Here is a 111,999-nt window from a genome sequence, read left to right as displayed (position 1 = left end):
CCGGCCCGACGGGACGGGCAGGGGGCTGGCCATCATGCTGACAGCGATCGTATCGCCCGGGGATGAACGCGAGACCATCCCCACGTGTACTCGTGCCGTGCGGACCGTGCCTCGTGTCCCGGGCCGCGCGTAGAGCGTACCCAGGCGCGCGACCGCGGGTACAGGCCCGAGCACCCCACCGGACGTGACGTTCGGAACCTCACAGAAGTTCCCGGCCCGGCTCACCGGGGGTCGGCCGCCCGCGCCGCGCTCACCGCCGCCCGTTCCAGGTCCTCGGCCGCCCTGTTGATACGCCGTGCCGAGTCCGACACCTGCCTGCCGAGGCGTTGCGCCTCCAGGAAGACCCGGACCGCCAGCACACCGAGGACGGCTAGTCCCAGAAATCCCGCAGCTACCGCGAACATCGGCCACACCATGGCCCTGAGCCTAGACGGTCCGCGGGCGGTCCCGCGTGCAGCGGGGGCCGGCGGCCCGCCCCGGTCGGCGGGAGAGCGGACCTGGCGTCCAGGGACATTCTTGGCATCGGGTGTTGATCTTCATCCGATATCAACCCCGACCACGGGGAGCGGCCGCTGCCGATCCGCCGGGAGGCGGTGCGGACGGCCGGGTCACGGTGACGTGACCCGGCCTTTCGCTTGCCGGGCGCGCCCCGGAGGCCGACGGGCGGCGGCTCAGACGGCGCAGTGCAGCCGCAGGGTCCTGACCCCGCCGCTGGTGAGCAGCTCGACGATGCGTTCCCCGGCCGGCTTGCGGGCCGAGACCCCGCACGCCGGGCAGGTGAAGGAGTAGAAGGTGGTACGGCTGGTGGCGCCGACCACCAGCCGCAGCGCGCCGGCGTCGAGTTCGAAACGGGACCGGCAGTCCGGGCAGCACGCGCGGAACACCGCGGGAGCCACGTTCCGCATCCCCGCGAAGGCCGCCGCCACCGACATGTCCCGGTCCCCGGGTGCCGTCGACTCGTTCACAGCGCTCGCTCCTGTCTGTCGCCGCCCGGGACCGGCCCGGCCGATCCGCCGCGCACCCCGTGCCCCGCCCGCGTGTGGTCGGCGTCCTGGGCTCCGTAACCGGGTCCCGGGTCCCCGCCGACGCCGGTGTCCCCCTCGACGACGTCGTACGCCGCCAGGGCCTCGTGGGCCGCCTGCCGGGCGCTGTCGGCCAGCTCGCCGGGCGCCACGATCCGGCCGTCGCGGCCCAGGCGCAGCGCCAGCCGTCGGAGCGAGGCCGGATCGGGTGTGCGCAGGGTGATACGCAGACCGCCGTCGGGAAGCTCATCGGCGCTGTCGTGCGGGTAGTACTCGGCGACCCAGCGGCCTCCCGGGCCGACCTCCACGACGACCTCCGGGTCCTCCGCCGCGGGCTGCACCAGCGCTTCGGACAGGTCCCGCAGCTCCACCTCGGGCGGCGCGGACGGCTCGTCGAGGATCCTGATCTCGGCGACCCGGTCCAGCCGGAAGGTGCGGCGCGCCTCGGAGCGGCGGCACCACGCCTCCACGTACGTGTGGCCGACGCTGACCAGGCGGATGGGGTCGATCTCGCGCTCGGTGACCTCGTCCCGGGCGGGCGAGTAGTAGCGGATCCACAGCCGGCGGCGCTCGGAGATGGCCCGGTCGACGTCGGCGAAGACGCCGCCCTCCGACTCGAAGGTCACCGAGAGGCGGGAGCTGGCGCCCGCCGCCTCGCCGGCCGCGGTCTCCACCTTGGCCGTCGCCCGCAGCAGCGCCTGCCGGTCGCTCTCGCGCAGGCCCGGCAGGGTGGCCACCGCGCGGGCGGCGACCAGCAGGGCGGTCGCCTCGTCCGCGGCCAGCCGCAGCGGCTCGGCGGCGTCCGCGCCGAGCGCGGCCGGGTTGTGCCACCAGATCCGCTCGCCGTCGGTGTCGATGTCCAGCAGGTCGCCGCCGCGGAAGCTGGTGCCGCACATGGGCAGCACGTCGAGGTCGCTGACCAGCTCGTCCTCGGTGATGCCGAAGGCGCGCGCCACGTCCTCGATCCGGGCGCCGGGGCGCTCCCTGAGATAGGTCACCAGGGAGAGCATCCGCCGGGTCTGGTCGATGGCGTTCACGTGCCTGACCGGTTTGCCTGCCACAGTGTTTGCTCGCTCCCCCTCAGCCCTTGGCCACGGCGCGCAGCCGGTCCACCACGTCCGCCCGCAGCTCCGCGGGTTCCAGGACCACCACGTCCGGGCCGAACTCCACCAGCCAGGCGTCCAGCCCGTGCCCGTACGGGATCTCCAGCTCGTCCCAGCCGTCGCCGAGCTCCCGCACCGCTGTGGCCTTGGCCCGCAGCGGGTAGCCGGCGCCGGAGCGCAGCCGGATCCGCGCGGAGCGGTCGGCGATCTCGCCGGCCCAGCTCGCCACGGTCTCCCGGACGGTGACGACGTCGGGCACCGGGGCGGTGAAGGCGGCGCCGCGGGAACGGACCTTGCCGGTGATCCTCGACAGCCGGAACACCCGCTCGGCGCCGCGGTCGCGGTCGAAGCCGGCCAGGTACCAGTGACCGCGCCAGCACTCCAGCGCCCACGGCTCGACATGCCGGGTCTCGGGGCGCGCGGCGTTGGCCTTGCGGTAGTCGAAGGCGACCGGACGGCGGTCGCGGCAGGCCAGCATCAGCGGCTCGAAGGCGGCCTCGTGCACCGGGATGCGCGGCTCCAGCGCGCCGTGCGCCTCGAACGGGTCGACGTCCTCGAGCAGCCCGGCCGCGCGCAGCTTCTGCAGGGCGCCGCTGGCCGCTCCGGCCAGGCGCGCCTGCTGCCACACCTTGGCGGCCAGGCCCAGGGCCGCGGCCTCCTCGGCGTCCAGGGTGATGGGCGGCAGCCGGTTGCTGTCCCGGCGGGCCAGGTAGCCGATCTCGCCGTCCAGGCTCTCCACGGTCTCGATGACCAGCCCGAGCTCACGCAGGTCGTCCTTGTCCCGCTCGAACATGCGGTTGAAGGAGTCGTCGCTGCCCGGCGCCCCCTTGCCCGGCCCGGAGGCCTCGACGTAGGCCTCGATGGAGTCGCGCAGCTCGCGCTTGCTGAGCGGCCGTCGCGTCCCGAGCAGGCACAGCGCCAGGTTCATCAGCCGCTCGGCCTTGGCAATGGCCATCGATGCCCTTCGCCTTTCTGATGGTCCTTACGACCGTTGACCGTACCGCCCCGCACCTCGGTGGCAAAAGCCGAGGGCCCACGCCGGACAGGCATGGGCCCCAGGTGATCGGATCCGGTCCGACTCCGCTCAGGGATCAGACCCCGAGCAGGTCCACCACGAAGATCAGGGTCTCACCGGGCTTGATCGCCGGGGTGGGGCTCTGGTCGCCGTAGGCGAGGTGCGCGGGGATGGTCAGCTGGCGACGGCCGCCGACCTTCATGCCCTGCACGCCCTGGTCCCAGCCCTGGATGACACGGCCGCCGCCCAGCGGGAAGCGGAACGGAGTGCCCCGGTTCCAGCTGGCGTCGAACTCCTCACCGGTGCTGAAGGCGACGCCCACGTAGTGGACGGTGACGGTCTGCCCGGCCTGCGCCTCGGGCCCGTCGCCCTCCCAGATGTCCTTGATCTCGAGGTCCGCCGGGGGCTCGCCGCCCGGGAAGTCGATCTCGGGCTTGTCGATGCTCACGTCTCAACGCTCCTGCTCGTGTACGACACTTGAACCCTCCCCCGCCGAAAGCGGGGGATTCCTGGCTCAAGCAGCTCGTCCGCTCGGCGAGCGGACGAGTCTGACGCTCTCAGCACCAGCCGGGACGGAACCTGCCCGGTTGCCCGTTAGAGCAAGGAATGCGTACGTGCCTGGCCGGCGACGCACGGTATCCAGCCTATCGAACCACGTGGCGGTCCCCCGCCCGTCGAGCGACCCGCTACATCGCCGCCAGGATGTCCACCGAGAAGACCAGCGTGGAGTCCTTCTTGATGCCGCTGTTCGGCGGCGGGTTGTCGCCGTAGCCGTCGGCCGGCGGAATCACGATCAGGACGCGGCTGCCGACCTTCTTGCCGGTCAGCCCCTTCGCCCACCCCGGGACGACCTGCTGGAGGGAGAAGGAGGTCAGCGCCTTCCTGCCGTACGTCGAGTCGAACTCCTTGCCGCTGTCCCACAGCACGCCCTTGTACTGGACGAGCACCGTGCTGTCCGCCTTGACCACGGCGCCGTCGCCCTCGATGACGTACTCGGCGGCCAGCTTCTTCGGCGCGGCGCCCTTCGGGACGGTGATCTCCGGGGCGGTGCCGTCGGTGGCGGTGCCCACGGTCGGCAGGCTCGCGTCCTTCTTCTGCACCACCTTGCCCTTGGCCGAGCTCTTGGCGTTGAAGGCGTCCTGCACGTCGACGACGAACACCAGCGTGTCGGTGCCCTTGATGCCCGCCTGCGAGTTGCCCTGCGAGCCATACCCCCAGGTGGGCGGCACCGCGAACTGCACCCGGCTGCCGACCTTCTTGCCCGTGAGCGCGTAGCGCCAGCCGTCGATGATCGTGCCCTGGGAGAGCTGGATGAGCAGCGGCGTCTTGCGGTCGTAGGAGTTGTCGAAGACCTTCGCCGTGTCCCAGACCTGGCCGAGGTAGTGCGCCTGGACGTAGTCGTTCTCCGCCAGGGTGCGGCCACCGCCCGCGATCACCGTCTTGACGGCCAGGTCCTTCGAGGGCTGCCCGGCGCCCTTGGCCACGGTCGGCTTCTCGCCGAACTTCGTGCCCGCCGTGATCGCCGGCAGCGGACCGGAGACGATCTTCGGCGGCGGCGCGGCGGACGTGGCCGGGGCCGACGGCGTCGCCGAGGGGGCCGGGGAGGCGCTGTCGCTGGTCTTGCCCGAATCGGACTTGTCGCTGCCGCAGGCGGCCAGCGTGACCAGTCCCGCGGGTACGGAAAGCAGAAGAGAGCGTCGGCGCACTGTGGGGGCCTCGTAATCGGTCGATCCGGTGGATGGCGTGCGCGCTACCTTACTGACCATCGGACGCCGATACCGGCTGCGGCCCGCACCGGTTTCGGCCGGGAGACGGCGCGTCCTTCCCGAAACGACGCCGGGGCATGAGAAGGGCGCCGTACGCGAAACGCACGACGCCCGTACGGTCTTCCCGCGAGGTCCGCGGCAACCCGCTCTCACCGCATGCCGCTCACCTTCCGGTCACATTCCGGCGATGAGCTTCTCCACCCGGTCGTCCACCGAACGGAACGGGTCCTTGCACAACACGGTCCGCTGCGCCTGGTCGTTGAGCTTCAGGTGCACCCAGTCGACCGTGAAGTCCCTGCGCTGCTCCTGCGCCCGCCGGATGAAGTCGCCGCGCAGCCGGGCCCGAGTGGTCTGCGGCGGGACCGACTTGCCCTCGAAGATCTTCAAGTCGTTGCAGATCCGGGTGGCCTGACCCTTCTTCTCCAGCAGGTAGTACAGGCCGCGACGGCGGTGGATGTCGTGGTAGGCGAGGTCTATCTGGGCGACCCGCGGATGCGACATGGTCATGTTGTGCTTGGCCCGGTACCGCTCGATGAGCTTGTACTTCATCACCCAGTCGATCTCGGTGCCGATGCGGTCGAGGTCCTCGGCCTCGATCGCGTCCAGCGTGCGGCCCCACAGCTCCAGCACCTGCTCCACCGTGCCGGTGCGGATGCCGCGGCGCTCGCAGAAGTCCACCGCCTTCTCGTAGTACTCGCGCTGCACCTCCAGCGCGGACGCCTCCCGGCCGCTGGCCAGGCGCACCTTGCGGCGGCCGGTGATGTCGTGGCTGACCTCGCGGATCGCCCGGATCGGGTTCTCCAGGGTGAGGTCGCGCATCACCGTGCCCGCCTCGATCATGCGCAGCACCAGGTCGGTGGCGCCGACCTTCAGCAGCATCGTCGTCTCCGACATGTTCGAGTCGCCGACGATGACGTGCAGACGGCGGTAGCGCTCGGCGTCCGCGTGCGGCTCGTCGCGGGTGTTGATGATCGGCCGCGAACGGGTCGTCGCCGAGGAGACGCCCTCCCAGATGTGCTCCGCCCGCTGGCTCACGCAGTAGACGGCCCCGCGCGGTGTCTGCAGGACCTTGCCGGCGCCGCACAGCAGCTGCCGGGTGACCAGGAAGGGAATGAGGATGTCCGCGAGCCGGGAGAACTCCCCGTGCCGTGCCACCAGATAGTTCTCGTGGCATCCGTAGGAGTTGCCCGCCGAGTCGGTGTTGTTCTTGAAGAGGTAGACGTCGCCCGCGATTCCCTCCTCGTGCAGGCGTCGTTCCGCGTCTACCAGGAGTCCTTCGAGAATGCGCTCGCCGGCCTTGTCGTGGGTGACCAGTTCGGTCACATTGTCACATTCGGGTGTCGCATATTCCGGATGTGACCCCACGTCGAGATAGAGCCGGGCGCCGTTTCGCAGAAAGACATTGCTGCTGCGGCCCCATGACACGACACGGCGGAAGAGGTACCGCGCCACCTCGTCAGGCGACAGGCGGCGCTGTCCCCTGAACGTGCACGTGACGCCGTACTCGTTCTCCAGCCCGAAAATGCGGCGGTCCATGACTGAACATTACGCCCGATCCCCCGAGCTGAAACGGGGTTCGGCAGCACGATTTGGATCATTTTCCGATGAAGCCGCAACGACCGCCCCTCCGACGGGAGCTGCGAGGACCCGCCCCGTCGCCAGGAGCACCAGCAACGACACGGCCCCGGCCGCCCCCGGCACCGCGAACCCCCACAGCGCGCCGCCGGCCTGGACCACCGGACCCGCGGCCCCCGTCCCCACCGACGCCCCCACCGTGAACGTCGTCACCAGCCAGGAGAACGCCTCCGTCACCGTCCCGGCCGGCGCGTGCCGGTCCACGATGACGAACGCGCAGGCGATGCACGGCGCGAGGAACACCCCCGCGAGCGCCGTCAGCGCCACCATCGCCACCGCGCCCGGCAGCAGCGTCAGCGGCAGGTAACACACCGCCAGAAGGGCCACCAGCACACGCAGTCGCCGCTCGGGCGCGCCCGCCCACTGCCGCGCCCCGTACACGGTGCCGCCGGCCAGCGCGCCCAGCCCCAGCGCCGCCATCAGCCACCCGTACACCGCGTCGCCGCCGTGGCCGTCGGCGTACGGGACCGCCGCCACCGTGATGGAGCCCAGCGCCACGCCGACGAAGAGGAACGCGGCGAGCAGGGCCAGCAGGCCGGGCGAGCGCAGCGCCCCGAGCCAGTGCGCCTCCCGCGGCGCCGAACGCCAGGCCCGCGAGGGCGGCGACAGGACCACGCAGAGCGCGCCCAGCACCCCGAGCACGTTCAGCACCACCAGCGCCGCGCACGCCGACCACAGCGACACGCACAGGGTCACCAGCAGTGGCCCCACGGTGAACATGACCTCCTGCGCCACCGCGTCCATGGCGTAGGCGGTGTGCACCCGGCCCTCCCCGCTCAGGACGGAGGGCCACAGGGCGCGCAGACCGCCCTCCAGGGGCGGTGTGAACAGCCCGGCCGCCGCCACGGCCGGGTAGGCGAGCGCGCGCGGCTCGGCGCCGGTCAGGGCGAAGGCGGTCATCGCCAGGGCCGCCGCGACCGCCGCGGGCAGCTGCACCCGCGGCTGCCCGTACAGGTCCACCAGGCGTCCCAGCACGGGCTGCCCGACCGCGTTGGCGACGCCGTACACCGCCGCCAGCGCCCCGGCCAGGCTGTAGGTGCCGCCCTCCGCGCGCACGAACAGGACGATCGCGATCGCCGCCGTGGCGTTCGGCAGCCGCCCCACCAGCGTGCCGGCCAGCAGCCGGGCGGCGTGCCGCGTCCTGAGGATCTCCAGGTATCCCGCGAGTCCCGCCGCCATCGCCGGCCCTCCATGGTCAAGTGTTACGTATAACGTGTTCCGCCATACGTACCATGTGCGCTGTTCACAGTCCAGACGACCGGGAGTGGGCCGCAAGGCGCACGACCGCACGACGAGGAGCGGCCGCACGGTGGCACGAGAAAGCACACGGCCCACCAGCCGCGACGTCGCCCAGGCCGCCGGGGTCTCCCAGGCCGCCGTCTCCCTGGTCCTGGGCGACAAATGGCGCGGCCGCGTCTCGCAGGCCACCGCCGAACGGGTGCGCCGGGCCGCCGACGACCTCGGCTACCGGCCCAATCTGGCCGCCCGCAACCTCCGCCTCGGCCACACCCGGACCGTCCTCCTGGTCGTCCCGGCCCTCACCACCGAGTTCTTCGCCGGCGTCTACACCGGCGCCGCCCGCGTCGCCGCCGAGCACGGCTTCGGCGTCGTCCTCTACCCCTCCCCCGAGGGCATCGGCCCGGCGCGCAACCCCTTCGCCTCCGCCCAGGCCGCCCTGGACGGCGTCATCGCCTCCTCCATGGCGGCCGACGCCCTCACCGCGATCCGCGGCGACCGCCTCCCCCTGGTCATGCTGGACAGCGACCCCGACGGCAGCCCGGGCGCGGCGACGGTCAACCTGGACATCGCCGACGCCGTACGGCAGGTCGCCGCCCACCTGCTCGGACTCGGCCACCGGCGCTTCCTCCACCTGGCCGCGGACGTGCCGTCGTGGACCTTCGAGGTACGGGCGCGGGAACTCGAGGCACGCCTGGGCGCCGTACCGGGCGCGTCCCTGCGCACCGCCCGCGCCGCCATCGCCGTCGAGGACGCCCGGGCCGCCACCGAGGCCGCCCTGAGCGCTCCGGGGCCCCGCCCCACCGCCGTGGTCTGCGACGACGACAAGCTGGCCGTCGGGGCCTACAAGGCGCTGCGGCGCCTCGGTCTGCGGGTTCCCGACGACATCTCCGTCACCGGCGTCGACGACCTGGGCCTCGCCACCGCCGTCGACCCCGAGTTGACCACCGTCCGGCTGGACGCCGAGCTGTTCGGCGAGCACGGCATGCGGGCCCTCCTGGCCGTCCTGGACGGCCGTACACCCGACGGCGGGCAGATCCCGGTCGAACTCGTGGTGAGGGGCTCCACGGCCCCGCCGGGCGCCTCCTGAGACGCCGGGAGCCCCGGCCGTGACGTCGGCCGGGGCTTCCTGGGCGTGCGGGAGCGGACGAGGGTTACTCCTCGGCGTCCCCGTTGTCGTCGGAGTCCTGGGCGGTGTCCGCGGTCCCGCCCGCCAGCAGCCGGGACAGCTGACGTCCGACGATGCGCTTGAACTTGCGCTTCTGCGGACGCGTGCGGTCCAGCACCGCCACCTCCAGGCGCTCGGCGGGGATCTCCCGCTCGCTGCCGTTGGTGTCGCGGGACAGCGCCTGCACCGCCAGCTTCAGCGCCTCGGCCAGCGTCATCCCGTCCCGGTGACGCTGGTCGAGGTAGCCGCTGATCTGCTCGGCGTTGCCGCCGACCGCGACCGAGCCGTGCTCGTCCACGATCGAGCCGTCGTGCGGCAGCCGGTAGATCTGGTCGCCCTCCGGGGTCTCCCCCACCTCGGCGACCACCAGCTCCACCTCGTACGGCTTCTCCGCCGCGCTGGAGAAGATCGTGCCCAGCGTCTGGGCGTAGACGTTCGCCAGGCCCCGGGCCGTGACGTCGTCCCGGTCGTAGGTGTAACCGCGCAGGTCGGCGTAGCGCACACCGCCGATCCGCAGGTTCTCGTACTCGTTGTACTTGCCGGCCGCGGCGAAGCCGATCCGGTCGTAGATCTCGCTGAACTTGTGCAGCGCGCGGGACGGATTCTCGCCGACGAACACGATGCCGTCGGCATACTGCAGCACGACCAGGCTGCGGCCGCGGGCGATGCCCTTGCGGGCGTACTCGGCCCGGTCGGCCATGGCCTGCTGGGGTGAGACATAGAACGGCGTCGACACCGGTTATCCGTCCCTTTCTGTTGTGGTCACGGGATCACCCTGGACAAGAGACCGCCGCCGCCTACAGCAGCGCGGCCCGCGGACCGTCGGGCTGCTCCAGACGCCGCTGCAGCACCGATCGGGCGATCTCGGAGGACTCGTCGTCGGTCAGCCGGCGGAAGCCGTCATCGGTGATCACGGTGACGATCGGATAGATCCGGCGGGCGACATCGGGACCGCCGGTCGCCGAGTCGTCGTCTGCCGCGTCGTACAGGGCCTGGACCACCAGGGTGGTCGCCTCGGCCTCGGACAGGTCGTCGCGGTACAGCTTCTTCATGGCCCCGCGCGCGAAGACCGAACCGGACCCGGTCGCCGCGAAGCCGTGCTCCTCGCTGCGGCCGCCGGTGACGTCGTAGGAGAAGATGCGCCCCTTGTCGCGGTCCAGGTCGAACCCGGCGAACAGCGGCACCACGGCCAGCCCCTGCATGGCCATGCCCAGGTTCGAGCGGATCATGGTCGACAGCCGGTTCGCCTTGCCCTCCAGCGACAGCTGCGTCCCCTCCACCTTCTCGAAGTGCTCCAGCTCCAGCTGGAACAGCTTCACCATCTCCACCGCCAGACCCGCCGTGCCGGCGATGCCGACGGCCGAGTACTCGTCGGCCGGGAACACCTTCTCGATGTCCCGCTGCGCGATGACGTTCCCCATGGTCGCCCGCCGGTCGCCGGCCAGCACGACGCCCCCCGGGAAGGTCACGGCCACGATCGTCGTGCCGTGCGGCGCCTCGATCACCCCCTGGGTGGGCGGCAGCTGCCGCTTGCCGGGCAGCAGCTCCGGCTGGTGCTCGGCGAGGAAGTCCATGAAGGACGAGGAGCCAGGCGTCAGGAAGGCAGCCGGTAGACGCCCGGTGCTACGAGTGTTGGCTTCCACGCGATTCCTTCCACGTAAGCGGCGGCCCGCCTTATGGCGTCGGGCCGATCCTTGAACTGCCCCAGCGCGGCATTGCAGCTGAAGCACAGTACGCCACGGACCCTACCCGTCTCGTGGCAGTGATCCACATGCTCGGCTGGGGCAGCGAGGCAGATGCAACAGACGCCCCGTTGAGCCGCGATCATGGCGTCCCGTTCCACCGGGGTGAGACCGTACTTGCGCTTGTAGTAGCTGATCCGGTTCCGCTCGGCACGGCACTCGCGGCAGTAGCTCGACCAGCCGTCCGAGGAGGATTTGTTGCGCTCCCACTCGGAGTGCGGCTTCACCGTCTCGCACTGAGGGCACCGCTTGTACCCCCTCGGAACCGGCACCCTGACCCGCACAGACCTGCCCTTGGCCTCCTGGCGCTGCCGGTAGTACTCCGCAGAGCACTCCCGGCAGTACGCCTGGAGGCCGTCGCTCATCGCCCTGTTGCTCGCGAAGTCCGCGCGCGGTCTCTCCTTCCGACACCGCGCGCAGCGCTTCACGTCGTCCTGACCCCGCACCTTCCCCCCTCGACCTTCATTTCGAAGGTGAACCGGTCAACGGGACCCCTACTCCCCACCCTTCTGCACGAATGACCTCACGAAATCCTCAGCGTTGGACTCGAGCACATCATCGATTTCGTCCAGGACGTCGTCGACGTCGTCGCTCAGCTTCTCGTGGCGTTCCTTGAGGTCGTCGCTCGCCTGGGCGTCCTGCGCCTGCTCCTCGACCTCCTCGGTCGAGCGCGTGGCCTTCTGCTGCCCGCCGCCGGTGTCCTTGGTCGCCATAACCCTCACCCCGCTCAGTTCGGTTCGCCCGACATGGTCGGCATTACGGCCGATCGGTGATGATCAGACCCTACAAGCCGGGTCCGACATCGGCCCCGCACTTTCCGCAACGTGCGGGGGCCGTCTCGATGATTCCCGGACGCCGGGGATTCCACCCCCGGCCGCCGGCCTCCTCCGGGTACCCACTCAGCCGCCGGACAGGACCCTGACCAGGTCCTCCGCGGTGCGGCAGCGGTCCAGGAGCTCCTTGACGTGATTACGCGTTCCGCGAAGCGGTTCCAGGGTTGGGACGCGCTGGAGGGAGTCGCGGCCCGGCAGGTCGAAGATGACCGAGTCCCAGGACGCCGCCGCGACGTCGTCGGCGTACTGCTCCAGGCACCGGCCGCGGAAGTACGCGCGAGTGTCCTCCGGCGGCTTCCTGCGGGCGCGGTCGACCTCGCCCTCGTCCAGCAGGCGCTTCATGCGGCCACGGGCCGCCAGACGGTTGTACAGGCCCTTCTCGGCGCGCACGTCGGCGTACTGGAGGTCCACCAGGTGGAGCCGGGCGGCGTCCCAGTCGAGGCCGTCGCGGCGCCGGTAGCCTTCCATGAGCTCCCGCTTGGCGACCCAGTCCAGCTCGCCGGCCAGGCTCATGGGGTCGTTCTCCAGGCGGTTGAGGGTGTCCTCCCAGCGGGCCAGGACGTCCTTGGTCTGGTCGTCCGCGTCGGCCCCGAAGCGCTCCTCGACGTACTTGCGGGACAGCTCGAAGTACTCCATCTGGAGCTGCACCGCGGTCAGTGTCCGGCCGCTGCGCAGCGTGATCAGGCGCTTGAGCGACGGGTCGTGCGAGACCTGGTGCAGGGTGCGCACGGGCTGGTCGACGGCCAGGTCGACGGCGATGAAACCGTCCTCGATCATGGACAGGACCAGGGCGGTCGTGCCCAGCTTGAGGTAGGTGGAGATCTCCGAGAGGTTCGCGTCGCCGATGATCACGTGCAGGCGGCGGTACTTCTCCGCGTCCGCGTGCGGCTCGTCGCGGGTGTTGATGATCGGGCGCTTGAGGGTGGTCTCCAGGCCCACCTCGACCTCGAAGTAGTCCGCGCGCTGGCTGAGCTGGAAGCCGTGCTCGTGGCCGTCCTGGCCGATGCCGACCCGGCCGGCGCCGGTGACGACCTGGCGGGAGACGAAGAAGGGCGTGAGGTGGCGCACGATGTCCGAGAAGGCGGTCTCCCGCTTCATCAGGTAGTTCTCGTGCGTCCCGTAGGAGGCGCCCTTGTTGTCGGTGTTGTTCTTGTAGAGGTGGATGGGCTGCGCGCCGGGCAGCTGGGCGGCCCGTTCGGCGGCCTCGGCCATGATCCGCTCGCCCGCCTTGTCCCACAGGACGGCGTCGCGCGGGTTGGTGACCTCGGGGGCGCTGTACTCCGGGTGGGCGTGGTCGACGTAGAGCCGCGCGCCGTTGGTCAGGATGACGTTGGCCAGGCCGATGTCCTCGTCGGTGAGCTGGCTGGAGTCGGCGGCCTCGCGGGCGAGGTCGAAGCCGCGGGCGTCCCGCAGCGGATTCTCCTCCTCGAAGTCCCAGCGGGCCCGGCGGGCCCGGTGCATCGCCGCGGCGTAGGCGTTGACGATCTGGGACGAGGTGAGCATGGCATTGGCGTTGGGGTGACCGGGGACGGAGATCCCGTACTCCGTCTCGATGCCCATCACTCGCCGTACGGTCATGCGGCCCTCCTTGCCCGGCGGCGCCCTCGGTCGAGGGCGGCGCTCAAGTACCGCTGGTGCTCGGGTGCCTGTGCGGTGCCCGTCCCCGCACCGCGCGACCCGGCGGCGGTACGAAAGAGCCTAGAACGCCTTTGCGCTGGTGGGGAGATCATTTGCGTCATTGCCTGCTCCATGCGTGGGCCCTGGAAAACAGACCGGCTGCGGGTACCCGCCGAGGGCACCCGCAGCCGCCCCGCTTTTACAGGTACTGACCGGTGTTCGCCACCGTGTCGATGGAGCGTCCGGTGTCCGCGCCCTGCTTTCCGGTGATGAGGGTGCGGATGTAGACGATCCGCTCGCCCTTCTTTCCGGAGATCCGGGCCCAGTCGTCCGGGTTGGTGGTGTTCGGCAGGTCCTCGTTCTCCTTGAACTCGTCCACGCATGCCTGGAGGAGATGGGAGACGCGAAGGCCCTTCTGGTTCTTCTCCAGGAAGTCCTTGATCGCCATTTTCTTGGCGCGGCCCACGATGTTCTCGATCATGGCGCCGGAATTGAAGTCCTTGAAGTAGAGGACTTCCTTGTCGCCGTTGGCGTAGGTGACTTCCAGGAAGCGGTTCTCCTCGGATTCGGCGTACATCTGCTCGACCGCGGTCTGGATCATGGCCTGGACCGTGGCGTCCTTCTCGCCGCCGTGTTCCGTGAGGTCGTCCGCGTGCAGCGGGAGGCGCTCGGTGAGGTACTTCGCGAAGATGTCCTTGGCCGCCTCGGCGTCGGGACGCTCGATCTTGATCTTCACGTCGAGCCGGCCGGGCCGCAGGATGGCGGGGTCGATCATGTCCTCGCGGTTGGAGGCGCCGATCACGACCACGTTCTGCAGGCCTTCCACGCCGTCGATCTCGGCGAGCAGCTGCGGGACGATGGTGTTCTCCACGTCCGAGCTGACGCCGGAGCCGCGGGTGCGGAAGAGGGACTCCATCTCGTCGAAGAAGACGATGACGGGGGTGCCCTCGCTGGCCTTCTCCCGGGCGCGCTGGAAGACGAGGCGGATCTGCCGCTCGGTCTCGCCGACGTACTTGTTCAGGAGCTCGGGGCCCTTGATGTTGAGGAAGAAGCTCTTGCCGGCGGCCTGGCCGGTCACTTCGGCGACCTTCTTGGCCAGCGAGTTCGCGACGGCCTTGGCGATGAGCGTCTTGCCGCATCCGGGCGGCCCGTAGAGCAGGACGCCCTTGGGCGGGCGCAGTTCGTGCTCCTTGAACAGGTCCGGGTAGAGGTACGGCAGCTCGACGGCGTCCCGGATCATCTCGATCTGGTTGCCGAGGCCGCCGATCTGCTCGTATCCGATGTCGGGCACCTCTTCGAGGACGAGTTCCTCGACCTCGCTCTTGGGCACGACCTCGTAGACGTAGCCGGACCTGGGTTCGAGCAGCAGGGCGTCGCCGGGGCGGATGGTGACGTCCAGCAGCGGCTCGGCGAGCCGGACCACCCGCTCCTCGTCGGTGTGCCCGAGCACCAGGGCTCGCTCGCCGTCCTCCAGGATCTCCTTGAGGGTGACGATGTCGCCGACGCGCTCGAACTCCATGGCCTCGACCACGTTGAGCGCTTCGTTGAGCATCACTTCCTGGCCGCGCCTGAGCTCGTCGAGTTCGACGCCGGGGCTGACGTTCACCCTCAGCTTGCGGCCGCCGGTGAAGATGTCGGCCGTGCCGTCCTCGTTGGCCTGCAGGAAGACGCCGAAGCCGGCGGGCGGCTGGGCGAGCCGGTCGACCTCCTCCTTGAGGGCCACGATCTGGTCGCGGGCCTCTCGGAGCGTGTTCGCCAGTCGCTCGTTCTGCGCGGACACGCCGGCCAGATTGGTCTGCAGTTCGACGATCCGCTCTTCGAGAATCCTCGTGTGCCGCGGAGAGTCGGCGAGCTTGCGTCGCAGGACGGCGATCTCCTGCTCAAGGTAGGCGATCTGCCCGGCCGGGTCGTCGGACCCTCGTCCCGGGCGGATGCCGCGGTTCATGTCGTCGTCGTGGGCTGCCACGGTCCTCACCTCCTCCAAGGGGAGCTGGACGCTTCCAGACCCTACCTGGGTGGGTGTCGATTGAAACCCCTAGATCACAAAGACTGTCGGGGTGTGTCCGATCTTCACCCTTGCGCTCTCCCTCACGCCAGGGGGATACCCACCGAACGCGATTGGAAAGCCGTCAGAGGTAGGGTCGAGACGTTCAACACCCGTCAGAGCTGGCCGGATTCCCGCGCGGTTCGACGTGACAGGTCAGGAGATGTGAGCGTGCAGCAGCGGACCGCGGACGGCGACGAGGCACTGGAGGTCTGGATCGACCAGGACCTGTGCACCGGTGACGGCATCTGCGCGCAGTACGCGCCCGAGGTGTTCGAGCTGGACATCGACGGTCTGGCCTACGTGAAGGGCGCGGACGACGAGCTGCTGCAGGACAGGGGCGCGGCAACGCCCGTGCCGCTGCCGCTTCTCACGGACGTCGTGGACTCGGCGCGGGAATGCCCCGGCGACTGCATCCATGTGCGTCGGGTTTCGGACAGGGTGGAAGTGTACGGACCTGACGCGGAGTGATCGCACGAGCGCCAACCGTCACTACTGTCTGATTTCTCACACGCCTGGCGGGCAGCGAGTCAGATACTGCGCGCCTGCGCGGGGGCGGAACGGACGAACGCGCCGTTCTTCCACTGCCACTTCGCGCCGTCCTCGAGGTCGGGGCAGCAATTGGGCACGTCGGGCGAGGAGTAGCCGAGCAGGGTGGCGGTGACCGCGCCGGCGCGCACCGCGAAGTCGGTGACCGTGTACCGGTCCTTGGGGTCGACGAGGGTGGCCACCACGCGCGGCTCCTTAGCGCCCTGGGCCTGGGTGAGCACGTAGACGCCGTCGGGCGGGGTGCCCATGGAGGCGTCGCAGTGGACGACGGCCACGGTCTCGGGCCGGCCGTCGCCGTCGAGGTCGCCGGCGGCCTTCTTCGCGACCACGGCCTTGACGGGGCCGCACGCGATCGGGAACGCCACTCCCGTGGTGGCCGGCGGGGCGACGGCGGCGGGAGCGCTCCTGGCCTGGCCGGCCGCTGGCTGGGCGGCGGTGGCGGAGCCGGGCTGGAGGGCCGAGGAGAAGGCGATCACACCGGCTACGGCGGTCGCGGTGGCGACCCAGTGGATGGGGCGGGTGTGCGTGTGTGCCAGTTCCGGGACGGCGGAGTGCTGCAGCTGCACTAGGGCCTCTCGTTCGGATCATGCCGGGCTCGCGGACCCTGGCACCGCTCCTCGCCGCGTTGTCGTCGGTCGCCATGGCTCCGCCATGACGCCCTCCTCCGCCTTGCGACGCACGACATCAGGCCCCGCTCCCTGATCCGGCCCGATCCAGACGGAAGACCCTGGAGTGTCTCCCGTGAGGGCCGTGCCGGTGGGATGGCCAGCATCGTGCCACACGTCACAGTGCGGGGGAACGGTGGGGTGGGTACTGGTGTCGACTTCGCGGCGCGGCGATCCTTGGCCGGTGAACGCGGGGGCGCCGTGGCGCAGTTCCCGGTCCGGGTGGGGAACTGCGCCACGGCGCCCGTTCGTTGGTCGCGGTGGGGCCGCCTCAGCGGCCGGCGCCGCCGTCGGCGTTGGGGCCCTCGTAGTCCTCGCCGTAGGCGCCCTTGGCGGGGCGGCGGCGGCGCATGGGCGGCTCGACGCCGTCGGCGAGGCGACGGGCGGTGAGCAGGAAGCCGGTGTGCCCGATCATGCGGTGGTCGGGGCGGACGGCCAGGCCCTCGATGTGCCAGTTGCGGATCATCGTCTCCCAGGCGGTCGGCTCGTTGAAGCAGCCGATCTCGCGGATGGACTCCACGGTCCGGGCGAGCTGGGTGGTGGTGGCGACGTAGCAGCACAGGATGCCGCCGGGGACGAGCGCCTTGGAGACGGCCTCCAGGCACTCCCACGGGGCGAGCATGTCGAGGATGACCCGGTCGACGTCGGTGTCGGACAGGTTGTCCTGGAGGTCGCCGACGGTGAGCTGCCAGGCGGGGTGCGGGCCGCCGAAGTAGCGCTCGACGTTGGCCTGGGCGATCTCGGCGAAGTCGGCGCGGCGCTCGTAGCTGTGCAGCATGCCCTGGTCGCCGATGGCGCGCAGCAGGAAGCTGCTGAGCGAGCCGGAGCCGACGCCGGCCTCCACGACGCGGGCGCCGGGGAAGATGTCGGCGAAGGCGAGGATCTGCCCCGCGTCCTTCGGGTAGACGACGGCTGCCCCGCGGGGCATGGACAGGACGTAGTCGGGGAGCAGGGGACGCAGCGCGAGGTAGGCGACGTTGCCGGTGGTGCGGACAACGCTGCCCTCGGGTGCGCCGATCAGCTCGTCGTGCGGGAAGGAACCCTTGTGGGTGTGGAAGTTCTTCCCGGCCTCGAGCGTGAACGTGTAGTGGCGGCCCTTGGGGTCGGTCAGCTGTACCTGGTCCCCGACCTTGAAGGGCCCGCGGCGGCGGGCGGCACCGGTCGGTTCGGACATGTGACCAGCCTACCGGCCCCCGGGAGGGCCGCCGACCACGGCCGGGCCTGGGGGACGGGCGGTGCCCGGCGGGACGGGGGCCGCGCCCGCCGGCGGCTCAGGAGGGGCGGGCCATGGCCTTGACGAAGGCGCGCTCCACGTCGGCGGCGGAGAGCACGCCGTAGATCTCGCCGGTCTCCTCCACCACCAGGTATTCGGTCGCCGGGGTGGCCCGCAGCACGTCCAGCAGTTCTTCGCCGGCCAGCTCCGCGGAGACCCGCATGCCCTCGGTGAGGTCCTGGGCGAGTTCGCCGGCCGAGACCCAGGGGCGGCGGTGCTCGGGCACGCCGACGATGGCGGACTCGCGGACGAGGGAGAGGGGCTCGCCGTGGCCGTCGACGACGACCAGGGCGCGGGCGCCGGCGGCGTTGGCGCGGCGCAGGGCCTCGGCGAGGGAGGTGGCGGTCTCGACGGGCACCGCGCGGCGGGTGAGGGCGCGGGCGCGCAGTTCGGGGAGGTGTTCGCGCAGCCGGGCCATGCGCAGGCTGTTGCCGGCGCCGGTCCAGATGATCGCGGCGATGATGGCGGCGAGCAGGGCGTCGGTGACGGTGTCCATGCCGACGCTGTCCTCGGCGGTGGCCCCGAGGGCGCCGGACTGGCTGAGCAGGGGCAGGCCGATGAGGACGGACACGGCGAGGGCACGGCCGACCCAGGCGGCGGCCACGGTGCCGCTCATCGGCCTGCCGGTGATCTTCCAGACGACGGCGCGGAGCATCCGGCCGCCGTCCAGGGGCAGGCCGGGCAGCAGGTTGAAGGCGGCGACGATGAAGTTGGAGATCATCAGCGCGGCCAGCAGGACGCCGGGGACGGTGCCGCGTTCGACCGGTTGCAGGGCGAGGTAGAAGACGCCGCCGAGGACCAGGGAGAGCAGGGGGCCGACGAAGGCGAGGACGAACTCGCGGCCGGGGGTCTCGGCCTCCTTCTCGATCTCCGAGACGCCTCCGAAGAACTGGAGCTGGATGCGGCGGACGGGGAGCTTGAAGCGGAGGGCGGCGACGGTGTGGGCGAGCTCGTGGACGAGGACGGAGCCGTAGAAGGCGACCGCGAAGAACAGGGACACCAGGTAGCGGGCGGCGCCGAGCTCGGGCAGCACCCGGTCGAGCTGTCCGCCGAACACCCAGGTGATCAGCGCGGCGACCAGGAACCAGCTGGGCGCGACGTAGACCGGCACGCCGAAGGGGCGCCCCATGAGGATGCCGCCGCCGGGTTCGCGGGGGCGGCGGGGCGGGCGGGGGCGGCCGGCGCCGGACTGCGCGTGGGCGCGGTCGGGGTGGGCGTCGGGGGCGGTCGTGGCCGGGGGGTGCGCGGGCGGGGGCGGCGGGGCCGCGTCGCCTGTGCCTTCGGCGGGTGCGAGGGCGTCGCCGGAACGCTCGTCCGGCGCCGGCGCCGGTGCGGCGGATGTCTCGGGTGCGCCGTCGTCCTGCGGTGGTCCCGCCGGGACCTGGGGGGCCCGCGGGGACGGGTCCGCGTCGTGTGCGTCGTGCCGGGGGGCCTCGTCGGCGTCCTGTGCGGGGGCCGGGGCCGGCTCGTCGGGGGCCTGGGGCGTACGGGGCTCGTCCGGGGCCGCGCCCTCGGCGGGCTCGGCAGGCCGGGCGGCCGGTCCGGCGTCGTGGCGGTGCGCGGAGCCGGTGGCCGGCGCCGTGGGGTCCGGTTGGGACCGCGCCGACTCGTCACTGCCGGACCGCGGCTGCCCGCTTCCGCCGCTCACGTCCACGGTGTCCCCTCGTTCGAAGCGCGTCCCGTGCCTGCCGGACGGGAGGTATCGGGTCGATGGTATGCGGCGACGGCCTCCGGCTCAGCCTGGCACCCCTGACATCTGCCCCGTCGTCGCGCAGGTCAGTCCGGACGAATGGGTCGCTGTCAGTGGCCGGCCGTAGGGTCTGTGGCATGGAGACGAGCACCGAGGACGCGCCGCGGGCGGGCGACGGCGAGGCGGCGAGCACGGCGGCGCAGGCCCCGACGCCCCGGGCCGCACCGGTCGGGGCGCCGGCGGTCACGCCCGCGCCGACGGTCACGCCCGCGCCGACGGTCACGCCCGCGCCGACGGCCGCCGCGCGGCCGTCGGCCGGGACGGAGGCGCCGGTGTCGGCGCCGGCCACGGCCGCCGGGGCGGAGGCGGACGGGGCGACGACCGACGCGCCCGAGGGGGCCCCCGGTGCGGCCGTGCCCGCGCAGCCGGCCGTGTCCCGGGCGGCGGTGGCCGGCGTGGCCGGGCCCGGCACGGACGCACCGGCCGGGCAGCCGTCCGCGGACGTGCCGACCGTGCAGCCGTCCGGACCCGTGGACGCCCCGGCCGAGCCTCCGGTCGCGCTCGCGGACACCCCGTCCGAGCCTCCCGCCCCACCCGCGAGCGCACCGGCCGAGCCCGTGGCCGCACCGGCAGACGCCCCGGCCGAGCCCGTGGCCGGGCTCGCGGACGCGTCGGCCGGGTCCTCCGTCGTGCCGGCGAAGGCGGGGGCGGCGGCCCGGGCCGTGGGGCCGGCCGACGCGGCCGTGCCCGAGGCGGAGGCCGGGGGCGTCGCGAGGCGTGCGGCCGCGCCGCCGTCCTCGTTGTCGCCCTCGCGTGCCGGGGACTTCATGCAGTGCCCGTTGCTCTACCGGTTCCGGGTGATCGACCGGCTGCCCGAGAAGCCGAGCGAGGCGGCGACGCGGGGCACCCTGGTCCACGCGGTGCTCGAACGGCTTTTCGACGCGCCGGCCGCGGAGCGGACGCCGCCCCGGGCCAAGGCGCTGATCCCTGGTCAGTGGGACCGGCTGCGCGAGTCGCGGCCGGAGCTGGTCGAGCTGTTCGCCGACGACGCGGACGGCGAGCGGCTGGCGCGCTGGCTGTCGGAGGCGGAGCACCTGGTGGAGCGCTGGTTCGCGCTGGAGGACCCGACCCGGCTGGAGCCGGCCGAGCGGGAGCTGTTCGTCGAGGCGGAACTGGCCTCCGGGCTCAGGCTGCGCGGGATCATCGACCGGGTGGACGTGGCCCCCACGGGCGAGGTGCGCATCGTCGACTACAAGACGGGCAAGGCGCCCCGGCCCGAGTACGCCGAGGGCGCGCTGTTCCAGATGAAGTTCTACGCCCTGGTGGTGTGGCGGCTGAAGAAGGTCGTCCCGCGGCGGCTCCAGCTGGTGTACCTCGGCAGCGGCGACGTACTGACGTACGACCCGGTCCTGGCCGATCTGGAGCGGGTGGAGCGCAAGCTGCTGGCGCTGTGGGAGGCGATCCGGCAGGCCACCGAGACCGGCGACTGGCGGCCGCGCCCCACCAAGCTGTGCGGCTGGTGCGACCACCGGGCGCACTGCCCGGAGTTCGGCGGCACTCCCCCGCCCTACCCGCTGCCCCTGGGACGAGCCGCGTCGCCGGTGCAGGGCAGAATGGGCGCGGACTAGGGAACCGGCGAAGGAGACTCACGTGGCCATCCGCGTCCTACTGGTCGACGACCAGCCACTGCTGCGCACCGGATTCCGGATGATCCTGGAGGCGGAGCAGGACATCGCGGTCGTGGGCGAGGCCGGAGACGGTCTGCAAGCCCTGGACCAGGTGCGGGCGCTGCAGCCCGACGTGGTGCTGATGGACATCCGCATGCCGCGGATGGACGGCGTGGAGGCGACCCGTCAGATCACCGGCCCCGAGCGCGACGGCCCGGCGAAGGTGCTGGTCCTGACCACCTTCGACCTCGACGAGTACGTGGTGGAGGCGCTGCGCGCCGGGGCGAGCGGCTTCCTGCTGAAGGACGCCCCCGCCAACGAACTGGTGCAGGCGATCCGCGTGGTGGCCGGCGGCGAGGCGATGCTGGCGCCGAGCATCACGCGCCGGCTGCTGGACAAGTACGCCACGCATCTGCCGTCCGGGGAGGAGCCGGTGCCGGACACCCTGCACACCCTCACCGAGCGTGAGGTGGAGGTGCTGAAGCTGGTGGCGCGCGGGCTGTCGAACGCGGAGATCGCCGCGGACCTGTTCGTCAGCGAGACGACCGTGAAGACCCATGTCGGGCACGTGCTGACGAAGCTGGGGCTGCGGGACCGCGTGCAGGCGGCGGTGTACGCGTACGAGAGCGGTCTGGTGCGGCCGGGCGCGCAGTAGCGGCCCCGGCGGCACGCGGAACGAGGGCGCCCCTCCCGGAGATCCGGGAGGGGCGCCCTCGTGTCGGTTCCTGGCGCGGCGTCAGCTGCTCACGCCACGGCCGAGCTGCCACAGTTGCAGCGTGGAGGAGGAGTTGAGCGCGTACGCGGCGCCGGTGATGTCGTCGCGGGCGGCGATGTACTGCTTGCCCTGCCACAGCGGCAGCACCGGGACCTCGTCGGCGACGGCGTCCTGGATCTCCGTCAGGCTGCTGGAGGCGGAGAGCCGGTCGGCCTGGCGGCGGGACTGCGGGATCAGCTGGCTGCGGATCTTGTCGTTGACGTAGGGCGAGTTGAGGAAGTTGTTCTTGTCGAGGAACGGCGCCAGGAAGTTGTCGGCGTCGGGGAAGTCGGGGAACCAGCCCATGCCGTAGACGTCGTAGGAGCCCTTCAGCTCGGCCGGGTGGAACTTCTTCCACTCGGTGCCCTCGATATTGACGTCGAACAGGCCGCTGCCGTTGAGCTGCTGCTGCAGGATCTGGAACTCCTGCTTGGTGGCCGAGCCGTAGTGGTCGGTCGTGTAGTGCAGCGTCAGCTTCACCGGGGTGGTGATGCCGGCCTTGTTCAGCAGCGTGCGCGCCTTGCTGTCGCTGGGGTCGCCGTACTTGTTGAAGAAGGAGTTGGAGTGGCCGGTGATGGTGGCCGGGACCAGCGAGTACAGCGGCTCGGCCTGGGTGCCGTAGACCTTGGCGACCAGCGCGCTGCGGTTGACGACCTGCGCCATGGCCTTGCGGACGGCCTTGTCCTTGACGCTGGTGGCGTCGGTGTTGAAGCCGAGGTAGCGGATCTCCAGGCCGGGCATCTCGACGAGGTCGATGTCGCCGCCGGAGGCGTTGGTGAGCTTCTGGATCTGCTCGGGCGACATCGCGCGGGTCATGACGTCGATGTCACCCTTGTCCAGGGCGGCTCCCATGGCGTCGGCGTCCGGGAAGGAGCGGATCTCCACCTTGTCGTTGTTGACCTGCAGCGTCCCCTTGTACTTGGGGTTCTTGGTGAAGACGGCGTCGACCATCTCGTCGTTCTTCACGTCCGCCTTCATCGTGTACGGGCCGGAGCCGTCCACCTGGAAGCCGTCGCGCAGCTTGTTCTTCTCGTAGTCCTTGGGGTTGACGATGCCCGCGACGGGCGTCGTCAGCTTGTACGGGAAGGTGGCGTCGGCGGTGTTGAGGTGGAAGATCACCTCGTTGTCGCCCTGGGTCTCGACCGTGTCGACGGTGGAGAGCAGGCCGGCGACCTGGGTCTCGGCGTTGATGGCGCGGGCTCGGTCGATGGAGTACTTCACGTCCGCGGCGGTGACCTTGTCGCCGTTGGCGAACTCCAGGCCGGAGCGCAGGGTGCAGGCGAAGCGTTCGTTGCCGGTGTCGGTGAAGCCGCACTTCTCGGCCGCCTCGGGGACGGGGTCGCCGTCGCCCTTGGGCTGGATCATCAGGGTCTGCACGGTCTGGCGCAGGACGTTCCAGGTGCCGACGTCGTAGGCGTAGGCCGGGTCGACGGGGGCCGGTGCGTCCTCGGAGGCGGTGAACCGGTCCGTGGTGCCGACGACGATGGCGTCACCGCTGTCGCTTCCGCTGTCGGACCCGCCGCACGCGGCGAGTACCGGCGCGAGCAGGCCGACGACGGCCGGCAGCACCAAAGTCTTGCGGTTCATGCTCGGGTTTCTCCAGGGCTGTCAGGTCCGTGTACCCGGCGTGCTGAGGGTGTGTCGCGGCGGATCACGGGTGGGTCCGATGTACTCGCGACGAGATTAGTCCGCGCCCGCGCGGCGGCTCGCGGCCGCGGGAGGCGGGGCGCCATCACGCAGCGGAACCGGGTGTGGACACACCGAAAACGTGCCACTGGAAGGATTCGTGCAGCGTCTTACCAAACGGGACACAAAGGCACGGTGACCCCGCCGGAAAGAGGGCGGGAAACACATCGCCCGCCCCCTGTCGACCCTATTTCAAGTGATGAACGTCACCTCGACAACTCTCTGCAACCGTAGCGGACTTCAGCCGTCCGGCACCCTTCGCGCTCCTCCCGAGGCGCGCCGACGGGCGCTCCGGCGCGGTTCGCACGCCGGGCGGGCGGCTAACACGTGTGCGCCACCAGGCCGTGCAGGAACGGCAGGTCGACCTCTTCGAGCGAGCTGACCACCGTGCGCCGGGGAGCGGGGGCGATGGGAGCGACCGAGGGGACGGCGACCACGTGGCAGCCGGCCGCCTCGGCCGCGGCGACGCCGGTCGCCGTGTCCTCGACGACCGCGCACCGGGCCGGGTCCACGCCGAGCCGGGAGGCGGCCAGCAGATACGGGTCGGGGTGCGGCTTGGTGCGCGCCACCTCGTCGCCGGCGACCGACAGGGTGAAGTGCTGGGGGCCGAGCGAGGCGAGGACCCGGTCGATGATGCGCCGGTGGGAGGCGGAGACCAGGGCGGTGGGGATCTCGTGCGCGGCCAGTTCGGCCAGCAGTCGCGCGGCGCCCGGCATCAGCGGGACGGCACCGTCGATACGGTCCTCGAAACCCTGGTTGAGCAGCACCGTCAGCTCGGCGAGGGTGACGGCGGCGCCGGTGGCCTCGATCAGGAAACCGGCGCTGCGGGTCATGGGGCCGCCGACGACGACATGTCTCCAGGCCTCGTCGAGGGTGTGGCCGAGGGCGGCGAAGACCGCCACCTCGACGTCCCACCAGAAGCCCTCCGTGTCCACCAGGGTGCCGTCCATGTCGAGGAACACGGCCTGCAGCGCAGAGCCGTCCGACGGCAGGGTTCCGAGCGCGGGGACCGTACTGGTCATCCGGGCGCACCTCCTTGGGGGACGCGCAGGCCGGTTCCCGTGCGGGGAACCGGCCTGCAGTGGACCGACCAGTGTACGACGTGACCGCGACAAACGGCTCGCCGAGGACGCGGCGTGCCGTGGCGTCGCCCGTTCGCCGCACGGCGGACGGGGACGGCGGACGCCGGTCGGGCACGCGGACGCGAGTCGCATGGCGCGCCGCGGAGTCGCGGGGCGCGCGCCATGGAGGCCGCGCGCCCGGCCGAGGTGGAGGCCGGCGCCGCACGCGGACGCCGGACGCGGGCCCCGCGGCGACGCGGGGTGTGTCCGGCCCTCCGGCGCCCTGGCGGCGGCGTCGGCTCCGCCGCCGTGGCGCCTCAGCGGGCGTTGAAGTACTTCGCCTCGGGGTGGTGGATGACGATGGCGTCGGTGGACTGCTCCGGGTGGAGCTGGAACTCCTCGGAGAGGTGGACGCCGATGCGTTCCGGCCGGAGCAGCTCGGCGATCTTCGCGCGGTCCTCCAGGTCGGGGCAGGCGCCGTAGCCGAGGGAGAAGCGGGCGCCCCGGTACTTCAGGGCGAACATGTCCTGCATGGCCTTCGGGTCCTCGCCGGAGAAGCCCAGCTCGGCGCGGACCCGCGCGTGCCAGTACTCGGCCAGGGCCTCGGCCAGCTGGACCGACAGGCCGTGCAGTTCCAGGTACTCGCGGTAGGAGTCGGAGGCGAACAGCCGGGCGGTCTCCTCGCCGATGCGCGAGCCGACGGTGACGACCTGGAAGCCGACGACGTCCGTCTCGCCCGACTCCTCCGGGCGGAAGAAGTCGGCCAGGCACAGCCGCCGGCCGCGGCGCTGGCGCGGGAAGGTGAACCGGGTGCGCTCGTTGCCCTGTTCGTCCAGGACGATCAGGTCGTCGTCCTTGGACACGCACGGGAAGTAGCCGTGGACGACGGCGGCCTCCAGCAGGTTGTCGGTCTGCAGGCGGTCCAGCAGACCGCGCAGCCGGGGCCGGCCCTCCGTCTCGACGAGCTCCTCGTAGGTCGGCCCGTCGCCGGTGCGGGCCTGCCTGAGCCCCCACTGGCCCTTGAACAGGGCGTCCTCGTCCAGCCAGGACGCGTACTCCTTGAGCTGGATGCCCTTGATCACCCGGGTGCCCCAGAACGGGGGCTCGGGGACCGGGTTGTCGGTGGCCACGTCGGAGCGGACGTGGCCCTCCTCCGGCCGCGGCTCCTCGATCTCGACGGCGGCGGCCCGCACCCGGCGCTGCCGGAGCTCGGGCAGCTTGGCGCCGGGCACGCCCCGCTTGACGCCGATCAGGGCGTCCATCAGGCGCAGGCCCTCGAAGGCGTCTCGGGCGTAGCGGACCTCGCCCTCGTAGATCTCGTGCAGGTCCTGCTCGACGTACGCCCTGGTCAGGGCGGCGCCGCCGAGGATCACCGGGTAGGCGGCGGCCAGGCCGCGCTGGTTCAGCTCCTCCAGGTTCTCCTTCATGATCACCGTGGACTTCACCAGCAGGCCGGACATGCCGATGACGTCGGCCCGGTGCTCGTCGGCGGCCTCCAGGATCGCGGAGACGGGCTGCTTGATGCCCAGGTTGACGACGTTGTAGCCGTTGTTGGACAGGATGATGTCGACGAGGTTCTTGCCGATGTCGTGCACGTCGCCGCGCACGGTGGCCAGCACGATGGTGCCCTTGCCGGCCTCGTCGGACTTCTCCATGTGCGGTTCGAGGTGGGCGACGGCGGTCTTCATGACCTCGGCGGACTGCAGGACGAACGGCAGCTGCATCTGCCCGGAGCCGAACAGCTCGCCGACGACCTTCATGCCGTCCAGCAGGGTGTCGTTGACGATGTCGAGCGCGGGCCGCTCGGTGAGCGCCTCGTCGAGGTCGGCCTCCAGGCCGTTCTTCTCGCCGTCGATGATCCGCCGCTTCAGGCGCTCGTCCAGCGGGAGAGCGGCCAGCTCCTCGGCCTTGCCCGCCTTCAGCGACTTCGCCGTGGCGCCCTCGAACAGCTGCATGAGCTTCTGCAGCGGGTCGTAGCCCTCGCGGCGGCGGTCGTGGATCAGGTCGAGGGCGGTGGTGACCTGCTCCTCGTCGAAACGGGCGATCGGCAGGATCTTGGAGGCGTGCACGATGGCCGAGTCCAGGCCTGCCTTGACGCACTCGTCCAGGAAGACGGAGTTCAGCAGGATCCGGGCGGCCGGGTTGAGGCCGAAGGAGATGTTCGACAGGCCCAGGGTGGTCTGCACCTTCGGGTGGCGCCGCTTGAGCTCGCGGATGCCCTCGATGGTGGCGAGGCCGTCCTTGCGGGACTCCTCCTGGCCGGTGCAGATGGTGAAGGTCAGACAGTCGACGAGGATGTCCTCCTCGTGGATGCCCCAGTTGCCGGTCAGGTCGTCGATCAGCCGCTCGGCGATCTCCACCTTCTTCTCGGCGGTGCGGGCCTGGCCCTCCTCGTCGATGGTCAGCGCGATCAGTGCCGCCCCGTGCTCGCGGGCCAGCGCGGTGACCTTCGCGAACCGCGACTCGGGGCCGTCGCCGTCCTCGTAGTTCACCGAGTTGATCACGGCGCGGCCGCCGAGCTTCTCCAGGCCCGCCCGGATCACCTCCACCTCGGTGGAGTCCAGGACGATCGGCAGGGTGGAGGCGGTGGCGAAGCGGCCGGCCAGCTCCGCCATGTCGGCGACGCCGTCGCGGCCGACGTAGTCGACGCACAGGTCGAGCATGTGCGCGCCCTCGCGGATCTGGTCGCGGGCCATCTCCACGCAGTCGTCCCAGCGGCCCTCCAGCATGGCCTCGCGGAACTTCTTCGACCCGTTGGCGTTGGTGCGCTCGCCGATCGCGAGGTAGGAGGTGTCCTGGCGGAAGGGCACCGTCTGGTACAGCGAGGCGGCGCCGGGCTCGGGGCGCGGGTCCCGCTGCGCCGGAGCCGTGCCGCGCACCCGCTCCACCAGCTGCCGCAGGTGTTCGGGCGTCGTGCCGCAGCAGCCGCCCACCAGGGACAGTCCGTAGTCGCGGACGAAGTTCTCCTGGGCGTCCGCCAGGCCCTCCGGGTCGAGCGGGAAGTGCGCGCCGTCCTTGGTGAGGATGGGCAGGCCGGCGTTGGGCATGCACAGCAGCGGGATGCGGGAGTGCCGGGTGAGGTAGCGCAGGTGCTCGCTCATCTCGGCCGGGCCGGTGGAGCAGTTCAGGCCGATCATGTCGACGCCGAGCGGCTCCAGGGCGGTCAGCGCCGCGCCGATCTCCGAGCCCAGCAGCATGGTGCCGGTGGTCTCGAAGGCCATCGACACCAGCAGCGGCACGTCCGTCCCGGTGGCCTCCATGGCGCGCCGGGCGCCGAGGACGGAGGCCTTGGTCTGGAGCAGGTCCTGCGTGGTCTCCACGATCAGCGCGTCGGCGCCGCCGGCCAGCAGGCCCTCCGCGTTGGCCTGGTAGCCGTCGCGGATGGTGGCGTAGCCGACGTGGCCGAGGGTGGGCAGCTTGGTGCCGGGGCCGATGGAGCCGAGCACCCAGCGGGTGCGGCCGTCCCGGGCCGCGTACTCGTCGGCCACCTCTCGGGCGATGCGCGTGCCGGCCTCGGACAGCTCGTGCACCCGCTCGGCGATCTCGTACTCGGACGCGGCGGTGTGGTTGGCGCCGAACGTGTTGGTCTCGACGCAGTCGACGCCCGCGTCGAAGTAGGCGGCGTGCACCGAGCGCACGATGTCCGGCCGGGTGACGTTCAGGATCTCGTTGCAGCCCTCGAGGTTCTCGAAGTCCTCGAGCGTGGGGTCCTGGGCCTGGAGCATGGTGCCCATCGCCCCGTCGGCGACCACCACACGGGTGGCGAGCGCCTCGCGGAGGGCGGACACACGGGTCCGGCTGTCGGCGGAAGGGGACGGCGGCAACGAGGCCATGAAGGGGCTCCCTTTGGGTGCGACGGCTGTCGGCTTTGCGGCTTCCCCGGGGTTCTCCGGGAGCTGGGCCCGGGGATTGCCGAGGAAGTGCACGCGGCAAGCCTAGCGGGGGCGGGGCCCTGACGTTCAGGGCGTCCACGGGGCGGACGAGGATGGCTCCCGCGTCACGCCGGGACGACGGATGACGTAACAGGTGTCGACCGACCATTAGCGGGGAGTCGGCATCGACCGGTAGTGTTCGACATTGCCGAACGGCGGAGGACGTGATCACCGCCGGCGGCCGAAGGGGACGGAGGGCAGGACGGCGATGGCACGGAACATCCAGTCGCTCGAACGGGCGGCCGCGATGCTGCGGCTGCTCGGGGGCGGCGAGCGGCGACTCGGCCTGTCGGACATCGCCTCGTCGCTGGGCCTCGCCAAAGGCACCGCCCACGGCATACTGCGCACCCTCCAGCAGGAGGGTTTCGTCGAGCAGGACGACGCCTCCGGGCGCTACCAGCTGGGCGCGGAACTGCTGCGCCTGGGCACCACCTATCTCGACGTGCACGAACTGCGCGCCCGCGCCCTCGTGTGGACCGACGACCTCGCGCGCGCCAGCGGGGAGAGCGTCCACCTGGGGGTGCTGCACCAGCAGGGCGTGCTGATCGTGCACCACGTCTTCCGCCCGGACGACAGCCGGCAGGTGCTGGAGATCGGGGCGATGCAGCCCCTGCACTCCACCGCCCTCGGCAAGGTCCTGTCGGCGTACGACCCGGTGGCGCACAGCGAGGCGCTGGAGGCCGACCGCAAGGCCTTCACCGACCGCACCGTGTGCGGCGTCGAGGACTTCGAGCACATCCTCGACCTCACGCGCGCGCGGGGGTACGCGGCCGACGTGGAGGAGACCTGGGAGGGCGTCGCGTCCATCGCCGCGCCCATCCACGACCGGCGGCGGATGCCGGTCGGCGCGGTCGGCATCACCGGTGCCGTGGAGCGGGTGCGCCGGGACGGCGAGCTGCGCCACGAACTGATCGCCTCGGTGCGGGACTGCGCCCGCGCGGTCTCGCGGGACCTGGGCGCCGGGCGGTTCTGAGCGCCCGTACGGCCGCCCCGCCACGGCCGTACGGCGGCTTCGTCGCCCTCGTCGCGGGGAGCCCCGCACCCACCCCCGCCGGGCGGTACCCCGTCTCTCCGGGCCGGTACGGCAGTCGCCGTACCGGCCCTTTCGCGTGTCCGGCGAGCCGGGACCGTATCGGGGCGCGGTGGCCGATCAGTAACGATCGCGCTTTCGACACCAGAACTCTTGACGCCCATGAGGCGGCGGGCGAGACTCGCGTCCATCGGTCGGCATTGTCGAACACCTTCCGGCAATACGCGTTAGAGTGTGACAACGCCAGAGGCCGGCATCGCTCTCACCCCCGAGGGCGCCAGACCCCCGGCGGGACCCGGGGTTCGGCTACCCCTGGACGAAGGACAAAGGAGTCGCGGGTGTCCAGCTCCGACATCTTCATCGGCGAGACCATCGGTACCGCCATACTCATCCTGCTCGGCGGCGGCGTCTGCGCCGCCGTCACCCTGAAGGCCTCCAAGGCCCGTAACGCCGGCTGGCTCGCCATCGCCTTCGGGTGGGGTTTCGCCGTGATGACGGCCGTCTACATCTCCAGCCCGCTCTCGGGCGCCCATCTGAACCCCGCCGTGACGGTGGCCCTGGCCATCAAGAACAACGACTGGTCCGACGTCCCGACCTATCTCGGCGGCCAGCTCCTGGGCGCCTTGATCGGCGCGACGCTGGTCTGGGTCGCCTACTACGGCCAGTTCAACGCGCACCTGACCGACAGGGAGATCGTCGGCGGTCCGGGCGCGCAGGCCACCGAGTCCAAGGCCGTCGAAGCCCAGGAGCAGGGCGCCGGCCCCGTCCTCGGCGTCTTCTCCACCGGTCCGGAGATCCGCAACGTGGTGCAGAACCTCGCCACGGAGATCATCGGCACGGTCGTGCTGATCCTCGCGGTCCTCACCCAGGGCCTGAACGCCGACGGGAACGGCCTGGGCGCCCTCGGCGGCCTGATCACCGCGCTCGTGGTGGTCTCGATCGGCCTGTCCCTCGGCGGTCCCACGGGCTACGCCATCAACCCGGCCCGTGACCTCGGCCCCCGCATCGTGCACGCCCTGCTGCCGCTGCCCAACAAGGGCGGCTCCGACTGGGGCTACGCCTGGATCCCGGTGGTCGGCCCGCTGATCGGCGGCGCCATCGGCGCGGGCATCTACAACGTCGCGTTCGCCTGACGAGCACGGTGTCCGCCGCCTCGGCGCGGCGGACACCGGCCCCCGCCGTACCCACAGCCCCACAGCCACACGGACCTCAGGAGCACACAGTGACCGACGCCCACACCGCCGGCCCGTTCATCGCCGCGATCGACCAGGGCACCACCTCCAGCCGCTGCATCGTCTTCGACCGGGACGGCCGGATCGTCTCCGTCGACCAGAAGGAGCACGAGCAGATCTTCCCCAAGCCGGGCTGGGTCGAGCACGACGCCACGGAGATCTGGACCAACGTCCAGGAGGTCGTCGCCGGCGCGGTCGAGAAGGCCGGCATCACCCGCGACGACATCAAGGCCATCGGCATCACCAACCAGCGCGAGACCACCGTGCTGTGGGACAGGAACACCGGTGAGCCCGTCCACAACGCCATCGTCTGGCAGGACACCCGCACCGACTCCCTCTGCCGGGAGCTGGGCCGCAACGTCGGCCAGGACCGCTTCCGCCGCGAGACCGGCCTGCCGCTGGCCTCCTACTTCGCCGGTCCCAAGGCCCGCTGGCTGCTCGACAACGTCGAGGGCCTGCGTGAGCGCGCCGAGGCGGGCGACATCCTCTTCGGCACCATGGACACCTGGGTCATCTGGAACCTGACCGGCGGTGTCGACGGCGGCGAGCACGTCACCGACGTCACCAACGCCTCCCGCACCATGCTGATGAACCTGCACACCATGGAGTGGGACGAGCGGATCGCCGAGTCGATCGGCGTGCCGACGCGGATCCTGCCCGAGATCCGCTCCTCCGCCGAGGTCTACGGCGAGATCAGGGGCGGCCGCCTCGGCGACCTGCTCGGCGGCATCCCGGTCGCCTCCGCGCTCGGCGACCAGCAGGCGGCCCTGTTCGGCCAGACCTGTTTCTCCGAGGGCGAGACCAAGTCGACGTACGGCACCGGCACCTTCATGGTGATGAACACCGGCGACAAGATCATCAACTCCTACAGCGGGCTGCTGACCACGGTCGGCTACCAGATCGGCGACCAGAAGCCGGTCTACGCGCTGGAGGGCTCGATCGCCGTCACCGGCTCGCTGGTGCAGTGGATGCGCGACCAGATGGGCCTGATCTCCACCGCCGCCGAGATCGAGACGCTCGCGCTGTCGGTCGAGGACAACGGCGGCGCCTACTTCGTGCCGGCCTTCTCCGGCCTGTTCGCCCCCTACTGGCGCTCCGACGCCCGCGGTGTGATCGCCGGCCTGACCCGGTACGTCACCAAGGCGCACCTCGCGCGCGCCGTCCTGGAGGCCACCGCCTGGCAGACGCGGGAGATCGCCGACGCCATGACCAAGGACTCCGGCGTCGAGCTGACGGCGCTGAAGGTCGACGGCGGCATGACCTCCAACAACCTGCTGATGCAGACGCTCTCGGACTTCCTGGACGCCCCCGTGGTGCGCCCGATGGTCGCCGAGACCACCTGCCTCGGCGCGGCCTACGCCGCCGGCCTCGCCGTCGGCTTCTGGGCCTCCACCGACGACCTGCGCCAGAACTGGCGCCGGGCCGCCGAATGGACCCCCCGCATGGACGCGGACACCCGCGACCGTGAGTACAAGAACTGGCTCAAGGCCGTCGAGCGGACCATGGGCTGGATCGCCGAAGAAAGCTGACGAGGAGTAAGTAACCGCAATGACCAGTCAGTCCACCCTGCAGTCCGTGCCTGCCCTGGGGACGCGCCCGGCCTCCGGCTCCAACCCGAGCCGCGCCGAGACCCGGGAGCAGCTCTCCAAGGCGACGTACGACCTCCTCGTGATCGGCGGCGGCATCCTGGGCATCTCCACCGCCTGGCACGCCGCGCAGTCCGGCCTCAGGGTGGCCCTGGTCGACGCCGGTGACTTCGCCGGCGCCACCTCCTCCGCCTCCTCCAAGCTCCTCCACGGCGGTCTGCGCTACCTGCAGACCGGCGCGGTGAAGCTGGTCGCGGAGAACCACTTCGAGCGCCGTGCGGTCTCCCGCCAGGTGGCCCCCCACCTGGCGAACCCGCTCACCTTCTACCTCCCCGTGTACAAGGGCGGTCCGCACGGCGCGGCCAAGCTCGGGGCGGGCGTGTTCGCCTACTCCGCGCTGTCCGCGTTCGGCGACGGCGTCGGCCACCTGCTCTCCCCCGCCAAGGCGGCGCAGGACGTGCCGGAGCTGCGCACCGAGAACCTGCGGGCCGTGGCCGTCTACGGCGACGACCAGATGAACGACGCGCGCATGGCGCTGATGACGGTCCGCGCGGCCGTCGAGGCGGGCGCGGTCGTCCTCAACCACGCCGAGGTGACCGGACTCCGGTTCACCAGGGGCCGGGTGACGGGCGCCGAGCTCAAGGACCGGCTCTCCGGCGACGAGTTCGGCGTGAACGCGCGTCTGGTGCTGAACGCCACCGGCCCGTGGGTCGACCACCTGCGCCGGCTGGAGGACCCGAACGCCGCGCCGTCCATCCGCCTGTCCAAGGGCGCGCACCTGGTCCTGAAGCGGACCTCGCCGTGGAAGGCCGCGCTGGCCACCCCGATCGACAAGTACCGCATCACCTTCGCCCTCCCCTGGGAGGACATGCTGCTGCTCGGCACCACCGACGAGGAGTACGAGGGCGACCCGGCGGACGTGGCCGTCGACGACAAGGACATCGCCCAGATACTCGACGAGGCCGCGTTCTCCGTGCGCGACCAGCAGCTCGACCGGAGCCTGATCACCTACGCCTTCGCGGGCCTGCGCGTGCTGCCGGGCGGCCCCGGCGACACCGCCAAGGCCAAGCGCGAGACGGTGGTGACCGAGGGCAAGGGCGGGATGCTGTCCGTGGCGGGCGGCAAGTGGACCACCTTCCGGCACATCGGCCGCACCGTGATGAAGAAGCTGGAGGAGCTGCCCGGCCACCCGCTGGGCGACGACTTCGAGCCGATCTCGACGCTGCCGAAGAAGCTGCCGCTGCCGGGCATCGCCAACCCGCGCGCGGTCGCCCACCGGCTGCTGGTGGACCGTCCGGCGCCCGGCCCGCGGATGGCCGCCGACACCGCCAGGCACCTGGCCACGCACTACGGGTCGCTCGCCTTCGACATCGCCCGGCTGGCGAACGAGAACCCGGAGCTGGGCGAGCGGGTCCACCCCGACGCCCCGGAGATCTGGGCGCAGGTCGTGTGGGCCCGGGACCACGAGTGGGCCGAGACGGCCGACGACGTGCTGCGCCGCCGTACGACGCTGACGATCCGCGGTCTGGCCACGGACGAGGTGCGGACGAAGGTGCGGGACCTGCTCGACGGGAAGTGACCGCCGAGCGGCGCCGGAGGACCGGCTCCCCCCGCACGGGGAGCCGGTCCTCCGGCATGCCCGTGCGCGTCCGCACCGGTCCGCGGCCGCGCGGCCGCCGCCCGGGGCAGGGGGCCCCGGATCTCGCGCAACGCGCGCCGCCCGGCCGCAACCGGCCGGGCGGGAGGGCCGCTCGGCCGTGCTCGGCCGGACGTGCCCGGCGCGGTGACGCCAGGTCAGGCGGCACAGGTACGGACCGCCGGCGGCCGTGGTGTCCGGGATCGGCGATCATGGGGTGTTCGAGGGGCCCGCACGGGTAGTGATGCGTTCACTCCCCCGTGCACGGGGGCTGCGGGCGCTCCCGCCGAACGCCGTAAGGTTGGTGGGTCAGGCGAGAGCACGTCGGAAGGAGGCGCTGGGTGATCGAGCTCGAGGGGGTTCCCGAGCTGATCGACCCGGTCATGGTGGCCGCGTTCGAGGGCTGGAACGATGCCGGCGACGCCGCTTCGACCGCGGTCGCGCATCTGGAGCGGGAGTGGAAGGGCGAGGTGTTCGCGGCGCTGGACGCCGAGGACTACTACGACTTCCAGGTGAACCGCCCCACGGTGTTCATGGACGGCGGCGTGCGCAAGATCACCTGGCCGACGACCAGACTCTCGGTGGTGCGGGTCGGCGGCGAGAAGCCGCGCGACCTGGTGCTGGTCCGCGGGATCGAACCGTCCATGCGCTGGCGCTCGTTCTGCAACGAGCTGCTGGGCTTCGCGCACGAGTTGGGCGTGGAACTGGTGGTGGTCCTGGGCGCCCTGCTCGGCGACACCCCGCACACCCGCCCGGTCCCGATCAGCGGGACCACCTCGGACGCGGACCTGGCCCGCCGGATGGACCTGGAGGAGACCAAGTACGAGGGTCCCACGGGCATCGTGGGCGTCCTCCAGGAGGCGTGCACGCACGCCGGCGTCCCGGCGGTCTCGCTGTGGGCGGCGGTGCCGCACTACGTGTCGCAGCCGCCCAACCCGAAGGCCACGCTGGCCCTCCTCAACCGGCTGGAGGACCTGCTCGACCTGCGGATACCGCTGGGCGAGCTGCCGGAGGACGCCCGCGCCTGGCAGGTGGGGGTGGACCAGCTGGCCGCCGAGGACAGCGAGGTCGCCGAGTACGTGCAGACGCTGGAGGAGGCCCGCGACACCGCCGAGCTGCCGGAGGCGTCGGGCGAGGCGATCGCCCGCGAGTTCGAGCGGTACCTGCGGCGCCGGGACGGCGGCGGCCCCGCCTCGGGCGGTCACGCCACCGCGGAGGGCGGCGACGCGGGTTCGTACCTGCGGGACGGCCCCGGCGGCCGCACCCGGCCGCCCATGCCCCCGAAACCGGAGACGGAGCAGCGTCCGGAGACGGAGCAGCGTCCGGAAGCGGATCCGCGGCCGGAGAGCGGCCCGGACGACGAGGACTCCCCGGGGGAGTGAACCGGACGATCGAGGGGCGGTGCGCCGGTGGCGCACCGCCCCTCCTCGTCGTGTGACGGCCCGCCGCGTCAGCGGGTCCCGGGCGGGGTCAGAGCGCCACGCCCAGCAGGGCGTCCACGGCGCGCGAGACCAGGCCGGGAGCGCCCGTGTCGGTGCCGCCCCGCTCCTCCTGGAGCGCCGCCCAGCGGTCGACCGCGGCGAGCGCGGCCGGGGCGTCCAGGTCCTCGGCGAGGGCGTCGCGGATCTCCTCGACCAGCTTGTCGGCGGCCGGGCCGTCCGGCCGCGAGACCGCCGCGCGCCAGCGGTCCAGGCGCGCCACGGCGTCCTGGAGCACCTGGTCGGTCCACTCCCAGTCGGAGCGGTAGTGGTGGGCGAGCAGGGAGAGCCGGATGGCCGCCGGGTCGACGCCGTCGCGCCGCAGGCGCGAGACGAACACCAGGTTGCCCTTGGACTTGGACATCTTCTCGCCGTCGAGGGCGACCATGCCGGCGTGGACGTACGCCTTGGCCATGGGGAACTCGCCTGTGAGGACCTGGGCGTGCGAGGCGCCCATCTCGTGGTGCGGGAAGGCGAGGTCGGAGCCGCCGCCCTGGACGTCGAAGCCCATCCCGAGGTGGTCGAGGGCGATGGCCACGCACTCGATGTGCCAGCCGGGCCGGCCCCGGCCGAGCGAGCCGCCGTCCCAGCTGGGCTCGCCCTCACGGGCGGCCATCCACAGCATCGGGTCGAGCGGGTTCTTCTTGCCCGGGCGGTCGGGGTCGCCGCCGCGTTCGGCGGACAGCAGGCGCATCGCGGCGGCGTCGAGGCCGGAGACCGCGCCGAAGTGCGGGTCGGACTCGACGGAGAAGTACACGTCCCCCTCGAGCTCGTAGGCCGCGCCCAGGTCCCGCAGCCGCTCGACCAGCGGGACGATGCCGGGTATCGCCTCCACGGCGCCTATGTAGTGCCGCGGCGGCAGCATCCGCAGGGCGGTCATGTCCTCGCGGAACAGGGCCGTCTCCTGCTCGGCCAGCTTCACCCAGTCCACGTCGTCGCGCTGCGCCCGCTCCAGCAGCGGGTCGTCGACGTCGGTCACGTTCTGGACGTAGTGGACCTGCCGCTTGGTGTCGAGCCACACGCGCTGAACGAGGTCGAACGCGTTGTAGGTCGCCGCGTGACCCATGTGGGTCGCGTCGTACGGCGTGATGCCGCAGACGTAGATGCGGGCGACGGGGCCGGGGGTCAGGGTGACCGGCCCCCCGGTCGCGGTGTCGTGGATCCTCAGGTCGCGACCCTGACCAGGCAGGGCGGGGACCTCGGAAGCGGGCCAGGCATGCATGTCATGAGCGTAACCGGACCGCGGTCCCGTCCACGAACCGGACCGGGTCAGTCGGCCGGATAGGCGCTCTTGCCGTTTTCCCGCGAGTGTGCAGCCCTCACCCGGCGGGCCCGCCGACGCACCCCGGGCCCGCTCCCGCGGGACGGGGGCGGGCTCGCGGGGCCGGGGGCGGGCTCGCGAGGCGGGGGGGCGGGCTCGCGGGGCCGGGGGCGGGCTCGCGAGGCGGGGGGGCGGGCTCGTGGGGCGGGCCGCCGCTACACCGGCGGCCAGGGGATCGCCGGCCACTCGCCGCCGGGCTCCGGGTGGACGCCGGAGGCGAGCAGTGCCTCCACCCGCGCGCGCGTGGCGTCCGTCTCGGCCGGGGTGATCAGGCCGGCCAGACGCGCGGCGAGGGCGCCGCCCTCGGCCAGGGCGTCCCGCAGGCCCTTGAGGACGCCGACCGCCTCCGCGGGCAGCGGCTCGCCCGCCCAGCCCCACAGCAGCGTGCGCAGCTTGTCCTCGACGTTGAAGGTGACGCCGTGGTCGATGCCGTAGAGCCGTCCGTCGGCCGTGGGCAGCAGGTGGCCGCCCTTGCGGTCGGCGTTGTTGAGCACCGCGTCCAGCACGGCGAGGCGGCGCAGCCGTTCGTCGTCGGCGTGCACGAGCAGCGCGGTGCGGCCCTCGTCGACCTCGGCGAAGCCGATGGCCTTCCAGCCGGGTCCGGGCTCCTCGGCGTCGACGAGCGCGAGCAGCTCGGCCTCCGGGCTCGCGTCGATCCACAGCTGGACCATGCCCTCGCCGTAGGGGCCCTCGCGCAGCACGGTGGGCGGCACCAGGTGCCAGCCGGTCGCCTCGGAGACCTCGTAGGCGGCCACCTCGCGCCCGGCGAGGGTGCCGTCGGGGAAGTCCCACAGCGGGCGCTCCCCGGCGACCGGCTTGTAGACGCAGGACGCCTCCCGGCCGTCGTGCGCGACCGTGCAGAACAGCGCCGCGTTGGAGGCCTCGCGGATGCGTCCGCGCACGGTGAGCTCACCGTGCGCGAGCAGCTCTGCGGCCGCCGAGTCGGGCGTCACGCCCCGCGGCGGTATCCGTTCTGGCGCGGACATACGTGTCCTTCCGGGTCCAGGGGCAGGCTGCACAGCGGGCACGGCGGCCGCCCGGCGTTGACGACGTCGAGGGCGCGCTTGGCGAAGGCCCGCGCCTGGGTGCCGGTGAGCCGGACCCGCAGCATCGGGGGCCCGTTCTCCTCGTCCTGGAGCAGCCGCTCCTCGGCCTCGGCGAGGTCCTCCTCGGTGTCGGCGTCGAGCTCGACGAGGGCCTGCGCCTCGACGATCATGCGCTGCTCCTCGCCGTCCCAGGCGAGCGCCATGGTGCCGACCCGGAACTCCTCCTCGACGGGGGACTCCAGCGGGGCGGTGTCGGCGATCTCGGCGGGGGCCATGGCGGGCACGGGGGCGTTGCCGCCGCTGCGCCGCACCACTTCGTCGAGCAGTTCGTCCATGCGCTCGGCGAGTGCGGCGACCTGCGTCTTCTCCAGGGCCACGCTGGTCACCCGGGGGCCCGCGGTGGCCTGGAGGAAGAACGTACGGCGCCCGGGCAGTCCGACCGTACCGGCCACGAAGCGGTCCGGGGGGTCGTAGAGGAACACCTGACGGGACACGTCCTGTCTCCATGGGATTCGGGGGAACGTCTGGATGGGCGAAGGGGGTGGGGCCGCGTCGTCGACGGCGACCGCTTCACCCTACTGCGGCCGACGATCACGGCGCGCCCGCGCCGCCGCCGACCGGTGCGTCGCCGTCCGCGGACTCCTCGCGGGGCGCCAGGGAGGCGAAGTCGCCGGTGTCGCCCAGCCGCACGAGGAAGGGCCGCAGCCGGGTGTAGCGGATCGCGGTGACGGAGCAGGGTTCGACGGAGATCCGCTGGAAGAGGTCGAGGTGGAGGCCGAGCGCGTCCGCGACGAGGGACTTGATGATGTCGCCGTGCGAGCACATGAGGTAGACCGCGTCGGGTCCGTGGTCGCGTTCGACGCGGGCGTTCCACTCGCGCACCGCCTCGGCGGCGCGGTGCTGCATGGCGCGCATGGACTCGCCGCCGGGGAACGCCGCCGCCGTGGGGTGCGCCTGCACCACCTCCATCAGCGGTTCGTCCTTCAGTTCGGCGAGCTTGCGGCCGGACCAGTCGCCGTAGTGGCACTCCCCGATCCGTTCGTCGGCGTGCGCGCTCAGGTGGGGACGGGCGTCCAGGAGTGGCTGTACGGTCTCCTGGCAGCGCCGCAGGGGGCTGGTGACGACCTCGGCGATCGGCAGTCCGTCGAGCCGGCCGGGCAGTGCGGCGGCCTGTGCGGCGCCGCGCTCGTCGAGGGCGACGCCGGGCGTCCAGCCGGCGAGCAGTCCCTCGGTGTTGGCGGTGGAACGTCCGTGCCTGACGAGGATCAACGTGGGCATGCGGCCAGGGTAGGCGTACGGGCGACTCGGACGTCGGCCGGGTGAAGGGAGGACACGCTCAGTGATCGTGGACTGTGGCATCTACCGCGACGGCCACCGCAGGGAGGGACCGGAGGACTTCTCCGACGCCCTGGCCGAGGCGCGGGCGGCCGGCGGGTTCGTGTGGGTCGGCCTGCACGAGCCGAGCGAGAAGGAGTTCGCGCTGGTCAGCGAGGAGTTCGCGCTGCACGCGCTGGCGGTGGAGGATGCCCTCAAGGCCCACCAGCGGCCCAAGCTGGAGGTCTACGACGACTCCTTGTTCGTGGTCCTGAAACCGGTGGTGTACGAGCCGCACAGCGACGCCGTCTCGACCGGCGAGATCATGATCTTCCTGGGCGACTCGTTCGTGGTGACGGTCCGGCACGGCGAGGGTGACGGGCTGGCCGCCGTGCGGCACCGCCTGGAGCAGGAGCCGGAGATGCTGGGCAAGGGCCCGACCGCCGTGCTGTACGCGATCGCGGACACGGTCGTCGACCACTACCTGGATGTGGCGACCGAACTCCAGACCGACCTGGAGGAGCTGGAGGCCGAGGTCTTCTCCCCGGAGCGCGGCGGCTCGCGCAACACCGCCTCGCGGATCTACAACTTCAAGCGCCAGATCACCGAGTTCCGGCGCGCCACGGGCCCGCTGGCGCTGCCGATGTCCCGCCTCGGCGGCACCGGGCAGAGCGCCTTCGCCACGGCCGTGCCCTTCGTGGACGACGCCGCGCGGCCCTTCTTCCGGGACGTCAGCGACCACCTGACCCGCGTCAACGAGTCCGTGGAGAGCCTGGACCGGCTGGTGTCGGACATCCTGTCGGCCCATCTGGCGCAGACCGGAGTCCAGCAGAACGACGACATGCGGAAGATCTCCGCATGGGCGGCCATGGCCGCGATACCGACGATGATCGCCGGTATCTACGGGATGAACTTCGAGCACATGCCCGAGCTGCACTGGGTGTGGGCGTATCCGGCGGTGATCGGCCTGATGGCCGTGCTGGAGGTGCTGCTGTACCGGCTGTTCAAGCGGCGGGGGTGGCTGTAGCGGCCGGTGCGCGCCCGGGGTCCGGCCGCAGAGGTCGAGCCAAGTGCGGGGGCGGGGCGCCGCGGCAGGTGCGGGGGCCGGCTGGGCGGAACGGCGCAGCGGTCGCCGGCGCCGGGGCCGTGACCGGGCGCGGCGCGGGGCGTTGTTCCCGATGACGGCGGCCGTGGCGGGGAAGTCCCCCGAGCCCCCACCACGGCCGCGAGAAGCCCGTGTCACGCGAGGCCGGCGCGCTCCAGGGCGTCGGTGCCGGCGCGGAGGGCGGCGATCCGCTCGTCCAGCGTGAAGCCGGCGGGGGCGAGGGTCAGCGTGGTGACGCCGGCCGCCGCGTAGGCCTTCATCCGGTCCGCGATCCGGTCGACGGAGCCGAGCAGTGTCGTCTTGTCGATGAGGTCGTGCGGAACGGCGGCCGCGGCGCCCTGCTTGTCGCCGGACAGGTACTTCTCCTGGATCTCGGCCGCTTCCCGCTCGTACCCCATGCGCTGGGCGAGCCGGTTGTAGAAGTTCTGCCGGCGGCTGCCCATGCCGCCGACGTAGAGCGCCGTGTAGGGGCGGAAGGTGTCGGCGAGGGCGGCCACGTCCTTGTCCTCGCCGAGGGCGAGCGGCAGGGTCGGGCAGACGTCGAAGCCGTCCAGCGTCAGGCCCGCCTTCTCGCGGCCGGCCCGCAGGGGCTTGATCGCGGTCTCCTCCAGGTGCTCGGCGGAGGGGAAGATGAGCAGCGCGCCGTCGGCGATCTCGCCGGTCTGCTCCAGGTTCTTCGGGCCGATGGCCGCGATGTAGAGCGGGATGTGCTCGCGCTGCGGGTGCACGGTGAGCTTGATGGGCTTGCCGGGGCCGTCGGGCAGCGGCAGCGTCCAGTGCTCGCCCTCGTACGTCAGCCGCTCGCGGGTCATGGCCTTGCGGACGATCTCGACGTACTCGCGGGTGCGGGCCAGCGGCTTGTCGAACCGGACGCCGTACCAGCCCTCGGAGACCTGCGGGCCGGAGACGCCGAGACCGAGGCGGAACCGGCCGCCGGAGAGCGAGTCCAGCGTGGCGGCGGTCATCGCCGTCATCGCGGGCTGGCGGGCCGGGATCTGGAAGATGGCCGAGCCGACGTCGATGCGCTCGGTCTGCGCGGCCACCCAGGAGAGCACCGTGGCCGCGTCCGAGCCGTAGGCCTCGGCCGCCCAGCACACGGCGTAACCGAGCCGGTCCGCCTCCTGGGCGACGGCCAGGTTGTCCGCGTCCATCCCGGAGCCCCAGTAGCCGAGGTTGATCCCGAGCCGCATGCCGCATCCCCTTACCGACGAGTAACGTTCCTGTGCGGGAGACAGTAGCGCGGGGTGGCGGGGGCGCGGCAGACCGCGCGGGTGTGACGGCCGCCTCGCGTGTTCGGCGCGTGTTCGGCGCGGGCCCCTCCGGGGCTTGTCGGGGGCGCCGCCCCCCGGGTGTCCCGCGGACGCTTCCCGGCTTCCCGCCGGGGTGTTCCGGGCCGGGAACCGGGTTGTCCACAGGGTGACCACGCCCACCCCGTGGCCAGTAATGTCGGCGTCCATGGAGCAGAGGCATCTCGGCCGTACGGGCCTGCGCGTGTCCCGCATCGGCCTCGGCACCCTGACCTGGGGCCGGGGCACCGACGAGCACGACGCCGCAGACTTGCTGAAGGCGTTCTGGGAGGCGGGCGGCACCCTCGTCGACACGGCGGACGTGTACGGCGACGGGGAGGCCGAGTACCTGCTCGGGCGGCTCATGGAGGGCCTCGTGCCCCGCCGGGACCTGGTCGTCTCGACGAAGGCGGGCAGCGTCCCCGACCCGGACCGCCCCTTCGACGGCTCCCGCGGCCATCTGCTGGCGGCCCTGGACGCCTCGCTCGCCCGTCTGGGCACCGACTACGTCGACGTGTGGCACGTGCACGCCTACGACCCCGACACGCCGCTGGAGGAGACCTTGCAGGCCCTCGACCTGGCCGTCAGCAGCGGCCGGGCGCGCTACGCCGGGGTGTCCAACTTCTGCGGCTGGCAACTGGCCAAGGCGGCGACCTGGCAGCTCGCGGCGCCTGGCGCGCGGACCCGGTTGGCGAGCACGCAGATGGAGTACTCGCTGCTGCAGCGGGGCGTCGAGCGGGAGGTGCTGCCGGCCGCGCTCGACCTGGGCATCGGTCTGCTGCCCTCCTCGCCGCTGGGCCGCGGGGTGCTCACCGGCAAGTACCGCACCGCGACGCCGCAGGACTCGCGGGGCGCCTCGGAGCATCTGGCGCCGTTCGTCGAGCCCTACCTCGACGACACGGCGAGCCGCATCGTGGACGCGGTGACGACGGCGGCGGACGGGCTGGCGGTGACACCGCTCCAGGTCGCCCTCGCCTGGGTGCGGGACCGGCCCGGGGTGGCCGCCCCGGTCATCGGCCCGCGCAACGCCCAGCAGCTCACGGCGGCGTTGTCAGTGGAGGCGCTTAGTCTTCCTGACGAGATCTGCCGGGCTCTCGACGACGTGTCGGCGCCCGTGCATCGCTATCCCGATCACGACTGGAGCACGCTGTGAGCACCGAGCCGGAGACCACGGAGCAGGCCGGGCCGGGGAACCCGGACCTCCCCGAACCGGGGGGCGACGCCGTGACCGGGAGCGCGGCACCGGGGGACGAGGCGGTGACCGGGAGCCCCGCCCCGGGGGACGACGCGGCGGGGGACGGCGCGGAGACCGGGGATCCGGCGGCCGGGGTCGAGGAGGTCCGGGCGGAGGACGCCCCGGTCGCAGAAAAGGAGGCGGAGGACGCCCCGGTCAAGGACGGGCCGGCGCAGGAGGAACCGGCCTCGGGCTCCGCGGCCGCGCCGTCCGAGGCCGAGGCGGAACTCGCGGCGCAGCGGGCCGAGCGGGAGCGGATCGAGCGGCGGAAGGCCGAGAAGAAGGGGCCGATCGAGAGCGGGGGCAAGCTCAGCGGCAAGGCGGCGGACCTGCTCGCGGCGGTGCGCGCCGTGGAGAGCGGCGAGAAGCCGGCGGCGGCCGTGTTCACCCCGGCCGAGCCGGAGCCCGCACGGCGCAAGCCCGCGCCCGCGCCGGTCCGGCGGCCGGGCCCCGTCTCCACCGAGGCCGCGGCCGTGCCGACGGCCCCCGCGCCCGAGACGGTCCAGGCGGTGCGCCGGGTGCTGGCCGAGGGCGGCGCCCCGGAGACGCTGGCCCCGCCGGTCGCGGCGGCGCTCGGCGAGGGCGCGGCGGACCGGCTGCGCGCCGACCCGTGGCAGCTGCTGCACATCGCGGGGGTGCGGCCGGAACAGGCCGACGGCTTCGCCAGGACGCTGCTCGGCGCGGAGAGCCGGCCCGACGACGAGCGCCGTGGCCGTGCCTTCACGGTCTGGCTGCTGGAGCAGGCCGCCCTGGCCGGGCACACGTCCCTGGAGGCGCCGGCGCTCACCGCCGCCCTGGCCCGGCAGAAGGTGCCCGACCCGGACGCGGCCCTGCAGAGCGCGCTCGCGGAGGGCGACGCCCTGGTGTTCCAGGACGCCCTGGACGAGCCGGGCGCGCCGCCCGCCCGGGAGACGGACGCGGAGGCCGACGAGGACGACGAGGCGCGGCCGGTACGGGTCCTCGTGGGTCTGGAGCGGTACGCGCTGGCCGAGGAGAGTCTGGCCGACGGGCTGGCCCGGCTCGTCGACTCCGTGCCGAAGGAGGACGCCCGGGCCGAGGGCTGGGACCGGGCCGCCGCCTCCGCCCGGGGCTCTGCGGGCGAGCTGATCCGCGCGGTCTCCGGCCACGGCCTGGTGCTGCACACGGGCGGGGAGGCGTCCCGCGTCGAACCGGCGCGGCTGCTGGCAGCGGCCCGCGCTCTCGGGCTGCGCGCCTGGGGCGCCGCCCACAGTCCCCTGGGCCGGGACGGCTTCGCCGAGCTGCTCCGGGAGGCCGCCGGTGAGGGCACGCCCGGCGCCGCGGAGGGGACCGCCGGTACGGGCGGGGCCACCGGTACGGGCGGGGCCACCGGTACGGGCGGGGCCACCGCGGCCCACCGGACCGCCCAGGCGGACAGAACCGCCGAGGCCGAGGGGGCCCGCGTGGCCGAAGGGGGCGACCTGGCCGAAGAGGCCGCCGTCGTCACCGTGGCCGATCTGCTGTCGGGGGCGCGGGGGCCGGGGCGGGACGCCGACGGCGCGCTCGACCTGGACCTCCTCGTCGTGCTCGACGCCCCCCAGCTGGACGTGGAGACGGCGGCCCTGCTCGTGGAGTCGATGCCGGACCGGGCCCGGCTGGTGCTGTCCGGGGATCCGGCGGTGCTGTGGTCCGTGGGGCCCGGGCGGGTCTTCGCGGATCTGCTGGCGGCCCGTGCGTGCCCGCACATCGCCTCGCGGGTGCCGGACCTCGGTCCACTCGGCGAGCTGGTCTCCGGCATCGGTGCCGGCGAGCTGCACCAGGTCGCCGCCCCCGGCAGGGAAGTCGTGATCGTCCCGGTGCGGGACGCCGGCGAGGCCGTGCACCGGACGGTGCAGCTCGTCGCGGACTCGGTGCCCCGGGCCATCGGGGTGCCGGCCGAGCAGACCGTGGTGATCACCCCGGGACACGGCGGCGCGGCGGGCACGCGCGTGCTCAACGCGGCGCTGAAGGAGCGCCTCAATCCGGGCCCCGGCCGGTTCGGCGGCTTCGACCCGGGCGACCGGGTCGCCTACTCCCCCGTCCCCGGCCGGACGCTGCCCGGCAGGGTGGTGTCGGCCGACGCCGAGGGCCTGCACCTGTCGTGCTCGGGCGCCCATGTGGTCGTACCGAGGGAGCGGGTGGAGGGCTGTGTGCGGCACGGATGGGCGCTGACGGCGCACCAGGCCGTGGGCGGCCGGTGGCCGGCGGTGGTCGCGGTGCTGCCGGGGGACGCGGCGCAGGCGCTGAGCCGGCCGTGGGTCTACACGGCGTTCAGCCGGGCGGGCCGCCACCTGTCCGTGGTGCACGGTGTGGACCAGGCGCTGCCGCGGGCCGTGGCCGAGGTGCCGTCCAGGCCGCGCACCACCCGCCTGCCCGCCCTGCTGGCCGCCCAGGCGGCGCAGGCGGAGGACCAGAACCAGGCGTAGGCGCGCGGGCCGGCCGAGGACCGGGCCCGCGCTCGCGGCGGCCCGCCGAGGACCAGGCCCGGGCTCGCGGAGGCCGGCCGCGCCCGGTACCCGCCGCGCCACGAGACCGGCCGCGCTGGGAAGCCGGGCGCGGTGAGAAGCCGGGCGTGGTGAGAAGCCAGGCGCGGTGGCAGGCCTGAGGCGCCGGGCGGCGCACCGCCGTGCCGCGCGGTGACGAGGGGCGGTGGTCGCGGGAATCTCCCGCGACCACCGCCCCCTCGTCGTCCGTCGGATCGTGACCGCGCGCGGCCCCGGTGGCGGCCGACGCGGGTGCTCCCTAGCGGTCGTTCGCGTCCAGCGGTTCGATGTCCTCGTCGTCCTCGTCGAGACCGGTGGCGAGATCCTCGATCTCGTCACCGTCCTCATCGTCGTCCTCGTCATCGTCGAGGTCGTCGTCGAAGACCGTGCTCACGTCGAACCGGCACACCACCTGCTGCGGATCGACGTGCTCGAAGGGCGCCTCCAGCCAGTCGCCCGGGTCGGCCGGTTCGTCCGAGGCCGTGACCCAGAGGGTGGAGTCGCCCTCCTCCAGGCCGAACTCCTTGTGCCGGGAGGCGATCTCGTCGGGCTCGAACTCGCCGAAGAGGGTGCCGAGCGCCCCGTGCACCGTCCCGGGGGCGCCCGAGCCGATGCCGGTGCCGGCCTCGACGTCCGCCGCCTCCACCCGCTGGGCCTGGGCCAGCAGCCGCTGCGGCTCGGCCACCGCGTAGTCGCGGCGGATCAGCACGCTGACCGCGTTCGGCTCCTCCGGGCCCGTGTACGGCGGCAGCGAGTCGTCACCGGGGATCTCGAAGGGGGTCACCTCGTCGTAGCGGTCGTAGAGCAGCTCGTCGTACGCCTCCGCGGCCGCGGCCAGCGCGTTGAACGCCTCGTAGACGGCCGGGTCGTCCTCCCCCGACCTGCGTTCGACCGCGGCCAGGTGGCGGTCGAGCGCGGTCTTGACCGCCTCGGCGGCGGCGCGTACCTCGGCAGCGGTGGGCTGCGCAGCATCAGACATAGTGCAGACGCTATCCGTACCGGGCCCCAGCCCGCACAATAGATGCGATGCCGGAATACGAATTTGTCGACGTGTACGTGCCGCGCGGGGTCTCCCGCAAGGAGACGACGCGTCTGTTGACGGACCACGCCGAGTACGGACACTGGGAGCTGTACCGCCTGAGCCTGCTGCGCGACGGCAGCCGCAGGGTGCGGCTGCGCCGGCGGATCATCCGCCAGGTGCGCGCCACGTGGTGAGCTGAGACGGTCGCGACCACCACCGAAGCGGGCCCCGTCGAAACGGGGCCCGCTCTGTCATGTGCGCGGCCTCACGAAGGCCGATGGACGCCGTCCTCGGGACACCGTCCCGGGGACGCCGTCCGTGGGCCGCCGCCTCGGGGCCGTCCGGCCCGGATCAGACCGAGGCCCGCGCCTTGCGGTACAGCACGGCTCCGGCCAGCAGCGCGCCCGCGCCGACCGGCAGGACGAGGCCCATCGGCAGCTCACTGCCGGTGTGGGCGAGCTCCGCGCCGCTCCCGGGCGTGGTGACGGTCTGCGTACCCGGGTGGTTGACGTGCACCGCTCCGCCGGGCGTCTTGCCGCCCGAAGCGGGCGGCGTGGCCGGCGTGCCCGGGTGCGCGGGGGTGCCCGGGTGCGCGGGGGTGCCCGGGTGACCGGGGTTGCCCGGAGTACCGGGGTTGCCGGGGGTGCCAGGGTTCCCGGGAGTACCCGGGTTACCCGGCGTGCCGGGGGTGCCCGGCGTGCCCGGGTGACCGGGAGTGCCCGGGTGTCCCGGAGTGCCGGGGGTGCCCGGGTGGCCGGGCGGGTTGCCGTGGCCGCCGGAACCGCCGCTGTGGGCGCAGCCGTTGCCCAGCGCGGCGTTGCCGACTCCGATGACGTCGACGCTGTTGCCGCAGACGTTCACGGGGACGTCGACCGGCACCTGGACGTGGTTGCCGGAGCCGACGCCCGGCGAGTCGCTCGCGTGCCCGCCGGCGTGCGAACCGCCGTGGCCGCGCGAACCGTTCCCCCCGGACGAGTCACTGCCGCCGCCCTGGTTGGCGCACTTGTTGCCCACGGCCGGGTTGAGCAGCCCGACGACGTTGACGGTGTTGCCGCAGACGTTCACCGGGATGTGCACCGGCACCTGCACCGTGTTGCCGGAGAGCACGCCCGGCGAACCGGACGAGAAACCGGACGCGCCCGCGTCGGCGTGCGCCGCGCCGCTCGCGGCGGCGATCACACCGGTGGCGGCGGCCACGGTCAGCAGGCCCTTGCGGGTGACCTGTCGCATGTACTGAATCCCTGCCTTCGACTTTTTCAGAACCTTCCGGAACGCGCGTTCGCGACGCGGCGGAAATGCGCCGTCGTGCCTCGCGAAGCGCGGAAAAACCGGTCGGCCCCGGAGCGCGTGGCGCGCGCTCTCGGGGCCGACGGGTTCAGACCCCCCACGGAGCTGATGGAGTCAGACCCTCACGGGGCGGGGCACGACGTCAGTGGTTGATGCAGGTGTTGCCGAAGGTGGGGTTCAGCAGCCCGATCACCGAGATCGTGTTGCCGCAGACGTTCACCGGCACGTGCACGGGCACCTGCACGACGTTGCCGGAAACGACACCCGGGGAGTGCAGGGCGGCGCCCTGGGCACCGGAGTCGGCGGCGGCCATGCCGGCACCCGCGAGAACCAGTCCACCGGTGGCAACCGCGGCAGCGACGACCTTCTTGATCATTATTCCTCCTCGTTGGCAAAAGCGATCTCACCTTGCCGATCGCAATACCTGTAACGAGGCTGAACCATTGGAGCTACGAGCTTATCGTCGCATTCACCCTTCTCAGTTAATCCCGCACGCGCGCCCGAATTCCAGGCCCGGAAACCTCCTCCGGAACGTCGTGTCTCAGGAGGCGTCGAGGAACCGGTCGAGCACCCGCACGCCGAACTTCAGACCGTCCACCGGCACCCGCTCGTCCACCCCGTGGAACATGCCGGCGAAGTCCAGCTCCGGCGGCAGCTTCAGCGGCGCGAAGCCGAAGCCGCGGATGCCGAGGTCGTCGAAGGACTTGGCGTCGGTGCCGCCGGAGAGCATGTACGGCACGGCCTTGGCGGCCGGGTCCTCGGCCAGCAGCGCGGACTGCATGGCGTCCACCAGGGCGCCGTCGAAGGTGGTCTCCACGGCCTTGTCCGAGTGCACGTCCTCCCGCCTGACCCGGGGGCCGAGGATCCGGTCCAGATCGGCCAGGAACTCCTCCTCGAAGCCCGGCAGGAACCGGCCGTCGACATGCGCCGTGGCCTCGCCCGGAATGACGTTGACCTTGTAACCGGCGCCCAGCTGCGTGGGGTTGGCGGTGTTGCTCAGGGTCGCGCCGATGAGCTTGGCGATGCCGCCGAGCTTGGCGAGGGTGCCCTCCATGTTCTCCGGGTCCAGCTCGGTGCCGAGCGCGTCGCCCAGTTCGTCGAGGAAGGCCCGGGTGGTCTTGGTCACGCGGATCGGGAACTCGTGCCGGCCGAGGCGGGCGACGGCCTCCGACAGCTCGGTGATGGCGTTGTCCCGGTGGATCATGGAGCCGTGCCCGGCGGTGCCGGCCACGGTCAGCTTCATCCAGTGCATGCCCTTCTCGGCCGTCTGGATCAGATAGAGCCGCCGCTGCTCGCTGACCGTGAAGGAGAAGCCGCCGACCTCGCTGATCGCCTCGGTGACCCCCTCGAAGAGGTCGGGGTGGTGGTCGACCAGGTGACGGGCGCCGTAGGTGCCGCCGGCCTCCTCGTCGGCGAGGAAGGCGAGCACGATGTCGCGCGGGGGCCTGCGCCCGCTGCGCAGCCGGTCGCGCACGACCGCCAGCGTCATCGCGTCCATGTCCTTCATGTCGACCGCGCCGCGGCCCCACACGCACCCGTCCGCGATCTCGCCGGAGAAGGGGTGGTGGGTCCAGTCGTCGGCATTGGCCGGTACGACGTCGGTGTGGCCGTGGATCAGCAGCGCGGGCCGGGACGGGTCCTCGCCCTCGATGCGGGCCACGGTGGAGGCGCGGCCGGGGTGCGACTCGAAGATCCTCGGCTCCAGCCCCACCTCGGCCAGCTTCTCGGCGACGTACTCGGCGGCCTTGCGCTCGCCCGGGCCCGAGTGGTCGCCGTAGTTGCTGGTGTCGATCTGGATCAGCTCGCTGCAGAGGTCGACGACCTCGTCCTCGCCGGTGACGCGCCTGGCGGTGTCCGTCTCGCTCACGCTGCTTCCTCCCGCTGTGTGCTGGTGGTCCACCTCGTGTGCCGGTGGTCCACTCATCCTCCCTCGCCTCCGGGTCCCGCCCCAAGACAGCCCCCGGGCCCGTGACACCGCGTTCACATCGTGCGCGGCCGGCCGGCGGCGTGGCGGCGCGGGCGGCCGGGGGTGATCGAGCAGGCTCGAAAGCCTGGTAATGTTTCCTTCGTCGCCGCGGGGGGAAGCCCCGCACGACAGACACCTTGTCCGGGTGGCGGAATGGCAGACGCGCTAGCTTGAGGTGCTAGTGCCCTTTATCGGGCGTGGGGGTTCAAGTCCCCCCTCGGACACCAGGAGAAAGCGGCGCCGATCTGATCGGCGCCGCTTTCTTGTTCCGTCACACACCCGTCACCCACACGTCGGCACTCGCGTGTCGTCACACGTGTGTCATCGCACGTGCGCCGCCGCCATGTGGTCCGTGAACCAGTCGCGGGCCAGGTCGGTCACCGCCTCCAGGGCGCCGGGCTCCTCGAAGAGATGGGTGGCCCCGGGGACGACGGTCAGGCGGTTCTCGCAGGTCAGCTCGGTCTGGGCATGGCGGTTGAGGTTCAGCACGGTGTGGTCCGCGCCGCCGACGACGAGCAGGGTGGGCGCGGTCACGGCCGCGAGCGCCGCTCCGGCCAGATCGGGACGGCCGCCCCGGGAGACGACGGCGGCGATGTCCGCGTCCGGCTCGGCGGCGGCCCGCAGGGCGGCGGCGGCCCCGGTGCTGGCGCCGAAGTAGCCGACGGCCAGGTTCTCGGCCTCGGGCAGGGTGCGCAGCAGGTCGGTGACGGCGGCGAGCCGTCCGGCCAGCAGGCCGATGTCGAACACCTTGGTCCGGTCGTCCGCCTCCTCCTCGGAAAGCAGGTCGAACAGCAGGGTGCCGAGTCCGGCGCGGTTGAGTCCGGCGGCGACGAACCGGTTGCGGGGGCTGTGCCGCCCGCTGCCGCTGCCGTGGGCGAAGACGACGACGCCGGACGTGCCGGCGGGGACGGTCAGCCGTCCGGTCAGCCGCAGGGAGCCGACGGCGAGCTCCGTCTCCCGGTCCACGGCCGGGCGGCCCCCGCCGGCGCGCGCCCGCCGCAGGCAGGCGACCACGTCGTCGTCGTCGAGCTGGGTGAAGTCGTCGTAGAACTGGCCGACCGCGAAGAAGGCGGGCGGGGTGTCCAGGCTGATCAGTTCGTCGGCCTCCCCAGCGAGCCGAGCGGTCCAGTCCGGGGGAGCCACGGGCACCGCCAGCACGGTCCGCGCCGCGCCCCGGGCGCGCACCGTCCGGCAGGCGGCCCGGGCCGTCGAGCCGGTGGCCACCCCGTCGTCGACCACCACGACCGTCCGTCCCGCGACGACGAGCGGCGGGCGCTCGCCCCGGTAGCGGACGGCACGCCGCTCCAGCTCGCGGCGCTCGCGCTTCTCGACGCGCTCCAGCGCGTGCGCCGGCACCCCCGCCCGGCGCATGACGGCGTCGTCGATCACACGGACCCCGTCCTCGCCGATCGCTCCCATGGCCAGTTCGGGCTGCGAGGGCACCCCGAGCTTGCGCACCAGGCAGAGGTCGAGCGGTGCGCCGAGGGCCGCGGCCACCTCTGCGGCGACCGGCACGCCCCCGCGGGGCAGTCCGAGCACCACCGCGTCCTGTCCGCTCAGGTGGGCCAGCCGGGCGCCGAGCCGCCTGCCCGCCTCCGGGCGGTCCCTGAAGAGCACGGCCGACCTCATTCCCTGGGCGACCAGAGCGGGACGGGCGGTGTCGCCTCGGGCGCCCCGACCGCCTCGATGTCCCCGGCGGCGGCGCGCAGCAGGTCGCGGCCCAGGGCGATCAGGGCGCGCCCGGCGGCGAGTTCGTCGCCGATGTCGGGGACCGCCGAGTCGTAGGGGTTGCGGCGGGCCTCGGCGCAGCTCTCCAGGACGTTGTCGCCGGTGTCCAGGACGATCCTGGCCGTGGTGTCCGGGTCGTGTTCGGACAGGTACAGGTTCAGCCGCCACTCCTTGACGGACGGGGGCCGGCTGTCGACGGGTCGCGTCATCGTCCGTCCCTCCTCGTTGTGGTCACCGCTTGGCTCGTCCACCTCTTCCACTGTGCCCCCGACCCGCGCGGGCGGCACGGCGGCGGCGGGCGGCGCCGGGCGGCCGGTGGCGGGCGGGTGCGTCGGCGCGGACAGAATGAGGCCATGACCACGCGTTCCTGCCCGTGCGGGCTGCCCGAGCCGTACGAGAGTTGCTGCGGCCGTTTCCACTCCGGCGCCGCCGCCGCGCCGACCGCCGAGGCGCTGATGCGGTCGCGGTACTGCGCCTTCGTGCGGGGCGACGCGGCGTACCTGCTGCGCACCTGGCATCCGCGGACCCGGCCCGCGCGGCTGGACCTGGACCCGGGGACGCGCTGGACGGGGCTGGAGATCCTCGGGACGACGGGCGGCTCGGCCTTCCACGGCACCGGGACCGTGACGTTCCGCGCCTCCTACCGGGGCGGTTCGCTGCACGAGCACAGCCGGTTCGAGCGGGCCGACGGCGCCTGGGTGTACGTCGACGGGGACTTTCCCGAGTAGGGCGGCCCGCCCGGGCTGGGCCGCCTGCGCGGGCGAGGGCGGGTCGCGCGGGCTGGGCCGCTTCGCGGGTGACCGGCGTGCCGCGCTCCGCCGTGCCCCGCGCGCCCCGCCGTGAGCTGGGCGCTACGGCGCCAGGATGTCCAGTTCCTGCAGCGCGCCGACGGTGATCTCGCGGGTCAGCCGCTCGGCCCGCTCCGCGTCGCCCTCCCGGACCGCCTCGGCGACCTGGACGTGCAGGGTGACGGCGGCGGGGTCGGGGTCCTCGAACATCACCTCGTGCTCGGTGCGTCCGGTCAGCACCTCCGCGACGACGTCGCCGAGGCGGGCGAACATCTCGTTGCCGGAGGCGCAGAGGATCACCCGGTGGAAGGCGACGTCGTGGAAGAGGTACCGGTCGAGACGGTGGCCGCGGGAGTTGGCCACCATGCCGAGGGCGCACTCGGTGAGTTCGGAGCACTGCTCGGGCGTGGCGTGGCGGGCGGCGAGCGCGGCCGCGGCCGGTTCGACCGCCGAGCGCAGCACGGTCAGCGAGCGCAGTTGCCGGGGGCGGTCGGCGCCCGCCAGGCGCCAGCGGATGACCTGCGGGTCGTAGACGTTCCACTCCTCGGTGGGGAGCACGGTGACGCCCACGCGGCGGCGCGACTCGACGAGGTGCATGGACTCCAGGACGCGGACCGCCTCGCGCATCACCGAACGTGACACCTCGAAGCGCTGTGCGAGTTCGTCGGTGCGCAGGACACTGCCCGGGGGGTACTCGCCGGCGGTGATGGCGGGGCCGAGGGCGTCCAGGACGCGTCCGTGCAGCCCCCGGCCCGGTGTGGTCATGGACTCAGAGTACGGGGTGGGTCACGCGACGAAAAAGTCAGACTTATATGTCACAGACTCTTGAATTCGTCGTACCTAATGGGTTTCAGTGTGGCGACGCCGGATGTCGGCGTCGCATGTCGAGGAAGACAGCGAGGCAGTGATGCGCACCCCCCACGTCGTCGTGGTGATGGGCGTCGCCGGCACGGGCAAGACCACGATCGGTCCCCTGCTCGCCGACCGGCTCGGCGTCCCGTACGCCGAGGGCGACGACTTCCATCCGCAGGCCAACATCGACAAGATGTCGGCCGGGACGCCGCTCGACGACGAGGACCGGTGGCCGTGGCTGGACGCCATCGGCGCCTGGGCGCACGGGCGTGCGGGTCTCGGCGGGGTGGTGAGCAGCTCGGCGCTGAAGCGGTCGTACCGCGATCGGCTCAGGGCCGCGGCTCCGGGTGTCGTGTTCGTCCATCTGACGGGCGACCGGGCCCTCATCGAGGACCGTATGGGGCACCGTCAGGGGCACTTCATGCCGACCGCGCTGCTGGACTCCCAGTTCGCCACGCTCCAGCCGCTCGAAGCGGACGAGCGCGGTGTGGCGGTGGACGTCGCCGGGTCTCCCGAGGAGATCACCGCGCGCGCCGTCGCCGCTCTGGACGGCCTCGACAGCTCCCCGCGGTCCGACGGGGCCGAACCGACCTCTCGGTGACGCCCCTGCCCCACGGTGCCCGGCCGCGGCACACCTGACCCCCATCTCCTCTCCACCCATAAGGGAACTCCCCCGTGACCAGACTCAGCGTCGAGATGCTGGCAGCGGACGCGCCCCCGGCGATCACCTCGGCCGGACACGCCCAGCTGGGCATCGCCGTCCTGGCGGGCATCGCCGTCATCGTCCTGCTCATCACCAAGTTCAAGCTGCATGCCTTCCTGTCGCTGACCATCGGGTCGCTCGTGCTCGGCGCGGTCGCCGGGGCGCCCCTGGACAAGGCGATCGCCAGCTTTTCCGCCGGGCTCGGCTCGACGGTCGCCGGTGTCGGCGTGCTGATCGCGCTGGGCGCGATCCTCGGCAAGATGCTCGCCGACTCCGGCGGCGCGGACCAGGTCGTCGACACCATATTGGCGAAGGCCCAGGGCCGGGCCATGCCGTGGGCGATGGTGCTGATCGCCTCGGTGATCGGCCTGCCGCTGTTCTTCGAGGTCGGCATCGTGCTGCTGATCCCGGTGGTGCTGATGGTCGCCAAGCGGGGCAACTACTCCCTGATGCGTATCGGCATCCCGGCGCTGGCCGGTCTGTCCGTGATGCACGGTCTGATCCCCCCGCACCCCGGTCCGCTGGTCGCGATCGACGCGCTCAAGGCCAACCTGGGGGTGACGCTGGCGCTGGGCATCGTCGTGGCGATCCCCTCGGTGATCATCGCCGGCCCGCTGTTCTCGAAGGTCGCGGCCCGCTGGGTGGACGTCCCCGCTCCGGACCGCATGCTCCCGCAGCGCGCCTCCGAGCAGCTGGAGCGCCGCCCCAGCTTCGGCGCCGCCCTGTCCACCGTGCTGCTGCCGGTCGTGCTGATGCTGGCCAAGGCGCTGGTCGACATCGTCGTGGACGACCCGGCCGACCAGACGCAGCGCGTCTTCGACGTGATCGGCTCCCCGCTGATCGCGCTGCTCGCCGCGGTGATCGTCGGCGTCTTCACGCTCGGCCGGCCCGCCGGATTCAGCAAGGAGCGGATCAACTCCACCGTCGAGAAGGGCCTCATGCCCATCGCGGGCGTCATGCTCATCGTCGGCGCGGGCGGCGGCTTCAAGCAGACGCTGATCGACTGCGGTGTGGGCCAGATGATCCTGGACATCTCCAAGGACTGGTCGATCCCGGCGGTGCTGCTGGCCTGGCTGATCGCGGTGGTGATCCGGCTCGCGACCGGTTCGGCGACCGTGGCGACCGTCTCGGCGGCCGGGCTGATCGCCCCGCTGGCGGCCGACATGTCGACCACCCACACCGCGCTGCTGGTCCTCGCGATCGGCGCCGGCTCGCTCTTCTTCAGCCATGTCAACGACGCCGGTTTCTGGCTGGTGAAGGAGTACTTCGGTCTGGACGTCGGGCAGACGGTCAAGACCTGGTCCTTGATGGAGACGATCCTGTCCGTGGTGGCCGGCGCGCTGGTCCTCGCCCTGTCCCTGATCCTCTAGGGGTACGGCGATGACGGCTCACCCCCTCTTCGACATCCGCGGCCGCACCGCCCTGGTCACCGGTTCCTCTCGGGGCATCGGGCTGGCCCTGGCCCGCGGCCTGGCCGAGGCCGGCTGCACGGTCGTCCTCAACGGCCGCGACGCCGGCACGCTGGCACGGGCCGCCGCCGCGCTGCCCGGCGACCGGGCGCACACGGCCGCGTTCGACGTGACCGACGGCGCCTCGGTGGCCGCCGGGATCGCGGACGTCGAGGAGCGGGTGGGCCCGCTCGACATCCTGGTCAACAACGCGGGCATGCAGTTGCGCGCGCCGCTGCTGGAGTTCACCGACGCGGACTGGCACCGGGTCCTGGACACCAACCTCACCAGCGCGTTCCTGGTCGGGCGGGAGGCGGCCCGGCGGATGACCGGGCGCGGCCACGGCAAGATCGTCAACATCTGCTCGCTGCAGAGCGAGGTGACGCGTCCCGGCATCGCGCCGTACGCGGCGGCCAAGGGCGCGCTGAAGATGCTGACCAAGGGCATGTGCGCGGACTGGGGGCCGCACGGGGTGCAGGTCAACGGGCTCGGTCCCGGCTACATCGCAACCGAGCTGACCCGCCCGCTCGTCGAGGACGAGGAGTTCAGCGCGTGGGTGCGCCGCCGCACCCCGGCCGGCCGCTGGGGCCGTACCGGTGACCTGGTCGGCGCCCTGCTGTTCCTCGCCTCGCCGGCCGCGGACTTCGTCTCCGGGCAGGTGCTGTACGTCGACGGCGGCATGACGAGCGTGCTCTAGCCCGCCGCGCTCTCCGAAGTCGCCGTGAAGGCGGCGGACACCCGCTGTGGCGGCCGTGCCTACGGTCGCCACAGCGGGTGTTCGCTCTCGGCCCACTCGCGCCGGACCAGTCCGGTGCGCAGGCCGCGCCGGGCCTCCGGGTCGCCGAGGGCCATCCCGATGTGGCCGGCCAGCACGATGCCGACGGTCAGGGCCAGCCAGTCGTGGACGAACGTCGCGCTGGTGCGCCACCTCAGCGGGGTCAGGCCGGTGAACCACATGAGCAGGCCGGTGCCGAGCATGACCAGCGCGGCCCCGGCGATCCAGGCGGCGTAGATCTTCTGGCCCGTGTTGAACTTGCCGGCCGGGCGCGCGGAGCGGCGTCCGTCGCGGCGCAGCACGGCCCGCAGCCAGACCTTGTCGTGCGGGCCGAAGCGGTCGAGCAGGCGCAGGTCGGCGCGGAAAGCGCGGGAGAGCAGGCCCAGCAGGACGGGGACCGGCAGGGCGAGGCCGGCGCACTCGTGGACGCGGACGACCAGTTCGCGGCGGCCGACGAGGACGGCGAGCTGGGGGACGTAGAGGCAGGCGGCGGTCGCCACGCACACGCCCATCAGCGCGGCCGTGACGCGGTGCACCCAGCGCTGGGCGGGGCCGAAGCGGCGGACGTCGGCGCCGGGCGGCGCGGAGGTCTCAGCTGGTGGGGTCATCGCCGCGTCCGTTCGAACGGCCGACCCAGGCGTCTACGTCGTAGCCCCGCTCCTCCCAGTAGCCGGGCCTCACCTCGTCGGTGACGGTGATGCCGGAGAGCCACTTGGCGGACTTGTAGAAGTACATGGGGGCGACGTAGAGGCGGACCGGGCCGCCGTGGTCGTGGCCGATGTCCTCGTCCTGCATGCGCAGCGCGACCAGGACGTCGGCGCGGCGGGCCTGGGCGAGGGTGAGGCTCTCGCTGTAGGCGCCGTCGAAGCAGGTGAAGCGGACCGCCTTCGCCGAGGGGCGCGGGCCCGCCGCGTCCAGCAGCCGGGACAGCCGCACTCCCTCGAAGGGGGTGCGGGGCACCCGCCAGCCGGTGACGCACTGGACGTCGCGGACCAGGCGTGTCTGGGGCAGGCTCCTGAGAGCGTCCAGCGTGTACGTCGTCGGACGGTCGACCAGGCCGTCGACGGTCAGGCGGTAGTCGGCGGCGGTCCTGTGCGGGACGGACGCGGTGACGGAGTAGTAGCGGAAGCCTCCGCCGTTCGGGAGCAGGCCGGTCAGGCCGGTGGGGTCCCGGTCGGAGGCGGCGCCGAGGAAGCCCTCCAGCCCGCGTTGCAGGGTGGGCGCGGCGGCCACGCCGAGGGCGCCGAGGCCGAGGGTGGCGAGGAAGACGCGGCGGCCGACGGGGCGGCCCCGCTCCTCCTGCGAGGGTTCGGGGTTCACCTCTTCATTCGAGCACCCGCGCCCCGGCCGGGGCCAGGGATCGCGGGTGCTCGTCAGACTTCCGTCATCTCTTGCGGGACGGGCCGCCCCCGCCGCGGGGTCACGGCTTCGGCTCGGCCGCCTTGTCCAGCTGGAACGCCTCGTTGCCGAGCCCGATGCGGGCGTGCGCCTCGGGCCTGCGGGAGCGCAGTACGGCGCCCTGGACGAGGCCGACGACGACGGCGAGCCCGATGACACCGGGCAGGAGCCGGCTGAGCGGCGAGCCGGGGCCGGGGCCGGCGCCGACCAGGACGTCGAAGTCCTTGACCGTGTAGACGGCGATCACCAGCAGGGTGAGGCCGGCCAGCGCGGAGGTGACCAGCCGCCAGGCCTGTGCCGCCGCGGCTCCGCGCCGTACGAAGAAGACGATCACCGACAGGGAGGCCGCGGCCATCAGCACGATCACGCCGAGGGCCCCGATGTTGCCGCCCCAGGTGAACAGGTGCAGCACGGGCGCGGTCGGATCGCCGGTGGGCTTGTCGTCCGCGACCGCGAAGGCGATCACGACGACCAGCGAGAAGACGGTCTGCGAGAGCGAACCGGCGGCGGGGGCGCCGCTGGCGCTGGAGGTGCGGCCGAACGCCGAGGGCAGCAGGCCCTCGCGGCCCATGGCGAAGGCGTAGCGGGCCACCACGTTGTGGAGGCTGAGCATGGCGGCGAACATGCCCGTCACGAACAGGACGTGCAGGATGTCCGTGAAGGTCCCGCCGAGCCGGGACTCGGTGAGGGTGAACAGCAGCCCGGCGCTCTCCTTGCCCGCGGTGCCGACGATCGCGGAGGGTCCGGTGGCCACGGTGAGCGCCCAGCTGCTGACGGCGAAGAAGACGGCGACGCCGGCCACCGCGAGGAACATCACCCGCGGGACGAGGACGTGCGGGCGGCTGGTCTCCTCCGCGTACACCGGGGCCTGTTCGAAGCCGAGGAAGGCGGCGACGCAGAAGCACAGCGCGGTGCCGATCCCGGCGCCGGAGAGGGTCTCGGGGTTGAAGGCGTGCAGGGACAGGCCCTCCTTGGCGGGATCGCCGATCGCGGCCACGTCGAAGACGACCACGAGGATCACCTCGATCACCAGCAGGACGCCGAGCACACGCGCGTTGACGTCGATCTTCAGCCAGCCGAGCGCGCCGACGGCGGCGACGGCCGCCAGCGCCGGGATCCACCAGGCGACGGTGACGTCGGCGTAGGTGGCGAACAGGTCGGAGACCTCGAAGCCGAAGATGCCGTAGATGCCGGCCTGGAGGGCGTTGTAGGCCACCAGGGCGACGAGGGCGGCACTGGCGCCGGCCGTGCCGCCGAGGCCGCGCGAGATGTACGCGTAGAAGGCGCCGGCGTTGTGCACGTGGCGGCTCATCTCGGCGTAGCCGACGCTGAAGAGGATCAGGACGACGCCGAGGACCACGAAGAGCAGTGGCTGCCCGACGATGCCCATCACCGCGAATGTGGTGGGCATGACACCCGCGACCACCATGAGCGGGGCGGTCGCGGCGAGCACGGAGAGCAGCAGGCCGCCGGTGCCGAGGCGGTCGGCGCGCAGCGCCCGCTCCTGTCCTTTGAAGGTGCTGATGCCGTCGCCGCCGGCGGTGGGTCTGCTGGTGCTCGAACTGCCCGTCGTCATCGGGGACCGTCCTTTCGGGCCTCGGGGGTCTTGCCGGATGGGTTCGTGCTCGATCGCGGGCTCGCGACTCGCTTCACCCGCGGGCGTTCCGGGTGCGGGCTTGCTCCCTTGTGCGGGCTTGTCCTCCTGTGCGGGTCTGCTCCCTCGTGCGGACTCGTTCTGCTGGGCGGGCTGCTGGGCGGGCGTGCTCGGCTCGTGGTCCCGGGGCGGGGCCGGCGGCCGGCTAGGCGGTGCCGAGCGCGCTGGCGCGGGCGGTGTGGAAGGCGGCGTACGGGTCGCGGTCGGGGTACGACCACGGCGCCGGAGTGGCGTGCTCCCCGATACGCAGGAACAGGGCCGCGGCCTCGGCGCCCCGGCCCTCGCAGTGCTTGGCGTGGGCGAGGTAGTTGAGGTCCACCATGTGCCGCGGGTGGCCCTCCTGCCCCCACTCCAGCCACCAGTCGAAGGCCGCCTTCATCACCTGCCGGGCCCGGCGGCCCGACCAGTGCCCCGAGGCCGCCGGATCGGCGGGGGCGAGATCGGCGGCGGCCAGGGAACGGTAGCGCTCGGCGTGCGCGACCACGGGCAGGACGGCGAGCGCCGAGTCGGCGGGGGCCTGCTCGGCGGCCCAGTTGGCGAAGTCGTAGACCTCGTGCAGCGGGTCGGGGCCGGCCGCGGTGTGCCGCTCGGCGAGCGCGGCCACCATCACGTGATGGGCGTGGTGGTGGTCCGGGTGGCGCAGCCGCACCTCGTCGAAGAGGCGGACCACGTCCGCCTCTTCGCCCACGGCGCGCTCCAGCAGGAGCAGGCCGAGCCACGGAGTGGGGTCGGCGGGCGCCGGCTCGGTCGCGGCCCGGCACGCCTCGCGGGCGCGGTCGGGCTTCTCCTCGCCGCGCAGGGCGCGCCGCACCAGCGACATGCCGAGCAGCACGCGGGCGTCGGCGGACTCGGGTTCGGCCAGCAGCCAGTCCCCGGCCCAGGCGGCGGTGTGCGACGGCTCGGCGAGGACGGTGACGCGGTGCCCGCGCCGGTCCCAGTCGTCGCCCGTACGGGCCAGCAGCGCGCGCACCGCCTGCCATCTGCCCTGCGCCAACGCGGTGCGGGCGGCGACGAGTTCGGTGTCGTCGAGAGCGGCGTCGAAGGTCTGGGCCGCACGCTTGCGGCCGCGGCCGAGGGGAGGCGGGGGTGGGGACACCGCGGGACTTCCTCACGCGCTCTTCGTCGGTGCTGTGTCGTGCCGTCGTGCCGGGTCCGCGGCCGGGCCCGCCGCGGGGCGACGCTGCCCCGTCCGGCCCCGATCGCCGCGGCTCGTCCTGCGGTCATCGGCCGACCGTCGACTGATCACGCACAGCAAACCCTCAGCCAACAGTCCGCGTCAAGGGCCGCCGATGCGTTACACGCGTCAACTGCCGTTACATGAAGGGCATTTGAGACCGTCGCCGCCGCGCGCCGCCGCCTCTCCGTCCACCGGAGGGCCGTGGGCGTGGCGGCCCTCCGCGCGACGGCCGGCGCGACGGCGACACGGGGGCACGGCGGGCGACTGGGCGCGGGCACGGTACGACGGACGCACCGGCTGTCCGGAGACCGCACGGCGGAGGGGCCGGCTGCCGAAGACGGCGCGGCGGACGCACCGGCCGTCCGGGGACTGCGCGGTGGACGGTCCGGTCGCTCGCGCGGACGGCGCGGCGGGGCAGGCGGCGCGGCGCGGGGCCGCCCGGCGCCCCGCCGACGGCTCGACTCGCGCCCCGCCCCGTCCTCACGCCGCCGGCTCGCCCGGGACCCGGGCGGCCGGCCCGAGCGGTGACGGGAGCGCGGGATCCTGCCGTGACCGGCAGGCCCGGCGACACACCACCGTCAAGTCCCCGCTCGCGCCTCACTCGTGTGGCGTACGCCATGGCGCGGCGTCGCCGGGCGTTCCACCATGGCCGCGGGGCCCCGCCCTCGCCCCGACGCGCGGGGCGTCGTGACCGGGTCGGCTGCCCGGATCCGGGCACTCCCAGCGGCAAACAGTGCTTTGGGACGCTAAAGTCGGCCATTACGCACCCCGTGGCCCGGCCGGATGATCGAGGTACGCAGCGTGTCGGTTCTGGTTCTGATTCTCGCCGTGAGCGCCGCCTGCTGCCTGGGCTTCGGGTTCGTGCTCCAGCAGAACGCCGCACAGCAGGCGCCGCTGAGCGACTTCCTCTCGCCCCGGTTGCTGCTGGACCTGGTGAGGGTGCCGCGCTGGCTCGGCGGTCTCGGACTGATGGTCGTCGGCATGGTCCTGGGCGCCATGGCGCTGGGCCGCGGCGAGATCTCACTGGTGGAACCACTGCTGGCGACCAACCTGCTGTTCGCCCTCGCGCTGTCCCGCAGACAGACCCGGCAGCCGCTGGGCCGCCAGGGCTGGCTGGGCCTCGCGCTGCTGGCCGGCGGGGTGACGGCGTTCATCCTCGGCGGCCAGCCGCGGGCCGGCACCGCCGTCACCGATCCGCTGCGCCACTGGCTGATCATCGGGACCATGGTGGGCGTGGCGCTGGTGCTGACCACCTACGCCAAGCGCTCCCGGCTCAGCTGGGGACCGGTCCTGCTCGCGGTGGCCGCGGGGCTGCTGTACGGCGTGCAGGACGCGCTGACCCGGGTGAGCGGCCAGCGGTTCTCGGCGGGCGGCTGGACGGAGCTGTTCACCGGCTGGCAGCCCTACGGCCTGGTGGTCATCGGCGTCACCGGCCTGGTCCTCGTGCAGAGCGCCTTCGAGACGGCGCCGCTGCGCATGTCGCTGCCCGCGCTCACCGCGGCCGAGCCGCTGGCCGGGATCGCCTGTGGAGTGGGCTTCCTCGGCGACCGCCTGCGCACCGACATCGGCGCGCTGACCTGGGAGGCGGCCGGTCTCGCGGCGATCGTGGCGGGGATCGTGCTGCTCGGTCTGCACCCGGCGATGCCCTGCGGCACCTCGCCCACCGAGCGGGGCGAGCGGAACCTCCAGACGCGCTGACCTCCTGTTCCCGGGCGCCGGGCGCCTGATTGGATGGGGGCATGAGCGCTGCGGACGAGATCCTCGACATCGTCGACGAGAACGACCAGGTCATCGGGCAGGCCCCGCGCGGCGAGGTCTACAGCCGCGGGATGCGGCACCGCTGTGTCTTCATCGAGGCCCGGGACGCCGGCGGCCGGCTCTTCGTGCACCGCCGCACCGCGACCAAGCTCGCCTTCCCCTCCCTGTACGACATGTTCGTGGGCGGCGTCGTCGGGGCCGGCGAGAGCTACGACGACGCGGCGCTGCGCGAGGCCGAGGAGGAGCTGGGAGTGAGCGGCCTGCCCCGCCCGGAGTTCCTGTTCAAGTTCCTGTACGAGGACGGCGCGGGCTTCGGCTGGTGGTCTTCGGTTTACCAGGTCCGCTGCGAGCCGCCGGTGCGCCCGCAGGTCGAGGAGGTGGCCTGGCACGACTTCCTGCCGGCCGACGAGGTGGAGCGTCGGCTGCACGAGTGGGAGTGGGTGCCGGACGGCCTGGCGGCGTACGAGCGGCTGAAGGCCTACCGGTCGACGCGGTGACGAAGCCCGCCGACCGGTGCGGTGACGCCCCGCCCGTGCCGCCGCGGCGACCTGGGTAGGGTCCTGGCGTGATCGACTTCGTGAGGAACGTCCGCCTGTGGTTCGCCCCCGAAGAGGTGCGGGAGGAGGGCAGTACCCCCGACTACCGCTTCTCGCTGGCGAACGAGCGGACCTTCCTGGCCTGGCTGCGCACCGCGCTCGCCCTGATCGGCGGCGGTTTCGCGGTGGACCAGTTCCTGCCGCACCTGCGCTGGGCGTGGCGGGTCGGCCTCGCGCTGGCGCTGCTCGCCGCGGGCGTGCTGTGCTCCCTGCGCGCGATCAACCACTGGGTGCGCTGCGAGCGGGCGATGCGGCGCGGCGAGGACCTGCCGGCGTCGCGTTTCCCGGCGCTGCTGAGCGTCGTCGTCGCGGTGGTCGCCGTGGTGATGGTCGTGGTCGTCCTCGCCGGCCGGGCCGGATGAGCGGGGCCGGCCGGGACGGCGCCCGGACGGCGGGCGCGCACCGGGACCCGGGGCTGCAGCCGGAGCGGACGAGGCTGGCCTGGCGGCGTACGACGCTGTCCGCGACGGTGGCCGCCGTGCTGGCCGTGCGGGCGGCCCTGCACGGCGGCGCCACGGCCGTCGGCGCCGCCGTGTCCGCCCTGTGCTGTCTGCTGTGGCTGGGGTTCCTGCTCGTCGCCCAGTTCCGCATCCGCCGCCTCGACCGGGCGGCCCCGCCGGCGCTCACGCCCCGGCTCGCCGCGGCGGCGGTCCTGGGAACGGCGGCCCTGGCGGTGTGCGCGGCGGCGCTGGTCGTCTAGGAAGGCGTGCCGAGAGGGGCGGCGCCGGTCGTCCAGGAAGGTGTGCCGAGAGGGGCGGCCGGGCCCGGACGGGACGGTGGCGCCGATCACGTTCGGACCAGGCACTGGACTACATACCGACCGGTCGGCATCATGAGTGGGTCCCCGTTCGCCTCCGACCAGCCCGTAGGAGCAATGATGAGCCCCGACCACCCGCCCGGACTCGATCTCGACCGCCTGCGCGGCCTGCTCGACCGGGAGCGGCCCGGCCTGGTGCAGGGCCCCCTGACCGGCCGGCTGATCGAGGGCGGACGCTCCAACCTGACGTACGCGGTCTCCGACGGCACCGCCAGATGGGTGGTACGGCGGCCCCCGCTCGGCCATGTGCTGGCCACCGCACACGACATGAAGCGCGAGCACCGGGTGATCAGCGCGCTGCACCCGACGGACGTGCCGGTGCCGCGGCCGGTGCTGCTGTGCGAGGACGAGGAGGTGCTCGGCGCCCCGTTCTACGTGATGGAGTTCGTCGAGGGCACGCCGTACCGCACCGCCGACCAGCTCGCCCCGCTGGGCGCACAGCGCACCCGGGACGCGGTGCTGTCGCTGGTGGACACGCTCGTGGAGCTGCACGCGGTGGACCCCGCCGAGGTGGGGCTCGCGGACTTCGGGCGCCCGGAGGGGTTCCTGGACCGGCAGCTGCGCCGCTGGGGCAAGCAGCTGGACGCCTCCCGCAGCCGCGATCTGGCCGGCATCGACGAGCTGCACTCCGCCCTCGGACGCGCGCTGCCCGCCTCCCCCGCGCCCACCGTCGTGCACGGCGACTACCGCCTGGACAACGTGTTGATCGGCCCGGACGACCGGATCAACGCGATCCTCGACTGGGAGATGTCCACGCTCGGCGACCCGCTCACCGACCTGGGCCTGCTGGTGATGTACTGCACCCCGCTCGGCCTGACCGAGTCGCCGGTGTCCACGACCGCGGAGGCGGCCGGGCACCCCTCCCCCGCCGAGCTGATCGAGCGGTACGCCGCGCGCTCGGGGCGTGACGTCTCGTCGGTGGCCTGGTACACGGCGTTCGCCTGGTTCAAGCTCGCCGTGATCCTGGAGGGCATCCACTACCGCTACACGCTCGGCCAGACGGTCGGCCGCGGCTTCGACCGCATCGGCGACCTCGTCCCCGTCTTCGTCCGGCACGGTCTGACCACTCTTCACGAAGGCCTCCAGGAGGGCTGATCCAGCATGGACTTCGCATTCGACGCGCGCACCGAGGAACTGCGCGCCAAACTCCTCGCCTTCATGGACGAGTACGTCCACCCCGCCGAACAGGTGGCCCACGAGCAGCGCGCACGGCTCGCCTCCCCCTGGGAGAACCCGCCGGTGGTGGAGGAGCTGAAGGCCGAGGCGCGCCGGCAGGGGCTGTGGAACCTGTTCCTGCCGGACGCCGAGCACGGCGCCGGGCTGACCAACCTCCAGTACGCGCCGCTGGCCGAGATCACCGGCCGTTCCCCGCAGCTGGCGCCCACGGCCACCAACTGCGCGGCCCCGGACACCGGGAACATGGAGGTGCTGGCCCAGTTCGGCGACGAGCGCCAGAAGAAGCAGTGGCTCCAGCCGCTGCTGGCCGGTGAGATCCGCTCGGCGTTCGCGATGACCGAGCCGGAGGTGGCCTCCTCGGACGCCACCAACATCACCACGCGCATCGAGCGGGACGGCGACGAGTACGTCGTCACCGGCCGCAAGTGGTACATCTCCGGGGCGATGCACCCGGACTGTTCCGTCTTCATCGTGATGGGCAAGACCGACCCGGACGGCGCGGACATCCGCCGCCAGCAGTCCATGGTGCTGGTGCCGCGCGACACGCCCGGCGTCACAGTGAAGCGGGCCATGCAGGTGTTCGGTTACGAGGACCACTACCACGGCGGGCACGCCGAGGTGGTCTTCGACCACGCGCGGGTGCCGGTGTCCCACCTGATCGGCGAGGAGGGCGGCGGCTTCGCCATCGCGCAGGCCCGGCTCGGCCCCGGCCGGATCCACCACTGCATGCGGCTGATCGGCATGGCCGAGCGGGCGATCGAGCTGATGTGCCGCCGGGCGGTGTCCCGTACGGCGTTCGGCAAGGCGCTGGCGCAGCAGGGCGTGGTGCAGAACTGGATCGCCGACGCGCGGGTCCAGGTCGAGCAGCTGCGGCTGCTGGTGCTGAAGACGGCCTGGCTGATGGACACCGTCGGCAACCGGGGCGCCCACACCGAGATCCAGGCCATCAAGATCGCCACGCCCCGCGCGGTGGTCGCCATCCTGGACCGGGCGATCCAGCTGTACGGCGCGGGCGGGGTGAGCCAGGACTTCCCGCTGGCCGAGCTGTACGCGGGCGCGCGCACCCTGATGCTCGCCGACGGCCCGGACGAGGTCCACCAGCGGTCGCTGGCCCGCCGGGAGCTGAAGAAGTACCTGTGACGGGACACGGGTGAGGGGCGGTCGCCATGGCGACCGCCCCTCACCCGTGTGCTCCCTCGAGTCCTACGGCCGCAGCGCCCGCAGCAGCAGGTCGGCGAGGTGGTCGGCGACCTCCTGGGGGGTGAGCGGGCCGCCCGGGCGGTACCAGGTGGAGAGGTGGTGGACGGAGCCGAAGTGGTAGTCCACCACCAGGTCGGCCGGAGTGGCACGGGAGAAGACGCCCTTGTCCTGGCCCTCCTCGACGAGGGCGCGGAAGCGCTCGTGGTAGCGCCGGCGCTCGGCACGCACCTGCTTGTTCTTCTCCGGGCTGAGGTGGTGCATGGAGCGGAAGAAGATCATCGCGTCGTCGAGGTTGTCGATCGTGGTGACGACGACGTCGGCGGCGGCGTCCCGCAACCGCTTCTCCACCGGCTCGTCGGCGTTGGCGAAGGCGTCCAGCCGCTCCTGCTGGACGCGCAGCATCCGCGCGTACACCTCGTGCAGGAGGTCGTCCTTGGAGCCGAAGTAGTGGTAGAGCGCGCCCTTGGTGACGCCGGCCGCCTCGACGATCTCCTGCACGGAGGTGCGGTCGTACCCCTGCTCGGCGAAGAGCCGGGTGGCGGCGGCCAGAAGCCGCTGGGGCACAGGGGTCCCGGCCGATTCCGTCGTCCTGGGCACTGCCGCCACCTGCCTTTCCTCGGACCTACCGGTCCTGCTGTTCCTGCTGGCTTCCTCGGGTACGGGAACGCAGTTCCCGACGGAGGATCTTCCCACTGGCCGTCTTCGGCAACTCGGGCAGGATCTCCACCTGCCGCGGGTACTTGTAGGCGGCCAGTCTCTCCTTGCAGTACGCGGCCAGCTCGTCCGGGTCCACCCGGGCGTCCGGCCGCAGGCTGATGTACGCCCTGACGGTCTCCCCGCGGTACCCGTCGGGCACCCCGACCACGGCGGCCTCGCGCACCGCGGAATGCGTGTAGAGGACGTCCTCGACCTCGCGCGGCCACACCTTGAAGCCGGAGGCGTTGATCATGTCCTTCTTGCGGTCGACGACATAGAGCCAGCCCCGCTCGTCCATGAAGCCGATGTCGCCGGTGCGCAGCTCGCCGCCGGGGAAGGTCTCGGCGGTGGCGTCGGGCCGCCGCCAGTAGCCGGGCACGACCTGCGGACCGCTGACGACGATCTCGCCCTGCTCGCCGAAGGGCAGCTCCCGGCCCGCGTCGTCGACGATCCGCACCACCGTGTCCGGGCCGGGCACACCCACCGCGAGCGTCCCGGAGACCGGGTCGACGGGCGCCTCCCGGCCGGGCGGCACGGAGGCGCAGGGCGCGGTGCACTCGGTGAGCCCGTAGCCGTTGCGGATGTACGGCCCGAAGGCGGAGCGGAACTTCTCCACCAGCGCGGGCGGCAGCGGCGCGCCGCCGGAGGAGATGACCCGGAAGGACGAGAAGTGGTCCGGGGTGACGGACGGGTGGGCGGCCAGCGCCATGAAGGCGGTGGAGGGGCCGACGGTGTAGTGCGGCCGGTGCTCGGCGAACGCCTCCAGCACCACGCCGGGCTCGAAGCGGTAGGCCAGCACCAGCGTGCCCGCGCTGTTCAGACAGGCGGCGAACTGGCAGACCATGCCGGTGATGTGGAACAGCGGCGCCATCGCGAAGTACACCGGCGCCTCGGGCAGGCCGAGGCCGGCGCTCTGCCGCTCGGCGTTGTACATGATGTTGCCGTGCGTGTTGGTGGCGCCCTTGGGGGTGCCGCTGGTGCCCGAGGTGTAGCTGATCAGGGCGGTGTCGTCCGGGGCCGGGTCGCGGTCCGCGGGCGCCGGCCGGCCGGCGCGGGCGACGGTGGCCAGGTCGTCGGCGTCGGGGGCCTGCGGCAGCCGTTCGAAGGCGAGCACGCGGGCGTCGTCGCGGGTCTGGAAGTCCCGCTCGCACCCGGTGAGCGCGATACGCACCGGCGAGGCGGCGGCCGTCTCGCGCAGGTACGACTCCCAGGCCCTCTCGGAGCAGATCAGCGCGGCCACCTCGCCGTCGGTCAGGACGTGGGCGACCTCGGCGGACTTGTACATCGGGTTGACCGGGACGACGACGGCGCCCGCCTTCCAGGCGCCGAGGACGGCGAGCACGAAGTGCGGGGAGTTCTGCAGCAGGACCGCGACCCGCTCGCCGCGCTCCAGGCCGCGCGCGGCGAGATGACCGGCGACCGAGTCGCTCAGCTCGTCCACCTCGCGGTAGGTGAGGCGGGCGTCGAAGTAGGCGAGGAAGACGCGGTCGGGGGCCGTCGCGGCCGAGCGGCGCAGGGCGTGCACGAGCGAGTCGGCCGGGTGGACGGGGGCGCGCTGGGCGTCGTCGAGGAGGTCCAGCCAGGGCTTGGCGGCGTCGCGGGAGGCGGGGGCGGCGGTCACCGGGTCTCCTCCCACTTGCGCTGGAGGTGGTTCATGTTGGTCAGCCAGCGGTCGGGGTCGGTGGCCCTGGCCTGGTAGAAGCCGGCGACCTCCGGATGCGGCAGGATCAGGAAGCGGTCCTCCTCGATGCCTGCGAACAGGGCGTCGGCCACGTCCTCCGGTTCGATCGCGGTCGGCTGCAGCACCAGGTCGCCCGCGCTGCCGGTGGCGGCCAGCATGTCGGTGCGCACGCCCTGCGGGCAGATCGCGTGCACCTTGATCCCGCGGTGCCGGTACGTCAGCGACAGCCACTCGGCGAACGCGTACGCGCCGTGCTTGGTGACGCTGTAGGGGGCGGCGCCGATCATGGTGAGCAGTCCGGCGGCGGAGACGGTGGAGACGAACCGGCCTTCGCCGCGCTCCAGCCAGGCCGGGAGCAGCGCCTCGGCGGCGCGGACGTGGGCCATGACGTTGACGTCCCAGGCACGCGCCCAGACCTCCTCGCCGGCCGTCTCGGAACCGCCGGAGGCGAGGCCCGCGTTGGCGCAGTACACGTCGACGGCGCCGCCGAGCGCGTCCCGCGCCTCGGCGACGACCGCCGAGGCATCGCCCGGGAGGGCGACGCCGCCTATCTCCTCGGCGACGGCCGCGGCCCGCACGGCGTCGAGGTCGTTGACGACGACCCTCGCGCCGCCCGCGGCGAACCGGCGGGCCAGCGCGGCCCCGATGCCGCCCCCGGCCCCGGTGACGACCACTCCCGCACCCTGAACGGCTTGCACCATCGGTCTCCTTCGACACGATCACGACGCCATGCGCATCGGCTCTGCCGCGCCAGACTAACCGGTCGGTATGCCATCCGGAAGAGGGGTTTCCGCCCGGTCGCCGATCAACGGTGCGGTCCGGCTCGTTCCCCTGCCGCCCGACCGCGCGCTAGCGTGCGTGAGCATGACACGTGCCGCGATCACGGAGGTCACCGTATGAAGCTGTCCCGACGGAGCCTGCTCGCCACGACGGCCGCGGCCGCGGCCGCGACGGTCCCCGCCGCCCAGGCCGAGGCGGCCGCCCCGGGCCGCGGCCGGCCGCTGCGCACCGGATTCGAGCGGCTGGCCGACGCCGGCTACGGCGTGCTCGCCGGGCAGCGGGTCGGGATCGTCACCAACCCGACCGGTGTCACCCGGGACGTGCGCCACATCGTCGACGTGATGCACGCCGACCGCCGGGTGCGGCTCACCGCCGTCTTCGGCCCCGAGCACGGCTTCCGCGGCACCGCGCAGGCGGGCGGCTCCGAGGGCCGCTACGACGACCCGGCCACCGGGCTGCCCGTGTACGACACCTACCTCAAGAGCGGACAGCCGCTGGCCGACGTCTTCACCGCCTCCGGCGTCGACACGGTCGTCTTCGACATCCAGGACGCGGGCGCCCGCTTCTACACCTACATCTGGACCCTGTACGACTGCATGGAGGCCGCCGCGCTGGCCGGCAAGCGGTTCGTGGTGCTGGACCGGCCGAACCCGGTGACCGGCCGTCAGGCCCTCGGCCCGGTGCTGCACGAGGAGTTCGCCACCTTCGTCGGTCGGCGGCCGATCGCGCAGGCGCACGGCATGACGGTCGCGGAGCTCGCGCGGCTGTTCAACGGCGAGTTCCTGGCCAAGCCGGTCCCGCTGGAGACGGTCCTGATGACCGGCTGGCGGCGGTCCGACTTCTACGACGCCTCGGGCCTGCCGTGGGTGCCGCCGAGCCCGAACATGCCCACCCCCGACACCGCCCTCGTCTACTCGGGCACCTGCCTGTTCGAGGGCACCAACCTGTCGGAGGGCCGCGGCACCACCCGCCCCTTCGAACTGCTCGGCGCGGAGGGCGTCGACGGCCGCTGGGCGGACGCGGCGAACACCCTGGGCCTGCCCGGCGTCCGGTTCCGGGAGGCGTACTTCGCGCCCACCTTCTCCAAGTTCCAGGGCGTGACGGTCGGCGGGGTGCAGATCCACGTCCACGACCGGGCCGCCTTCGACCCGGTGCGCACCGGCATCGCGCTGCTGGTGACCGCCAGACGCGTCTGGGACGGCTTCGCCTGGCGGTCGGACGACTGGATCGACAAGCTCACCGGTTCGACGCGGGTGCGCACGATGATCGACGCCGGGGCGGACACCGACGAGGTGGTGGCCGGCTGGCGCGACGAGCTGGCCGCGTTCCGCCGGGTGCGCGAGGGTTACCTGCTCTACCGCTGAGGCGCGCCGCCCGGTTCCGCCGCCGAGGACGAGGGGAATTCCCCCTTCCGGGTGCTCCGTGACGTATGGCCAAGGCGCCCCGTCGGCAGGACGATGCACCACGCATCGCACCGCTTCGGGGCACGAGGAGGCCGGCCGTGGCTGATCCGGGAATGAGCGTGGCTCCCTACTGGGAGCTGACCTTCGACGCGGACGGGGACGTGGACGGCCCCGAGCGGGACCGGCTGCTCGCCGCTCTCGCCCGGAGCGGGGTGCGCGACCTGATCGTCTTCGCGCACGGCTGGAACAACGACCGCTCGACGGCGACCCGGCTCTTCAGCGCCTTCTACGCCCCGCTCCCGCGGCTCGCGCCCGCCGCGCGGATCGGGTACGTGGGCGTGGTGTGGCCGTCGATGCGGTTCAGCGACGAGCCGATCCCCGACTTCCCGCGCGCCACGGCCGCCGCTTCGGCGCCGGGCCCGGCTCCGGTGCTGGAGAAGGACACGCGCGCCGCGCTGCTGGCGACGTTCCCGGACCGGGCCACGGTGGTGGACCGGCTCGCGCGGACCCTGGACGAGCGGCCCGCCGGTGCGGAGGCGCTGGAGGAGTTCGGGCGGCTGGCGCGGCTGCTGGCCGAGGCCGCGCCGCAGGAGCCGTTCGCCGCGGACACCCTCGCGCCGGGCGCGCCGCAGGGCGGGCCCGGGATGTTCACCCGGCCCGCGGCGGACGTCTGCGCGGAGTTCGCCGACGCCGCCGCACGGCTGCGGGCCCCGGCCGGGCAGGAGTCCCTGTCGCTGCCGAACCCGTGGGAGGGCGCGAAGGAACTGCTGCGGCAGGCGGCGTACTACGCGATGAAGCGGCGCGCCGGCGCGGTCGGCGAGCGCGGACTGGGCCCGCTCCTCGGCCGTCTCGCCCAGGCGGCCCCGGGCATCCGAGTCCATCTGGTCGGGCACAGCTTCGGCGGACGGCTGGTGTCGTTCGCGCTGCGCGGGCTGCCCGCGGGAGTCCGGGCGGTGAAGTCCGTGACCCTGCTCCAAGGGGCCTTCTCCCACTACGCGTTCGCCCCGCGGCTGCCCGACGACCCGCACGAGGCGGGAGTCCTCCGGGGCCAGGAGCAGCGGATCGACGGCCCCCTGGTGTGCTGCTGGTCCGGCTTCGACTCGGCGCTGGGCGCCTTCTACCCGCTGGCGTCGCGGCTGGCGGGCGACGACCGGTCGGTGCTCGGCCTCGACGTCGGCGCGTTGCTCGGCGCCCGGTGGGGCGCGCTGGGGCACGACGGCGTGCGGGCGCTGCCGGGCACGCGCGCGTGCACGCTGGCCGCCGCGCTGAGCGCGCCGCTGCCGGTCTCCGGGTGCGTGAACGTCGACGCGTCGGCGGTGGTCCGGCGCGGCGGGCCGCCGGCCGGGGCGCACAGCGACATCGTGCACCCGGAGCTGGCGCGACTGGTGCTGGCGGCGGGCCGCGTCCGCTGACGCGCGCCCGCCGCCGCGGCGGTCACCGGTGGGAGGTGTACTCCACCACCTGCTGGAAGGTGGGCCGGTTCTGCCAGCTGATCTTTCCGTGCTTGATGCCGCCCAGGGCGCGCTGGACGATCGAGTCGGCGCACCACTGGTCGCCCGCCGAGCACTGGTCGTCACCGGGGTAGACCTGCGCCGCGGTGAGACCGGCCGCCTGCTTGAGGGTGCTGATCAGGCTGTCCCGGCAGGTGTTCAGATCGCCGCCGCCGCAGAACTTCCGGGCCAGCGGGCCCGCCACCGGCTCACCGAGCACCGCCCGGATGTCCTTGTCGACATAGCTCCACCAGCCGTACTGGAAGGCGCTGCCAGCGTGCGAGCCGGTGGGGCCGTGCCCGGCGGACGGGGACTCGTCGATCGGCAGGTCGGCGCCGATGGCGGCGTACAGGTCGCTTCCGAGGCCCGGTTCGAACTCGGCCTTCACCAGCAGCGGCCACCAGGCGTCCAGGATCCGGATCGCGTCGGCGTTCGCGTACGTCCCGGAGCCGGCCGAGGTCTCGGTGCGCCGGGCGCCCGCGGTCACCCAGGCCCGGAGCTTGGCGACCGCGGCGGCGGCCGCCGGGTCGGTGACCGCCGAGGTGTCGATCACCTTCAGGAGCTCGGGCAGGACGTCCTCGGCGCGCAGGTCGGCGAGGGCGGCGTCGGCCATCGCCTTCGTGAGGGCCGAGCGGGTCACTCCGCCCGCCGCGACGAGCTTCTTCACCCGGTCCTCCAGCAGGTTCCCGCGGTGCACCGAGCCCTCGCCCCAGGGCGCCGCCGCGTAGTCCTCGGCCTGTTTGTTGTTCCAGGAGATGTAGTAGTCCTGGTCGACCGAGTTCGGGTGGGCGGAGGCGGGGGTGTAGTCGGCGGTGTTGGTGGCCGGGTCCCAGCCCCGCCACTCGTACGCCGGCTGCGCCCACACCGGGAACTCGGCGTCCACGCCGCTCGCCCGCACCGGGTTGTCGCCGCTGTTGTAGTACGCCGTGTGCCGGGAGTCGGCGTAGAACCAGTTGAAGGTGAAGTTGATGTGCTGGGCGGCCTTCTGGAAGTCGTCGGGGCCCTTCACGAAGTCGGGGTCGTTGAGCATCTGGAAGCCGATGATGGAGTCGGCCTCGTGCAGGTAGGAGGAGCGCAGGGTGGTGTAGGCGACCTTCTTGCCGCCGACGGTGGCCCGGTACTGGACGGGACCGTACTTCGTGCGCCACACGCGCATCGTGTACGAACCGGCCGCCGTGCCGTCGGCGACGGTGGGCTTCCAGGAGTCGGCCTGCTGCACCTGCTCCATGGCCGTGCAGGCGCCGTGGTACAGGTAGTGGTGGTCGTCCTGGCACAGTTCGACGGCGTAGGTGTCGATGATGTCCTGGCCGGAGGTCGTGGCGCTCCACGAGTAGTCCTGGCCGCGGCCGAGTTCGACGTACATGCTCAGGCCCGCGAAGGAGGCGCCGCGGGCGCTGATGCCCGGGCCCTGGATCTCCTGGAGCAGGAGCAGCTGGGGGGCGAAGTAGCCGGTCTGCGGTCCGAAGACGGCGACCGGGTGGCCGCCGGCGGTGTGCTCGCCGCCGACGACGAGGGCGTTGGACATGCCCCGCCTCGCCGAGGAGAGGGTGGACTCGGCGGCCGTGGTGGTGGCGCTCCTGGCTGCCGCGGTGGCCGCGCTGCCGGTGCGGTCGTAGACCAGCGGCTCGGCGGTCACCGAGCCGGCGTCGGGCAGCGCCTCGCCCTTCGGGCTGTCGGGCCGGGTGGCGTACGGGAAGCTCTGGCCGTCGTGGAGGGTGAGGACGGCCTCGGGGTCGTTGCGTTCGCGGAAGGACTCCCAGACCTTGGTGCCCTCCTCGACACCGTACTTGGACTGGGCGGCCAGCAGGGACATCGCGTTGTCGACCTCGCCGCCGCCGCCCGAGCCGAAGAGCGAGCCGACCACGGAGGCCAGGGCGACCATGTCGGTGACCTTGAAGTGGTCGATGGTGCCGGAGTTGGTGATGGCGTCCTTGTGGCCGGTCAGGACGTACTCGCCGGGGAAGTAGCGGCCCGGGTCGGAGGCGTCGATGTAGGCGTTGATGCCGGCCAGGTAGGCGTTGACGTCGGCGAGGGCCTGCTGGCCGCGTGCGCCGCTCTTGGCCACCGCGTTGTCGATCTGCGCCTGGAGGTCGGCCTCGGTGTAGGGCGCGTTGCGGTAGAACTGCTGCTCCAGGCCCTGGTTGGCGGCGGCGCCGCCGGCGAAGGAGGTCAACTGGCCGCGGCCGACGTGCCGGAAGACGTCCATGAGCCACAGCCGGTCCTCGGCGGCTGCGTACCCGGCGCCGAACTCGGTGCCGTAGCGGGTGGTGCCGGTGATGTGCGGCACACCGGTCTTCTTGTCGCGGACGATCGTGACGTCGCCGCGGCCGGCGGGCTTCTCGGTGGAGGCGACCTGTCCGGCGGGAACTCCGAACGAGGCGTCGTCGAAGAAGGTGTTGATCTTGTCGTCGGTGAGCGCCGGGTAGCCCTTGGCGAGGTCGGCGTAGGGGCCGAGCTGGTCCTCGGCGTGGCCGGGCTGGGTGCCGAAGGCCTGGTTGAGCAGGATCTGGGCGAGGGTGGCGTTGCCGTTCTCGCCCGGCGGCAGGATGTCCGAGCACTGGCCGCCGCAGTAGTCGTTCGCGGCCGCCTTCGGTGCGGTGTCGGCGGCCGCCGCTTGGGAAAAGGGTGACAAAAGACCGGCGACGAGGACGCATACGGACGCGGTCTTCAGGAACCCGTGGAATCTGTGGGGAGTTCTCACTTCGTCGAGCGCGTTGTGCGGGGTGCGCCGTGGCATGGCAGCTCCTCCCGATGGGGGTGGCGCGGACGTTACCGCCGGTATCCCCGAGTTGGAAGATGAACAGGCGTCACTTTTTGGAGTCGCGGAGGCACTTCGTGGTGGACATGACGGTCAACCCGGGCGGAGTCATGGCGGACATCGGAAATCGGATGGAGCCGGATCGCGGCCCGGAACGTCTACACGGCGACGCTCGTACGACGACTGCGTGCGGAGAACCGTACGACGCCGCCGAAGTGACCGAAGTACAGGTGCAGATGTGACGGAGGTGCAGGGCGATGGCCGGTTTCCGGAGTCTGGCGAGACAGGTGAGGGACCCGCGGTGCGATCTGGCGCTGCGGCGTTACTCGCTGCGCAAGTGCCTGGAGCGGTTCGCTCCTTACGGGCACCGGGCGACCTGGGACCATCTGTGCTCCCGGGCCGGGTTCGGTCCCGAGGACAGGTCTCCCGACCCGGTGCGGCTCGTGGCCGCGCTGGAGGAGCTGGAGGAGGCGCGTTCCGTGTGGCTCGACTACGAGGCCGAGTTCGCCGGGCGCCGCAGGAAGGAGAAGCACGACGGGCTGCGCCGGCCGGGCAGCGTGGACGACTGGCACCGGCTGACCTGGGGCGGGTTCGGGGTCGCCTGGTGCGACGACCCGGGGGTCCACCCCGGTGAGCCGCTGGCGGAGGTGCTGCGCCGGCTGATCGCCGCGCTGGAGCGCGAACCGGGCTCGGTGTGCCCGGTGTGCGACGGCGAGCGCCTCGTCTGGCGCTACGGCCTGGACCACGAACCGTCCTCGGGGCCGGTCTGCGCGGACTGCGGCATCCTCGTCCCGCGCCCCGTCCTCACCCCCGAGGCGCTGGCGTACGCCAGGAGGGAACGGCTGCTGGTGTCGGCCTGAGCACGGCGGGGTACGCCGGGGAAGGCCGGGGTGCGCGGCACTGCCGTACCCCGCCGTCGGGGGAAGCTACGAGACCGGCCCAGCGCCTGAGGCAGGTGCGGCTGAACGCGCCCCGGCGAGCGGCCTGCCGAACGGGCGACGGACGGCGTCCGGCGCCGAGCCGGTGAAGGAGGCGCTGCCCGGGGACGGCCGTCACCGGCTCCCGTCGCAGGAGACGCGCCCGCCCGGGGGCCGGCTCGCGGGGTCCGGTCGCGGGGACCGCGTCACGAGGCGGCGGGGCCGGAACCGCCGCGGCGGCCCACCATCAGGCGCGAGCCGTCCTGCCGCTGGCCGAAGACGTCGTCCGGGTTGGAGAGCACACAGGTGTCCAGGGACAGGCAGCCGCAGCCGATGCAGTCGGTGAGGTGGTCGCGCAGCCGGTTCAGCTGCTCGATGCGGGCGTCGAGTTCGGAGCGCCAGACCTCGGACAGACGGGCCCAGTCCTCCCGGGTGGGGGTGCGCTCCTCGGGGAGTTCGGCCAGTGCCTCGCGGATCGTGGCCAACGGGATGCCCACACGCTGCGCGGCCCGGACGAAGGCCACCCGGCGCAGGGTGTCGCGGGAGTAGCGGCGCTGGTTGCCGCTCGTGCGGCGGCTGCTGATCAGGCCCTTGGCCTCGTAGAAGTGCAGGGCGGAGACGGCGGCGCCGCTGCGCGCGGCGACCTGGCCGACGGTCAGCTCGTGGATCTTGCCGGAAATCTGGGGCACTCGCCAGAGCCTACCGACCGTGTCACACCCGGGTCGCGTTGACATGGGCCGTCGCCGCGACCATGCTAAGCAGTTGCTTAGACAATGACGCGCGATGCGAGAGGCCGGGAACATGGCAGAGCCGAGGATCTTCACCTCCGCCGACGAGCTGAAGGCGGCGGTGGGCGAGCAGCTGGGTCACACCGACTGGCTGGAGATCGACCAGAAGCGGATCGACCTGTTCGCGGAGGCGACCGGCGACCACCAGTGGATCCACGTGGATCCCGAGAAGGCCGCCGCCGGCCCGTTCGGCACGACCATCGCCCACGGCTATCTGACCCTGTCGCTGCTGCCGCTGTTCGGCCCGCAGCTGATCGGCGTCGAGGGCGTGAAGATGGGCGTCAACTACGGCACCAACAAGGTGCGTTTCCCCGCCCCCGTGCCGGTCGGCTCGCGGGTGCGCGCCACCGCCGTGATCACCGGGGTCGACGACGTGCCCGGCGGTGTGCAGGTGACCGTCGCCTTCACCGTGGAGCGCGAGGGCGGCGACAAGCCGGTCTGCGTGGCGGAGTCGGTGTCGCGGTACTACCTCTGAGCGGCGACACCTCCCCCGCACCGCTCCCGGGCGGCGACACCGCCTCCGCGCCGCGGTGTCAGCCCTTCGAGGCGCCGGCGCGTTCGGCGCCGACCATCCGCAGGACGAGGTCGGCGTAGAGCGCGCCGACCTCCTCCGGGGTGCGGGGCCCGTCGACGTTGAACCAGCGGGCCACGTCGATGCAGAGCGAGAGCACGGCGAGCGTGGTGCCGCGCACGTCCGGCACGTCGAACTCCCCCGTGGCCACGCCCTCCTCGATGATCCCGCGCACCTCGGCGTCGACCCGGCGGCGCAGCGCGAGGATCTCGGCGCGGGCGTCGGGGCCGAGCGAGTCCAGCTCGTACTGCACGACGCGCGCGGTGGTGCGTCCGCCGGCGTGCCAGCGGACGAAGGAGCTGACGGCGTCGGCGAGCCGGTCGGCGGCGGAGCCCTCGCGCCCGGCCGCCGTGCGCAGGATGTCCAGGGCCTTCTCGTGGCCGATCCGGCTGATGCGGTGGAGCAGCTCTTCCTTGGTCTTGTAGTGGATGTAGAGCGCGGCCGGGCTCATGCCGGCGCGGCCCGCGATGTCGCGGGTCGTCGTCGCGTGGTAGCCCCGCTCGGCGAAGGCCTCCACGGCCGCCACGAGCAGCCGCCGGGCCGCGTCCGGGGTGACCTCGCCCCACGGCTGCGCGTCGCCGCCCGTCTCCTCCGCCGTACTCATCGCTCACAAGCCCCTCTCTGCGTCCTGGGCACCACCATACCGCCGAAGCTGAGCGGTCGCTTAGTCGGCGGAGCGGGAGCGCCGGGACCGCTTCACAGCTTCTCGAAGGGGTCGTGCTCGGCGAGCAGCTTCTCCAGCCGGGCCTGGTCGACCCGGCTGACGATCTGTCCGGCCTCCTGGCGGTCCCTGATCACCTTGGCGAGCGTGAAGGCGGAGGTGACCAGGTACAGCACGGCGACCGCCAGGAAGGCCCGCACCCAGGCGTCGGTGTCGAGGCGGAAGATGCCGACGGCGGTGGCCGCGAGGGCGACGGCGAAGGAGGCGACGGCCTGGCCGTAGAAGGCGGCCGTGTTCTGCTGCTTGACCGGTGTGTCACTCATGCCGGAAGCATCGGCGAAGGCGGCCCCCACCACATCCGCCGCGGTACTCAGTCCGGGTACTCATAAGCCCGGGCGCACCGGGCTCAGAAGGCGGAGACCCCCGTCAGCGCCCGGCCGATGACCAGCTTCTGGATCTGGCTGGTGCCCTCGTAGAGGGTCATGACGCGGGCGTCGCGCAGCAGCTTGCCCGCCGGGTACTCGTCGATGTAGCCGTAGCCGCCGAAGACCTGGAGCGCGTTGTTGGCGGCGCGCACGGCGGCCTCGGAGGCGAACAGCTTGGCCTTGGAGGACTCGACCGTGAAGGGCAGGCCGCGGTCGATGAGGTCGGCGACCCGCCAGGTCAGCAGCCGGGCGGCGTCCACGTCGACGGCGATGTCGCTGATCAGCTCCTGCACGAGCTGGTGCCGGGCGATGGGCTTGCCGAACTGCTCGCGCTCGCCGGCGTAGCGGACCGCGGCGTCCAGCGCGGCCTGGGCTATGCCCACGCAGCCGGCCGCCACCGACATCCGGCCCTTGGCCAGCGCGGACATCGCGACGGAGAAGCCCTTGCCCTCCGGGGCGAGCATCGCGGAGGCCGGCACGCGCACGTCCTCCAGGACCAGTTCGGCGGTGGCCTGGCCGCGCAGGCCCAGCTTGCCGTGGATGGTGCGGCGGCTCAGGCCCGGGGTGTCGGTGGGGACGAGGAAGGCGGAGACGCCCTTGTGGCCGGGGGCGTCGGTGGAGCGGGCGAAGAGCAGGACGACGTCGGCCCAGGTGCCGTTGGTGATGAACATCTTGGCGCCGTTGATCACGTAGTCGTCGCCGTCGCGCACCGCCCGGGTGGCGAGGTTGCCCGCGTCGGAGCCGGTGCCGGGTTCGGTCAGGCCGAAGCAGCCGACGTACTCGCCGGAGGTCAGGCCCGGCAGCCAGCGCCGCTTCTGCTCCTCGTCGCCCCAGGCGGCGATGGTCTTGGCGACCAGGCCGAGGGAGACGGAGACGATGCCGCGCACGGAGGAGTCGCCGCGGCCGAGCTCCTCGGTGACCAGGCAGTAGGCGAGGTGGTCGCCGCCGGAGCCGCCGTACTCCTCGTCGACGGTGAGGCCGAGGAAGCCGACCTCGCCGAGCTTCTTCACGATCGCCCGGTCGACCTCCTCGGCGCGGTCCCAGGCGACGACGTCGGGGGTGATCTCCCGCTCGACGAAGTCCCGGGCGAGCTGCCGCACCGCGGTCTGCTCCTCGCTGAGTCCGAGGTTCATGACGGATCACCCCACAGATGACAGATCTTGAAAGCCGTACATTTAAATTATCACTGCTAGTTTTATGTCGCAGCCCTACTATGTGCGCCATGGCCCGACCGCGCAAGCCCCTCCTCAGCACCGACCGCATCGTCACGACGGCGCGGGACCTCGTGGACGCGGAAGGCCTGGCGGCCGTCTCCACCCGGCGGCTCGCCGCCGAACTCGGGGTGAGCGGGCCCTCGCTCTACAACCACTTCCGCACCAAGGACGAGATCCTGGAGGCGGTCGCGGACTCGGTGAGCGCGCAGGTCGACCTGTCGATGTTCGAGGACGGGCGGGAGTGGCGGACCGCGCTGCACGACTGGGCCGTCTCCTACCGGGCCGCCCTGCGCGACCATCCGAACATCGTCCCCGTCCTCGCCCGCGGCCCCGGACGCCGCCCCGCCGCGCTGCGGCTGGCCGACGCCGTCTACGGCGCGATGGTCGACGCCGGGTGGCCGCCGGCCCAGGCGACCTCCATCGGCGCGCTGATGCGCTACTTCATCATGGGCTCGGCGCTCGGCTCCTTCGCCGGCGGCTTCGTGGACGACGCCAGCGCCTACGACCCCGCCGACTACCCGCACCTCGGGCAGGCGCATCTGCTGGCCGACCAGCAGGAGAAGATCGACGAGCGGGCCTTCGAGGCGGGACTGTCCGCGCTGCTGGACGGCCTGGCGCAGCAGTACGAGCAGGTCGGGCGGGGGGCGTAGTCCGCACGCGGCACATCGCGCCGCTCGGGGCCCGGCTGCCGGGCGACGCGATGCCGCCGCGGCTGCCGGCGGGCGTGGCGGTGTCGCGTTCCCGGCCGCGGCGACGGGGGACGGAGCCGGCCGCGCCGACGGCCCGCCGGCGGCGCGAGCACGCGTCCTGAGGAGCGTGGCCGGGGCGGGTCCGGGACCGAGGGCCGGGGCTCGGGCGATGGTCCCCCACGGCGGCCGGCCACCCGCGGGCGGCCGGGCGCCGCGGGTCGTCGGGGTGCCGAGGCGCCCGTGGCTCGCCGGCTCGGAGAACCGGGGCGCCGCGCGGTGACCCTGACTCGGGCGTCCGAAGGCCGGGGGCGTGCCGTCGGCGGGGTCAGAAGACGACCAGGGCCCGGCCTCCCTTGCCGGCGGTCATGTTCTCGAAAGCCGCGGGGATGCCGTCGAGGGCGATGCGCTCGGTCACCAGGGCGCCCAGGTCGAGGCGGCCGGCGCGGACGTGGCCCGCGAGGACCGGGAGGTCCCTGGCCGGGTCGGAGTCGCCGTAGACGCAGCCGGTCAGGGTGCGGCCCCAGTGGAAGATCTCCAGGGCGTTGAAGGTGACCCGCTCCTCCTTGCCGCCGATGCCGACGACCGTCGTACGGCCGCCCCGGCGGGTGGACTCCCAGGCGGCGCGGATGGTGACCGCGCGGCCCACGCACTCCACGGAGACGTCGACGCCCTGCTTCCCGGTGAGCGCGCGGATCTCGCGGGGCGTGTCCTCGGAGGCGACGACGTAGTCCGTGGCGCCCGCCGCGCGCGCCAGTTCCTCCTTGTGCGGGGAGACGTCCACGGCGATGATCCGCGCGGCGCCCGCGATGCGCGCCGCCTGCAGGGTGGCGAGGCCGACTCCGCCGACGCCGAAGACCGCCACCGTCTCCCCCGGCTGGACCTTCGCCGAGTGGTGGATCGCGCCGTATCCGGTGAGGACCGCGCAGCCCAGCAGGGCGGCGTCGGTCAGCGGGACGCCCTCGGGCAGCGGCAGGACGCAGGAGGCGGCGACGACCGTCTCCTCGGCGAAGGCGGCCACGTTCAGCCCGGGGTGCAGTTCGGTGCCGTCGGTGGTGCGGGCGTGGACGCCGGCGGCGCCGTTCAGCGCGTTGGCGCACAGCCACACCTCGCCGAGCGAGCAGGCGTGGCAGCTCCCGCAGGACGGGGCCCAGTTGAGGACGACGCGGTCGCCGGGCGCGACATGGGCGACGCCCTCGCCGACGGCGAGCACGGTGCCGGCGCCCTCGTGGCCGAGGACGGCGGGCACCGGGACCCGCATGGTGCCGTTGGTCAGCGACAGGTCGGAGTGGCAGACCCCGGCGGCGGCCAGCCGCACCCGGACCTGGCCGGGCCCGGGTTCCGGCAGCTCGATCCCGGTGATCTCCAGCGGGGCGCCGATGGCGGGCAGGACGGCGGCACGTACGGCCATGTCTCGGAACTCCCTTAGAACTGGAGGGACTTGGTCTGGAGGTATTCGGCGAGTCCGTGCCGGCCGAGTTCCCGGCCGACGCCGGACTGCTTGTAGCCCCCGAAGGGGGCGAGCGGGTTGAACCGGCCGCCGTTGATGTCGACCTGGCCGGTGTCCATCCGGCGGGCGAAGGCGACCGCCTCGGCCTCGTCGCCCGCCCAGACCGCGCCGGCCAGGCCGTAGACCGTGCCGTTGGCGATGCGCACGGCGTCGTCCTCGTCGTCGTAGCGCAGGATCGACAGGACCGGGCCGAAGATCTCCTCCTGGGCGATGGTCATCGTGGGCGTGACGTCGGCGAAGACTGTGGGGCTGACGAAGTAGCCGCGCTCGCGCGGGGATTCCGCCCCGCCGGCGACCAGCCGCGCGCCCTCGGCCACGCCCTTGCCGATGTAGCCGCGCACACGCTCGTGCTGCTTGGCGTTGACCAGCGGGCCGATGCGGTCGCCGTACTTGGCGGCGGCGGCCGCCGCCAGCTCGACCGCCTCGTCGTACCGGTCGCGGTGGACCAGCATGCGGGTCCAGGCGCTGCACGTCTGGCCGGAGTTGGACATGACGTTGGCCACGCCGACGTTCACCGCCTTGGCGAGGTCGGCGCTCGGGAGGATCACGTTGGCGGACTTGCCGCCCAGTTCCAGGGCGACCCGCTTGACGGCGGCGCCGGCCGTCGCGCCGATCTGCCTGCCGACGGCCGTGGAGCCGGTGAAGGAGACCAGGTCGACGTCCGGGTGCTCGGCGAGGGCCTGGCCGGCGACCGGGCCGAGCCCGGTGACCAGGTTGAGGACGCCGGCCGGCACCCCGGCCTCGTCGGCCGCCTCGGCGAACAGCTGGGCGGTGAGCGGGGTGTCCTCGGCGGGCTTGAGGACGACCGTGCAGCCGGCGGCCAGCGCGGGGGCGGCCTTGGCGACGATCTGGTGCAGGGGGTAGTTCCAGGGGGTGATCGCGCCGACCACGCCGACCGGCTCGTGGAGGACGGTGGAGTTGCCGACCTTCTCCTCGAAGGCGTACGTCGCCGCGAGGTCGGCGTAGGAGCCGGCGACCGCGATCGGCACGCTCGCGTGGACCGCCTGGGAGAAGGGCAGGGGCGAGCCGAGTTCGGCGGTGACGGTCTCGGCGATCTCGTCCTTGCGGGCCGCGAGCACGTCCCGCAGGGCGGCCAGCCGGGCGGCCCGTTCGGCGGGCGGCGTGGCGGCCCAGCCGGGGAGGGCGGCGCGGGCGGCGCGCACCGCCGCGTCCACGTCCTCGGCGGTGCCCGCGGGGACGGTGGCGATGACCCGCTCGTCGGCCGGGTTCACCACCTCGATGACGTCCCGGCCCGCGGCGGGCCGCCAGGCGCCGTCGATGTACATGCCGTCGTGTGCCTTCATGGTGCTCCTCCGGGGCGGGGCGGCGTCGTCCGCGTCCTCGGACCGCGGTCGCGTTCCTCGGGCCGCGGTCGCGTCGTCCGCGTCACAACCTACCGACAGCCCCATAAACTAGCGCCGATAGTTTTGTGGCGCCAGGGACGGCGGGGAAGTGTCCGCCGGGTCACTCCTCCAGGTCCGGCAGGTGGTCCGGGGCCGGGCAGATCCGCTCCCCGTTCTGGTCGAACACGAACAGGTGCGCGAGATCCACGAGCAGCGGCACCTGCATGCCCTGGCGGAGCCGGATGTCGGGGGTGGTGCGCACGACCAGGTCGCCGGGCAGGCGCGGCTCGGAGGCCGCGGCGAGGTCCGGCCGGTCCTCGCCGGCCTCGGCGGGCCGGTCGAGCACCCCCACGGAACCCGCGCGCAGCGCGCCGGCCCGCTCCCGCAGCCGTTCCAGGACCGTGCCGTCCCTGCGCCGCCTGCGGGCCGGACGGCGGGCGGGGCGCGGGGCCTCCAGTTCGGGGACGACGGCGGGGCTGGAGCCGGTGTCGAAGTGCACGAGGACCTCGTGGCCCTGGAACTCCAGGTGCTCCACCAGTCCGGTGAGCGGCACCTCGCCGGGCCGGGCGGCGCGGGGCTCGGCGATCCGTACGGCCTCCGAGCGCAGGCCCACGATGACCTCCCGGCCCTGCTGCACGCGCAGCAGCTGGTGGTCCAGGGTGAGCGGTTCGGGCAGCCGCAGGAACTGCTTGCCGAGGCTGATGGTCATGGCGCCGCCGAGCGGGGCGCGCACGAGGCCGCGCAGCAGGTTGATGCGCGGGGTGCCGACGAAGGCGGCGACGAAGACGTTGCGGGGCAGCGCGTACACGGCGCGCGGGGTGTCGACCTGTTGGAGGACGCCGCCGCGCAGTACGGCGACCCGGTCGCCCAGCGACATGGCCTCGGACTGGTCGTGGGTGACGTAGACGGTGGTGACCCCCAGCTCCCTGGTCAGCCGGGCTATCTCGGCGCGCAGGTGGTTGCGGAGCTTGGCGTCGAGGTTGGACAGCGGCTCGTCCATGAGGAAGGCGGAGGGGTGGCGGGCGATCGCGCGGCCCATGGCCACCCGCTGGCGTTCGCCGCCGGAGAGCTGCCCGGGGAAGCGGTCGAGCAGGTCCTCGATGCCGAGCATCCGGGCGGTGGCGCCGACGCGTGCGCCGTGGTCCGTGCCGGGCGACTCGATGCGCAGCGGGAAGCCGATGTTGTCGCGGCTGGTCATGTTCGGGTAGAGGGCGAAGTTCTGGAAGACCATCGCCATGTCGCGTCCGGCGGGCGGCAGGTCGTTGGCGTGCTCGCCGTCGAGCAGCAGCCGCCCCTCGGTGATCTCCTCCAGTCCCGCGATCATCCGCAGGACGGTGGACTTGCCGCAGCCGGAGGGTCCGAGCAGGACGAGGAACTCGCCCGGTGCGATGTCGAGCGACAGCCGGTCCACCACCCGGGTGCCCTTGCTGCCGTAGGTCTTGCTCACGTCGTGCAGAGAGATGGCGCGTGTCATGAAGCATGCCTTCGGGGACTCACCAGAGCGCAGGGCTCCGCGCGTCGGACGCCTCGTGCGGGTCGTACGGGGCTTGTGAGTCACGGAAGTTAACGGACTGTGCGCGCCCGGGGAAGACACCGGACGCGATCGGGCGCGGACGTCCGCCAGTTGAGAAAGCGGACGCCTCGGTTCAGAGGCGGGGCGGCGGTTCGGGGCAACCGTCAGGGCGTGTCGCGAGGTCGTCCGCCCGGAGGCGGGCCGCGCGGCGGCGGGCGGGACCTGCGCGACACGCCCTGGCCCCGGTTCTGCCGCCGCCGCTCGTCCCGGGCCTGCCGCCGCCGCTCGTCCCGGGCCTGCCGCCGCCGCTCGTCCCGGGTCTGCCGCCGCCGCTCACTTCGTCGACGTCAGATGGGCGAAGACCACGACGTTGCTGGAGTATCCGGTGCGCCGGGTGTAGAGGCCGCCGCAGGTGATGACGTGCAGCTCGGGGCGGCGGGCGGGGCCGTACACCTCCTTGTCGGGGAAGCGGTCCTTGTCGAAGACCCGCACCTTGTCCACGGTGTAGACGGCGGTACGGCCGTCCGCGCGCCGGACCTCGACGGCGCGGCCCGGCTCCACCTGACCGAGCGCGGCGAACACGGCGGCGCCGGTCGTGGTGTCGCGGTGCCCGACGGCGACGGCGGTGCCGGATTCGCCCGGGGTGGGACCGCCCTCGTACCAGCCGACCAGTCTCGGCTTGTCGACCGGTGGCGTCCCCAGCTGCCGGTGGGCGTCGAGGCCGACGCCGACGACCGGCGCGTCGATGCCCAGGGAGGGGATGCGCAGGGTCGTCGCCCTGGACGGCGGCAGCGGTGCGGGCGGCGGCGTGGAGGGCGCCGAACCGCCGGCAGAGGGGGACTGCGCGCCGTCCCGGCCGCCGTCCGCGCCTTCGTCGTCCGTGCCGTCGGCGCCGGCCCTGGCCGGTCCGGCGGCCCGGTGCGGCGCGACGAGCTCGTGGTGCCCTCCGCACCGGACCCCCGCCGTCACCAGAACGGCCGCGAGCACGCCGGTCCTGACCAGGCGGTAGGCGCGGGTCCGGTACCAGGGCCTGCGTCGGCGCCTACGCGGCACCATGGGGACGCCGGCGCATCAGCCGGAAGTACGCGACCCCGCTCACCACGACCAGGCCGACGGCCGCCGCCCCGGCGACCGGGGAGAAGGCGGCGGCGGCGACCAGACCGCCACCGCCCGCGTGCACGCCGCCCTTGGGGCCCTGCCCGTCCCGGCCCGCCGGCGCGCCGCCGCGCGACCCGTTGTCGTCGCGCGCCTGGTCGCCGTCGCCGCGCTGCTGGTCGTCGATCTGCCGGCCGGGGCCCTGGGCGCCCTCCTGCCGCTCCTCGTCATGGCAGTCGATGCGGAACAGCTTCTCCTTGGAGATGCCCGCCACGGTCCAGATGAGCTTGTACTGGCCGTCGGACAGCATCAGCGGGTCGGTGTGGCCGGCGCCGTTGGCGAGCGGGATGGTGCCGGTGACGGTGGCCCTGGTCGGCAGCGGGGGCTGGGCCTGGATGGTGTAGCCGATGGTCGGCAGGACATCGAAGTTGACGGCGTCGAGGTAGAAGCGGCAGACGGCGGGGTCGTCCTTCGAGACGCCGAAGGGCACGCCCGCCCGGTGGATCTTGATGTCGCCGGCCTCTCCCTGGGCCATGGCGTCCGGCGCGGCCAGCCATGCGGCGCTCGCCGCGGTGAGGGCCGTCAGGGCCGCGGCGGCGCCGACGCGGGAGCCGAAGGACCGTGGGATCGTCAGGGTGGGCATGCGCGTTCCTCCGAGTCAGACGATTTTCATACAAATCGCTCTTTCACCTGACTCTCTTTCACACCCACACCCCGCGCCACGGCAGCCCCGCCGACGCGCCGCCCGATGTCGCCCGTCCGGCGCAGCGACGGGGGTCCGCACGGGGCTCGCGCGGCGCGCACGGCGGAGGCGCGGGGCGCGCGGCGGTGCCTGCGGTGTGCCCGGTGCCTGCGGTGTGCGCGGTGCGGGCGATGTGCGCGGCCCACTTGGTCTGCGCGGCCCGCCCGGTCCGCGCGTCCCGTGCCGTGCGCGGGGCCCGCGCTCAGTCCAGCACGCGCCCCAGATACGCCCGCAGCAGCTCCCGCGTCTCCTCGATGATCCTCTCGTCACCCTCGGGGTCGACACGGAAGGCCAGTTGGACGAGGGTGTCGGCGGTCTCGACGGCCACCAGGAAGACGCGGCGCAGGTCGTCGTCCGGTTCCCGCTGCAGGTGGCCGGAGAGGAGCTGGGTGAGGCGGCGGGCCACGCGGTGGTTCGGCTCGGCGCGCCGGGCGCCGAGGGGGACCTGGTTGCCGAAGTCGACGAGGGAGAAGCCGGGGGCGGTGCGCTTCATCGCCAGGTACTCGTCGAGCACGGCGTCCACGGCGACGCGCCAGCCGCCGGCCGCGGGCGCGTCGGCCCCCTCGCCGGTCGCCGGCTCCCCGGCCGTCTTCTCCAGACGCTCCAGGACCCGCTCGGTGTAGCGCTCGAAGTTGCGCTGGGCGAGCGCGTCGGCCATCGCCCGCTTGTTGCCGAAGAACCGGTACACGGAGCCGATGGGCACACCCGCGCGCTGGGCGACGGCGCGCGTGCTCAGGGCGTCGTAGCCGACCTCGTCGAGGAGGTCGGCGCAGGCGTCGAGGATCCTGGTCAGCCGTTCGGCGCTGCGCCGCTGCACGGGGGCACGGCGGAGCGAGGTCGCATGGTGCACGCGCATCATGATGCATCCCCGCGGCAACCGGGAGAACCGCGCCCCGTGCCGCCGGCCCCCGACGGGCCCGGGCCGCACCGCGCCGGGGCCGCGCCCGACGGCGAGGCGGTGACGTCCGCAACGCCCTGCGGGTCCGGGCTCGACGGCGAGGCGGTGACGTCCGCCGCGCCCTCCGGGTCCGGGCTCGAGGGCGAGGCGGTGATGTCCGCCGTGCTCTGCACCGGCCGGCCCGCCACCGCCCACACCGTGTCGTCGTCGGCGTAGAGCCGGGCGGTGACGTGGTGGGTGCCACGGGGGACGAGCCCGGCGGACAGGCGGTAGTCGGCGGCGTGCAGGCGGCCGATGAGCCGGCCGTCCACCAGCAGGTGGGCGAGGCCGCGGCCGGCCGTCGCCCGCGCGGCCGTGCCGGCGGGCGAGAAGCGGAAGCGCCGGACGGTCAGCCGCACGTCCCAGCTGCCGTCGGCGTCGGGCCGCACCTCGACGCCGACCTCGGGCGCCTCCTCCTGAGCCACCTCACGGTAGGGCCGTCCCTCCTCGTCGGTGTGATCGATGACTTTGCCCACGGGTGTGGGCGAATTCCCCTCCGTGCTGCCCCGCGCACCGCCCGCGCCGCAGCCCACCGGCCCGACGGACAGCAGGACGCAGACCGCGAGCGCGGCGAGAGGTCCGCGCGTCCACGACGTCATGTGCGGAGACTAGAACAACGGTCCGACTTCCCGGATCCCCCTGAAGTCTGGTTCCCGCCCCTCCCCGCGACGGACGCCCCAGGCCCTCTTGCGCCCGGGAAAACGCAATCCTACGGTGTCCCATAGGAATCAGGTGGCAAGGGAGCGATCATGAGCGGGGACGCACGCAAGAGGGCCGAGGCGCTGGCCTACCTCTCCGGTTTCGGCAACGAGCACGGCTCGCAGGCGGTTCCTGGCGCACTGCCCGAGGGCCGCAACTCACCGCAGCGCGCCCCCCTCGGGCTGTACGCGGAGCAGCTCAGCGGGACGGCGTTCACCGAGCCGAGGGCGCACAACCGCCGCTCGTGGCTGTACCGCGTGCGCCCCTCGGCAGCGCACCCGCGCTTCGTCCGCACGGGCAACGGCGCGCTGCGCACCGCGCCGTTCACCCAGGCCGTGCCCGACCCCAACCGGCTGCGCTGGAACCCGCTGCCGCATCCGGAGCCCGGGACGGACTTCGTGGCGGGCCTGTGGACCCTCGGCGGCAACGGCGACGCCACCCAGCGCACCGGCATGGCGGTGCACCTCTATCACGCCGATTCCTCCATGGAGCGCGTCTTCAGCGACGCGGACGGCGAGCTGCTGATCGTCCCCGAGCAGGGCGGGCTGCTGCTGCACACGGAGTTCGGGCTGCTGCGCGCCGAGCCGGGCGAGGTGGCGCTGATCCCGCGCGGGGTGCGCTTCAGGGTCGAGCTCCTCGACGCGACGGCGCGCGGATACGTGTGCGAGAACTACGGCGCCGCGTTCCGCCTCCCCGACCTCGGCCCCATCGGCGCCAACGGCCTCGCCAACGCCCGGGACTTCCGCGCGCCCGTCGCCGCGTACGAGGACGTCGAGGGTCCCGTGGAGGTCGTGAACAAGTTCTGCGGCAACCTGTGGACCGCCACCTACGACCACTCGCCGCTCGACGTCGTCGCCTGGCACGGCAACTACGTGCCCTACGTCTACGACCTGCGCCGCTTCAACGTCATCGGGACCATCTCCTACGACCACCCGGACCCGTCGATCTTCACGGTGCTGACCTCGCCCTCGGACACCCCGGGCCTGGCGGGCGTGGACTTCGTGGTGTTCGCGCCACGCTGGCTGGTGGGCGAGGACACCTTCCGGCCGCCGTACTTCCACCGGAACGTGATGAGCGAGTACATGGGCCTGATCGAGGGCGCCTACGACGCTAAGGCGGAGGGCTTCGTGCCGGGCGGCGGCTCGCTGCACAACATGATGTCGGCGCACGGGCCGGACCGGGAGACCTTCGACCGGGCGAGCGCGGCGGAGCTGAGGCCGCAGAGGATCGACGACGGACTGGCGTTCATGTTCGAGACCCGCTGGCCGGTGACGCTGACGCCGCACGCGGCCCGCGCGGACCACCTCCAGCAGGGCTACGACGACGTCTGGCAGGGCCTCGAACGCAACTTCCGCCCCTTGCACTGATCGGCCCCTACCGGTACGGATGGCCCGTGACCTCCTTCGCCCCGGACTCGATCGTCCTGAACCGCAAGCTGCCGCTGTGGTACCAGGTGTCGCAGTCGCTGCGCGCCTCGATCCTCGGCCGCTCGTCCCTGGACCCGCTGCGCCTGCCCACCGAGGAGCAGTTGGCGGGGCACTACGGGGTGAGCGTGCTGACCATGCGGCAGGCGCTCAAGGAACTGGAGGACGAGGGGCTGATCACCCGGCACCGGCGGCGCGGCACGTTCATCGAGCCCGGGGCCCGGCGCGGCGCGCCGGTGCGGCTGCTGGGCTCGGTGGACGCGATCGTGGCCCAGCAGTCCGGCATGACGACCGAGCTGCTGGAGCACGGCACGGCGCCGGTGCCCGCCGAAGTCGCCGAGTTCTTCCCGGATCTCGGCGAGGTGGCGACGTACCACCGGCTGCGCGGCGACGAGAAGACGGGCGAGCCGACCAACCACGCCCGCAACTACGTCCGTCCGGAGCTGGCCGGGCAGATATCACCGGACGATCTGGTGCGCTGGCCGATGACCAAGGTGCTGCGGGACGTGGTGGGGGCGGACATCAGCCGGATCACGGACACCGTCGAGGCACGGCTCGCCGATCCGGAGACGGCGCGGCTGCTCCAGGTCCCGCTGCTCAGCCCGATCCTGCACTACACGGGCGTCACCTACGACACGGCGGGCCGCCCGCTGGACGTGGTGGTCATCCACTACCGGGGGGACCGCTTCTCCTTCACGGTCACCCTCGACGCCACCTGACGACGGTCCCCGCCCCGCCCGCGCCGCGCAAGTCGTACGATGCCGGGCGTGCCGTACGACGACGACGCTCCGCCGCTGGCGGACCTCATGCCGTGGTCCGTCGCACCGCCGCGACTGGGGCGCCGGTGGCCGACGGCCCCCGACGCCGCCTGTCTGCGGGCCCGTTGGGATGCTCTGCTGCGGGCCGGCGGCCCGGAGCGCGAGGCCCTGTTCGAGCCGACGCGCGCGCGTACGGCGCACACGGCGGTGGCACGCCTGCCGGGCGGGTCCGGCGGCACGGAGAAACTGATCCGGGCCTCGGGGCCGTGCCCGGAGCCGGTGCGGGTGCTGGCGGCCCCCTTCGACGAGCAGTGGCTGATCCCCGACCACCGGCTGATCGACGCGGCCCGCCCCGAGCTGTGGCGGGTTGCGGACGCCCGGCAGATCTTCGCGGTTCAGACGCCCGCCGCCCCGGACTTCGGGCAGCCGCTCCTGCTGGCGACGTCGCTGCCGCCCCTGCTGAGCCCGGCCCGGATCCGTCCCCTGTACCGCCGTCCCGGGGCCGGGGAGCCCAATCTCGCGCCCGGTCTGCTGGAACACCTGGCCGTCCGCCTGGGCCATGCCCCCGACCCGGTGGACGTGCTCGCCTGGACGCTGACGGCCGTGCGGCCGGGACCGGACGGCCTCGTGGTGCCGCTCACCGGGGACCCCGTGCGCTGGGCGGCCGGTGTGGCGGCGGGCCGCCGCACGCTGTGGCTGATGCGCCGTGACGGCGAGCGCCCCAAACTGCCCGGCGGCCGGCGCCCGTACGTCCGCGCACCCCTGCCGCCCCGGCCGCTCGCCCTGCGCTACGACGGCGAGGAGGAGACCCTGTACCTGGACGAGGGCCGCATCTCGCCGGTGCCGCGGGCGGCCTGGGACTTCGCGACCGGCTCGGGCCGGGTCCTGGAGCAGTGGTTCGCGGCCCGCACCGGGCCCGTCGAGGCGGAGGGCCTCGCGGCGATCCGTCCGGCGGCGTGGCCGCAGGCGTGGACCTCCGAGCTGCTGGAGCTGATCACGGTCCTCGCCCTGCTCGCCGAGCCGGGACCCGGCCGGGACGCGGCCGAGGACGCCCACGCGATCGGCGCCGCGGAGCTGCGGGCGGCTGGCGTCCTGCCGGTCCCGCGCGCCGCGCGCCGGCCGGCCACCGTCCTCGACCACCAGGAGGAGGGGCCGGAGGGACAGTTCGCCCTCATCTGAGGGCGTCCCCGCCCGGCGGCGCGGCCCGGCCGCGCGCCCCGGCGGCGCGGCGCGAGGCCGTCCGGCCGGTGCCGGGCCGCACGCCGCCGCGGGGCCCCGAGGCGGCGGTGGCGCGGCAAGCTCCCGGACCCGCTGCTGACAAGGGCGCCGGGCCCGGGTCATGATCCAGCGCATGGACCAGCTTCCCCTGCCCCTGGAGGGCATCACCGTCGTCGCCGTCGAGCAGGCCGTCTCGGCCCCCTTCGCGACCCGGCAGCTCGCCGATCTCGGCGCGCGGGTCGTCAAGGTCGAGCGGATCGACGGCGGCGACTTCGTACGCGGCTACGACACCGCCGCCGGCGGCCTCGCCTCCCACTTCGTGTGGTGCAACCGCGGCAAGGAGTCGATGGCTCTGGACCTGAAGGACCCGCGGGGCCTGGCCGTCGTACGGCGGCTGGTCGCGGAGGCGGACGTGTTCGTGCAGAACCTCGCCCAGGGCGCCGCCGCCCGGCTGGGACTGGACGCGGCGACGCTGTGCGCCGCGCACCCGCGGCTGATCGCCGTCGACATCTCCGGCTACGGCTCCTTCGGCCCGTACGCGGACAAGCGGGCGTACGACATGCTCGTGCAGTGCGAGGCGGGGCTGGTGTCGGTGACCGGGACGCCCGGACAGCCGGTGAAGGCGGGGATCCCGGCGGCGGACATCGCGGCGGCCATGTACGCCTTCTCCGGGGTGCTGGCCGCCCTGGTGCGGCGCGGCACGACCGGGCGGGGCGGGCCGGTGGAGGTGTCGATGCTGGAGGCGCTGGCCGAGTGGATGGGGCATCCGCTGCACCACGCGATGCACGGGGGCGCCGCCCCGGCGCGCACGGGCCTGGCGCACGCCGTCATCGCGCCCTACGACGCGTACGGCACGGCGGACGGCGGGCGGGTGCTGCTGTCGGTGCAGAACGACCGGGAGTGGCGCAGGCTCGCCGAACACGTGCTGGAAAAGCCGGAGTTGGGCGAGGACGCGGCGTTCGCGACGAACGCGGCGCGGGTGGCGAACCGGAAGCGCACGGACGAGCTGGTGGCCGAGGCGCTGGGCGCGCTGGACGCCGACGAGGCACAGGCGCGCCTGGAGGCGGCGGGGATCGCCTGCGCGCGGATGCGGGACGTGCACGAGGTGGCCGGTCATCCGCAGCTGGCGGCCCGGGAGCGGTGGCGGGAGGTAGGGACGCCGGCCGGACCGCTGCGGGCGCTGCTGCCGCCGGTCACGCTGCCGGGCGGGGCCGAGGCGCCGATGGGGGACGTGCCCGCGCTCGGTCAGCACACCGAGGCGCTGCTGCGAGCCGTGGGGATGCCGGACGACGAGATCGCAGCGTTGCGCCGGGACGGGGTGGTGGCCTGAGCGCGGGCCCTGACGGGCCGCTCCGGGGACGCCGATGGCGTCTCCGGAACGCGCCGGTGGCGGTCAGCGACCGCCGAACAGCGAGCGGCGCAGCCGGCGCAGGGGCGCGAACAGCGACACCCGGCTCACCCGTGCGCCCCTGCCCGTGCGGTCGTGCGCGGTGTCACGCGCGGTCAGCTCGCGCATCAGCAGGGTCGCCTCCGCCGCCTCGCGCTGCGGGACGGCGGGGCCGCCCAGTACCGCGAGATGGCGGTCGAGACGCGAGCTGGTCGCGCTGCTGCCACAGGTGATCGCAGGGACCCTCGCCCTGCTGCGCACTGTTATCTGCTCCATGTCACTCCCCACCCGTACGAGTCCACCCGGCCCGGGCAGAGTAACCCTATCTCCCCGCCGGGGCATGCGTGTATCACGGTCACAGGATTCACCTTCCCCGTAAGGGTGTTGACGACTACTCTCCGAATCCGACCGATTTCAAGGCGAGTTGGACAATCGGCAGGTTGCTGGGCCGGGCTGATCCTCCCTCGGGTTCCACGGTTACGGCCAGTGATGCCGCCGAGTTGGCGAGTCCGGAGGCGACGAGGGGCGTTTCGCCCGTGAGGAGCCCGAGTGATCGCGGTTGTGCGCCGGGGCGCGTGACCCAGAGCTGGCGCACCCTGCCACGGGGCGCAGCCGGGTACCCGCGCAGGGTGATCACCGCGCGCCCCTCGCCGGCGGAAGCGATCACTCCGATACCGCGGCCCCGCGCGTCCCGGCCGACGGCGGCCCGGGCGTCGGGGGCGGCGAGAACGTGGGCGATCTCACGTGCCCGGTCCCGCTGGGCGTCCAGTTCGTCCTGGGTCCGGCCGGCCCGGACGGCGAAGAGGGCGGCGACGACGAGGGCCGCGGCGGCGGTCGTCGCGGCGAACGGGACGAACAGCGGGCGCGGACGGGCCGTCCGCGGACGCGCGGGCGGCGGCCGGTCGCCCCGGACGTGCCGGCGCGGCCGGGAGGCGCGCCCGCGGGCGGGGCCGGGCCCGGCGCCGCCGTCCGGCCCGGCGGGCGCGGGGTCCTGCGGGGTGTCGCGTACGGCGGCCAGCACCCGGTCGCGCAGTGCCGGGGGCGCGGGGGCGGCGGCGGAGCAGGCCAGCCGCGCCGCGTCCTCGGACAGTGCGCGCACCTCGGCGGCGCAGGGCGGGCAGGCGGCCACGTGCCGCTCGAAGCGGATCCGTTCGGCCGCCTCCAGGGCGTCGAGGGCGTAGGGCGCGGCGAGGGAGTGCGGGTCATCGCGGCGGTGGAGGCGGTCGGCGAGGCTCATGCGGCGCCTCCCAGGCACTCGCGCAGCCGGGTGAGTCCGTCGCGCATCCGGGTCTTGACCGTGCCCAGGGGCAGGGAGAGCCGTTCGGCCACCTCCCGGTAGGTGTACCCGTCGTAGTAGGCGAGGGTGACGGACTGGCGCTGGAGGGCGGTGAGGCGGCGCAGGCAGCGCCGCACCCCTTCGCGTTCGAGACCGGCCTCGACCTCCTCGGCGACCTGGTCGAAGGCCGGGACGCCGCCCAGCGCCGCCTCGCGCGTCTCGCGTTCGCCGGCGGCGCGGGCACTGCGCACCCGGTCGACGGCGCGGCGATGGGCGAGGGTGAGGGCCCAGGACAGGGCGCTGCCGCGCCCGGGGTCGAAGCGCCGGGCGGTGCGCCACAGTTCGAGCAGTACCTCCTGGACCACCTCCTCGGACTGCGCGGGGTCGCGCACCACGCGGCGTACGAGCCCGTACACGGGCCCGGACACCAGGGCGTACAGCTCCTCGAACGCCTTGTGGTCGCCCCCCGCCACGAGCAGCAGGAGTTCGTCCGCCTCCACTCGTCCTCCCCTCTCACCGGGCGCGTCCGGCGCTCGCGCCCCGGGACGGAATACGGATCGGCGGCGCGAAAACGCGGGTCGGGCGCGAGGAGAGGGACGGAGACCCCGGCGTGCGCGGGGCCTCCGTGTCGTGCGCGGTGCGTGAACCGCCCTCAGAAGGCCGGGCGGCGGGGACGGATCAGGCGGCGTTGGTGAGGACCGGCAGGTATCCGCCGGACTGGCCGGCGGCCGTCGGGTGGTAGGACTCGCCGATGTCGAGCCAGTTGACGCTGTGCAGCCAGGAGTCGCCGGAGCAGATCTCGTGGCCGTTGAACGTGGTGCGGACATCACCGAAGGCGAAGCCGTGGTCGGCGGCGGCCTTGGCGATGGTGGCGTTCATGAGGTCGGAGGCGTCGTTGATGGCGGAGCGCTTGGTGGCGGACAGGCCGAGGCAGGTCTGGCCGAGCATGTAGAAGCGGGGGTAGCCGATGACGACCACGCGCGCGGAGGGCGCCTTGCTGCGGATCACCGAGTAGAGGTTGTCGAGCTTGCCGGGCAGGGTCGAGGTGACGTACGCCCGGGCGGTGTTGATGCGGGAGACGCAGGTGCTGTCGGAGGAGGTCACGCAGGTCGTCATCACGTCGGCGAACCCGGCGTCGTTGCCGCCGATGGTGATCGAGACCAGGGACGTGGCGGAGTTGAGCGCTCCGAGCTGGCCCGAGAGGACGTCGTCGGTCTTGGCGCCCGAGCAGGCGGTGAAGGAGAACGACGCGGGCGAGTGGGCGGCGTTCCAGAGGTAGGGGTAGGACTTCGTGCTGCGGTCGCAGCTTCCGCTGGAGCTGATGTAGCTTCCGGCGCCCACGCCCGAGGAGTAGGAGTCGCCGAGGGCCACGTACCCGCCCGCCGCGGCCTGTTGGGACGCCTGGGCGGAGGCCGCTCCGGTGAGAGCGAGACCGACGGTCAGGAGGAGCGAGCCGACATGGGCGGCGATTCTGGAGCGTCTCATGGAACCTCCCTTTAGCAGGATCTCTGCGTCAACTGTGGTAGCAGCTACGCGCGTTGACTGGAAGTGTTCATGCCAAAATTTTTTCGCCGCTCAACCAGAGATCAGCGCCCCGTACGCGTGTCCGACACTCCGTCAGCGGGGCGCGTGAAGGCGGGTGGAGGGGCGAAGGGTGACCCGTACGGGTGGCATGCGCCTCTTGACGGGCTCCGCGCGGCCGCGTGACGTCGAAGCCCGGCATCCGGCGCCTCGGGGGCGAAGTCGCCCATGCGGACATCCGCGGCGCGACCGTTTCGGCGGCGGGCGCCGCGACGGCCGTCACCGTTGTGCGGGGCCCTGACCGCGTCCGGCTCACCGCCGCGCGGTCCGTCGGCACCCTTTCCTCCCGCTCGCGGCGCCGTCGCCGCACTGCTGCGCGGGCCGGATCCGGCCGCCCGGGCGCTCGTCGGCCGGGCGGGCGTGGTGGCGCCCGACGCCTCGGCGCCCTCACGTGCGGCGCCCGCGGTGCCCGCGCCGCCGGGCAGCGCGTCGACCAGGGCCACCACCGGGGCCGGCGCGGCAACGGCGCCGGCGAGCAGGCGGGTGAGCCGCCGCACCGCCTTCCCCACCTCCGGCGTCCAGCCCTGACGCGCTGTCGAGAACGACGGCGGGCGGGCATCGGCTCGCCGGCAAGGTCCGCGCGGGCCCGGCGGCACGAAGCGGCCGACACGTGGCGCGCGCCCCGCAAACGGGGTGCGTGGGGCGGTCCGGTGCCGGATCATGGCGGCATGTCTGCGAACCCATACGACGCTCTGCCGGTCCGGCTCAACGTCGACGACTCCGACTCGCCGTCCGACGTCGTCGACGCGCTGTTCCTCGGCCGCTTCGCGACGGGCGAGCAGCCGTACTCCCACGCGGCCAACATCGAGCGGGTCCGCTCCGGCGCCACGCTGCTGCCGGACGGCGCCCGGGTGCTGCGGGCGGCCCGGGACGACGACCGCAGCGCCACCCTCGCCGAGGGCGACGGCTGGACCCTGCTGGTGTCCCGCTGGAACCGGGGCGCCGACGTCACGGTGACGGCGACCAGCGCGGAGCTGGCCCAGAAGGTCCTCGGCCAGGCCACCGACGGCGCGGCCGACGAGCCCGAGCCGCAGCCGGAGAACGTGACGATGGGCTTCTGGTACGTCTCCCCCCGGCGCGGCCCCTACCGCACCACCCGGCAGATCTCGGCGGGCACCTGGGAAGAGGTGCGCTCGAACTACACGGCGCCGGTCGCGGACGCGATGGAGCGCCTGATGAAGACGACGCCCGAGGACATCGCGGGCCGGCTGCTGCTCCTGCACGGCCCGCCGGGCACCGGCAAGACCTCCGCGCTGCGCACGCTGGCCCGCTCCTGGCGGGACTGGTGCCAGGTGGACTGCGTCCTGGACCCGGAGCGGCTGTTCGGGGACGTCGGCTATCTGATGGACATCGCGATCGGCGAGGAGGACGCGGCGGGCAAGGGCCGCTGGCGGCTGCTGCTGCTGGAGGACTGCGACGAGCTGATCCGCGGCGAGGCCAAGCACACGGCCGGCCAGGCGCTGTCCCGGCTGCTGAACCTCACCGACGGCCTGCTCGGCCAGGGCCGCAACGTACTGGTCGGCGTGACCACCAACGAGGACCTGGAGCGGCTGCACCCGGCCGTGGTCCGGCCGGGCCGCTGTCTGGCCCGTATCGAGGTGGGGAAGCTGACCCGGCGGGAGGCGGTGGACTGGCTGGGCGCGGAGGAGGGCGTGGGCCGCGACGGCGCCACCCTGGCCGAGCTGTACGCGCTGCGCCGTGGCACGTCGCCGACGTCCCTCCCGGAACCACGCGAGGGGGCCGACGCGGGGCTCTACCTGTAGCGGGGGGCGGCGCGCGGTGCGGGCGTGCCGGCGGGGCGCGCGTCCCGCGCCCTGAGGGCGCTCCGGTGCTGTGATGGTCGTATGACCCTGTTCGTCGGGACGTCGGGCTGGCAGTACAAGGACTGGCGGGGCGTGCTGTACCCGCCGGGGCGCCCCACGCGGCTGTGGCTGGAGGAGTACGCGACCGCCTTCGCCACGGTGGAGGTCAACAACGCCTTCTACCGGCTGCCGGAGCGGGAGACCTTCGAGGCCTGGCGCGAGCGGGTCCCGGCGGACTTCGTGGTCGCGGTCAAGGCGAGCCGCTTCCTCACCCACGTCAAGCGGCTGCGGGAGCCGGCGGAACCGGTGCGGCGCCTGATGACGCGCGCGGCGGGCCTGGGCGACCGGCTCGGACCGGTGCTGCTCCAGCTGCCGCCCACGCTGCGCGCCGACCCGGTCCTGCTGGACGACTGCCTCGGCCGCTTCCCGCCCGGCGCCCGGGTCGCCGTCGAGCCGCGCCACGACTCCTGGTGGACGCCTCGGGTGCGCGAGGTGCTGGAGGCGCGGGGCGCGGCCCTGTGCTGGGCCGACGCCCACGGCCGCCCGGTGACGCCCCTGTGGCGGACCGCCGACTGGGGCTACGTCCGCTTCCACGTGGGCCGCGCCCGCGCCTGGCCGCACTACGGCCGCCGCTGTCTGGAGACGTGGGTGGACCGCGTCGCGACGGCCTGGCCGGACGGGCTGGATGTGTACGCCTACTTCAACAACGACCCGACCGGGGCCGCCGTCGAGGACGCGGTCGTCTTCGCGGGCGCCGCGCGCAGAGCGGGCCGTACGGTCACGCGCTCACCGGACCGGCTGCCCGCGGGGCGGTGAGGGGCGGCGCCGGACGGCCGGGCCGCGGTGCGGGCGGTGGACGCCGGGGTGCCGTGGGGGGCGGCGCCGGCGGCCGGGGCGCGGTGAAGGACGAGGGGGAGGCCGGGGGTGGGATCCGGCGGCGGTGGGGCCGGGGCAGGGCGGGGCCGGGTTCACTGCCCGTAGGCCGCCCGGAGGGCGTCGCGGACGGCGGCGAGCGCCGCGTCCTGGGTCAGCCCCAGCCGCCGCACCCGCTCCGCGTAGGCCTGCGCGGCCCCCGCCGCCTCCCGGTCCGCGGCCGGGCCGGCGGCGGCCACGAACGTGCCGTTGCGGCCCCGCGTCTCGATCACCCCGTCCGCCTCCAGCGCCCGGTACGCCTTGGCGACCGTGTTCGCCGCGAGCCCGAGCGACTCGGCCAGGCCGCGCACGGTCGGCAGCCGGTAGCCGACCGGCAGCGCGCCCGACCGGGCCTGCTCGGAGATCTGCGCCCGCACCTGCTCGTAGGGGGCCGTGCCGTCGTCGATGTGGAGCTTCAAGGTCACGGGGTGATTGTCGCCCACGCGGCCGAAATCCGGAGGCGCCCGCCCGGACCGCCCCGTAGCGTGCGCCCCCATGACTGTGATCGTCCGTGAACTGCGCCCCGACGCGCGTGCCGATCTCGAGGCCTTCGCCCGGGTACGGCACCTCGCGATGCCGTACGTCCTGACCACACCCGAGTCGCTCGTCCACTCCCTCACCCACACGCACCCCGACGCCCGTTACCGCGCGCTCGCAGCCGTCGCGGACGGCGAGGTGATCGGCACGGCGCAGGTGCACCTGTCGCACGAGAGCCCCGAGCCGGGGCAGGGCGACGTCAACGTGTACGTGCATCCCGGGCACACGCGCCGGGGCGCGGGCACGGCCCTGGTCCGGGCGGCCGAGGAGCACCTGGCCGCGCACGGCGGGCGCCGGCTGCACTCCTGGGTGCTCGACGAGCCGGGCAATCGCGCCTTCGCCGAACTGCGCGGCTACCGCGCGAGCCGCTCCGCGCACTTCTTCCGGCTGGACCTGGCCGTCCGCACGCTGCCGCCGCTCCAGGACCCGCCGCCGGGCGTGGAGCTGCGCAGGGGATCGGACTTCGCCGCCGACCCGCGCCCGCTGTTCGCCCTGGACGCGGAGACCAGCGCCGACGAACCGAGCGACGTGGACTTCGAGCTGACCGACTACGAGGCGTGGCTCGAGGAGACCTGGCGGCATCCGCTGTTCGACGCCGGCCTGACCACGGTGGCGGTCGTCGACGGGCGGCCCGCCGCCTTCACCGCGGCCCGTACGGACGGCGCCACCCGGTACGTCACGGCGATGACGGGCACCGCCCGGGCGTACCGGGGCCGGGGTCTGGCCAAGCTCGCCAAGAACGACTCGCTGCACCGCGCCCGGACCGCCGGGTACACGGAGGCGCTGACGGGCAACGACACGGACAACGGGCCGATGCTCGCGGTCAACGAGTGGCTCGGGTACGAGCGGTGCGCGACGGAGGTGCGCTACGTCCGTGAACTGGGCGCGGCCCGCTGAGCTGTTGGGCGCCGAGTTCGGCAACGACCGTCCGGCGCGCTCCCGTCCCACCGCGAGGGCGCCGCGCGGCGGGACGCGGAGCGCCGCCCGAGGAGCGCGGCGCTCCGAGGGGGCGCGGCCCCCTGCGCCCGCGTCGGCGCGCTCACACCACCCCCACCACCGCGTACCGCTCGTCCGCGACCTCCTTCCCCCACAGCCGCGCGTCCTCGGACAGGCGTTCCACACGGATGTGCTTCGTGAGGGGGGTGAGAAGAGTGAGGAGCCGCTCCGTGGGTATGCCGACGGGCGTGACCGTCCCCCAGACGCCCTCGACCAGGACGAGCCGCCCCGAGGGCCGCAGCAGGCTCCGCCAGTGCCGCAGCGCGTCGGCGGGATCGGGCAGCGCCCACAGCACATGGCGGACGAGGACGACGTCGAAGCGCCGCTCGCCGACCGGCGGACGGGCCGCGTCACCGGTCAGGAACACCGCGTCACGCCCCGCGAGTTTGACGCGGGCCCGTTCGATCATGGCCTCGGACAGGTCGACGCCGGTCACCCGGTGTCCCTGTTCGGCGGCGAGCAGCGACAGACTGCCCGTGCCGCAGCCGAGGTCGAGGATCCCGGCGGGCCGCCCGGGCAGCCACCGGCACAGCCGCTCGGCCCAGGCGGCGCGCACCAGCGGATCGCGCAGCCCGTGATCCGGCTCGTCGTCGAAGACGGCCGCCTGCGCGTCCCAGTCCACGACGGCCGGGGCCGTTCCGTCGCCGTGGGCCTTGATCGTCTCGTTCATGCGCCCCAGGGTGACACCCACCACTGACATCCGAATCGTGACAGCCGCCACAGACAGACCCGCACCGATGAGGAACTCTCGCCCGAAAGGTCTACCTCCGTGAGAACACGGAACCCGGTAGGCGTCGAAGGAGGCACCGATGCGCCGTGTGACAGTGCAGAAGCCCCTGAGGAAGACGGACACCCGACGGGTCCGTGAGGAAGTGGTCGACGAACGTCCCGCCGGGCGGCCGGAGGTCCGCAAGGACATCGCGCGCACATGGTGGCCGGACGGATGACGGGCGGCCGGCCGGCGAGACGCGTCAGAGCGGCCGTTCGCGGCAGCTGATCGGGTCGTGACGCACGGCCACGCGGCGCATGCGCGCGTACGTCACCTCCACCAGTCCCAGCAGTCGCCGTCCCGGTCCCCTGCCGTGCGCGCCGGGGCGGACGGCGATCTCTCGTGCGCGCACCCGCCGCTCACCGCCCGCGGCGCCCGGTCCGCACCGCCTACCTGAGGACAGCCTGAGGGCTTCCTTAACGCGACCATAAGGATCACCCCGCACCGCCCTCAGCAGGCGATTTCCCGGTTCCTCCGGGCTAGCTTCTGATCACCCACGGGATCCCGTCCGCCCCGTTCCGCATCAGAGCCCTCCCAGGAGTTCCGGCATGTCCTCGGTGTCCTTCCCCAGGTCCTCCGCCACGTCCGAGCAGGGGACGCCCCGCCGCCGCAGGGCCGCCGCGCTCGCCGTCCTCGGGCTGGCCCCGCTCGCCCTGACCGCGCTCGCCGCGGCGCCCGCCGCCGCGCACGGTTCGATGGGCGACCCGGTCAGCCGGGTGTCGCAGTGCTACGCGGAGGGCCCGGAGAGCCCGAGGTCGGCGGCGTGCGAGGCGGCGGTCGCGGTCGGCGGCACCCAGGCCCTGTACGACTGGAACGGCATCCGGATCGGCGACGCGGGCGGCCGGCACCAGGCCCTGATCCCCGACGGCAAGCTGTGCAGCGCGGGCGTCGAGGAGTTCAAGGGGCTCGACCTGGCCCGCGCGGACTGGCCGGCGACCGCCGTGAAGAGCGGCTCGTACACCTTCAGGTACCGCGTGACCGCCCCTCACAAGGGCACCTTCAACGTGTACATCACCAAGCCCGGCTACGACCCGGCCAAGCCCCTCGCCTGGGCCGAGCTGGACCTGGAGCACCCGGTGGCCACGGTCACCGACCCGGTGGCCTCGGGCGGCTTCTACACCTTCTCCGGCACGCTGCCCGAGCGCACCGGCAGGCAGCTGCTGTACGCGGTCTGGCAGCGCTCGGACAGCCCGGAGGCGTTCTACTCCTGCTCGGACGTCGCCTTCGGCGGGAGCGGCGCCGTGAGCAGCGGCACGCCGGGCGGCGCCGCTCCGGCGCCGACGGCCTCCGCCCCGACCGATCGGCAGATCGAGGCCGGGACCGGCAGGTCGACGATCGAGCACCACGGCCACGGTGACGACGACCCCGCCACGACCACGGATCCCACCACCGCACCGGCTTCGGCCCTCACCGCGGCCTCCGCCTCGGATCCCGCCCCGCTCGCCGCGGACGGCGCCGCCCCGGCCGCGACGGCCGGTGGGCCCGGTAGGCCCGAGGCCGCCACCGGCGCGGACCGGGGCACGAGCCTCGCCGAGACCGGTGGCGCCGGCAGCACGCCGTACGTGGCGGTCGGCGGCGCCGCGGTCCTGGCGGCCGGTTCGGCGGTCCTGTTCCTGTCGGTCCGGCGGCGCGCCTCGGCCGGGGGCCGGCACGGCCGCTGAGCGGCCGCACGAACGCGGGGGCCCGTCCGGCGGCTCAGGCCGGACGGGCCCCCGGGCAGGCGGGCGGGGAACCGCCCGTCAGCTGAAGACGGAAGCGCAGTCGGTGGTGGTGGCGTGCGCCGGGTCCAGGGCGTTGGCCACCTCGTGGAAGGCGATGCGGTCGGTCAGGCCGATCGCCAGGTGCTCGGACAGGTCCAGCGCGCACAGGTCCTGGAGCAGGACGTTGCGCACGTCGGGCCCGGTCAGGTACTGGCTGCGCCAGGGCGTGGCCACCTCGTCGTACTTGGTGGCGATGACGGTGTAGTGCACGCCGGGCACGGTGTCGCCGCCGGCGTTGAGCTCGGTGAGGAAGGCGGAGCCGGGGACCTGGTCGGCGAGGCCGGGCGTGGCGGCGGAGATCAGGTCCTCGGCGCCCGGGAAGTACGGCAGCAGATTGGTCAGGCCGCTGATGGTGGCGCCGTGGTTGTCGGGCGCGATGCCGACGAGGGAGTTCACCTTGGCGGCGCCACCGAGGAACTTCAGGTAGTAGCGGGGCATCATGCCGCCCTGCGAGTGGCCGACGAGGTCGGCCTTGGCGGCTCCGGTGGCGGCGAGCACCTTGTCGACGAAGGCGGACAACTGCGCGGCCGACTTGTCGATGGGGCCCAGGCCGTGGAAGAGCGGGACGCCGTCCAGCCGGCCGTAGTCGAGGGAGTAGACGCAGTAGCCGCGGTCCTCCAGGTACGGGGCGAGACCGAGCCAGTTGTCGACGGAGTTGCCGAGGGTGCCGTGGACGAGGACGACCGGCCGGGGATGGGCGGCGGACGGCTTGCAGCTGTAGTCGTTCCAGCCGCGGGACGGGGCGGAGGCGGCGGCGGAGGCGTGGGCGGCGGTCGCGGGGACGGTGGCGACGGCGGCGGCCAGGAGCAGGGCGGCCAGGTGTCTCAGGGCGCGCTTGACGGGCAGCATCGGGTGATCTCCTTGCGGCTCGAGGGGAGGTGCGACGGCATGGCGACGGCACTGAGCCCTGTGATCCGGATCACGAGGATGCTGTTCTCTCGTCAAGTTACGGACGAGTAGTGCAACTTGGAAGTTACGCGTCGGTAAAAAATCCTGGGGACGTCCGGCAACGCTTGGGTGACATGAGGTAGTGCCCCTGACGAATCATCACCAAGCGGGCCGGATCGGGCCGTCCGGTGCGATGCGCGCCAACTGCCCTACCAACGCGCGAACTTGACCCTCACCGATCACCCCGGCCCAGACCCGCACGACCTCCGCGGCCGCCTCCTCCGCCGCGCGGGTGCAGGCCCGGCCGCGCTCGGTCAGCACGACCAGGCGGGCCCGCGCGTCCTCGGGGTGCGGACGGCGCTCCGCGTACCCCTTGCGCACGATCTCGTCGACGAGCTGGCTGGCGGCCTGCTTGGTGACCCCGAGGTGGGAGGCCAGCTCCGTGACCGTCGCCCCGTCCGGAGCCAGCCGCGCGAACGCGAAGCCGTGCGCGGGCCGGATGCCCTCGAAGCCGCGGGCGACGACACCGTCGTGGATGCGCTGGGTGAGCTCGCCGGCGACGGCGAGCAGGGTGGCGGACAGGGCCATGGCTTCGGAGTTCTGCACGGAGGCATTGAAACACCCTTGACGAATTGGTCAAGCAGCTTGACCATAATCCCGAGCTATTCGGTCAAGCAGCTTGACCATCCCTTCGTGTCCGAGGAGAGCCCATGCCCGTCGTCCACCCGTCCGACGCCGTGACCCACGAGATCCACGGCGCCCGCTTCGTCTCGTACGCCGCCCCGCGCACCGGCGCCAGGGAGCTGTGCGCCTGGCGCGGCGAGATCCCCGCCGGCACCAGGGCACCGGCCCACACCGTCACCCACGAGGAGATCTTCCACCTGCTCGACGGCGAACTGCTGATCACGCTCGACGGCCGCAGCGAGCGCGTCGGCGCGGGCGACACGGTGATCATCAACGCCGGTGCGACACTCGCCGTGGAGAACCCCACGGACCGCACCGCCGTCTCCTGGGTCACCACCTCCGTCGGTCTCCGGGCCCGCATGGCGGACGGCACCGTGATCACCCCGCCGTGGGCCAACTGACCCTTCCTCTCGGGGTGCTCACGCCGCCAGCGTGCCCGGGATCACCGCGCGCGGGCCGAACTTGGCCCGCGCGCGGTCCGCGACCTCCTCGATGCGGCGCAGCTTCTCGTCGACGGGGTCGAAGGTGAGCTGGTGGGACGCCTGTTCGGCGGGGGCCAGGCCCTCGGCGCGCAGGGCGAGCGCGCGGACCCGGGCGCGCTGGAGGCCCAGCGCCTCGTACATGCCGTACGCGGCCCCGGTCAGCGCCGCCGAGTGGGCGGTGGGTTCCGCCAGGGTGCGACTGCGGACGGTGGCCGACCGGTCGGCGTAGCGCACGGTGAGGGTCAGGGTGCGGCAGACCTTGTCGACGGAGCGCAGCCGGGCGCCCAGTTCCCCGGCGGCCGCCAGCAGCGCCCCGCGGTGCCGGTCGGGGTCCAGTTCGTCACGGTCGAAGGGGTGTTCGGCGATGAGCGACCGGGAGACGGCGTTGGGGACGACCCGGCCGCGGTCGACGCCGTTCGCCTTCTCGTGCAGTTCGCGGCCGGCCTTCGCGCCGACCAGGCGCTGGAGCGTGGACAGGGGAGCCGCGGCGACCCGGTCCAGGGTGTCGAGGCCGTACTCGCCCAGGGTGCGGGCGGTCGCCGTGCCGACGCCGGGCAGCGCGGCGACCGGCCGCCCGGCGAGGAACTCCGCGACGGCGGCCGGGTCGCCGGGCACCGCGCGGGTGTGGCCGGGCCGGGCGTCGCGCAGGGCCATCCGGGCCAGCATCGGGCCCGGTCCCACGCCGATCAGGCAGTCGACGCCGTACCGGGCGAGCGAGCGGACCCGGATCACGGATGCCAGCTCGGCCGCGTCGCGCCCGAAGTACCGTTCGGCGCCGCGCAGATCGGCCAGCGCCCCGTCCGGCGGCAGCGCCTCGACGACCGGGGTGAACTCCTCCAGCAGACCGAGCAGCCCCGGCAGGGCCGCCTCGTACATCGGGGACAGCCGGAAACGTACACAGAGGACAGTCATCCCGCACTCCCTGGACTCTGGTGCCACAACTTCCTTCCACTGGCGGGCCCTTCGCCCGCCGGCCGCAGGTCCGCCCACGGATGCATCTCATAGCCGGTGGACATGCGGATGCGCCGATCGCGGGCGGTGTCCATCGGGTCGGGCGCGGCGGAGCCGGCGGGCGCGGGACGTCCGTCCGATCCGGCGAGCCGGGCCCGGCGCGCGCCCTCGCCGTCGTCACCGTCGCCGGCCGCGGCGCCCTTGGGCGGTCCGCCGGGGCGGGCCAGCCGGGCCGCCACCTCCTCCAGACCGCCCTCGGCGCGCAGTTCGGCCAGTTCGGCGAGGTTCCAGGCGGCGGCGCCCACCACGCTGAGGCTGCGCGGACCGCGCCGCTGCACCACTCCGCGCACCAGCAGCAGCCAGGAGTGGAAGACGGTGTGTGCGCAGGCGTCGTGGGAGTCGTCGAAGAAGGCGAGGTCGACCAGGCCGGTGCCGTCGTCGAGGGTGGAGAAGATGACCCGTTTGCCGGAGCGGATCGGCGGGGTCTGGGTGGCCGCCTTGGCGCCCGCGACCAGCACCGTCTCGCCGTGCCGTGCCTCGCGCAGCCGGCGCGCGGAGACCACGCCCAGCTCGTCGAGGAACGCCCGGTGGTCGTCCATCAGGTTGCGTGAGGCGTCCATGGACAGCACGCCCAGCTCGGCGCTGAGCTTCTCCGCGTCGGACAGGTCGGGCAGCCCGGCCGCGGCCGTCTTCCTCCCGCCGGCCAGGGGCAGTTGGCCGCCGCCGGCGCCCCGGGAACCGCGGTGCAGTTCGGTCAGGTGCAGTTGCAGGTCGCGGCGGTTGGCGCCGAACGCGTCCAGCGCGCCCACCTGGGCGAGCCGTCCGGCGATCGGGCGGCTCGGCCGGGCCCGCTCCCAGAAGTCGAGCAGCGAGGCGTAGGGCTGTCCGTCCGCGATCCGCGCCGCCTCGGCCTCGCTGATGCCGTGCACGTCGGAGAGGGCCAGCCGCAGCCCCCATCCCTTGGCGCTCTCGGCCCCTCCAGACCCCTTTGCCTCAGACACCAGTTCGATCCGATGGGCGACTCCCGACCGGTTCACGTCCAGCGGCAGGATCGGCACCCCGCGCCGCCGCGCGTCCGCCAGCAGCAGCCGCTTCGGGTACATCCCGGGGTCGTGGGTGAGCAGTCCGGCGTAGAAGGCGGCCGGGTGGTGGGCCTTCAGCCACGCCGACTGGTACGTCGGCACGGCGAAGGCGACGGCGTGCGCCTTGCAGAAGCCGTACGAGCCGAACGCCTCGACGATCCCCCAGGTGCGCTGAATCGTTTCTGCGTCATATCCCCGCGCCGCCGCGTGCTGGGCGAACCACACCTTGATCCGCCCCTGCGACTCCGGGTCGGACAGCCCGCGCCGCACCCGGTCCGCCTCGTCCCGGCCGCAGCCGGTCATCAGGTGCACGATATGGATGACCTGCTCGTGGAAGACGACGACCCCGTACGTCTCCTCCAGCGGCTCCCGCAGGTCCGGGTGCGGGTAGCGCACCGGCGCCCGTCCGTGCCGCGCCTCGATGAACGGCCGCACCATGTCGGCGGCGACCGGCCCGGGCCGGAAGAGCGAGATGTCCACGACCAGGTCGTGGAAGGTGGCCGGCTGGAGCCGTCCCACCAGATCGCGCTGGCCCGGCGACTCGATCTGGAAGCAGCCGAGCGTCTCGGCGGACCGGATGAGCCGGTACGTCGCCGGGTCGCCCGCCGGCACGGAGTCCAGGTCGATCCGCTCCCCCGAGGCCCGCTCCACCTCCGCCACCGCGTGCGCCATCGCCGACTGCATCCGCACGCCCAGCACGTCCAGCTTGAGCAGCCCGAGGTCCTCCACGTCCTCCTTGTCGAACTGGGACATGGGCAGGCCCTCGCCGCTGGTCGGCACCACCGGCGTACGGGCGAGCAGGGAGGCGTCGGACAGGAGGACCCCGCAGGGGTGCATGGCGATCCCGCGCGGCAGGGCGTCCAGGGCCTCGACCAGCTCCCACAGCCTGCCGTACCGCTCCTTGTGCCCGGCCAGCGCCTTGAGCTCGGGCAGCTCCTCCAGGGCCGCGCGGGCGTCGCGGGCGCGGATGTGCGGGAAGGACTTGGCGACGCGGTCGATCTCGGCGGGGTCCATGGACAGGGCCGCGCCCACGTCGCGGATGGCGTGGCGCACCCGGTACGTCTCCGGCATGGCGACCGTCGCGACCCGCTCGGCGCCGAACCGGCCGATGATCTGCCGGTAGACCTCCAGGCGGCGCGCGGACTCCACGTCGATGTCGATGTCGGGCAGGACGAACCGCCGCTTGGACAGGAAGCGCTCCATCAGCAGCCCGTGCTCGACCGGGTCGGCATGGGCGATGCCGAGGAGGTGGTTGACGAGGGAGCCGGCGCCGGAGCCGCGCGCGGCGACCCGGATGCCCATGCTCCGCACGTCGTCCACGACCTGGGCGACGGTGAGGAAGTAGGAGGCGAAGCCGTGGTAGGCGATGATGTCCAGTTCCTGGTGCATCCGCTCCCAGTAGGCGCGCCGGCCGGCGTGGCCGCGCAGCACCATGCCCGCCGCCGCCCGGGAGGCGAGCGCGCGCTGGGCGGTGCGGCGGCCCGCGCCGACCAGGTGCGGCTCGGGGAAGTGGACGGTGCCCATGCCGAGGTCGTCCTCCGGGTCGACCAGGCACTCGGCGGCCGTGGCCCGGGTCTGCTCCAGCAGGTGGTGGGCGGTCTCGCGGCGGAAGCCCGCGGCCTCGACGATCCGCTCGGCCGCGCGCAGCATCGCGCCCGGGTCCTTGAGCCAGGCCTCCCCCGAGTCCCGTTCGCCGGCCGCCTCGACGGGGACCAGGCGGCGCGCGGCGTCCAGGACGTCGGCGACCGGGCCCTGGCCGGGGTCCGCGTAGCGGACGGCGTTGCTGAGCACGGGGCGCACGCGCTGCTCGGCGGCGAAGCCGACGGTGCGGGCGGCCAGCCGCAGGGAGCCCGGCCCGGTGCCCTTGCGCCCGTGCCAGACGGCCTCCAGGCGCAGGGCGTCGCCGTAGACCTCGCGCCAGGGCACGAGGAGCCGCGCGGCCCGGTCGGGGCGGCCCGCGGCCAGGGCCCGGCCGACGTCGGAGTCCGGGCCGAGCAGCACGGTCAGGCCGTCGGCGTGGTTGTCGGACCAGGCGAGCAGCGGGGTGTCCTCGGCCGTGTGGGCGGCGGTGACCAGGCGGCACAGGCCGGCCCAGCCGCGGGCGCCGTCCCGGGCGAGGAAGGTGACGCGGGGGGCCGACTCGTCGACGAAGGCACCGCCGCGCACCGGCGCCCGGCGCCGCTGGGGCCGCACGGCCCCGTCGCGGCCGGCGGGCCACGCGGGCGCCGTGCGACGCGCTACGGAACCGTCGGGCCGTACGGGGGCGGCGCGTCCGGCGGACGCCCCAGGGCCGGGGTCGGCCACCGCGAGTTCGACGCCGAACAGCGGGCGGACGCCCGCCGCCGCGCAGGCCTTGGCGAAGCGGACCGTGCCGGCGAGGGTGTCGCGGTCGGTGAGGGCGAGGGCGTCCATGCCGCGCTCGGCGGCGCGCTCGGCCAGCCGCTCCGGGTGCGAGGCGCCGTAGCGCAGGGAGAACCCGGAGACGGTGTGCAGATGCGTGAAACCCGGCACACGCACCTCCCGCACCTCTGAGCCGACACCGGCTCTCGAACATCAGTTCCAACTACTCACCACTCACCATACCCCCATCCTCGAACATGCGTACGACATCCGTGCGAGCGTGCCCGACCTGCGCAAACGTCCGGGCCGGCCCGTTCAACCGACGGCGACGCCCCGGACCGGGGCAGGCACGCGGCGACCGCTGTCGAACACGCGCACGGCATCCGTTCGGCCGTGTCCCGACTGCGCGAGCAGCCGCCTCCACGCAGCGTGAGGGCATGAGCCACCCCCACGCCCGCCGGCGCCCCCACTCCTTCGGCCAGGAGGTGAGGGACGCCGTCACCCCACGGGCCACGCTGCTGGTCATCGGCGTGGTCGCGCTCCAGCTGCTGTTCATCGCCTCCTACGTGGGCGCGCTGCACAAGCCGAAGCCCCGGGACGTGCCGTTCGGCGTCGCGGCGCCCGGGGCGGTGGCCGAGCAGACGGCGGACCGGCTGCGGCGGCTGCCCGGCGCGCCCCTGGACCCCCGCACGGTGGCCGGCGAGGCGGCGGCCCGCCGGCAGATCCTGCACCGGGACATCGACGGCGCCCTGGTCGTCGACCCGTCCGGCGCCACCGACACGCTCCTGGTCGCCTCCGGCGGCGGCACCGTCCTCGCCACCACCCTGGAGAAGATCGTCGGGGACGTGGAGAAGGCACAGCGGCGGACGGTGCGGACGGTGGACGTGGCCCCCGCCTCCGGTGGCGACTTCGACGGGCTGTCGTCGTTCTACCTGGTCGTGGGCTGGAGCGTCGGCGGCTACCTCTGCGCGTCGATCCTCGCGATCAGCGCCGGGGCCCGGCCCGCGTCCCCGCGGCGCGCGGCGATCCGGCTGGCCGCGATGGCACTGGTCGCGATCGCCGGCGGAGCGGGCGGCGCGCTCATCGTGGGACCCGCCCTGAACGCGCTGCCGGGCGGGGTCCTTCGGCTGTGGGGGCTCGGCGCCCTGGTCACCTTCGCCGTGGGCGCCGCCACGCTCGCCCTCCAGGGGATCTTCGGCATCGTCGGCATCGGCCTGGCGATCCTGCTGGTGGTGATCGCGGGCAACCCGAGCGCGGGCGGCGCCTTCCCGCTGCCGCTGCTGCCGCCGTTCTGGAAGGCGATCGGGCCCGCCCTGCCGCCGGGTGCGGGCACCTGGGCGGCACGCTCGATCGCGTACTTCCGCGGCAACGCCCTGACGGACGCGCTGCTGGTGCTGGCGGCGTGGGCGGTCGCCGGGGTGGCGGTCACCCTGCTGGCGTCGGGGCTGCGGAAGGGACGGGCGGGTCCGGCCGCGGGCGCCCTGGCTCCGGCCGGCGCCACCGTGGGCGCCCACCGCCACGACATCGCCGGGGGGACGAGGGGGAGCGACGTGGGCCCGGGCGGAGAGACCGAGGGTCCGGGCAGCGCGGGTCCGGGCAACGTGGGCCCGGGCAGCGCGGGTTCGGGCAGCGCGGGTTCGGGCAGCGCGGGCCCGGACAGGAACGGCGCGGGTCCAGGCGGTGCAGGCCCGAGCGGCCCAGGTCCGAGCGGCCCAGGTCCGGACAGCGCGGGTCCGGACGGAGAAGGTGCCGGCGGCGGGCCGGTCACGACCGCCGCGTCGCCCGGGGCGGCCGCCGCGGCCACCACCCCGCCGGATACGGCAGCCGCCCCACCGGGCACGAGCGGTGGGGCGGCGGAGGCGAGCGGCGCCCCGGCGGAGACCGGTCGGACCGACGCCGCCACGGGCACGGGCGGCGAGGCGGCCCCGGCCGAAGCAGCCGCCGGAGGCCGCGGCGAACAAGCCGCCACGGTCGGGCGGGCCGTGGCGGGCGGGGAAGCCGCCGCCGAGGCCGAGAAAGCCGCCGGAGGCGGGGCCGCGCACATCGAGGCGGGCACCGCGGGCGAGGGGGACACCTTCGTCGACACCTCCGCCGACCAGGCCCCCGACCCCGGACCGGCTCCCGACCCCGGCCCCGGTCCGGGGGCCCGGCCGGGGCCCCGTCCGGACGCGTGAGAGCCCCGCCCCGCACGCATGCGAACACGCGAAGGGGACGGGGCTCCCACGGATCCGGTGGGGGCGGTCCGGCGGTCAGCCGATCTGCGCGCCGGTCGCCGGCAGCGCCTCGGTGACCGGCTGGAAGAAGGTCCCGCCGCCGGAGGCGCAGTCGCCGCTGCCCCCGAAGGTGAGCCCGAGCGCGGTGCCTCCGTCGAAGAGCGAACCGCCTCTGTCACCGGGCGCGGCGCACACATCGGTCCGGACGAGACCTCCCCGTGAGGGGAGACCGGCCCGAAGGAGCCGCCCCGGCCCCCGCGGGAGCCGCTCCTCGTCCCGGCCGACGCGAAAGCCCCCGTACGCCTGTCGCGTACGGGGGCTCCGCCTGCGGCCGGCCGCAGGGACGGTACGGAAACGGGGCCGTGCGCACGGCCCCGGGGCCGGGGGCGTCAGTAGACGTGGACCCCGTAGGCGCTCAGCGCCTCCGTGACCGGCTGGAAGAAGGTCGTGCCACCGGAGGAGCAGTCGCCGCTGCCGCCCGAGGTCAGGCCGTAGGCGACGCCGCCGTTGGAGTACAGCGGACCGCCGGAGTCGCCGGGCTCGGCGCAGACCGTGGTCTGGATGAGACCGTAGACGACCTCGCCGTTGCCGTAGTTGACCGTGGCGTTGAGCGCGGTGACCCTGCCGCTGTGGATGCCGGTGGTGGAGCCGCGCCGGTAGACGGTGGTGCCGACCGACGGCGTGGCCGCGCTGGTGATGTCCACGCTGCCCACCGCGCCGGACTTGGTCACCGAGCTGTTGGTGTAGCGCACGATGCCGTAGTCGTTGCCCGGGAAGGAGGAACCGGCGGTGCTTCCGAGCGTGGTCGAGTGCGACGAGTTCGACCACCAGGTGCCGGCGCCGTCGGTGCAGTGACCGGCGGTGAGGAAGTAGTAGTTGCCGCTGGAGTCCTGGACGTTGAAGCCCAGCGAGCAGCGCCAGCTACTCGCATAGATGGCGTCGCCGCCGGAGATCAGCTTGTTGAACTTCCCCGGGGTGCGCTTGATGGTCAGGGCGCCGGAGTCGGCTCCCGCCTGCTGCTTGATCCGGGCGATCTGGGCCTCGGAGACCCGGCTGTCGACGGTGACGACGACCCGGTTGCTCTTGCTGTCGACGGCCCAGGCGGTGCCCGGGATGTCGGCCTTCAGCACCGAGTCGCTCGCCTTGGTGAGCTGGGCGGCGCTGAAGGTGTCGGTGTCGGACGCGTTCGCGCTGGGGACCGCGAACGCGGCGGCGGCCACGAGGCCGGCGGCGATGGCCACCGCCCGGGTCTGTCTCGTGATGCCGCTGCGGGAGGCAGTGCGCTTGATCCTCACTTGTCGTTCCTCCACAAAGGAAGTCGGGGGCCCGCGTGGGGTCGGGGCCCGTGAGGCGCAGCCGGGGGCGGTCGTCCGGATTCCGAACTGAGTGTGCCCCTGACAAGCGCTGTGGGGGAGTATTCGGCCGAACGGCCGGTCGGCGCAAGGGTGCCTTTCGGCCGTGCGACTGTGTGTGTTCTGAG

103 protein-coding genes, 1 tRNA gene and 1 pseudogene are annotated in these 111,999 nt (G+C 73.3%); 41 read left to right on the top strand and 64 right to left on the bottom strand.

Annotation, left to right across the window (positions count from 1 at the left end; genetic code table 11):
• Window positions 1-221 precede the first annotated feature (221 nt).
• The 8 genes from ACH5A8_RS21545 to ACH5A8_RS21510 form a co-directional block, all read right to left on the bottom strand.
• Complete coding sequence (locus ACH5A8_RS21545) at window positions 222-416, bottom strand: hypothetical protein (protein ID WP_360965639.1); 195 nt, start codon at window positions 414-416, stop codon at window positions 222-224.
• A gap of 255 nt (window positions 417-671) precedes the next feature.
• Window positions 672-965 (bottom strand): hypothetical protein, encoded by a 294-nt coding sequence (locus tag ACH5A8_RS21540; RefSeq protein WP_399004241.1) that lies wholly within the window; start codon window positions 963-965, stop codon window positions 672-674.
• Window positions 962-2,083, bottom strand: a complete 1,122-nt coding sequence (locus ACH5A8_RS21535; protein ID WP_399004240.1) for a helix-turn-helix transcriptional regulator — start codon at window positions 2,081-2,083, stop codon at window positions 962-964. The genes ACH5A8_RS21540 and ACH5A8_RS21535 overlap by 4 nt, the downstream gene beginning before the upstream one ends.
• Window positions 2,084-2,102: 19 nt before the next feature.
• Complete coding sequence (locus ACH5A8_RS21530; RefSeq protein WP_399004238.1) at window positions 2,103-3,080, bottom strand: helix-turn-helix transcriptional regulator; 978 nt, start codon at window positions 3,078-3,080, stop codon at window positions 2,103-2,105.
• 136 nt (window positions 3,081-3,216) lie between these two features.
• Complete coding sequence (locus ACH5A8_RS21525) at window positions 3,217-3,588, bottom strand: FKBP-type peptidyl-prolyl cis-trans isomerase (protein ID WP_399004236.1); 372 nt, start codon at window positions 3,586-3,588, stop codon at window positions 3,217-3,219.
• Window positions 3,589-3,826: 238 nt separating this feature from the next.
• Entirely contained in the window at window positions 3,827-4,846 is a 1,020-nt protein-coding gene (locus tag ACH5A8_RS21520; RefSeq protein WP_399004234.1) for an FKBP-type peptidyl-prolyl cis-trans isomerase, read from the bottom strand.
• Between the two features lie 234 nt (window positions 4,847-5,080).
• Window positions 5,081-6,442 (bottom strand): Pup--protein ligase, encoded by a 1,362-nt coding sequence (gene pafA / locus ACH5A8_RS21515; protein ID WP_062672158.1) that lies wholly within the window; start codon window positions 6,440-6,442, stop codon window positions 5,081-5,083.
• Window positions 6,443-6,451: 9 nt separating this feature from the next.
• A complete protein-coding gene (locus ACH5A8_RS21510) occupies window positions 6,452-7,720 on the bottom strand; it encodes an MFS transporter (protein ID WP_399004232.1) in 1,269 nt (422 codons plus the stop codon).
• Between the two features lie 130 nt (window positions 7,721-7,850).
• On the opposite strand from ACH5A8_RS21510, the gene ACH5A8_RS21505 reads away from it, so the two are divergent.
• A complete protein-coding gene (locus tag ACH5A8_RS21505; RefSeq protein WP_399004230.1) occupies window positions 7,851-8,867 on the top strand; it encodes a LacI family DNA-binding transcriptional regulator in 1,017 nt (338 codons plus the stop codon).
• Between the two features lie 64 nt (window positions 8,868-8,931).
• Here ACH5A8_RS21505 and prcA read toward each other — a convergent pair whose 3' ends face one another.
• From prcA to arc, 6 genes are all read right to left on the bottom strand, one after another.
• Window positions 8,932-9,681: a proteasome subunit alpha gene (gene prcA / locus ACH5A8_RS21500; protein WP_399004228.1), complete on the bottom strand. Its 750-nt coding sequence runs from the start codon at window positions 9,679-9,681 to the stop codon at window positions 8,932-8,934.
• A 61-nt stretch (window positions 9,682-9,742) separates the two neighbouring features.
• Window positions 9,743-10,588, bottom strand: coding sequence for a proteasome subunit beta (gene prcB, locus ACH5A8_RS21495; protein ID WP_399004226.1), 846 nt, complete (start codon window positions 10,586-10,588; stop codon window positions 9,743-9,745).
• Window positions 10,540-11,052: an endonuclease VII domain-containing protein gene (locus ACH5A8_RS21490; RefSeq protein ID WP_399004224.1), complete on the bottom strand. Its 513-nt coding sequence runs from the start codon at window positions 11,050-11,052 to the stop codon at window positions 10,540-10,542. Before ACH5A8_RS21490 ends, prcB begins: the two co-directional genes overlap by 49 nt.
• 129 nt (window positions 11,053-11,181) lie before the next feature.
• Window positions 11,182-11,400, bottom strand: a complete 219-nt coding sequence (locus ACH5A8_RS21485) for a ubiquitin-like protein Pup (RefSeq protein WP_019986142.1) — start codon at window positions 11,398-11,400, stop codon at window positions 11,182-11,184.
• 186 nt (window positions 11,401-11,586) lie between these two features.
• Complete coding sequence (dop, locus tag ACH5A8_RS21480) at window positions 11,587-13,098, bottom strand: depupylase/deamidase Dop (RefSeq protein WP_399004221.1); 1,512 nt, start codon at window positions 13,096-13,098, stop codon at window positions 11,587-11,589.
• Window positions 13,099-13,336: 238 nt separating this feature from the next.
• Complete coding sequence (gene arc / locus ACH5A8_RS21475; RefSeq protein ID WP_399004219.1) at window positions 13,337-15,103, bottom strand: proteasome ATPase; 1,767 nt, start codon at window positions 15,101-15,103, stop codon at window positions 13,337-13,339.
• Between the two features lie 243 nt (window positions 15,104-15,346).
• Here arc and ACH5A8_RS21470 point away from each other — a divergent pair, with 243 nt between their 5' ends.
• Window positions 15,347-15,652 carry a ferredoxin gene (locus ACH5A8_RS21470; RefSeq protein WP_399004217.1) on the top strand — a complete coding sequence of 102 codons (306 nt, stop codon included), beginning with the start codon at window positions 15,347-15,349 and terminating at the stop codon, window positions 15,650-15,652.
• Between the two features lie 59 nt (window positions 15,653-15,711).
• On the opposite strand, the gene ACH5A8_RS21465 is transcribed toward ACH5A8_RS21470, so the two are convergent.
• The 3 genes from ACH5A8_RS21465 to ACH5A8_RS21455 form a co-directional block, all read right to left on the bottom strand.
• The gene (locus tag ACH5A8_RS21465) at window positions 15,712-16,290 is read right to left on the bottom strand and encodes a hypothetical protein (protein ID WP_399004620.1); all 579 of its coding nucleotides are present in this window, start codon (window positions 16,288-16,290) and stop codon (window positions 15,712-15,714) included.
• Between the two features lie 376 nt (window positions 16,291-16,666).
• The gene (locus tag ACH5A8_RS21460) at window positions 16,667-17,569 is read right to left on the bottom strand and encodes a tRNA (adenine-N1)-methyltransferase (RefSeq protein ID WP_276109401.1); all 903 of its coding nucleotides are present in this window, start codon (window positions 17,567-17,569) and stop codon (window positions 16,667-16,669) included.
• Window positions 17,570-17,666: 97 nt separating this feature from the next.
• Window positions 17,667-19,322: a site-2 protease family protein gene (locus ACH5A8_RS21455; RefSeq protein WP_399004214.1), complete on the bottom strand. Its 1,656-nt coding sequence runs from the start codon at window positions 19,320-19,322 to the stop codon at window positions 17,667-17,669.
• 758 nt (window positions 19,323-20,080) lie between these two features.
• On the opposite strand from ACH5A8_RS21455, the gene ACH5A8_RS21450 reads away from it, so the two are divergent.
• A complete protein-coding gene (locus ACH5A8_RS21450) occupies window positions 20,081-20,986 on the top strand; it encodes a RecB family exonuclease (protein ID WP_399004618.1) in 906 nt (301 codons plus the stop codon).
• A 22-nt stretch (window positions 20,987-21,008) separates the two neighbouring features.
• The gene (locus ACH5A8_RS21445; RefSeq protein WP_399004212.1) at window positions 21,009-21,680 is read left to right on the top strand and encodes a response regulator; all 672 of its coding nucleotides are present in this window, start codon (window positions 21,009-21,011) and stop codon (window positions 21,678-21,680) included.
• Between the two features lie 81 nt (window positions 21,681-21,761).
• Here the strand turns inward: ACH5A8_RS21445 and ACH5A8_RS21440 are convergent, their stop codons facing one another.
• From ACH5A8_RS21440 to metH, 3 genes are all read right to left on the bottom strand, one after another.
• Window positions 21,762-23,366 (bottom strand): ABC transporter substrate-binding protein, encoded by a 1,605-nt coding sequence (locus ACH5A8_RS21440; protein WP_399004211.1) that lies wholly within the window; start codon window positions 23,364-23,366, stop codon window positions 21,762-21,764.
• A gap of 419 nt (window positions 23,367-23,785) precedes the next feature.
• Window positions 23,786-24,487 (bottom strand): HAD family hydrolase, encoded by a 702-nt coding sequence (locus ACH5A8_RS21435; RefSeq protein ID WP_399004209.1) that lies wholly within the window; start codon window positions 24,485-24,487, stop codon window positions 23,786-23,788.
• A gap of 356 nt (window positions 24,488-24,843) precedes the next feature.
• Window positions 24,844-28,359, bottom strand: coding sequence for a methionine synthase (gene metH, locus ACH5A8_RS21430; RefSeq protein ID WP_399004207.1), 3,516 nt, complete (start codon window positions 28,357-28,359; stop codon window positions 24,844-24,846).
• A gap of 307 nt (window positions 28,360-28,666) precedes the next feature.
• Here metH and ACH5A8_RS21425 point away from each other — a divergent pair, with 307 nt between their 5' ends.
• The 5 genes from ACH5A8_RS21425 (at window position 28,667) to ACH5A8_RS21405 (ending at window position 35,324) form a co-directional block, all read left to right on the top strand.
• On the top strand, window positions 28,667-29,431 hold the full coding sequence (locus ACH5A8_RS21425) for an IclR family transcriptional regulator (RefSeq protein ID WP_399004205.1): 765 nt from the start codon (window positions 28,667-28,669) through the stop codon (window positions 29,429-29,431).
• A gap of 395 nt (window positions 29,432-29,826) precedes the next feature.
• On the top strand, window positions 29,827-30,621 hold the full coding sequence (locus ACH5A8_RS21420; RefSeq protein WP_399004203.1) for an MIP/aquaporin family protein: 795 nt from the start codon (window positions 29,827-29,829) through the stop codon (window positions 30,619-30,621).
• Between the two features lie 89 nt (window positions 30,622-30,710).
• On the top strand, window positions 30,711-32,249 hold the full coding sequence (gene glpK, locus ACH5A8_RS21415; protein ID WP_399004202.1) for a glycerol kinase GlpK: 1,539 nt from the start codon (window positions 30,711-30,713) through the stop codon (window positions 32,247-32,249).
• 19 nt (window positions 32,250-32,268) lie between these two features.
• Entirely contained in the window at window positions 32,269-33,885 is a 1,617-nt protein-coding gene (locus ACH5A8_RS21410; protein WP_399004200.1) for an FAD-dependent oxidoreductase, read from the top strand.
• A 398-nt stretch (window positions 33,886-34,283) separates the two neighbouring features.
• Entirely contained in the window at window positions 34,284-35,324 is a 1,041-nt protein-coding gene (locus ACH5A8_RS21405; RefSeq protein ID WP_399004198.1) for a PAC2 family protein, read from the top strand.
• An 88-nt stretch (window positions 35,325-35,412) separates the two neighbouring features.
• Here ACH5A8_RS21405 and mshC read toward each other — a convergent pair whose 3' ends face one another.
• The 4 genes from mshC to ACH5A8_RS21385 form a co-directional block, all read right to left on the bottom strand.
• Entirely contained in the window at window positions 35,413-36,642 is a 1,230-nt protein-coding gene (gene mshC, locus ACH5A8_RS21400; RefSeq protein WP_399004196.1) for a cysteine--1-D-myo-inosityl 2-amino-2-deoxy-alpha-D-glucopyranoside ligase, read from the bottom strand.
• Window positions 36,643-36,896: 254 nt separating this feature from the next.
• Window positions 36,897-37,727 (bottom strand): SCO1664 family protein, encoded by an 831-nt coding sequence (locus tag ACH5A8_RS21395; RefSeq protein ID WP_399004195.1) that lies wholly within the window; start codon window positions 37,725-37,727, stop codon window positions 36,897-36,899.
• Window positions 37,691-38,281 carry a DUF3090 domain-containing protein gene (locus ACH5A8_RS21390; RefSeq protein ID WP_399004193.1) on the bottom strand — a complete coding sequence of 197 codons (591 nt, stop codon included), beginning with the start codon at window positions 38,279-38,281 and terminating at the stop codon, window positions 37,691-37,693. Before ACH5A8_RS21390 ends, ACH5A8_RS21395 begins: the two co-directional genes overlap by 37 nt.
• 97 nt (window positions 38,282-38,378) lie before the next feature.
• Entirely contained in the window at window positions 38,379-39,065 is a 687-nt protein-coding gene (locus tag ACH5A8_RS21385; RefSeq protein ID WP_399004191.1) for a histidine phosphatase family protein, read from the bottom strand.
• A 61-nt stretch (window positions 39,066-39,126) separates the two neighbouring features.
• Between ACH5A8_RS21385 and corA the strand changes: the two genes are divergently transcribed.
• Window positions 39,127-40,128: a magnesium/cobalt transporter CorA gene (gene corA / locus ACH5A8_RS21380; protein ID WP_399004189.1), complete on the top strand. Its 1,002-nt coding sequence runs from the start codon at window positions 39,127-39,129 to the stop codon at window positions 40,126-40,128.
• Between the two features lie 212 nt (window positions 40,129-40,340).
• Here the strand turns inward: corA and ACH5A8_RS21375 are convergent, their stop codons facing one another.
• Window positions 40,341-41,396 (bottom strand): LLM class F420-dependent oxidoreductase, encoded by a 1,056-nt coding sequence (locus ACH5A8_RS21375; protein WP_399004187.1) that lies wholly within the window; start codon window positions 41,394-41,396, stop codon window positions 40,341-40,343.
• Between the two features lie 265 nt (window positions 41,397-41,661).
• Between ACH5A8_RS21375 and ACH5A8_RS21370 the strand changes: the two genes are divergently transcribed.
• Window positions 41,662-42,645 (top strand): aldo/keto reductase, encoded by a 984-nt coding sequence (locus tag ACH5A8_RS21370; RefSeq protein WP_399004185.1) that lies wholly within the window; start codon window positions 41,662-41,664, stop codon window positions 42,643-42,645.
• The gene (locus ACH5A8_RS21365; protein ID WP_399004183.1) at window positions 42,642-45,149 is read left to right on the top strand and encodes a helix-hairpin-helix domain-containing protein; all 2,508 of its coding nucleotides are present in this window, start codon (window positions 42,642-42,644) and stop codon (window positions 45,147-45,149) included. The genes ACH5A8_RS21370 and ACH5A8_RS21365 overlap by 4 nt, the downstream gene beginning before the upstream one ends.
• A gap of 316 nt (window positions 45,150-45,465) precedes the next feature.
• Here the strand turns inward: ACH5A8_RS21365 and ACH5A8_RS21360 are convergent, their stop codons facing one another.
• Window positions 45,466-46,185, bottom strand: a complete 720-nt coding sequence (locus tag ACH5A8_RS21360) for a hypothetical protein (RefSeq protein WP_399004181.1) — start codon at window positions 46,183-46,185, stop codon at window positions 45,466-45,468.
• 47 nt (window positions 46,186-46,232) lie between these two features.
• Between ACH5A8_RS21360 and ACH5A8_RS21355 the strand changes: the two genes are divergently transcribed.
• The gene (locus tag ACH5A8_RS21355; protein WP_027758838.1) at window positions 46,233-46,421 is read left to right on the top strand and encodes a DUF5703 family protein; all 189 of its coding nucleotides are present in this window, start codon (window positions 46,233-46,235) and stop codon (window positions 46,419-46,421) included.
• Between the two features lie 157 nt (window positions 46,422-46,578).
• Here the strand turns inward: ACH5A8_RS21355 and ACH5A8_RS21350 are convergent, their stop codons facing one another.
• The 3 genes from ACH5A8_RS21350 to ACH5A8_RS21340 all read right to left on the bottom strand — a co-directional run bounded on the left by ACH5A8_RS21350 (window position 46,579) and on the right by ACH5A8_RS21340 (window position 49,381).
• Window positions 46,579-47,457: a chaplin gene (locus ACH5A8_RS21350; RefSeq protein WP_399004179.1), complete on the bottom strand. Its 879-nt coding sequence runs from the start codon at window positions 47,455-47,457 to the stop codon at window positions 46,579-46,581.
• A 199-nt stretch (window positions 47,458-47,656) separates the two neighbouring features.
• Window positions 47,657-47,890 carry a chaplin ChpH gene (chpH, locus tag ACH5A8_RS21345; protein WP_399004177.1) on the bottom strand — a complete coding sequence of 78 codons (234 nt, stop codon included), beginning with the start codon at window positions 47,888-47,890 and terminating at the stop codon, window positions 47,657-47,659.
• A 165-nt stretch (window positions 47,891-48,055) separates the two neighbouring features.
• Window positions 48,056-49,381, bottom strand: coding sequence for a M20/M25/M40 family metallo-hydrolase (locus tag ACH5A8_RS21340; RefSeq protein WP_399004175.1), 1,326 nt, complete (start codon window positions 49,379-49,381; stop codon window positions 48,056-48,058).
• A gap of 238 nt (window positions 49,382-49,619) precedes the next feature.
• Between ACH5A8_RS21340 and ACH5A8_RS21335 the strand changes: the two genes are divergently transcribed.
• Window positions 49,620-49,707, top strand: a tRNA-Leu gene (locus tag ACH5A8_RS21335).
• Between the two features lie 94 nt (window positions 49,708-49,801).
• Here the strand turns inward: ACH5A8_RS21335 and ACH5A8_RS21330 are convergent.
• On the bottom strand, window positions 49,802-51,097 hold the full coding sequence (locus ACH5A8_RS21330; protein ID WP_399004174.1) for a phosphoribosyltransferase family protein: 1,296 nt from the start codon (window positions 51,095-51,097) through the stop codon (window positions 49,802-49,804).
• Between the two features lie 8 nt (window positions 51,098-51,105).
• Window positions 51,106-51,417, bottom strand: coding sequence for a dsRBD fold-containing protein (locus ACH5A8_RS21325; protein ID WP_399004172.1), 312 nt, complete (start codon window positions 51,415-51,417; stop codon window positions 51,106-51,108).
• Between the two features lie 144 nt (window positions 51,418-51,561).
• On the opposite strand from ACH5A8_RS21325, the gene ACH5A8_RS21320 reads away from it, so the two are divergent.
• The gene (locus ACH5A8_RS21320) at window positions 51,562-51,936 is read left to right on the top strand and encodes a YchJ family protein (RefSeq protein WP_399004170.1); all 375 of its coding nucleotides are present in this window, start codon (window positions 51,562-51,564) and stop codon (window positions 51,934-51,936) included.
• A gap of 123 nt (window positions 51,937-52,059) precedes the next feature.
• Here ACH5A8_RS21320 and ACH5A8_RS21315 read toward each other — a convergent pair whose 3' ends face one another.
• The gene (locus tag ACH5A8_RS21315) at window positions 52,060-52,761 is read right to left on the bottom strand and encodes a FadR/GntR family transcriptional regulator (RefSeq protein WP_399004168.1); all 702 of its coding nucleotides are present in this window, start codon (window positions 52,759-52,761) and stop codon (window positions 52,060-52,062) included.
• Between the two features lie 142 nt (window positions 52,762-52,903).
• Between ACH5A8_RS21315 and ACH5A8_RS21310 the strand changes: the two genes are divergently transcribed.
• The 3 genes from ACH5A8_RS21310 to ACH5A8_RS21300 all read left to right on the top strand — a co-directional run bounded on the left by ACH5A8_RS21310 (window position 52,904) and on the right by ACH5A8_RS21300 (window position 55,696).
• Window positions 52,904-53,449: a gluconokinase gene (locus ACH5A8_RS21310; protein ID WP_399004166.1), complete on the top strand. Its 546-nt coding sequence runs from the start codon at window positions 52,904-52,906 to the stop codon at window positions 53,447-53,449.
• A 74-nt stretch (window positions 53,450-53,523) separates the two neighbouring features.
• Window positions 53,524-54,921, top strand: a complete 1,398-nt coding sequence (locus ACH5A8_RS21305; RefSeq protein WP_399004164.1) for a GntP family permease — start codon at window positions 53,524-53,526, stop codon at window positions 54,919-54,921.
• 10 nt (window positions 54,922-54,931) lie between these two features.
• Window positions 54,932-55,696, top strand: coding sequence for an SDR family oxidoreductase (locus tag ACH5A8_RS21300; protein ID WP_399004162.1), 765 nt, complete (start codon window positions 54,932-54,934; stop codon window positions 55,694-55,696).
• A gap of 59 nt (window positions 55,697-55,755) precedes the next feature.
• On the opposite strand, the gene ACH5A8_RS21295 is transcribed toward ACH5A8_RS21300, so the two are convergent.
• From ACH5A8_RS21295 to ACH5A8_RS21280, 4 genes are all read right to left on the bottom strand, one after another.
• Window positions 55,756-56,382, bottom strand: coding sequence for a cytochrome b/b6 domain-containing protein (locus ACH5A8_RS21295; RefSeq protein WP_399004160.1), 627 nt, complete (start codon window positions 56,380-56,382; stop codon window positions 55,756-55,758).
• On the bottom strand, window positions 56,366-57,094 hold the full coding sequence (locus ACH5A8_RS21290; protein WP_399004158.1) for a molybdopterin-dependent oxidoreductase: 729 nt from the start codon (window positions 57,092-57,094) through the stop codon (window positions 56,366-56,368). The genes ACH5A8_RS21295 and ACH5A8_RS21290 overlap by 17 nt, the downstream gene beginning before the upstream one ends.
• A gap of 100 nt (window positions 57,095-57,194) precedes the next feature.
• Entirely contained in the window at window positions 57,195-58,748 is a 1,554-nt protein-coding gene (locus ACH5A8_RS21285; RefSeq protein WP_399004156.1) for an APC family permease, read from the bottom strand.
• Window positions 58,749-58,971: 223 nt separating this feature from the next.
• Window positions 58,972-59,922, bottom strand: a complete 951-nt coding sequence (locus ACH5A8_RS21280) for a hypothetical protein (protein ID WP_399004154.1) — start codon at window positions 59,920-59,922, stop codon at window positions 58,972-58,974.
• A gap of 882 nt (window positions 59,923-60,804) precedes the next feature.
• Between ACH5A8_RS21280 and ACH5A8_RS21275 the strand changes: the two genes are divergently transcribed.
• The 6 genes from ACH5A8_RS21275 to ACH5A8_RS21250 all read left to right on the top strand — a co-directional run bounded on the left by ACH5A8_RS21275 (window position 60,805) and on the right by ACH5A8_RS21250 (window position 65,490).
• Window positions 60,805-61,701, top strand: a complete 897-nt coding sequence (locus ACH5A8_RS21275) for a DMT family transporter (protein WP_399004152.1) — start codon at window positions 60,805-60,807, stop codon at window positions 61,699-61,701.
• Window positions 61,702-61,742: 41 nt separating this feature from the next.
• A complete protein-coding gene (locus tag ACH5A8_RS21270) occupies window positions 61,743-62,258 on the top strand; it encodes an NUDIX hydrolase (RefSeq protein WP_399004151.1) in 516 nt (171 codons plus the stop codon).
• A gap of 68 nt (window positions 62,259-62,326) precedes the next feature.
• Window positions 62,327-62,719, top strand: a complete 393-nt coding sequence (locus tag ACH5A8_RS21265; protein WP_399004149.1) for a YidH family protein — start codon at window positions 62,327-62,329, stop codon at window positions 62,717-62,719.
• Entirely contained in the window at window positions 62,716-63,057 is a 342-nt protein-coding gene (locus ACH5A8_RS21260) for a DUF202 domain-containing protein (RefSeq protein WP_399004147.1), read from the top strand. The genes ACH5A8_RS21265 and ACH5A8_RS21260 overlap by 4 nt, the downstream gene beginning before the upstream one ends.
• A gap of 177 nt (window positions 63,058-63,234) precedes the next feature.
• Window positions 63,235-64,269 (top strand): phosphotransferase family protein, encoded by a 1,035-nt coding sequence (locus ACH5A8_RS21255; RefSeq protein WP_399004616.1) that lies wholly within the window; start codon window positions 63,235-63,237, stop codon window positions 64,267-64,269.
• 6 nt (window positions 64,270-64,275) lie between these two features.
• Window positions 64,276-65,490 carry an acyl-CoA dehydrogenase family protein gene (locus ACH5A8_RS21250; protein WP_399004145.1) on the top strand — a complete coding sequence of 405 codons (1,215 nt, stop codon included), beginning with the start codon at window positions 64,276-64,278 and terminating at the stop codon, window positions 65,488-65,490.
• Window positions 65,491-65,553: 63 nt separating this feature from the next.
• Here ACH5A8_RS21250 and ACH5A8_RS21245 read toward each other — a convergent pair whose 3' ends face one another.
• The 3 genes from ACH5A8_RS21245 to ACH5A8_RS21235 are packed head-to-tail and all read right to left on the bottom strand — an operon-like array spanning window position 65,554 to window position 68,628.
• Window positions 65,554-66,147, bottom strand: a complete 594-nt coding sequence (locus ACH5A8_RS21245; RefSeq protein ID WP_399004614.1) for a TetR/AcrR family transcriptional regulator — start codon at window positions 66,145-66,147, stop codon at window positions 65,554-65,556.
• 25 nt (window positions 66,148-66,172) lie between these two features.
• Window positions 66,173-67,867, bottom strand: coding sequence for a class I adenylate-forming enzyme family protein (locus tag ACH5A8_RS21240; RefSeq protein WP_399004143.1), 1,695 nt, complete (start codon window positions 67,865-67,867; stop codon window positions 66,173-66,175).
• Window positions 67,864-68,628 carry an SDR family oxidoreductase gene (locus tag ACH5A8_RS21235; protein ID WP_399004141.1) on the bottom strand — a complete coding sequence of 255 codons (765 nt, stop codon included), beginning with the start codon at window positions 68,626-68,628 and terminating at the stop codon, window positions 67,864-67,866. Before ACH5A8_RS21235 ends, ACH5A8_RS21240 begins: the two co-directional genes overlap by 4 nt.
• Window positions 68,629-68,823: 195 nt before the next feature.
• Here ACH5A8_RS21235 and ACH5A8_RS21230 point away from each other — a divergent pair, with 195 nt between their 5' ends.
• Both ACH5A8_RS21230 and ACH5A8_RS21225 read left to right on the top strand, forming a co-directional pair.
• Complete coding sequence (locus ACH5A8_RS21230; protein WP_399004139.1) at window positions 68,824-70,071, top strand: exo-beta-N-acetylmuramidase NamZ domain-containing protein; 1,248 nt, start codon at window positions 68,824-68,826, stop codon at window positions 70,069-70,071.
• A gap of 137 nt (window positions 70,072-70,208) precedes the next feature.
• Entirely contained in the window at window positions 70,209-71,522 is a 1,314-nt protein-coding gene (locus ACH5A8_RS21225) for a serine-threonine protein kinase (protein WP_399004137.1), read from the top strand.
• A 22-nt stretch (window positions 71,523-71,544) separates the two neighbouring features.
• On the opposite strand, the gene ACH5A8_RS21220 is transcribed toward ACH5A8_RS21225, so the two are convergent.
• On the bottom strand, window positions 71,545-74,337 hold the full coding sequence (locus ACH5A8_RS21220) for a penicillin acylase family protein (RefSeq protein WP_399004135.1): 2,793 nt from the start codon (window positions 74,335-74,337) through the stop codon (window positions 71,545-71,547).
• A gap of 98 nt (window positions 74,338-74,435) precedes the next feature.
• Here ACH5A8_RS21220 and ACH5A8_RS21215 point away from each other — a divergent pair, with 98 nt between their 5' ends.
• Together ACH5A8_RS21215 and ACH5A8_RS21210 are read left to right on the top strand one after the other, a co-directional pair.
• A complete protein-coding gene (locus tag ACH5A8_RS21215; RefSeq protein ID WP_399004133.1) occupies window positions 74,436-74,600 on the top strand; it encodes a hypothetical protein in 165 nt (54 codons plus the stop codon).
• A 15-nt stretch (window positions 74,601-74,615) separates the two neighbouring features.
• Window positions 74,616-75,218 (top strand): hypothetical protein, encoded by a 603-nt coding sequence (locus ACH5A8_RS21210; protein WP_399004131.1) that lies wholly within the window; start codon window positions 74,616-74,618, stop codon window positions 75,216-75,218.
• A 263-nt stretch (window positions 75,219-75,481) separates the two neighbouring features.
• Here ACH5A8_RS21210 and soxR read toward each other — a convergent pair whose 3' ends face one another.
• Window positions 75,482-75,964, bottom strand: a complete 483-nt coding sequence (gene soxR, locus ACH5A8_RS21205) for a redox-sensitive transcriptional activator SoxR (RefSeq protein WP_399004129.1) — start codon at window positions 75,962-75,964, stop codon at window positions 75,482-75,484.
• 112 nt (window positions 75,965-76,076) lie between these two features.
• Between soxR and ACH5A8_RS21200 the strand changes: the two genes are divergently transcribed.
• Window positions 76,077-76,538: a MaoC family dehydratase gene (locus ACH5A8_RS21200; protein ID WP_399004127.1), complete on the top strand. Its 462-nt coding sequence runs from the start codon at window positions 76,077-76,079 to the stop codon at window positions 76,536-76,538.
• A 58-nt stretch (window positions 76,539-76,596) separates the two neighbouring features.
• On the opposite strand, the gene ACH5A8_RS21195 is transcribed toward ACH5A8_RS21200, so the two are convergent.
• The 3 genes from ACH5A8_RS21195 to ACH5A8_RS21185 all read right to left on the bottom strand — a co-directional run bounded on the left by ACH5A8_RS21195 (window position 76,597) and on the right by ACH5A8_RS21185 (window position 78,853).
• Window positions 76,597-77,238 carry a TetR/AcrR family transcriptional regulator gene (locus ACH5A8_RS21195; RefSeq protein ID WP_399004125.1) on the bottom strand — a complete coding sequence of 214 codons (642 nt, stop codon included), beginning with the start codon at window positions 77,236-77,238 and terminating at the stop codon, window positions 76,597-76,599.
• A gap of 92 nt (window positions 77,239-77,330) precedes the next feature.
• Window positions 77,331-77,618 (bottom strand): YiaA/YiaB family inner membrane protein, encoded by a 288-nt coding sequence (locus tag ACH5A8_RS21190; RefSeq protein WP_399004123.1) that lies wholly within the window; start codon window positions 77,616-77,618, stop codon window positions 77,331-77,333.
• Window positions 77,619-77,701: 83 nt separating this feature from the next.
• A complete protein-coding gene (locus ACH5A8_RS21185; RefSeq protein WP_399004121.1) occupies window positions 77,702-78,853 on the bottom strand; it encodes an acyl-CoA dehydrogenase family protein in 1,152 nt (383 codons plus the stop codon).
• An 89-nt stretch (window positions 78,854-78,942) separates the two neighbouring features.
• On the opposite strand from ACH5A8_RS21185, the gene ACH5A8_RS21180 reads away from it, so the two are divergent.
• Window positions 78,943-79,584 (top strand): TetR/AcrR family transcriptional regulator, encoded by a 642-nt coding sequence (locus ACH5A8_RS21180; RefSeq protein WP_399004119.1) that lies wholly within the window; start codon window positions 78,943-78,945, stop codon window positions 79,582-79,584.
• A gap of 364 nt (window positions 79,585-79,948) precedes the next feature.
• Here ACH5A8_RS21180 and ACH5A8_RS21175 read toward each other — a convergent pair whose 3' ends face one another.
• The 7 genes from ACH5A8_RS21175 to ACH5A8_RS21145 all read right to left on the bottom strand — a co-directional run bounded on the left by ACH5A8_RS21175 (window position 79,949) and on the right by ACH5A8_RS21145 (window position 87,359).
• Window positions 79,949-81,031 (bottom strand): zinc-binding dehydrogenase, encoded by a 1,083-nt coding sequence (locus ACH5A8_RS21175; protein WP_399004117.1) that lies wholly within the window; start codon window positions 81,029-81,031, stop codon window positions 79,949-79,951.
• A 14-nt stretch (window positions 81,032-81,045) separates the two neighbouring features.
• Window positions 81,046-82,434, bottom strand: a complete 1,389-nt coding sequence (locus tag ACH5A8_RS21170) for an aldehyde dehydrogenase family protein (RefSeq protein WP_399004115.1) — start codon at window positions 82,432-82,434, stop codon at window positions 81,046-81,048.
• A gap of 160 nt (window positions 82,435-82,594) precedes the next feature.
• Complete coding sequence (locus tag ACH5A8_RS21165; protein WP_399004113.1) at window positions 82,595-83,947, bottom strand: ABC transporter ATP-binding protein; 1,353 nt, start codon at window positions 83,945-83,947, stop codon at window positions 82,595-82,597.
• A 372-nt stretch (window positions 83,948-84,319) separates the two neighbouring features.
• Entirely contained in the window at window positions 84,320-85,042 is a 723-nt protein-coding gene (locus tag ACH5A8_RS21160) for a class F sortase (protein ID WP_399004111.1), read from the bottom strand.
• A complete protein-coding gene (locus tag ACH5A8_RS21155; protein ID WP_399004109.1) occupies window positions 85,029-85,724 on the bottom strand; it encodes a hypothetical protein in 696 nt (231 codons plus the stop codon). Before ACH5A8_RS21155 ends, ACH5A8_RS21160 begins: the two co-directional genes overlap by 14 nt.
• Before the next feature lie 301 nt (window positions 85,725-86,025).
• Window positions 86,026-86,682: a TetR family transcriptional regulator gene (locus ACH5A8_RS21150; protein WP_399004107.1), complete on the bottom strand. Its 657-nt coding sequence runs from the start codon at window positions 86,680-86,682 to the stop codon at window positions 86,026-86,028.
• Window positions 86,679-87,359: a hypothetical protein gene (locus tag ACH5A8_RS21145; RefSeq protein ID WP_399004105.1), complete on the bottom strand. Its 681-nt coding sequence runs from the start codon at window positions 87,357-87,359 to the stop codon at window positions 86,679-86,681. Before ACH5A8_RS21145 ends, ACH5A8_RS21150 begins: the two co-directional genes overlap by 4 nt.
• 150 nt (window positions 87,360-87,509) lie before the next feature.
• On the opposite strand from ACH5A8_RS21145, the gene hmgA reads away from it, so the two are divergent.
• From hmgA to ACH5A8_RS21125, 4 genes are all read left to right on the top strand, one after another.
• Window positions 87,510-88,826 carry a homogentisate 1,2-dioxygenase gene (gene hmgA, locus ACH5A8_RS21140; RefSeq protein WP_399004104.1) on the top strand — a complete coding sequence of 439 codons (1,317 nt, stop codon included), beginning with the start codon at window positions 87,510-87,512 and terminating at the stop codon, window positions 88,824-88,826.
• Between the two features lie 26 nt (window positions 88,827-88,852).
• The gene (locus ACH5A8_RS21135) at window positions 88,853-89,602 is read left to right on the top strand and encodes a GntR family transcriptional regulator (RefSeq protein WP_399004102.1); all 750 of its coding nucleotides are present in this window, start codon (window positions 88,853-88,855) and stop codon (window positions 89,600-89,602) included.
• Between the two features lie 39 nt (window positions 89,603-89,641).
• Window positions 89,642-90,820, top strand: a complete 1,179-nt coding sequence (locus ACH5A8_RS21130) for a type ISP restriction/modification enzyme (protein ID WP_399004100.1) — start codon at window positions 89,642-89,644, stop codon at window positions 90,818-90,820.
• 172 nt (window positions 90,821-90,992) lie between these two features.
• Entirely contained in the window at window positions 90,993-92,189 is a 1,197-nt protein-coding gene (locus tag ACH5A8_RS21125) for a CaiB/BaiF CoA transferase family protein (protein ID WP_399004098.1), read from the top strand.
• A 63-nt stretch (window positions 92,190-92,252) separates the two neighbouring features.
• On the opposite strand, the gene ACH5A8_RS21120 is transcribed toward ACH5A8_RS21125, so the two are convergent.
• From ACH5A8_RS21120 to ACH5A8_RS21105, 4 genes are all read right to left on the bottom strand, one after another.
• Window positions 92,253-92,522, bottom strand: a complete 270-nt coding sequence (locus ACH5A8_RS21120; protein ID WP_009187810.1) for a hypothetical protein — start codon at window positions 92,520-92,522, stop codon at window positions 92,253-92,255.
• Window positions 92,523-92,637: 115 nt separating this feature from the next.
• The gene (locus ACH5A8_RS21115) at window positions 92,638-93,483 is read right to left on the bottom strand and encodes an anti-sigma factor domain-containing protein (protein WP_399004096.1); all 846 of its coding nucleotides are present in this window, start codon (window positions 93,481-93,483) and stop codon (window positions 92,638-92,640) included.
• Window positions 93,480-94,022: a sigma-70 family RNA polymerase sigma factor gene (locus ACH5A8_RS21110; protein ID WP_399004094.1), complete on the bottom strand. Its 543-nt coding sequence runs from the start codon at window positions 94,020-94,022 to the stop codon at window positions 93,480-93,482. Before ACH5A8_RS21110 ends, ACH5A8_RS21115 begins: the two co-directional genes overlap by 4 nt.
• 178 nt (window positions 94,023-94,200) lie before the next feature.
• Window positions 94,201-95,007, bottom strand: a complete 807-nt coding sequence (locus tag ACH5A8_RS21105; RefSeq protein ID WP_399004092.1) for an SGNH/GDSL hydrolase family protein — start codon at window positions 95,005-95,007, stop codon at window positions 94,201-94,203.
• A gap of 764 nt (window positions 95,008-95,771) precedes the next feature.
• Between ACH5A8_RS21105 and ACH5A8_RS21100 the strand changes: the two genes are divergently transcribed.
• Window positions 95,772-96,866, top strand: a complete 1,095-nt coding sequence (locus tag ACH5A8_RS21100) for a DUF5925 domain-containing protein (RefSeq protein ID WP_399004090.1) — start codon at window positions 95,772-95,774, stop codon at window positions 96,864-96,866.
• A gap of 81 nt (window positions 96,867-96,947) precedes the next feature.
• Entirely contained in the window at window positions 96,948-97,721 is a 774-nt protein-coding gene (locus ACH5A8_RS21095) for a DUF72 domain-containing protein (protein WP_399004088.1), read from the top strand.
• A gap of 152 nt (window positions 97,722-97,873) precedes the next feature.
• Here the strand turns inward: ACH5A8_RS21095 and ACH5A8_RS21090 are convergent, their stop codons facing one another.
• A complete protein-coding gene (locus ACH5A8_RS21090) occupies window positions 97,874-98,242 on the bottom strand; it encodes a GntR family transcriptional regulator (protein WP_399004086.1) in 369 nt (122 codons plus the stop codon).
• Window positions 98,243-98,312: 70 nt separating this feature from the next.
• On the opposite strand from ACH5A8_RS21090, the gene ACH5A8_RS21085 reads away from it, so the two are divergent.
• Window positions 98,313-99,251 (top strand): GNAT family N-acetyltransferase, encoded by a 939-nt coding sequence (locus tag ACH5A8_RS21085; protein WP_399004084.1) that lies wholly within the window; start codon window positions 98,313-98,315, stop codon window positions 99,249-99,251.
• Window positions 99,252-99,393: 142 nt separating this feature from the next.
• On the opposite strand, the gene ACH5A8_RS21080 is transcribed toward ACH5A8_RS21085, so the two are convergent.
• On the bottom strand, window positions 99,394-100,020 hold the full coding sequence (locus tag ACH5A8_RS21080; RefSeq protein ID WP_399004082.1) for a class I SAM-dependent methyltransferase: 627 nt from the start codon (window positions 100,018-100,020) through the stop codon (window positions 99,394-99,396).
• A 139-nt stretch (window positions 100,021-100,159) separates the two neighbouring features.
• Here ACH5A8_RS21080 and ACH5A8_RS21075 point away from each other — a divergent pair, with 139 nt between their 5' ends.
• The gene (locus ACH5A8_RS21075) at window positions 100,160-100,297 is read left to right on the top strand and encodes a hypothetical protein (protein WP_086025454.1); all 138 of its coding nucleotides are present in this window, start codon (window positions 100,160-100,162) and stop codon (window positions 100,295-100,297) included.
• 24 nt (window positions 100,298-100,321) lie between these two features.
• On the opposite strand, the gene ACH5A8_RS21070 is transcribed toward ACH5A8_RS21075, so the two are convergent.
• The gene (locus tag ACH5A8_RS21070; protein WP_399004080.1) at window positions 100,322-100,471 is read right to left on the bottom strand and encodes a hypothetical protein; all 150 of its coding nucleotides are present in this window, start codon (window positions 100,469-100,471) and stop codon (window positions 100,322-100,324) included.
• Window positions 100,472-100,667: 196 nt separating this feature from the next.
• Here ACH5A8_RS21070 and ACH5A8_RS21065 point away from each other — a divergent pair, with 196 nt between their 5' ends.
• Window positions 100,668-101,780, top strand: a complete 1,113-nt coding sequence (locus ACH5A8_RS21065; protein ID WP_399004078.1) for a lytic polysaccharide monooxygenase — start codon at window positions 100,668-100,670, stop codon at window positions 101,778-101,780.
• A gap of 78 nt (window positions 101,781-101,858) precedes the next feature.
• Here ACH5A8_RS21065 and ACH5A8_RS21060 read toward each other — a convergent pair whose 3' ends face one another.
• Together ACH5A8_RS21060 and ACH5A8_RS21055 are read right to left on the bottom strand one after the other, a co-directional pair.
• Window positions 101,859-102,728: an esterase/lipase family protein gene (locus ACH5A8_RS21060; RefSeq protein WP_399004076.1), complete on the bottom strand. Its 870-nt coding sequence runs from the start codon at window positions 102,726-102,728 to the stop codon at window positions 101,859-101,861.
• A 198-nt stretch (window positions 102,729-102,926) separates the two neighbouring features.
• The gene (locus tag ACH5A8_RS21055) at window positions 102,927-103,373 is read right to left on the bottom strand and encodes a MarR family winged helix-turn-helix transcriptional regulator (RefSeq protein ID WP_399004074.1); all 447 of its coding nucleotides are present in this window, start codon (window positions 103,371-103,373) and stop codon (window positions 102,927-102,929) included.
• A 104-nt stretch (window positions 103,374-103,477) separates the two neighbouring features.
• On the opposite strand from ACH5A8_RS21055, the gene ACH5A8_RS21050 reads away from it, so the two are divergent.
• Complete coding sequence (locus ACH5A8_RS21050) at window positions 103,478-103,852, top strand: cupin domain-containing protein (protein WP_399004071.1); 375 nt, start codon at window positions 103,478-103,480, stop codon at window positions 103,850-103,852.
• Between the two features lie 18 nt (window positions 103,853-103,870).
• Here the strand turns inward: ACH5A8_RS21050 and ACH5A8_RS21045 are convergent, their stop codons facing one another.
• Window positions 103,871-104,845: a DNA polymerase thumb domain-containing protein gene (locus ACH5A8_RS21045; RefSeq protein ID WP_399004069.1), complete on the bottom strand. Its 975-nt coding sequence runs from the start codon at window positions 104,843-104,845 to the stop codon at window positions 103,871-103,873.
• Complete coding sequence (locus tag ACH5A8_RS21040) at window positions 104,842-108,477, bottom strand: DNA polymerase III subunit alpha (RefSeq protein ID WP_399004067.1); 3,636 nt, start codon at window positions 108,475-108,477, stop codon at window positions 104,842-104,844. The genes ACH5A8_RS21045 and ACH5A8_RS21040 overlap by 4 nt, the downstream gene beginning before the upstream one ends.
• A 266-nt stretch (window positions 108,478-108,743) precedes the next feature.
• Here ACH5A8_RS21040 and ACH5A8_RS21035 point away from each other — a divergent pair.
• A pseudogene (locus ACH5A8_RS21035) lies at window positions 108,744-109,766 on the top strand (DUF3533 domain-containing protein); the annotation flags it as partial.
• A gap of 789 nt (window positions 109,767-110,555) precedes the next feature.
• On the opposite strand, the gene ACH5A8_RS21030 reads toward ACH5A8_RS21035, so the two are convergent.
• Both ACH5A8_RS21030 and ACH5A8_RS21025 read right to left on the bottom strand, forming a co-directional pair.
• The gene (locus ACH5A8_RS21030; protein WP_399004065.1) at window positions 110,556-110,714 is read right to left on the bottom strand and encodes a hypothetical protein; all 159 of its coding nucleotides are present in this window, start codon (window positions 110,712-110,714) and stop codon (window positions 110,556-110,558) included.
• Window positions 110,715-110,908: 194 nt separating this feature from the next.
• Window positions 110,909-111,814, bottom strand: coding sequence for a S1 family peptidase (locus tag ACH5A8_RS21025; RefSeq protein WP_399004063.1), 906 nt, complete (start codon window positions 111,812-111,814; stop codon window positions 110,909-110,911).
• Between the last annotated feature and the right edge of the window lie 185 nt (window positions 111,815-111,999).

This window comes from Streptomyces sp. NPDC018610, from assembly GCF_044391765.1.
Lineage (GTDB): Bacteria > Actinomycetota > Actinomycetes > Streptomycetales > Streptomycetaceae > Streptomyces.
The sequence above is the reverse complement of the archived record's forward strand: the minus strand, read 5'-3'. Positions and strand labels throughout refer to the sequence as shown.

Bases quoted from the DNA above. Each gene is read 5' to 3' on its own strand.
- ACH5A8_RS21370 (WP_399004185.1), top strand. From the start codon at position 41,662: ATGGAGCAGAGGCATCTCGGCCGTACGGGCCTGCGCGTGTCCCGCATC.
- dop (WP_399004221.1), bottom strand. From the start codon at position 13,098: ATGACCGTACGGCGAGTGATGGGCATCGAGACGGAGTACGGGATCTCC.
- ACH5A8_RS21230 (WP_399004139.1), top strand. From the start codon at position 68,824: ATGAAGCTGTCCCGACGGAGCCTGCTCGCCACGACGGCCGCGGCCGCG.
- ACH5A8_RS21155 (WP_399004109.1), bottom strand. From the start codon at position 85,724: ATGCCCACCCTGACGATCCCACGGTCCTTCGGCTCCCGCGTCGGCGCC.
- metH (WP_399004207.1), bottom strand. From the start codon at position 28,359: ATGGCCTCGTTGCCGCCGTCCCCTTCCGCCGACAGCCGGACCCGTGTG.
- ACH5A8_RS21425 (WP_399004205.1), top strand. From the start codon at position 28,667: ATGGCACGGAACATCCAGTCGCTCGAACGGGCGGCCGCGATGCTGCGG.
- ACH5A8_RS21060 (WP_399004076.1), bottom strand. From the start codon at position 102,728: ATGCTGCCCGTCAAGCGCGCCCTGAGACACCTGGCCGCCCTGCTCCTG.
- ACH5A8_RS21385 (WP_399004191.1), bottom strand. From the start codon at position 39,065: ATGCCCACGTTGATCCTCGTCAGGCACGGACGTTCCACCGCCAACACC.
- ACH5A8_RS21510 (WP_399004232.1), bottom strand. From the start codon at position 7,720: ATGGCGGCGGGACTCGCGGGATACCTGGAGATCCTCAGGACGCGGCAC.
- ACH5A8_RS21085 (WP_399004084.1), top strand. From the start codon at position 98,313: ATGACTGTGATCGTCCGTGAACTGCGCCCCGACGCGCGTGCCGATCTC.
- mshC (WP_399004196.1), bottom strand. From the start codon at position 36,642: ATGCATGCCTGGCCCGCTTCCGAGGTCCCCGCCCTGCCTGGTCAGGGT.
- ACH5A8_RS21190 (WP_399004123.1), bottom strand. From the start codon at position 77,618: ATGAGTGACACACCGGTCAAGCAGCAGAACACGGCCGCCTTCTACGGC.
- ACH5A8_RS21170 (WP_399004115.1), bottom strand. From the start codon at position 82,434: ATGAAGGCACACGACGGCATGTACATCGACGGCGCCTGGCGGCCCGCC.
- ACH5A8_RS21315 (WP_399004168.1), bottom strand. From the start codon at position 52,761: ATGACCACACCGGGCCGGGGGCTGCACGGACGCGTCCTGGACGCCCTC.
- ACH5A8_RS21105 (WP_399004092.1), bottom strand. From the start codon at position 95,007: ATGAGACGCTCCAGAATCGCCGCCCATGTCGGCTCGCTCCTCCTGACC.
- ACH5A8_RS21160 (WP_399004111.1), bottom strand. From the start codon at position 85,042: ATGGTGCCGCGTAGGCGCCGACGCAGGCCCTGGTACCGGACCCGCGCC.
- ACH5A8_RS21490 (WP_399004224.1), bottom strand. From the start codon at position 11,052: ATGAGCGACGGCCTCCAGGCGTACTGCCGGGAGTGCTCTGCGGAGTAC.
- pafA (WP_062672158.1), bottom strand. From the start codon at position 6,442: ATGGACCGCCGCATTTTCGGGCTGGAGAACGAGTACGGCGTCACGTGC.
- ACH5A8_RS21255 (WP_399004616.1), top strand. From the start codon at position 63,235: ATGAGCCCCGACCACCCGCCCGGACTCGATCTCGACCGCCTGCGCGGC.
- ACH5A8_RS21210 (WP_399004131.1), top strand. From the start codon at position 74,616: ATGGCCGGTTTCCGGAGTCTGGCGAGACAGGTGAGGGACCCGCGGTGC.
- ACH5A8_RS21270 (WP_399004151.1), top strand. From the start codon at position 61,743: ATGAGCGCTGCGGACGAGATCCTCGACATCGTCGACGAGAACGACCAG.
- ACH5A8_RS21300 (WP_399004162.1), top strand. From the start codon at position 54,932: ATGACGGCTCACCCCCTCTTCGACATCCGCGGCCGCACCGCCCTGGTC.
- ACH5A8_RS21050 (WP_399004071.1), top strand. From the start codon at position 103,478: ATGCCCGTCGTCCACCCGTCCGACGCCGTGACCCACGAGATCCACGGC.
- ACH5A8_RS21235 (WP_399004141.1), bottom strand. From the start codon at position 68,628: ATGGTGCAAGCCGTTCAGGGTGCGGGAGTGGTCGTCACCGGGGCCGGG.
- ACH5A8_RS21180 (WP_399004119.1), top strand. From the start codon at position 78,943: ATGGCCCGACCGCGCAAGCCCCTCCTCAGCACCGACCGCATCGTCACG.
- ACH5A8_RS21220 (WP_399004135.1), bottom strand. From the start codon at position 74,337: ATGCCACGGCGCACCCCGCACAACGCGCTCGACGAAGTGAGAACTCCC.
- ACH5A8_RS21185 (WP_399004121.1), bottom strand. From the start codon at position 78,853: ATGAACCTCGGACTCAGCGAGGAGCAGACCGCGGTGCGGCAGCTCGCC.
- chpH (WP_399004177.1), bottom strand. From the start codon at position 47,890: ATGATCAAGAAGGTCGTCGCTGCCGCGGTTGCCACCGGTGGACTGGTT.
- ACH5A8_RS21065 (WP_399004078.1), top strand. From the start codon at position 100,668: ATGTCCTCGGTGTCCTTCCCCAGGTCCTCCGCCACGTCCGAGCAGGGG.
- ACH5A8_RS21075 (WP_086025454.1), top strand. From the start codon at position 100,160: ATGCGCCGTGTGACAGTGCAGAAGCCCCTGAGGAAGACGGACACCCGA.
- ACH5A8_RS21175 (WP_399004117.1), bottom strand. From the start codon at position 81,031: ATGGCCGTACGTGCCGCCGTCCTGCCCGCCATCGGCGCCCCGCTGGAG.
- ACH5A8_RS21095 (WP_399004088.1), top strand. From the start codon at position 96,948: ATGACCCTGTTCGTCGGGACGTCGGGCTGGCAGTACAAGGACTGGCGG.
- ACH5A8_RS21115 (WP_399004096.1), bottom strand. From the start codon at position 93,483: ATGAGCCTCGCCGACCGCCTCCACCGCCGCGATGACCCGCACTCCCTC.
- ACH5A8_RS21285 (WP_399004156.1), bottom strand. From the start codon at position 58,748: ATGACGACGGGCAGTTCGAGCACCAGCAGACCCACCGCCGGCGGCGAC.
- ACH5A8_RS21260 (WP_399004147.1), top strand. From the start codon at position 62,716: ATGAGCGGGGCCGGCCGGGACGGCGCCCGGACGGCGGGCGCGCACCGG.
- ACH5A8_RS21485 (WP_019986142.1), bottom strand. From the start codon at position 11,400: ATGGCGACCAAGGACACCGGCGGCGGGCAGCAGAAGGCCACGCGCTCG.
- ACH5A8_RS21250 (WP_399004145.1), top strand. From the start codon at position 64,276: ATGGACTTCGCATTCGACGCGCGCACCGAGGAACTGCGCGCCAAACTC.
- ACH5A8_RS21145 (WP_399004105.1), bottom strand. From the start codon at position 87,359: ATGACGTCGTGGACGCGCGGACCTCTCGCCGCGCTCGCGGTCTGCGTC.
- ACH5A8_RS21395 (WP_399004195.1), bottom strand. From the start codon at position 37,727: ATGTCCGCGCCAGAACGGATACCGCCGCGGGGCGTGACGCCCGACTCG.
- ACH5A8_RS21120 (WP_009187810.1), bottom strand. From the start codon at position 92,522: ATGGAGCAGATAACAGTGCGCAGCAGGGCGAGGGTCCCTGCGATCACC.
- ACH5A8_RS21130 (WP_399004100.1), top strand. From the start codon at position 89,642: ATGCCGGGCGTGCCGTACGACGACGACGCTCCGCCGCTGGCGGACCTC.
- ACH5A8_RS21460 (WP_276109401.1), bottom strand. From the start codon at position 17,569: ATGTCCGAACCGACCGGTGCCGCCCGCCGCCGCGGGCCCTTCAAGGTC.
- ACH5A8_RS21080 (WP_399004082.1), bottom strand. From the start codon at position 100,020: ATGAACGAGACGATCAAGGCCCACGGCGACGGAACGGCCCCGGCCGTC.
- ACH5A8_RS21165 (WP_399004113.1), bottom strand. From the start codon at position 83,947: ATGACACGCGCCATCTCTCTGCACGACGTGAGCAAGACCTACGGCAGC.
- ACH5A8_RS21355 (WP_027758838.1), top strand. From the start codon at position 46,233: ATGCCGGAATACGAATTTGTCGACGTGTACGTGCCGCGCGGGGTCTCC.
- ACH5A8_RS21350 (WP_399004179.1), bottom strand. From the start codon at position 47,457: ATGCGACAGGTCACCCGCAAGGGCCTGCTGACCGTGGCCGCCGCCACC.
- ACH5A8_RS21195 (WP_399004125.1), bottom strand. From the start codon at position 77,238: ATGAGTACGGCGGAGGAGACGGGCGGCGACGCGCAGCCGTGGGGCGAG.
- ACH5A8_RS21375 (WP_399004187.1), bottom strand. From the start codon at position 41,396: ATGCGGCTCGGGATCAACCTCGGCTACTGGGGCTCCGGGATGGACGCG.
- ACH5A8_RS21045 (WP_399004069.1), bottom strand. From the start codon at position 104,845: ATGACTGTCCTCTGTGTACGTTTCCGGCTGTCCCCGATGTACGAGGCG.
- ACH5A8_RS21310 (WP_399004166.1), top strand. From the start codon at position 52,904: ATGCGCACCCCCCACGTCGTCGTGGTGATGGGCGTCGCCGGCACGGGC.
- ACH5A8_RS21150 (WP_399004107.1), bottom strand. From the start codon at position 86,682: ATGATGCGCGTGCACCATGCGACCTCGCTCCGCCGTGCCCCCGTGCAG.
- ACH5A8_RS21545 (WP_360965639.1), bottom strand. From the start codon at position 416: ATGGTGTGGCCGATGTTCGCGGTAGCTGCGGGATTTCTGGGACTAGCC.
- ACH5A8_RS21440 (WP_399004211.1), bottom strand. From the start codon at position 23,366: ATGAACCGCAAGACTTTGGTGCTGCCGGCCGTCGTCGGCCTGCTCGCG.
- ACH5A8_RS21325 (WP_399004172.1), bottom strand. From the start codon at position 51,417: ATGACGCGACCCGTCGACAGCCGGCCCCCGTCCGTCAAGGAGTGGCGG.
- hmgA (WP_399004104.1), top strand. From the start codon at position 87,510: ATGAGCGGGGACGCACGCAAGAGGGCCGAGGCGCTGGCCTACCTCTCC.
- ACH5A8_RS21360 (WP_399004181.1), bottom strand. From the start codon at position 46,185: ATGTCTGATGCTGCGCAGCCCACCGCTGCCGAGGTACGCGCCGCCGCC.
- ACH5A8_RS21320 (WP_399004170.1), top strand. From the start codon at position 51,562: ATGACCACGCGTTCCTGCCCGTGCGGGCTGCCCGAGCCGTACGAGAGT.
- ACH5A8_RS21410 (WP_399004200.1), top strand. From the start codon at position 32,269: ATGACCAGTCAGTCCACCCTGCAGTCCGTGCCTGCCCTGGGGACGCGC.
- ACH5A8_RS21435 (WP_399004209.1), bottom strand. From the start codon at position 24,487: ATGACCAGTACGGTCCCCGCGCTCGGAACCCTGCCGTCGGACGGCTCT.
- ACH5A8_RS21295 (WP_399004160.1), bottom strand. From the start codon at position 56,382: ATGACCCCACCAGCTGAGACCTCCGCGCCGCCCGGCGCCGACGTCCGC.
- ACH5A8_RS21100 (WP_399004090.1), top strand. From the start codon at position 95,772: ATGTCTGCGAACCCATACGACGCTCTGCCGGTCCGGCTCAACGTCGAC.
- ACH5A8_RS21200 (WP_399004127.1), top strand. From the start codon at position 76,077: ATGGCAGAGCCGAGGATCTTCACCTCCGCCGACGAGCTGAAGGCGGCG.
- ACH5A8_RS21125 (WP_399004098.1), top strand. From the start codon at position 90,993: ATGGACCAGCTTCCCCTGCCCCTGGAGGGCATCACCGTCGTCGCCGTC.
- ACH5A8_RS21530 (WP_399004238.1), bottom strand. From the start codon at position 3,080: ATGGCCATTGCCAAGGCCGAGCGGCTGATGAACCTGGCGCTGTGCCTG.